This is a genomic window from Janthinobacterium lividum, from assembly GCF_011601275.1.
Taxonomy (GTDB): Bacteria; Pseudomonadota; Gammaproteobacteria; order Burkholderiales; family Burkholderiaceae_D; genus Janthinobacterium; species Janthinobacterium lividum_E.
Genome location: NZ_JAAOLY010000015.1, coordinates 54978 through 162128, shown reverse-complemented (window position 1 = coordinate 162128; position 107151 = coordinate 54978). Strand labels below are relative to the sequence as shown.

Sequence of the window (107151 nt, the reverse complement as noted above, 5' to 3'; positions counted from 1 at the left end):
GCGCGGGCACGGTCGACGTGCGCGTCACTTCAGCGGGTGGCACCAGCAACACCAGTGCAAACGATCAATTTACCTACGTGGCGGCGCCAGCAGTGACGAGCATTTCGCCGACTTCAGGTCCTGCGACCGGCGGCACCACGGTTACCATCACCGGCACGGGTTTTAGCGGCACGACGGCGGTAACCTTCGGCGCCACGGCAGCGACCGGCTTCACAGTCAACAGCGCCACGCAGATCACAGCCACGGCGCCAGCTGGCAGCTCCGGCACGGTCGACGTACGCGTCACCACGCCTGGCGGGACCAGTGCCACCAGCGCGGCGGACCAATTTACTTTTGTGGCGGCGCCGGCGGTGACGAGCATTTCGCCCACGGCCGGCCCGGCCACTGGCGGCAGTACTGTCACCATTACCGGTACGGGTTTTAGCGGCACGACGGCGGTGACCTTCGGCGCCACGGCAGCCACAGGTTTTGCCGTCAACAGCGCCACGCAGATTACTGCCACGGCGCCAGCCGGCACGGGCACGGTCGATGTGCGTGTGACCACGACGGGCGGCACCAGCGCCACCAGCGCCGCCGATCAATTTACCTATGTGGCAAAGCCGGTGGTGAGCAGTATTTCGCCAACCTCCGGCACAACTGCCGGCGGCACCACGGTCATCATTACAGGCACCGGCTTTAGCGGCACGACGGCGGTGACGTTCGGCGCCACGGCAGCGAATGGCTTTACCGTCAACAGCGCCACGCAAATCACGGCCACGGCGCCAGCAGGCAGCGCGGGCACGGTCGACGTGCGCGTCACTTCAGCGGGTGGCACCAGCAACACCAGTGCAAACGATCAATTTACCTACGTGGCGGCGCCAGCAGTGACGAGCATTTCGCCGACTTCAGGTCCTGCGACGGGCGGCACCACGGTCACCATCACCGGCACGGGTTTTAGCGGCACGACGGCGGTAACCTTCGGTGCCACGGCAGCGACCGGGTTCACAGTCAACAGCGCTACACAGATCACGGCTACGGCGCCAGCTGGCAGCTCCGGCACGGTCGACGTACGCGTCACCACGTCTGGCGGGACCAGTGCCACCAGCGCGGCGGACCAATTTACTTTTGTGGCGGCGCCGGCGGTGACGAGCATTTCGCCCACGGCCGGCCCGGCCACTGGCGGCAGCACTGTCACCATTACCGGTACGGGTTTTAGCGGCACGACGGCGGTGACCTTCGGCGCCACGGCAGCGACGGGCTTCACCGTCAACAGCGCCACGCAGATCACGGCGATGGCGCCTGCCGGCACGGGCACGGTCGATGTGCGCATCACTACCGCGGGTGGCACCAGCGCCGCCATACCAGCGGACAGGTTCACCTTTATCGCCGTGCCCGTTGCCGGTGATGTCAGCGCGACGGTGGCGTACGGCAGCGGCGCTACTGCGATCACCCTGAATCTGAGTGGTGGCGCGGCAACCTCGGTGGCCGTGGCGTCTGCTGCTTTGAATGGCACGGCAACGGCCAATGGCACCGGCATCACCTATACGCCGGCGGCAGGCTTTGGCGGCAGCGACAGCTTTACCTACACGGCCAGCAACGGCACTGGTATCTCGAACTCGGCCACCGTGACGATTACGGTCAGCGCGCCGACGGTGACGCTTGCGCCGACCAGCGTGGCTGGCGCAATCGTCGGTACGGCATACAGCCAGACCTTGACGGCTTCGGGCGGCAAGGCGAGCTATACCTACGATATCGTCCCAGGTGGTACCTTGCCGCCCGGTATAAGCTTGTCCAGCGGCGGTGTGCTGTCGGGTACGCCGACGGCGGCCGGCACCTTCAACTTCACCGCGCGTGCGAAGGATAGTTCGACGGGCAGCGGCCCGTATTCCGGTTCGCAGGCCTATACGCTGACGGTGGCGGCGCCGACGCTCGTCATCGCGCCGACAGCCCTGCCGGCGATGATGGTGGGCGTTGCCTTCAGCGACAGTATCACCACTACTGGCGGGACGGCCACGTATGGCTATGACATCACCACCGGCAATGCACCCGCGGGCTTGACGCTGGCGGCGAACGGCACCTTGTCGGGCACGCCTACCACGGCTGGCGCATACAACTTTACCGTCACCGTGACTGACAGCAGCACGGGGACAGGTGCGCCGTTCAAAGCGCAGATCAGCTATTCGGGCACCGTGGCCGTTGCTGTACCTGTTGCCGGTGACGTTAGCGTCAGCGTGGCGTATGGCAGCGGCGCCACGGCGATTGCCTTGAACCTGAGCGGCGGCCCGGTGACCTCGGTGGCAGTGGCATCCGCTGCTGTGCATGGCACGGCGACGGCCAATGGCGCCAGCATCACTTATATGCCGACAGCCGGGTATAGTGGTAGCGACAGCTTCACCTATACGGCCAAGAATGCCAGCGGCACTTCGGCGCCGGCGACCATCACGGTCGCAGTGGGCATCCCCAGTATCAGCCTGACGCCATCGGCCCTGCCCGATGCGACGGCGGAAGCGGCCTACACGGCAACCCTGACGGCGGCGGGCGGCAAGGCGCCATATACCTTCAGCATCAGCAGCGGCGGCCTGCCTTCCGGCTTGACTCTGAATGCATCCACCGGCGTCGTGTCGGGGACGACCAATGTGGCCGGCAGCTTCCCGGTCAGCATCAAGGTCACCGACAGCAGCACGGGGACAGGGGCGCCGTTCAGCACCACCAGCAGCTATACCTTGGCAGTCGCCGCTCCCGTAATTTCGGTGACGCCAGGCTCGCTGGCGGCACCGAAAGCGGGCACGGCATATAGCCAGCAATTGGCGGCCAGCGGCGGCGTCGCTCCGTATGCCTATACGGTATCGAGCGGCAGCCTGCCAGTGGGCCTCACCCTGAGCGGCAGTGGTTTGCTCAGCGGCACCCCGACAGCAGCCGGCAGCTTTACCTTCACGGTGCAAGCGGCCGATGCGCACCAGTTCACCGGCACGCGCAGCTATACCCTGGCTGTGTCGTCGGCCAATATCAGCCTGACGCCAGCCACCTTGCCCAATGCGACAGCGGAAGCGGCATATTCCGCGCCTCTGGCGGTGATGGGCGGCACGGCGCCATATACCTTCAGCATCAGCAGTGGCAACCTGCCGGCCGGCTTGAGCCTGAACGCATCCACGGGCGTGGTGTCGGGGACGACCAATGTGGCCGGCAGCTTCCCCGTCAGCATCCAGGTCAAGGACAGCAGCACGGGTGCGGGGGCGCCATTCAGTGCCACCAACAGCTATACCTTGAGCGTTGCCGCGCCCGCCATCACGGTGGCCCCGGCAACCTTGCCGGCGCCGAAAGTGGCCACGGCATACAGCCAGCAATTGACGGCCAGCGGCGGCGTCGCTCCGTATGCCTATACGGTATCGAGCGGCAGCCTGCCAGCGGGCCTGACACTGAGCGGCGGCGGTTTGCTCAGCGGTACGCCGACGGCGGCCGGCAGTTTTACCTTGACCGTGCAAGCGGAAGATGCGCACCAGTTCACCGGCACGCAAAGCTATACGCTGACGGTCGCTTCGGCCACGGTCAGCCTGACGCCAGCCAGCCTGCCCAATCCAACGGCGGAAGCGGCTTATAGCGCAACCCTGACGGCGGCGGGCGGCACGGCGCCACATACCTTCAGCATCAGCAGCGGCGCCTTGCCTGCCGGCTTGACCTTGAATGCGGCGACCGGCGTGCTGTCCGGCACCACCAATGTGGCCGGCAGCTTCCCGCTCAGCATCCAGGTCACCGACAGCAGCACGGGTGCGGGTGCGCCATTCAGCGCCACCAACAGCTACACCCTGGCCGTCGCTGCGCCCACCTTGAGCCTGACGCCGGCCAGCCTGGCGGCGATCCGCGCCGGCGACGCGTACAGCCAGCCATTCACGGCTGGCGGCGGCGTGGCGCCGTATGCGTATGCGGTGAGCGGCGGCGCCTTGCCGGCGGGCCTGGTGCTCGATGCGGCGAGCGGTGTGTTGAGCGGCACGCCGACGGTGGCGGGCAGCTACAACTTCACCTTGCAAGCGAAGGACGCGCACCAGTTCACGGTGCAGCAAGCCTTGACCCTGCTGGTGAACCAGGCGCCGCCGCCGGTGGCCAATGAAACGGCGACGACCTCGGCCAACCAGGAAGTGAGTTTGACCATCGCTTCCACGGATGGCAGCCCGATCACGGCAGTGACCATCGTCACGCCGCCGCAGCATGGGACCGTCACGGTGGTGTCGAGCGGCGCGGCGGGGGGAGGCAATCGCGCCTTCAAGGTGATGTATGTGCCGAATGCCAACTACTTCGGTCCGGACGCCTTCAGCTACACGGCGACGGGTCCGGGCGGCACCTCCGCCCCCGCCACGGTCAGCGTGACGGTGGCGCCGCGGCCCGTGCCCGTGCCGGTGGCCAAGACAGCCACGGTCCTGGCCGGCACGCCGGTGACCCTGCATGTGGCCGAAGGCGCCACGGGCGGGCCGTTCACGGCCGTGGCCATCACGACGCAACCTGCCAGCGGCACGGCGGTGGTCAACGGCATGGACATCGTCTACACGCCAGGCATCAACACCAGCGGCGAGATCCGCATCGGCTATACCGTGTCGAACGCCTTCGGCACGTCGGCGCCGGTGACCTCGACGATTACCGTCAATCCGATGCCGCAAGTGCTCAGCCAGAGCGTCACGGTGGTGGCCGGCCTGACGGTCAATGTCGACCTGACGGCGGGCGCCACGGGTGGCCCGTTCACGGCGGCCAATGTGCTGAGCGTGGCGCCGGCGGAAGCGGGCAAGGTGGTGGTGCGCGACGTGGGCACGGCCGGCAAGCCGTCGTACCAGCTGAGCTTTGCGGCCTCGGGCAAGTTCGCCGGCGCGGCCGTCGTCAGCTACACCCTGAGCAATGCGTATGCCACCTCGAAACCGGGTGTCGTCAACGTGACCGTGACTGCGCGGCGCGACCCGTCGGTCGATCCGGAAGTGATCGGCCTGCAGGCGGCGCAAGCGGACGCGGCGCGGCGTTTCGCCAGCGCACAGCTGTCGAACTTCACGCAACGCCTGGAAAGCCTGCATGGCGATGGCTGGGGACGTTCCAGCTTCGGCCTGAGCCTGACGCCGCCAAACGACAGCGGCAATCCGACGGCGGCGCTGGCGCGCTGGCAGGCGGACGAAGCGGACCGCGTATTCGGCACGGCCGTGAAACCGTTCATGCGCAAGGCGGCCTTGCGCCAGCCAGGCGCTGGTTTCAGCAGCGATGAACGGCAGCAGGTGGACGTCAGCGGCGCCACCAGCGGCTTGCCGGACATGCCGCAAAAGCCCGATACGCAGAAGCAGGCGCTGGCTCTGTGGCTCGGTGGCGCCGTCGACTTCGGCCAGCACTATGTGAATGGCCGCGACACGGGCTTCCGTTTCCGTACCAACGGCGTGAGCGTGGGGGGCGATTACCGCCTCAGCGACCTGGCGACCCTGGGCGTGGGTGCCGGCTTCAGCCATGACCGCAGCGACGTGGGCCAGAACGGCAGCCGCAGCACGGCCGACAGCGCCGTGGCGGCCGTGTATGGCAGCCTGCGTCCGAGCAAGGGCGTCTTCCTCGACGGCGTGCTCGGCTACGGCACCTTGCAGTACGACGCTTCGCGCTACCTCGCCGATGGCAGCGGTTTCGCCACCGGCGAGCGCGACGGCAAACAAGTGTTCGGCGCGCTGGTGGGCGGCATCGAGATGCGCCATGACACCTGGATGTGGTCGCCGTATGGCCGCGTGGAACTGATGTCGGCCAAGCTCGATCCGTACACGGAGAAGGCGGCCGGCATCAACGCCCTGAGCTACTTCAAGCAGACCGTGCGCTCGCGCATCGGCGCGCTCGGTGTGCGCGCCGAAGGCATCTATGTGGGCGGCCTGGGCACGTGGTTCCCGCGTGCGCGGCTCGAGTACCGGCATCAGTTCCAGGGCGCCGACGATGCGCGCCTGGCGTATGCCGACCTGGTGGCCGACGGCCCCGTGTACGTGATCCGCACGGTGCCGCAACAGACGGGCAACTGGGCGGCGGGCCTGGGCGTGAAACTGCTGCTGTCGAACGGCATGACGATCACCCTGGACTACAACAGCAATCTGAATATCGATAGCGGGCGTACCCAGTCGGTCATGTTCGGCATCGCCATGCCGCTCAGGTAATCACGTAGTCAGGCTAGCCCTGATCGCCGGCCCGGAGTCCATCCGGTCCGGCGATTTTTTTGCCCGTGCGCCGTCACAGCGTCCACGGATGTGCTTCCGCGCCGGCGACGATGCCGCCCAGCACGGCCTGGTCGCGTTCGGCATGGCTCTGGCGCAGGAACACGGGCAGGTCTGCCGCCAGGCGCGCGAAATGGGCGTCGCGGCACAAGGGGCCGGCGCCCAGCGCCCGGGTGGCCAGGTGCAGCACCAGGGTCGCCGCATCCTCCACGGCCAGGCGCAGGCGCAGCGCCAGGGCCATCGCATCGCTTTGCGGGTGTAGGTCGATCTCGGCGGCGCCTTCGCGCAGCAGGGCGCCGGTGGCGCGCAAGGCGCAGTCGATCTGGCCCAGTTGCGCCAGGCGCACGGGATCGGGGGCGGCGTGCTGCGCGCGCGCATGCAGGTGGCTGGCGATGGCGCAGGCCGCGCCATACCAGGCGGCCGCGATGCCGGCGCTGCCATGCCAGTAGCCGGGGCGGGCCAGATAGGCGCCGGGCGCGCCGACGGGAACGGCGCGCGCGGCGGAAAAAGTCACGTCGACGCTGGCGCAGGCGCGCATGCCGACGGCTTGCCAGCCTTCGTCCGTGACGCGCACGCCAGGCTGCGACAGGTCTACGGTGGCCAGGCAAGCCTGGTGAGCGTCGCTCCGGCAGCTGATCAAGGCATGGTCGAGGCCCTGCGCGCCGTAACACCAGGCCTTGCGCCCGTCGAGCACCTGGCGGCCATCGGCCATCTGCCGCAAATGTACGCGCGCGTCGGGCAGGTCCGCGCACCAGACGCCCCAGCTGCTGCCGACCGGCACACAGGGGCCGCCGAGTTCCGCCAGGATGGCGAGCGCATCCGTATGGCCTTCATACAGCTTGAGCAGGGACAGGTCGATGGCGGCGATGGCGGCCAGCATTTGCCAGCGCCGCAGGGTGGCGCCGTGGCCGGGCAGGGGGAGCTGGTCCAATCCCGCGTCGCGCAGGCGCCGCAAGCCTTCGATGGGGGCGAGGGCGCCGTCCTGCGGCTGCAACAGGGCAGTCAGCGCGGCGTCGGACGGCAGGGAGAACGCGTTGGTCGACATGGCAAGCTCCTTTTTTTAACAGGATAGCTTTCTGCTTTTGCAATGTCTGTCCGATTCTACACCTAGCCTTGCCAGCGGTATCGAGGCCTTGACGCTGCAGGGCCATGGACCCCGCAGCAACTCACGCGCTTATTTTTTTACGTACAGCATGTCGGGCACATAACTGCTGCCGTTATGCGAGAAGGTGTAGAGATTGTTGTCGCGCAAGAAGATGCCGCCTTTGATGGTTTGCGCCGGGCGCATGCCTTCGTCGAGCAGGCAGGTGGAACCGCCTTCATAGTCGATGCACCATTGCTGTTTGCCATCTTTCTTCACGTATTGCACGCCAGGTCCCGTGACGTTGAAGGTATAGGCGGGCATGGACAGATTCAGCTTGTCGATGCGCACGTTGGTGGCTGCCCCATTTTCCGTCAGTTTGACGAGGACGTCGGCCACGCCATCCGGTGTCGCGCTCATCTTTGCGGTCATGGTTTCCGTGCCCAGCAAGGTGCCGCTGCAGCCTGTCTTGAGATAGGTTTCGATGGTGGAGGTCAGTTCCATCGCGCCGCTGCCATCGGCCTTGGCTGCGACCACCATGGTCTGGCGTTCATGCTCGTCGCACGGCGCTTGCCAGGTACCGACGTAGGGTGCCAGCGTCGAGCCGGCATTCGAATTGCCTCCATCACTGCCGCCGCCACCGCCGCAGCCAGCCAGCAGTGCGGTGCTTGATGTCAGGAATACTGCCACGATTTTTTTCATGCTCCATCCTTTTATTCCGGCAAGCATGCGTGCCGTAGACGCGGCAACAGTATAAAAGGATGGATCAGGGGCAATTCTCACCGAATGTATTCGCCACTTGATTTACATCAAGGGCAGCTTGCAATTACCAGGCAGGGCGGCTTAAAACTCTTCCCAGTCATCGCCGGCCGGCGCCTTGGCTGGCGCTCTTGCCGCGGGCGCCGGCTTGGCCGGGGCGAGGCGCCTGGCTGGCGGCGGCGCCACTTTTGTCACCGCCGGCATTGCCTGCGGCGTCGTTTGTTGTTGTGCGCCCAGCTTGAATACGCTGACCACCTCGGCCAGGTGGCTGGCCTGGTCTTGCAGGCTTTCGGCGGCGGCCGCCGCTTCCTCGACCAGGGCCGCGTTCTGCTGCGTCACGCCATCCATCTGCGCCAGCGCCTGGTTGACTTGCGCGATGCCGTCGCTTTGCTCGTTGGTGGCGACGCTGATGTCGGCCATGATGGCGGTCACCTTGCGCACGCTGTCGACCACCTGTTCCATGGTGGCGCCCGCTTCGTCGACGAGCTTGCTGCCGGCCGCCACCTTGCCGACGGAGTCGTCGATCAGCAGCTTGATTTCCTTGGCGGCCGCCGCCGAGCGCTGCGCCAGGTTGCGCACTTCCGTGGCGACGACGGCGAAACCGCGCCCCTGTTCACCCGCGCGCGCCGCTTCCACGGCCGCGTTCAGGGCCAGGATATTCGTCTGGAAGGCGATGCCATCGATGACGGAAATGATGTCGACGATCTTGTTCGACGAGTCGTTAATCGACGTCATGGTTGCTATCACCTTGCCGACCACTTCGCCGCTCTTTTGCGCCACGCTGGAGGCGGAGGCGGCCAGTTGATTGGCCTGGCGCGCATGGTCGGCGTTTTCCTTGACGGTGCCCGTCAGCTCTTCCACCGAGGCGGCCGTTTCTTCCAGCGAACTGGCCTGCTGCTCCGTGCGGGCCGACAGGTCGTTATTGCCTTGCGCAATTTCCGCACTGGCGCGGGCCACGTTGTCGGCACTGGCTTGCACTTGCAGCAGCACGGCGTGGATTTTTTCCACGAAGGCGTTGAAGCCCTTGCCGATCACGGCCAGCTCGTCGGTACCCTTGACTTCCAGCTTGACGCGCAGGTCGGCGTCGCCGCTCGACAGGTCCGTCATGGTGCGGCCCAGGGTACGCAGGGGACGCGTCAGCTGGTTGACGACGAGAATCAGAATGCCGGCCGTGGCCGCCGCGCACAGCAGGGCGACGATCAGGGTATAGATCATCAGGTCGCGCGCCGAGGCCGTAGCCACGCTTTTCGGGAAATTCAGTTCCACGCTCCATGGCGCGATATCGGGGTGGATCTGCAGCGGCTGCAGCAAATGGATGTAGCCCTTGTCGTCCTCGTATTCATACGACTGGCCCTGGCGCACCTTTTCCAGGCCGGCCGCCGGCACGTCGTCGGCTTTCTTGCCGAGACGATCAGGCACGGGGTGGCTCGCGTACAGGCCGCCGTTCGAGATCAGGGCCAGCTTGCCGCCCTCGATCACTTTCAGGTCGGCGAGGATTTTCGCCAGGCGCGTGAGCATGAAGTCGGCGCTGGCCACGCCCTTGAAGCTGCCGTCGATCATGATGGGCGCCACCAGCGAGGCCATCAGGACATTCTTGCCATCGACGGGGTAGATGTATGGTTCCGTAAAGTAAGTCTTGCCTGTGCGCTTGGGCACGTCATACCAGTCGTTGGCGCCCGGTTTCTGGTCGAAGACGATGGGTTCGACTTGCAGCTTGCCGCCGGCGCCCCGTGTCCAGTAGGGCATGAAGCGGCCGCTGGCGTCGTAGTACGGTTTCTGGTTGGCGAAATCCGCATCTTTGCCGTCGAGCGCGTTCGGCTCCCACGTCACCGCCGAGCCCAGCAAGTCTTCGGAACTGGTCAATGTTGCCTTGGTCAGTTCATTGATCTGTTCGCGCTGCAGGGGCAGGCTGGCGCTCTTGGTGCCGCGCATGGAGCCGGCCAGGCTGGACACGCTGGACAGATTGCTGGCAATGCGCGCCTGCAGGGCGCCTGCCACTTCGCGCGCCGACGTGCGCGCCAGGTCCAGCGCGGCCGCTTCGGCGCTGGCGCTGCTCTTGTAGCCGATCACCGCCGCCGTGACGCCGAGGCTGAGGACGGCTAGCGCGGTGGCGGCGACGCAGATTTTACTGTTCAGTGAGAGTTGCATGATGCTGTTCCTTGATGGGGAGGGGTATTGGTGTCATGGACGTCGCGGATGGCGCGCCTAGAACGTCTTGCTGATGGCCAGCACGAAGGTGGCCGCGGCGGGATTTGACGTGTCGAACTGGCCGGCCGCATTCGGGATGCCGAGGGTGTAATGGTCGTAGGCATCGGTGGCGCCCCAGGCGCGCGTGAGTGCGGCGCTGGCGCTCCAGCCGCCGTCGAAGGCCCGGGTGACGCCGACCTTGGCGTCGCGCCAGTTCCACATGGCATTGCCCGTGCCCGCCACCCGGCCATTTCCGGCGTGCAGGTTCAAGCTCCAGGCATTGCCCAGGTCGACATTCGCGCCCACGTCCAGGTAGCCCGTGCCGCGCGCATTCGTGATGCCGAAGAAGTCGCGCGTGACTGTGCGGTTGTACTTGGCGTACAGCATCTTGTAACTGAGGCCCAGTGACAGTTCGCCATAGTCGTATTTCACGCCCGTGGCGCGGTAGACGGCGCCCGGATATTTGTAATAGTAGGCCAGCACGCTGTAGCCGAATTCGCCCACTGTGCCGCTGTAGCCGCCGTACAAGTCCCATTCGACGGTCGCATCCTCGATATAGCGGTCGCTGACGGTGGAAGCCCAGGTGCCCAGCGACCAGCCGCTCGGGTGCGCGTAGTCGGCCCCCGCCTGCAGGGCCGGTTTGCCCCAGGTCTGGCGAAAGCCGCGCGAAATGTATTGCGAGGTGAGACTGGCATTGGCGCTGAAGGTGGCGGCAGTGCTGTCCGTGCTCTGCGCCTGCACGGGCACGGCGGCCAGTAAGAAGAGGCAGCCGAGCAAGGATGTGGCAGGAAAATGGTGGTGCGATGGCATGACAGTCAGCTCCGTATTTGCTGGCAGCGGCCGTCCAGGCGCGTTGCCCTGATGGTTGCAATAAAAATGCGGAATGGACTTTTGTGAAGGCAAGGCGGCTTGTCTGCATGCCCGCATGAACAGGCACACATTCTCACCAAACGTAACCGAAAGGATAGGGGCTGGGGCTAGTGGAAGTCAATAAAGTTGCGCTGCGGAAAGCGTAAGTTGTTGTTTCCTGGCACTTTTTCATGCGCCTGTCACATTTGCGGCCTGCCACGGCTGGCCGTCTGTTGCAAGCCTGCCAGCAAGCCGGGCAGCGCCGCATGCAAGGCTTCCAGGTCGCCAGCATCCATATCGGCCTGCATTTCCACCCGGCCCGATGGCTGGCCCCAGACGACCTGGGCGCTGAGCCGGGCTCCCGACTCGAGACCCGTGACGCTGACCAGCAGGGCGACTTCTTCCGGGGCATCGTCGGGAACATCTTCGAGCAGGCAGGAAATGCCGAAGTGATAATCCTGGAAAGCGCTGGCCGTGCCGCTGGAAAAGGCGAAGACGGAGGCGAGCGCCCGTGGCGCGGCGACCGAGAGTGCGGGCAGGGCGGCGCGGAACAGGGGCAGCAAGTCGTTTTCCAGCTGGCGCACCAGCGGATGGGTGTGGGCGAGGACGGTCATGGCAGAGGGATCAGTTGGCGGCGCGCGATGTTAGCAGTTTTTGCGGCCGCTGTGCGCTTGTACTGGTCCTGGGCATTGGTCCTACCAGTGGTGTCAATCGTCATCGCTCGTGACGCGCGTGCGCACGAAATCGATGTGGCTTTGCATGGCCGTGCGTGCCTCTTCCGGCTGGCTGGCGCAGATCGCTACGCACAAGGTGCGGTGCTGCGACAGCAGGTGCAGCGAGGTGGCGTCGTCCTGCTGGCGCAAGCCCGTGCCATTGATGGTGATGTGTTCGCGCAGCATGCCGATGATGCTGGTGTGCAAGTGCAAAAACATGGTGTTGTGCGACGCCTGCGCGATGACTTCATGCAGGCGGGCATCGGCCTGCGCCTCGCCGTGCTTGTCGTCGCTGGCGCGCGCCTGTTCCAGCTCGGCCAGCAACGCCATGATTTGCGCGCGCTCGTCGCCGCTGGCCCGCTGCGCCGCAAAGTAGGCCGTCGCCCCTTCCAGCACGCGGCGAAATTCCAGGATGTCGTCGCGCAGGGCGGGGTGGTCGGCCACCAGCTGGCTCCACGGCGACGCCATGCCGGTGCGCAATTGATCCGTCACGAATACGCCGGCGCCGCGCCGGCTGCGCACCAGGCCCCGCGCCGCCAGCCGCTGTACGGCTTCGCGAACGGTGTTGCGCGAAACCTCATATTGCTGCGCCAGCAGGCGCTCGGCCGGCAGCTGCGCGCCCGCCGGCAAGCTGCCGTCCAGCAGGGCCGTTTCCAGCCGGCGCATCACCATCTCGACCCTGCCCCGCGTCTGCATGCCTGTCGCCATCGCTGTCTTCCGGTGTTGTTTTAAAGTGGTCCGAGCAATTTGAAGTGGCTCGCGGAAGCTGGAATTATGCGTGAACCGGTCATTCTTAACAACACACAGCGGCGCCGTAGCAACACACAGAGCGCCGGGGAGACACACTCATGCAGCCAGACCCGCGCCAGCCGCGCCGCTATCCGTCCGCACCGCTCCAGGTGTACCTGTTCGCCACATGCCTGGTCGACCTGTTCGTGCCGCAGGCGGGACTCGATGCCGTGCGCCTGCTGGAACGGGAAGGCTTGCTGGTGCATTATCCGCGCGGCCAGAGCTGCTGCGGCCAGCCCGCCTACAGCAGCGGCAACCCGGAACAGGCGCGCGCCGTGGCCCGCGCCCAGTTGGATCTGTTTGCGCAGCCGTGGCCCGTGATCGTGCCGTCCGGTTCCTGCGCCGGCATGATGCGCCACCACTGGCCGCAGCTGTTCCAGGACGATCCCGTCGCCGGCCCCAAGGCGGCGGAATTGGCCGAGCGCGTGTATGAACTGAGCGAATTTCTTGTCTGCGTGCTGCAGCTTGACCTGGCCGGCATGGCTGCCGCAGGGCAGGCCGATGAAAACGTGGTGCTGCATACCTCGTGCGGTGCGCGCCGTGAAATGGGCACGCGTCTGCACGGCGTGGCCCTGGTCGACGCCTTGCCCGGCGTGACCCGCATCGAACACCAGCGCGAATCGGAATGCTGCGGCTTCGGCGGCACGTTCTCGCTAAAACACCCCGATATTTCCGGCGCCATGGTCAGTGACAAGATCGCATCGGCCTGCGCCACGGGCTGCGACCGGCTCGTCTCGGCCGACTGCGGCTGCCTCCTCAATATCGGCCACGCCGCCCAGCACCAGGGCGCGCCGCTGCCCGTCGAGCACCTGGCCAGCTTCCTGTGGCGCCGCACGGGAGGCGCGCCATGAGTACGTCATTGACCGCCCGCGAACGCATGCTGGGACGCCTGCGCGCCGCAGCCCCTTCCGCACCCGAAGCGGTGGAGATCATCGATATGGCCATCGACCAGCATTACCTGGCGCGCCGCGCCGCGTCACCGCTGTCGGCACGGGACAGGATCGCCGCCATGCAGGCAGCCTTGCGCGCCTCGCATGCGGAGGTCGATTGCGTCGGCGTGGACACCTGGCCCGCCTTGCTGGCGCGGCGCCTCGGCGAACACGGCGTGCGCCGTTTGCTGCTCGATACCGGCAGCGCCGAAGGGCAGGCCTTGGAGGCCGCCTTGCCGGCTGGCGTGGAAACGCTGTCTTTCGCGCGTCCGCTGGCGCAGTGGAAGGGCGAATTGTTCGACACCGTCGATGCGGGATTTACCGTCGCGCGTTCCGGCATCGCCGCCACGGGCACCCTCGTCATCGCGCCCGATGCGGCCACGCCGCGCACGGTGTCCCTGGCGCCGCCCCTGCATATCTGCCTCGTGCATGCGAGCACCTTGCACGTGGACTTGCACGCGGCGGCGCGCGGCGAGCGCTGGATGGACGGCATGCCGGCCAACCTGGTGCTGGTGTCGGGCCCCTCGAAAACGTCGGATATCCAGCAAACGCTGGCCTATGGCGCGCATGGTCCGCGCTGGTTGTGGGTGCTGATCATCGATGATTTATCTGCCCATGAAGGAGGCCAGCCATGAACGCCAAGCCCCTGCAATTCGTCACACCGGCGAACTTCCATGCGCGCGCCCGCGCCGCGCTGGACGACCCGAAACTGCGCCAGAGCTTTCGCGGCGCCATGGATTTTTTACAGGACAAGCGCACGGCGCAATTCCCCGACGGCGACGAACTGGAACGCCTGCGCGATATCGGCGAAGCCGTGCGCCGGCACGCGCTGGCGCGCCTGCCCGATTTGCTGGTGCAACTGGAAGAGCGGCTGACGGCGGCCGGCGTGCAGGTGCACTGGGCCGAGGATGGCGAGCAGGCCAACGCCATCATCCACGCCATCGCCGAGAGAAATCGGGCGACGCGCTTCATCAAGGGCAAGTCGATGGCCAGCGAGGAAATCGAGCTCAATCACTACCTGGAAGCGCGCGGCATGACGTGCCTGGAATCGGACATGGGCGAGTACATCGTGCAGCTGGCCGGCGAAAAGCCGTCGCACATCGTCATGCCGGCCATTCACAAGACGAAGGCCGACATCGCCGGCCTGTTCGCCGAGCATATCCCCGACGCGCCCTACACGGAAGACGTCGACAGCCTGATCCAGACGGGCCGGCGCGCCCTGCGCCAGGCCTTCGTCGAGGCCGACATCGGCCTGTCGGGCGTGAATTTCGCGGCGGCCGACACGGGCACCCTGTGGCTGGTGGAAAACGAGGGCAATGGCCGGCTGACGACGTCCGTGCCGGACGTGCACATCGCCATCATGGGCATGGAAAAAGTGGTGGCCAAGCTCGAACACATCGTGCCGCTGGCCAGCCTCCTGACGCGTTCGGCCACGGGGCAGGCCATCACCACGTATTTCAACCTGATTTCCGGCCCGCGCCGCGCCGGTGAAAAGGACGGGCCGCGCGAAGTGCACCTGGTCTTGCTCGACAACGGCCGCAGCCAGGCCTACGCCGACGAGCAATTGCGCGCCACGCTGCAATGCATACGCTGCGGCGCCTGCATGAACCACTGCCCCGTCTATACGCGCATCGGCGGCCACGCCTACGGCACCACGTATCCGGGGCCGATCGGCAAGATCATTTCGCCCCACTTGCTGGGGCTCGATGCGACGGCGGACCTGGCCACCGCGTCGAGCCTGTGCGGCGCCTGCGGCGAGGTGTGCCCCGTGCGCATCCCGATTCCCCAGCTGCTGGTGCGCCTGCGCACGGAAGCGAACCGCAATCCGCATGAGGAAGTCAGCCATCCGCTGCGCGGGCAGGGCGCCAAGTTCAGCCGCGGCGAAAGCCTGATCTGGCGCTTCTGGAGCGGCGCCTTCGCACGGCCCGCCAGCTACCGGCTGTTCCGCTGGGCCGCCACGCGGCTGCGCATGCTGACGCCACGCGCGCAGCTGGGCTGGACGCAGCACCGCAAGCCCTTGACGCCGGCGCCGCGCAGCCTGGCCGACATGCTGAACGCGCGGGGCCAGGAAGAGTAGCGCCGGCCCCCACAGAAAAATACGCCGCAAAAAAAATAGAGCAAAGCCGTTTTTCAATCAACCCGCATCCACCGGAGGAGACCCGACATGCAAACCTGGACCCAACTTTATACACCGCTCGGCAGCTTGTGGCTGTCGTCGCTGGCGGCAGCCATTCCCATCATTTTCTTCTTCATCGCCCTGGCGGCGCTGCGCATCAAGGGACATGTGGCGGCCGCAGTCACCCTGGCGCTGGCGCTGGCTGTGGCCATCTTCGCGTACGGCATGCCCGTGCCGCAGGCGCTGGCGGCGGCCGGCTACGGTTTTGCGTACGGCTTGTGGCCCATCGCCTGGATCATCGTCACGGCCGTCTTCCTGTACAAGATCGTTGTGAAAACGGGGCAGATCGACATCATCCGCGCCTCCGTGCTGTCGGTCACGGACGACCAGCGCCTGCAGGTGCTGCTGATCGGCTTTGCCTTCGGCGCCTTCCTGGAAGGGGCGGCCGGTTTCGGCGCGCCCGTGGCGATCACGTCGGCCTTGCTGGTGGGCCTGGGCTTCAACCCGCTGTACGCGGCAGGCCTGTGCCTGATCGCCAACACGGCGCCCGTGGCCTTCGGCGCCATGGGCATCCCCATCATCGTGGCGGGCCAGGTGACGGGCATCGACCCCTTCCTGATCGGCGCCATGGCGGGCCGCCAGTTGCCGCTGCTGTCGCTGCTGGTGCCATTCTGGCTGGTCTTCATGATGGATGGATTCCGCGGCGTGCGCGAAGTGTGGCCGGCCGCGCTGGTGACGGGTTTGAGCTTTGCCGTCACCCAGTACTTCACGTCGAACCATATCGGTCCTGAACTGCCGGACATCACCTCGGCCCTCGTCAGCCTGGTGTCGCTGACCCTGTTCCTGAAAGTGTGGCAGCCGAAGAATGCGAAAGTGGCGCATGCCGTCGGCGGCGGCGTGGCCGCGCTGTCCGGCTTCGGCGGTGCGGGCGGTGCTGCGGCCGTGCGCGGCGCCGGCAACCGCGCCGCCTCGCCCTACACGATGGCGCAGACCATGCGCGCCTGGGCGCCGTTCGGCCTGTTGACGGCCATCGTCACCGTGTGGAGCCTGCCGGGCTTCAAGGCGTTGTTTGCCGCTGGCGGCGCCTTGTCTGGCCTGGTCATCAAGATCCACGTGCCCTACCTCGACAAGCTGGTGATGAAGACCATGCCCATCGTGGTAGAGCCGAAGGCGTATGACGCCGTGTTCAAGCTCGATCTGCTGTCCGCCGTGGGTACGGCGATCTTGCTGACGGCCGTGCTGTCGATGCTGATGCTGCGCATGAAGCCGCGCGAGGGTTGGAAGGCGTTTGTGGAAACGATCATGGAGTTGCGCCGTCCCGTGCTGTCGATCGGCCTGGTGCTGGCGTTTGCCTTTGTCGCCAATTACTCGGGCATGTCGTCCACCCTGGCCCTGCTGCTGGCCGGCAGCGGCGCCGCCTTCCCGTTCTTCTCGCCATTCCTGGGTTGGCTGGGCGTCTTCCTGACGGGTTCCGACACCTCGTCGAATGCCTTGTTCTGCTCCCTGCAAAATACGACGGCGCACCAGATCGGCGTGTCCGACACCCTGATGGTGGCGGCCAATACGACGGGCGGCGTGACGGCGAAGATGATCTCGCCACAGTCGATCGCCGTCGCCTGCGCGGCGACCGGCCTGGTGGGCAAGGAATCGGACCTGTTCCGCTTTACCTTGAAGCACAGTCTGTTGTTTGCCGTCATCATCGGCATCATCACCATGCTGCAGGCCTACGTGTTCACCGGCATGATTCCGCATTGAGCGGTCCGTAGAAGTACGTAGTAAAACTAGATGAATTGATAGTGAAACGTGCAGAAGGTCATGAAAATGACCTGATGCACTGCAACATATCGAAGATGGCCCGGCGCAATGCCGGGTCCGCGGCGATGCCTTCCGCATCGAGACCCGACCCCAGCAGGGGCAGGCTGATGCAGGCCTCGTCGATCAGGCGCGCCGACATGGTGCGCACCGTTTCGCGCAGGGCCGCCTGCGCATGGTTGGCGCGCGGCGAGGCGTTCAGCAGCACCAGCGGCTTGTCGATGAACGATTCATTTCCCACCATCCAGTCCAGCGCGTTTTTCATGGGGCCGCTCACGCCGTGCGCGTATTCGGGGCTGGCCAGCATCAGCACGTCGGCCGCCAGGATGGCGTCGCGCAGGCCAGTCACGGCCGGCAAGCTGTCGGCGTCGAGGTCGGGATTGAACAGCGGTAATTGCCCGAGTCCCTGATAGATGCGGATGTCGAATGGCGATGGCGCAAGCCCGGCGATGGCGCGCAGCAGGGCGGTGTTCAGCGAGGCAGCGCGCAGGCTGCCGGCGATGGCGAGAATGGTGATGGGCGTGTGCATCCCGCCTGTATAGCCCATCCTGTGCTCAAGCGCAAGGCGAGCAGGATGGCGCTATCGATGTTGCAACAGCCGGTGAGCGACTGGGTACTGCGTCACTCTTAACGGCTCAGGCCGCTCATCCAGCTTGGCTGCGGGTTGGCACGGGCCAGTTCGCGCATGCGGTATTCCAGATCGTAGCGGTCCGTCGATTCGGCCAGGTAGGCTTCTTCGTAAGCGCGTTCGCGGCGGTCGCTGCTGTGGTTCAGCCAGGCGCCAACACGTTTGGCGGCGTGGACCAGGGTGGCGACGATATTGCTGTTTTGCGTGGTGTGGTAAGTAAATGCGGTAGACATGGCAGACTCCTTTGAGTGGCGTGCCGCGTTGTGCTGCACTGCAATATAAGTATAGCGATTCCAAGTTATAAGGCTACTTTTGATTTCAAATGTCGGCTATTCATTTTTAGAATAACAGGCGGGAAAGCTGCGCAATACGGGGCTTTAAGGCATAATGCGGGCGCAGTATCGTAGTTTTACTACAAGACTGTTTTGTCCTGAATGTTGTTTTCTGACGCAGCCCGAAGGCGTGCCGCGCCCACAAGACATCATTTTGGCGAGAAACGGTCGGCCGTGCGCCTGCCGCGCGCAAGTAGCGCCATGCCTGCCCCTGTTTTACTGATGGCAGTCATGGCCCACGCTGATATCTGCGTGATGCTTGCGCGTCCTGGTGCTGCCCGGGTGGAAACGCTTCCATGCCTGGCAAGATCAACTTGGAATTGAAAAATGGAGAAGGTATGGAATACGTAAAGCAAGGCCAGGGCGTACCGTCCGCACAGGCCGGCACGCAAAACAATACGGGCGCCCTGATCATTGTCACGGTGCTGTTTTTCATGTGGGGACTGCTGACATCGCTCAATGATGTGCTGATTCCCCATCTGCGCTCGATCTACACCCTGACGTATGTGCAGGCGATGCTGGTGCAGTTCTGCTTCTTTGGCGCTTACGCCATCGTTTCGCTGCCCGCCGGCATGCTGATCAAGAAAATCGGCTACCAGCGCGGCGTCGTCGCCGGCCTGCTGATCGCGGCCGCCGGCTGCGCCATGTTCTACCCGGCGTCGACCGGCAGCTATGCGCTGTTCCTGTTGTCCTTCTTCATCCTGGCGGCCGGCATCACCGTGCTGCAGGTGGCGGCCAACCCGTACGTGACGGAACTGGGCGACCCGCAGACGGCGTCGAGCCGTTTGACCCTGACGCAAGCGTTCAACGCGCTGGGCACCACCGTGGCGCCTGCGCTGGGCGGCATGCTGATCTTGTCGGGCACCGTGCTGACGGTGCAGCAGTTCGACCTGCTGCCGGCGGCCGAGCAGCTGGCTTACCGCGCCAAGGAAGCCGCTTCCGTGCAAGGCCCGTATCTGGTGCTGGCCGCCACCCTGGTGATCCTGGCCGTGCTGTTTGCGCTGGCAAAACTGCCGAAGATTTCGCATGCCGATGATGCGGCCGCCCTGGCGCACGATGGCAACAAGGTATCGATCTGGTCGCACCGCCACCTGGTGCTGGGCGCGCTGGCCATCTTCCTGTACGTGGGCGGTGAAGTCAGCATCGGCAGCTTCCTGATCAACTTCCTGGGCGAGAGCCATATCGCTGGCCTTAGCCACGCCGACGCCGCCTATTTCGTCAGCTATTACTGGGGTGGCGCCATGCTGGGCCGCTTCGTCGGCTTTGCCGTGATGCGCTATGTCAGCCCGGGCAAGACCCTGGCCTTCAACGCCGCCGTCGTCATCGCGCTGATCCTCGTCGCCGTGTTCTCCAGTGGTCACACGGCCATGTGGGCCTTGATCGCCGTCGGCCTGTTCAACTCCATCATGTTCCCGACCATCTTCAGCATGGCCTTGAACAAGCTGGGTGCGCAAACGGGACAAGGTTCGGGCATCCTGTGCATGGCCATCGTCGGCGGCGCCATCGTGCCGTTCATCCAGGGCTTCCTGGCCGACCACATCAACCTGCAGCTGTCCTTCCTCGTGCCGGCCGTGTGCTACACCTTCATTCTGTACTTCGGCTGGAAGTACGCCAGCATGTACAACGACAGCGCCAAGTAAGCAAGGTGGCGTGATCAAGCAAAAGGGTGGCCTCGGCCACCCTTTTTTGCGTCAGTGCGCGAACGGCGTGCCCAGCACGTCCTGGCATACCTCGAGCCAGGCGCGCGCCGCGTGCGACAGATAGCGCCCGCTCCAGATATGCGCCACCTGCCACGCCACCTCCGGCTCGACGATGCGCACAGCCTCCAGCGGTTCGCCGGCCAGGCGGTGGATGAACGGCTCGGGCAGCAGGGCCACGCCCAGGCCCGCCGACGCCATCGCCACCAGCCAGTCCCATTGCCCGCTCTGGGCCGCGATCGTCGGCGCAAAGCCAGCTTGCACGAAATGCTGGCGCAGGCTGCGCGTGAGGGCGAAATCATCCTTCAATAACACCAGCGGCAAGTCGGCCAGCGCCTTGAAGGGCAGGGTTGTGCGGTTTTTCTGGAACGTGCCCGGCTCGGCCAGGGCCCAGATCGGGTAGCTGGCCACTTCCACGGCCACCAGATCGAGTTCCGGGTCGGCCGGCAGCACCGTCATGCCGATTTCCAGCTCGCCGGCCGCCACCTGGCGTTCGATCTGCTGGCCCGTGTCTTCCTGCAGTGTCAGGCTGATGTTCGGATGGCGCGCGCGAAACGCCTTTAATACGGGCGTAAACAGCACATTGATCATGGGCGGGATGCCGACCGTCAGGCTGCCGCGCTGCAAGGCTTGCGTGTCGCGCACTTCCAGCGTCAGCTGGCGCATATTGGCCAGCATTTCCTGGCCGTGCTGGTAGACGATGCGGCCCGTGTCCGTCAGGGTCAGCTTGCGCCCGTCGCGCACCAGCAGCTGCGCGCCCACCTCGTCTTCCAGCTGGCGCACCATCTTGCTGATGGTCGACTGGGTCAGGTGCAGCGATTCGGCCGCCTGCGTAAAGCTCGACAGGCGCACGGTTTCCACGAAATAGCGCAGGGAACGGATATCCAAGAGGGTGCTCGGCGTTGGCAAGGCATGAAAATATCGACTGGATGTGGCGAAATTAATTCATGCCATGCATGTGACCGCGATTTTATACTGATTCCACTTATGGGGCTGGTGTATGACAGCCATCCAGTTTGAGAATATGAAGAAGATCAGGAGCATCAGATGTACGAGGACCGTATCCGCCACCCGGGCTTGCTCGGCAAAATAATGAGCGCCGATGAGGCAGCCAAATTATTCCACAACGGCATGCGTGTCGGCATGAGCGGCTTTACCCGTGCCGGCGACGCCAAGGCCCTGCCGCGCGCGCTGGCCGAGCGCGCCCTGCAAGATCCATTAAGCCTGACCCTGATCACGGGCGCTTCGCTGGGCAATGGCAGCGACGGTTTGATGGCCGAGGCGGGCGTGCTGGCGCGCCGCATGCCGTTCCAGGTCGACCCTGTGCTGCGCGGCAAGATCAACGATGGTGAAGTCATGTTCATCGACCAGCATCTGTCGGAGACGGCCGAGCAGCTGCGTTCGGGCAACCTGGCCGCCGTCGATATCGCCGTCATCGAAGCAACAGCCATCACGGCGGCCGGCGCCATCATCCCGACCATGTCGGTGGGTAACTCCGCCGCCTTTGCCCAGCAGGCCACGCAGGTGATCATCGAGATCAACCTGTCCACGCCGCTGGCGCTGGAAGGCTTGCACGACATTTATATACCGCAAACCTTGCCGGGGCGCGAGCCGATTCCCCTCACGCGCGTCGACCAGCGCCTGGGCAGCACGGCCATCGCCATCGACCCGGCCCGCATCGCCGCCATCGTCATCACGGACAGCCCCGACAGCCCGTCGAACGCCTTGCCGCCCGACGCGGAAACGCAGGCGATCGCCGGCCACGTGATCGCCTTCCTGCAAGGCGAAGTGGCGGCCGGACGCATGGGGCCGGAACTGCTGCCCCTGCAGGCGGGCATCGGCACCATCGCCAACGCCGTGCTGCATGGCCTGATCGGCTCGCCCTTCCAGAACATGACGATGTATTCGGAAGTGCTGCAGGACAGCGCCATCGAGCTGCTCGATTCGGGCCAGCTGGCGTTTGCCTCGGCCTCGTCGATCACCTTGTCTGCCGCCGTGCACCAGAAGCTGATGGACAATATCGACCATTACCGCGCGAAGATCGTGCTGCGTCCGCAAGAGATCAGCAACCATCCCGAGATTGTGCGCCGCCTGGGCATCATCGCGCTGAACACGGCGCTCGAGTTCGATATCTACGGCAACGTCAATTCCACGCACGTGTGCGGCACGCACATGATGAACGGCATCGGCGGCTCGGGCGACTTCGCACGCAATGGGCAAGTGTCGATGTTCGTGTCGAAATCGGCGGCCAAGGGCGGGCGTATTTCCAGCGTCGTGCCGATGGTCTCGCATGTGGACCATACGGAGCATGACGTCGACGTGCTGGTGACGGAATGGGGTTTTGCGGACTTGCGCGGCCTGGCGCCGCGTGAACGGGCGCCGCTGATCATCGAGCGCTGCACGCATCCCGATTACCGCGCGCAGCTGCGTGCCTATTACGATGCGGCATGCCAGCGCGGCGGCCATACGCCGCATATCCTGGAGCAAGCGCTGTCGTGGCATGCGCGCTACCAGGAAACGCAGAGCATGCTGGCAGCGCAGTAAGCTTCGCCAGCATCAAGACAGGGCAGGTCGGTGGACCACCGTTCATGTCGCACTCCTTCGCGCGAACCGCGCCGTATCAGCGCAGGCGGCTTCACCCGACTGTCCGCTTTTTTGACGGGTGCGGTTTGCGCTGGATCAGACGTCAGGAAACGGGCGCAAAGCGCAGGCGGATGCCTGCCGTGACGACGGCGAGCAAGTCGTCGATATGCGCGTTCATTTCCGGGTGCGGCGTCCATGGGTCGCCCGCATCCATGACGATACGCAGCGACACGAGGCCGTGCAGCGACTGCCAGAAGATTTGCGTCATCGTGTGCAGCGCCAGCTCGTCCTGGCGTACCTGGCCCGCGTGCGCCAGTTCGCCGAACAGGTGCAGTGCGTAGGCATACGGGTCTTGCTCGATATTGCCGTGTTCGACGTCGACGGCGTCGACTTCCGCGTGCGGACGCAGTTCCATGAAAATCAGCGAATACTCATCGGGATGCTGGAAGCCGTACTCGATGTAGGCGCGGCCGACGAGGCTGATGCGTTCCCACGGGTCAATGCTGGTGTCGCAGGCGGTGCGCATGGCGCGCACCAGTTCCAGCAAGTCCTTGTCCATGGCCTGGGCGATCAAGGTGGCCTTGTCGCGGAACAGGGCATACACGACGGTGGTGGAAAAGCCGGCCGCCTCGGCCACCTTGCGGATGGAAACGGCGCGCGCGCCGCCTTTCTTGATGAGGTCTTTGACGACGTCGATGATGTGCTCGCGCCGCGCCTGCGCCTCGCGTAATTTTCTTTCCTGAATATTGGTCAGCTTCTTGTCCACGACTCTTTCCTGGCGACTCTATGAAAGCAGGAATTATAGGGGGCCGAGGGGCCGCCAATGTTTCTGGCATTGTTACAATTCAGTTTTTTGTCCGGTAGATGCGACAGTGGACCGATTTTTCGCGCTTTTGCCAGGCACTTTTCCATCGATGCCCCGGAATGGTGCATAAATTACTTGGCCGGCTTTGCGAACGGGGTCAAAGGGCGGAAAATAGCGGGATAGCTTACACTGCGTTTTTTAGCGCAACGGCGCTGGCCCACGAGGCAACGCCGGAACACTTACATTCGGACGGGATCATTACATGACCATTAAAATCAGCCAGAACTTCGACTCGGGCGCCATCGACGTGGTGAGCGCCACCAATGCCGGCGCCATCGACCTGAACTTGCGCAAGGATAGTCACGCCGACATCCACCAGTGGTTCCACTTCCGCCTGCAGGGCGCGCGCGGCCAGGCATGCACGATGCGCTTCCTGAACGCGGGCCAGGCCACCTATCCGGCCGGCTATGAAGACTACCAGGCCGTGGCCAGCTACGACAGCGAAAACTGGTTCCGCGTGCCGACCTCGTTCGACGGCCAGGTCATGACGATTTCGCACACGCCGGAACTCGACAGCGTGTACTACGCCTACTTCGAACCGTATTCGTGGGAGCGCCATCTGCGCCTGCTGGGCGAAGTGGCCGAGCATCCGCTGGCGCGCGTATCCGACCTGGGCAGCACGGTCGACGGCCGCGACATGAACATGGTCACCATCGGCAACCCGCAAGCGGAAAAGAAAATCTGGGTCATCGCGCGCCAGCATCCGGGCGAATCGATGGCTGAATGGTTCGTCGAAGGCCTGATCGACTCGCTGCTCGACGACGCCAACCCGATCGCGCGCAAACTGCTGCAGCGCGCCGTGTTCCACATCGTGCCGAACATGAACCCGGACGGCTCCATCCGCGGCAACCTGCGCACGAATGCGGCAGGCGCCAACCTGAACCGCGAATGGATGACGCCTTCGCTGGAATCGAGCCCGGAAGTGCTGTGCGTGAAAAACAAGATCCACGAAACGGGCGTCGACATGTTCTTCGATATCCACGGTGATGAAGCGCTGCCGTACAACTTTGTGGCCGGCAATGAAATGCTGGAAAACTTCACGCCGGCGCAAGCGGCGCACCAGAAGGCCTTCATCGAGCGCTACAAGCAGGCCAGCCCCGACTTCCAGGACAAGTTCGGCTACGCCGCCAGCAAGTACAAGTCGGACATGCTGACCCTGGCGTCGAAATACATCGGCCACCACTTCGGCTGCCTGGCGCTGACCCTGGAAATGCCGTTCAAGGAAAACGCCGACTTGCCGGATCCGGCCGTGGGCTGGAACGGCGCGCGCAGCGCGGCACTGGGCGCGGCCATGCTGCAGCCTATCCTGCTGTCGCTGGATTGAACGGCGTTGATCATGGGCGTCGAGATCGAGCGTAAATTCCTGCTGGCCGGCGATGCCTGGCGCGGCCTGGGGCAGGCGGTGCTGCTGCGCCAGGGCTATCTGTCGTCCGCGCGCGAACGCGTGGTGCGCGTGCGCATCGAGGGCGAACAGGCGATGCTGACCATCAAGGGCGCCAACGTGGGTGCCACGCGCGGCGAGTGGGAGTATCCGATTCCGCTGGCCGACGCCGCCGAACTGCTCGACGGCCTGTGCGAACAGCCGCTGATCGAAAAGTATCGCCACCGCATCGAACACGCGGGCATGGTGTGGGAAGTCGACGAGTTCCTCGGCGCCAATGCCGGGCTGCTGGTGGCCGAGATCGAGCTGGCTTCGGAAGACCAGCCCTTCGAGACACCTGAGTGGATCGGCGCGGAAGTCTCGGGCGATGCGCGCTATTACAATGCGAATTTGATCCGCCACCCGTTTTCACAGTGGTGATGGTGTTGTAAATGACGTTGCAATGAAAAAGGCGGAACCGAGGTTCCGCCTTTTTTTGTATGCGCTGGTGGTGTTGTCGGATTACGCGCCGCGCGCTAATCCGACCTACAGCCCATACCGGCATCGTAGGTCGGATTAGCCGGTACGGCGTAATCCGACCATGCCTTTACAGCATCAGTGGAAGTGTTCCGTGCCTTGCGGCGTATCTTCCGGCATTTCCGCATGCGCCAGCTCGCCGACAGGATCGGCAAACAGAGGCGCGCCGCAATCGTCGCAGTATTCACCGACAAAACGTTCCGCGTGGCGCTTGATCTGCGTCACGCCGGCGGCGTTCAGGTGCTCGATGATTTCATCGACGGGCGTCTTTTGCTTGTCCAGCGCGGCGATGCCGACCTGGATCAGGCCTTCGATCGGCGTGCCATCCTCGTCTTCCTGGCCGTACAAAGGCCAGACGATGCCGTAGATGACGTCCGGCGCCTGGCGCAGGGTGAAGGCGATGCGGTACTCGTCCACCTGGCCGTCGGCCGCTTCCTCGCCGAAGCCGGCGATGACGGCGCGCAGTTCCGACGGCTCGATGGCCAGGGTATGCGTCAGGTAGTGCACGGCGGCCCGTACGGAGACGGGACGTATCAGCTTGTCCGCTTCGCGGCATGCCACGTAATACGCTTCCGGCAGCAGCAATTCCAGGCCGCAGCCGGGCAGCAGGCGGGCGAACGTCGGCGTGGCCTGCGTGCGCCATTGTTCCAGGGCGGCGCTGCGTTCGGCGATGAAGTCGAGCTGGCTGGCCGGTGTCTGCCAGCGGAACAGCGGGGCGCCGCTTGGCGCCACCACGGCCACCAGCAGGTAACGCGTATCGGCCAGGAAGGGCGCCGTTTCCGCTTCTTTGCCCGAGGGCTTGACGGCCGTGCCTTTCAGGGCGGCCAGGGCCAGCTTTTGCGTCTTGGCATAGGTTTCGACGTGGCTGCGCGGCAGCTGGTCGATCGAATACAGCGTTGGGGCCATGGCCATCTTCGTGCCGTCGGCCAGCAGGTGGGCGGCGAAATGCGCCGACAGCACGCCGTGCGCGTCGCCGGCCATGGGGCCGGAAGCGATGGAAAAGCGCGTCCACGCGAGGATGGGCACGGCGACGAGCAGGGCGTCGTAGCGCACGTCTTCATGCGTGATGACGGTCGATTCGCTGACGGCTTCAACGCAGTCCATCAGCACGTCGTAGGCGTTCAAGTCATCCTTGAACAGGCTGCCCAGGGTGTTGTCGATGGTGTCCTGGTGGCCGGTTTTGAGTAATTTCTGGAGCTGCGTATCCAGGCTGTGTTCCCAGGACCGCTCTTCGAGACGGCTGGCTGCCTGTACGATCGCCTGGGCAAAGGTGACCAGGCGCTGGCTGTCGGCAGTCAGTTTATGGGATGAATCTTTGGAAGGACGACGCATAGCGGGATAAGAGTCTCGGAAAGTGAAAAAAATGGATCAGTCAAACAATGATAAACCCTTATAACCGTATTGTAGAGGATTCAGCCGCACGCAATACGTAAGCTGTCCTTAGATCATGCCAATAGTCGAAATTTCAAGTCGGAACGGGATGCAGGGACGAAAAAAAGCGCCGGTCGGAACCGGCGCTTCGATCTTGCATCACAGCTGGGCTGATTACTCGGCCAGCAGTTGACGCAGCACGAATGGCAGGATACCGCCATGCTTGTAGTAATCGACTTCGATCGGCGTATCAATGCGCAGCAGGACTTTGACTTCCTGGCTGCTGCCGTCGGCGCGGTGGATCACCAGGGTAGCCAGTTGCTGTGGCTTGATTTCGCCTTCGAGGCCTTTCAGGTCGAAGGTTTCCTTGCCCGTGATGCCCAGGGTTTGCACGCTGTCGTCGCCGATGAATTGCAGCGGCAGCACGCCCATGCCCACCAGGTTCGAGCGGTGGATACGCTCGAACGAACGGGTGATCACGGCTTTCACGCCCAGCAGTTGCGTACCTTTTGCCGCCCAGTCGCGCGACGAGCCCGTACCGTACTCTTCGCCGCCGAAGACCATGGTTGGCGTGCCTTCAGCAACATACTTCATCGCTGCGTCGTAGATCGACATTTCTTCACCGGAAGGCTGGTGAATCGTGATGCCGCCTTCGACCGCCGAACCGTCTGCCTTGGCAGGGATCATGCGGTTTTTGATACGCACGTTGGCGAACGTGCCGCGCATCATGATTTCATGGTTGCCGCGACGCGAGCCGTAGGAGTTGAAGTCCGCTTTCAGGACGCCGTTTTCCTTCAGCCATTTGCCTGCAGGACCGTTTTCCTGGATCGAGCCGGCTGGCGAGATGTGGTCGGTGGTGATGGAATCGCCGAACACGCCCAGTGCGCGCGCGCCTTCGATGCCGGTGGCCACTGCCGCTGGCGTCATCGAGAAGTTGTCGAAGAACGGAGGTTCCGCGATGTAGGTCGATTTTGGCCAGTTGTAGACTTGACCGGAGACGGTCGTGACTTTTTCCCACAGCTTGCCTGGTGCGCCCTTGACGTCGGCGTAGTTGTCCTTGAACACCTTGGCGTTCATGGCGAACTTCATCATGGCCGACACTTCAGCCGAGGTCGGCCAGATGTCGCCCAGGTAGACGTCCTTGCCGCCCTTGCCCTTGCCGACCGGTTCCGTCATCAGGTCGCGCGTCATGTTGCCGGCGATGGCGTAAGCGACGACCAGCGGTGGCGAGGCGAGGAAGTTGGAGCGGATGTTCGGGTGAATGCGCGCTTCGAAGTTGCGGTTGCCCGACAGTACGGCCGACGCGACGATGTCGTGCGTGGCAATGGCTGCGTTCAGCTCAGGCGTCAGGTCGCCCGCATTGCCGATACAGGTTGTGCAGCCGTAGGCGGTCACGCCGAAGCCCAGTTTTTCCAGGTAGGGCAGCAGGCCGGCGGCCGTCAGGTACTCGGTCACGACGCGCGAGCCAGGGGCCAGCGAGGTCTTGATGTGCGGCGCGACTTTCAGGCCGGCTTCCACGGCTTTCTTGGCCAGCAGGCCGGCGGCCAGCATCACGCTCGGGTTCGAGGTGTTGGTGCACGAGGTGATCGCGGCGATCAGCACGTCGCCGTTCGACACTTTCACGCCGTTCGTCGTTTCGTACACGGCAGCCAGGTCGGCCGGATTCTTGTTGAAGCCGTTTTCCGTGGTTGGCTTGGCGAACAGCTCGGCGAAGTTCGCCTTGACGTTGCCGATTTCGATACGGTCTTGCGGGCGTTTCGGGCCGGCCAGCGACGGAGCGACCGACGCCAGGTCCAGTTCCACCACGCGGGTGTAGTCGATCTCGCCGGCTTTTGGCACGCCGAACAGGTTTTGCGCCTTGAAGTAGCCTTCGAACGCGGCGATTTCAGCCTTGCTGCGGCCGGTGCCCTTGAAGTAATCGATGGTCGCTTCGTCGACCGGGAAGAAGCCCATGGTCGCGCCGTATTCCGGTGCCATGTTGGCGATCGTCGCGCGGTCCGTCAGGGTCAGCGATTCCGTGCCTTCGCCGAAGAATTCGACGAACTTGCCGACGACTTTTTCTTTGCGCAGCAATTCGGTGATGGTCAGTACCAGGTCGGTGGCGGTGCAGCCTTCGCGCAGCGCGCCCGACAGGTTCACGCCGATGACGTCAGGCGTCAGGAAGTAGACCGGTTGGCCCAGCATGCCGGCTTCCGCCTCGATGCCGCCCACGCCCCAGCCGACCACGCCGATGCCGTTGATCATGGTGGTGTGCGAGTCGGTGCCGACCAGGGTGTCAGGGTAGTACACGTCGCCGGCTTTCTTGCCTGCGTGGTGCACGCCGCGCGCCAGGTATTCCAGGTTGACCTGGTGAACGATGCCGAAGCCTGGTGGCACGACGCCGAAGGTGTCGAATGCCTGCATGCCCCATTTCATGAACTGGTAACGCTCGTTGTTACGCGAGAATTCCAGTTTCATGTTCAGGTCCAGCGCTTTCTTTTCGCGGTAGTGATCGATGGTGACAGAGTGGTCGACCACCAGATCGACCGGTACCAGCGGTTCGATCTTCTTGGCGTTGATGCCCATCTTGGCGGCCACGTTGCGCATCGCCGCCAGGTCGGCCAGCAGAGGAACACCGGTGAAGTCTTGCAGCACGACGCGCGCCACTACGAACGGGATCTCGTCGGTGCGCTCGGCGGTCGGGCCCCAGCTCGCCAATTGCTTGACGTGTTCTTCGGTGACTTTTTTGCCGTCGCAGTTGCGCAATACCGATTCGAGCACGATACGAATCGACACTGGCAGGCGGGAGACATTGATGCCCAGGCTTTTTTCCAGCGCAGGCAGGGAGTACAGCTTGCCCTTCTTGCTATCCGAAATATTAAAGTCCTTGAGCGTGTTCAGAGTGTTGCGGGACATGACCTCTCCTTGTTGGGTATCGTCTATTTATTGATTATTCAAATTACAAAACATGACTGAGCCCCCGAAGAGGCCCTTGCTACGCACATCAGCCGCCGGTCGCCGGCAGCACGCCCAGCGATGGCGCGGCTTCCACCACTGCCGTCGGCTTGGCTTGCTCCGCATCCTTGCATTCATTGGCCAGCTGGCGGCCCTGCTTGGAATCGAGCAGCATGCCTTTGGCCGGGATGCCGATCCACACGAGACCGTACAGACGGTTCTCGAAGCGGTTGGCGCCGGTGGTGGTTCCAACGCGGCTCAGGCGATGCAGGCGCTTCTTCCAGCGCAGGGCGATGTGTTTGTCGTCAGTAGCATTGGTGTAGATGGTAATTTTATTACCAAGTTCGCAATTGAAATCGGTGGAAGCCGAGCCGGCGGTGTCCGGTTCGTCCGATTCTTCCTTGTCGGCGACCGACATGGCCAGCGGATGGGCTTCCTTGGCGGCTGCCTTGGCCTTGCTGGTCTTGGCCTTTGGCTTGGCTTTGACAGCCTTGACGGCCTTGGGATTTGCCTCTGCCGTGGCGGCGAAGCTGGCTGGCGCCAGCGTGAGGGTCATGGCGCCCAGCGCGACGCTGCAGGCAATTGCTAATTTGGAGAGGGACATCGTGTAATTCCTGTCAGTTTTCAGTGGTGCTGGAAGAGGGGGCGTTAAGTAATGCAGCGGCCGCCTCGGGCAGGCCGAGGCCCGCCAGTTTGGCGCGTTGCAAAACGGTCCAATAATATCGGTAGCTGGCGCGGTCGTGCAAGCGGCCATTTTGCGCAATCGGTCCCCAGTTGGCGCGCAGCGCTTCATTGAGGATGTTGCTGGCCTCGTTGACTTCGGACAGGCGCGGAGTGAAGGCCTTGATGATGGGCTTGATCTGGTCCGGGTGGATGCTCCACATGCGCGTGTAGCCGAACTCGGCTGTCGCGCGCTGGGCGTCGTTGGCCACCACGGCCGAATCGCGCACGTCCGTCGTCACGTTATGCGACGGCACCTTGCCGTGCGCGTGGCAGGCGGCCGCCACTTCCAGTTTGGCGCGCACCACCAGCGGGTGCGTGAACTGGCCCGGCGTGCGCATGGCGGCGGCGGGAATGGCGCCGTAGTGGGCCGAAACGAAATCCATGATGCCGAAGGACAGGCATTCGACCTGGGGCAGGGCGGCGATGGCGTAGGCTTCGCGCAGCGCGCCATGCGTCTCGATCAGGATGTGCACGGGCAGGTTGTCGCGGCCGGCGCGGCGCGCGTGCAGGTTGATCAGGTCGATGGCCAGCATGGCGTCCTGCACGCCGGCCACCTTGGGCACGGCGATGTAGGCCAGGCGGGACGCGGCGCTGCAGATGATTTCCACGTCGCGCACGAAAAACGGGCTGTCGACGTCGTGCACGCGCACGCCGATGCGGTTGAACTGGTTCTCGTCGCTGGCCAGCAGGCCGGCGATCATCAGGGCGTGGGCTTCTTCATTGCCGGCGCTGGCGCCGTCTTCGCAGTCGAACGTGATGTCGAACAGGGGGCCAAGCTCTTGTTGCAAAGCAATCGATTTACGCATCAGCTTTTCAGAGCCGGCGTAGTGGTCGCAAGCGGCGAGCAACAGCGGCTGGCGTTTGCCTTGGAATAAAACCTCGGAAGGGTGCATGCTTAAGGCATTTCTGCAGGTAAAAACTACTTGAGAAAACAGCCGCGCCGCGAATCTCGCGGAGCGGCCTTCTTGGCGGGCGGCGCATTGCCGCGCCGCCAACACTGGACTTAGGCCAGCAGGTGTTTCACGCCTTCGCGCTCTTCGGTCAGTTCTTTCAGGGTCAGGTTGATGCGCTCTTGAGAGAATGCATCGATTTCCAGACCTTGAACGATGGTGTACTCACCGTTGTCGGTGGTGACCGGGAAGCCGAACACGGTGCCTTCAGGGATGCCATACGAGCCATCCGAAGGAACGCCCATGGTGGTCCACTTGCCGGCGGTGCCCAGCATCCAGTCATGGATGTGGTCGATGGCGGCGTTCGCTGCCGACGCTGCCGACGACAGGCCGCGCGCTTCGATGATGGCCGCGCCGCGCTTGCCGACGGTAGGCAGGAACACGTTGGCGTTCCATTCCTGGTCGTTGATCAGGTCCTTGACAGCCTTGCCGTTCACGGTGGCGAAGCGGTAGTCCGCGTACATCGTTGGCGAGTGGTTGCCCCACACGGTCAGCTTCTCGATGTCTTTCACGGCGGTGCCGGTCTTGGCAGCGACTTGCGACAGCGCGCGGTTGTGGTCCAGGCGCAGCATGGCGGTGAAGTTTTTCGCTGGCAGCGATGGCGCCGATTTCATGGCGATGTAGGCGTTGGTGTTGGCAGGGTTGCCGACCACCAGCACTTTGACATTGCGCGAAGCGACGGCGTCGAGCGCCTTGCCTTGCACCGTGAAGATCTGGGCGTTCGCTTCCAGCAGGTCCTTGCGTTCCATGCCTGGGCCGCGTGGACGCGCGCCAACCAGTACGGCCACATCGACATCCTTGAATGCGGTCAGCGGATCGGAGTGGGCGGTCATTTCCGTCAGCAGCGGGAAGGCGCAGTCGTCGATTTCCATCATCACGCCCTTGAGCGCCTTCTGGGCTTTTTCGTCCGGGATTTCAAGCAGTTGCAAGATGACAGGCTGGTCTTTGCCGAGCATGTCGCCATTGGCGATGCGGAACAACAGGGCGTAGCCGATCTGGCCGGCGGCGCCGGTCACTGCAACACGCATTGGGGTTTTAGCCATGATGAATCTCCAAAAATGGGAAAGAAAACGGGCTTGAAGCTGGGCTTACGCTTATCCGGAAAAACTATAATGATACCAAAACCGGCCCGCGCCACCGAATTGCTGGTGTACGCTGCCGTCACGCTTGTGCTGCATGAGGCCAGAGTGGCTGGCCGACAACATAAAACGCTGGCTCACAAGTTTTATCGAGGGCAGTTTAGGCCTCTGATCCCTATCTGTCAATCATATCTTATGTCTTATATAAGACAGATAACTGCGTGTGTTTTACTGGACGCGGGCAGTGATTTGTGTTGAAATGTCGGACTATGAATTCCGCCTCGTCCAATCTGACCAACAATGCCACTGCTGCAAGCGGGGCGGTCAGTCCGACCGCGGGCACCCCGGCCACGCCCGTCGCCGCGGCAGCCAGCACCGCCGCCGCCCCTGTCGCCGGCGCGAATGCCACTGCTGCCGTGACCGTGCCTGCCGCGACCGCATCGCCCACCTTCAGTCCCCTGTACCAGCAGATCAAGGCGCTCATCACGCAGAGCCTGCAATCGGGCGAATGGAAGCCGGGCGAACTGATTCCCAGCGAAGTCGAGCTGGCAGGGCGCTTCAAGGTCAGCCAGGGTACGGTGCGCAAGGCCATCGATGAACTGGCCGCCGAGAATCTCGTCATGCGCCGCCAGGGCAAGGGCACCTTCGTTTCCACCCACCATGAGGCGCGCGCGCATTTCCGCTTCCTGCGCCTGGTGCCGGACGAAGGCGTGCCGCATTATCCCGAAAGCAAATTTATCGAAGTCAAGCGCGTGCGCGCGCCGGCCGACGTGGCGCGCCTGATGGATCTGAAGTCCGGCGATGCCGTCATCTTCATCAAGCGCGTGCAGTATTTCGACGGCGTGCCGACCATCGTCGAGGAGCTGTGGCTGCCCGGCCTGATCTTCAAAGGCCTGACGGCCGAGCGCCTGGTGGAGTACAAGGGTCCCATGTACGGCCTGTTCGAAACGGAATTTGGCACGCGCATGATACGCGCGTCCGAGCAGATCCGCGCCGTGTGCGCCGACGCGGGCGCCGCGCAACTGTTGAATATCGATCTCGGCACGCCCTTGCTCAGTTCCGAGCGCGTGTCGTTTACCTACGGCGACAAGCCGGTCGAACTGCGCCGGGGCTTGTACCTGACCAGTCGCCATCATTATCAGAATGAACTCAGCTGAAGCGGCGGGGCGCCTGCGGGCGCCCGAACAAGCAGCAAGGCTGAAGTGCATCGCTTGCAAGATGCCTGCCGCAAGGCGGGCAACGGAGACAACGGAAAGCGCAGCGACAGCATGGCCCGCCCCGGCGGGCCGTGTTTTGCCGGCGATTCTGTAATTAAATTACGTGAACTACGGAAAGTAGCGCGGTATTTTGTAGTAAAAAACCATTTTGGTTATATGTAACAATAGATATTGGTATCGGTTGCGAAAATCGGCGAAAATCGCGGCTTCAATATTTAGTTGAAATTCAAAGGGGAGGTTTTTGTTATGTCTGAAGCCGTAAGAGAAGTACCAAAAAAAGAACGGCCGCAATTCCGTAACATCCATGTTACCGAATTGTCGAACTACCGCATGGCGATCGGCGCCATCGTCTCGATCCTGCATCGCATCAGCGGCATCATCATTTTCGCCCTGCTGCCGGGCATCCTGTACATGCTGGAACTGAGTCTGCGTTCCGAAATGTCCTACGCCTACTTCCAGGGCATCGCCTCGCACTGGTTCGTCAAGCTGATCACCCTGGGTCTGGTCTGGGCCTTCCTGCACCACTTCTGCGCCGGTATTCGCCACCTGTTCATGGACGTGCACGTCGCCGCCGAGAAAGAACCTGCGCGCAATACGGCCAAGTTCGTTCTGGTGATCAGTCTGGTACTGACCGCTCTGGTCGCTTTGAAACTGTTTGGAGTATTTTAATGGCAAACAATAACATCGGACCGAAACGCCTCGTTGTCGGCGCCCATTACGGCCTGCGCGACTGGCTGGCGCAACGCGTCACCGCCCTCGTCATGGTGGCCTACGTCGCCATCCTGCTGATCGCCTTCCTGACCGGCAGCAACTTCAGCTATGAAGGCTGGGCAGGTCTGTTCGCACAGCAATGGTTCAAATTAATCAGCCTGGTGACGTTTGTTGCCTTGTTCTACCACGCATGGGTCGGCGTACGCAATATCTGGATGGACTACGTGAAAAGCGTTGGCCTCCGCCTGACCCTGCAAATTGCCACCATGCTGTGGTTGATCGCTTGTGCCGGCTGGACGGTACAGATACTCTGGAGTGTGTAATCGTGGCAGCATATAAATCTGCAATTCCTACCCGCCGCTTTGATGCGGTCATCGTTGGCGCCGGCGGTTCCGGCATGCGCGCGTCGTTGCAGCTGGCTGAAGCCGGCCTGAACGTCGCAGTGCTCTCGAAAGTTTTTCCGACCCGCTCGCACACCGTGGCGGCGCAGGGTGGTATCGGCGCGTCGCTCGGCAACATGGCCGAAGACAACTGGTTCTGGCACATGTTCGACACCGTCAAGGGTGGCGACTATCTGGGCGACCAGGATGCCATCGAATTCATGTGCCGCGAAGCACCGAAGGTCGTGTACGAACTGGAACACTTCGGCATGCCATTCGACCGCAACCCTGACGGCACCATCTATCAGCGTCCTTTCGGCGGCCACACGGCCCACTTCGGCGAAAAGCCGGTGCAGCGCGCTTGCGCGGCAGCCGACCGTACCGGTCACGCCCTGTTGCATACCCTGTACCAGCGCAACGTGCGCGCCCGTACGCATTTCTTCGTTGAATGGATGGCGCTCGACCTGATCCGTGACGCCGAAGGCGACGTGATCGGTGTCGTCGCACTGGAAATGGAAACCGGCGAATGCATGATCCTGGAAGCAAAAACGACGGTCATGGCAACGGGCGGCGCAGGCCGTATCTTCGCCGCGTCGACGAATGCGTTCATTAACACGGGCGACGGCATGGGCATGGCGGCACGCGCCGGCCTGCCGCTGCAGGACATGGAATTCTGGCAGTTCCACCCGACCGGCGTGGCCGGCGCGGGCGTATTGATCACCGAAGGCGTGCGCGGCGAAGGCGGCATCCTGATCAATAGCGAAGGCGAACGCTTCATGGAGCGCTATGCGCCTACCCTGAAGGATCTGGCGCCGCGCGACTTCGTCTCGCGTTCGATGGACCAGGAAATCAAGGAAGGCCGCGGCTGCGGTCCGAACAAGGACCACGTGATGCTGGACCTGCGCCATATCGGCGCCGACACCATCGCCAAGCGCCTGCCGTCGATCCTGGAAATTGGCCACAAGTTCGCCAACGTCGACGCCACCAAGGAACCGATTCCTGTCGTGCCGACGATTCACTACCAGATGGGCGGCATCCCGACGAACATCCACGGCCAGGTCGTCACCCCGACCGGCCCGGATAATTCGGCCAAGGTTGTCAACGGCCTGTACGCGATCGGCGAATGCGCTTGCGTTTCCGTGCACGGCGCCAACCGCCTGGGCACGAACTCGCTGCTCGACCTGGTGGTCTTCGGCCGCGCGGCCGGTAACCACATCGTCAACAGCGGTCTGAAAGCCAAGGAAAACAAGCCTTTGCCAGCTGACGCAGCCGACTTTGCCATGGGCCGCTTGCAGCGCCTGGAAAACTCGACCGGCACGGAAACCGTGCAGGGCGTGGCGAACGATATCCGCGCCACCATGCAGAAGTACTGTGGCGTGTTCCGTACCGACGAAATGCTGAACAAGGGCGTCGAAGAAATCATGAAGCTCGACGAGCGCCGCAAGCACGTCTCGTTCAAGGATAAATCGATGGTCTTCAATACGGCCCGCGTGGAAGCGCTGGAGCTGGACAACCTGATCGAAACGGCAAAGGCGACCATCGTCTCGGCAGCGGCCCGCAAGGAATCGCGCGGCGCCCACGCCCAGGACGACCACCCGACCCGCGACGACGACAACTGGATGAAGCACACGCTGTGGTATTCGGAAGGCAACCGACTGGAATACAAGCCAGTCGTGACCAAGCCTTTGACGGTTGATACCTTCAAACCGAAACCACGTACTTTCTAAGGCTATACCATGGCACGCACTCTCAAATTCAAAATCTACCGCTACGATCCTGACCAGGATGCCAAGCCTTACATGCAAGACCTGACGGTCGAGCTGAAAGACACCGACAAGATGCTGCTCGACGCACTGCAGCGCATCAAGTCGGACGTCGATGACTCGCTGGCCCTGCGCCGCTCGTGCCGCGAAGGCGTGTGCGGTTCGGACGCGATGAACATCAACGGCAAGAACGGCCTGGCATGCACCACCAACCTGAACGAACTGACCGAGCCTATCGTGCTGCGTCCGTTGCCAGGCTTGCCGGTCATCCGTGACCTGATCGTCGACATGACGCAATTTTTCAAGCAGTACGATTCGATCAAGCCTTTCCTGATCAATGATTCGATCCCGCCTGAAAAAGAACGCCTGCAGTCGCCGGAACAGCGCGAAGAACTCGATGGCCTGTACGAGTGCATCCTGTGCGCATGCTGCTCCACGTCGTGCCCGTCGTTCTGGTGGAATCCGGACAAATTCGTCGGCCCGGCTGGCCTGCTGCAAGCCTACCGCTTCATCGCCGATTCGCGCGACGAAGCCACGGGCGCGCGTCTGGACAACCTGGAAGACCCGTACCGTCTGTTCCGCTGCCATTCGATCATGAACTGCGTCGACGTCTGCCCGAAAGGGTTGAATCCGAACAAGGCGATCGGCAAGATCAAGGAATTGATGGTCCGCCGCGCGATCTGATCCCCCTGATCGCATCCGCCGGGCGCCGTTTGCGGGAAGAGGGTATCCTCTCTTGCCTGCAGGCGGCGCCTGCAAAGCAGCAGCGTGCCGCAAGGCACACGTAAAGTGGTAAACCAAATGACAGAATCAATTTTGTCCTCGCATCAGGCCGACCCGGCCAACCGCGCCCGCCTGCGCTGGCGTTCACGCCGTGGCCTGCTGGAAAACGATATTATCCTGACCCGTTTTCTCGATGCGTATGAAACCGAATTGACCGATGAAGAAGTTGACGCGCTGACGCGTTTGCTGGATTTATCGGACAATGCGTTAATGGATCTGGTACTGGCCCGTAAAGAGCCGGAAGGCGAAGTCGATCTGCCGCATGTGCGCGCACTGCTGCAACGACTGCGCATTGCCTAGACGCCTGGGCGATATATTGCAAACGGTGCGAGTGGCGCGCTGTAGCACTGCCGAGTGCGGTGCGAATTGCAGCCAGAATTTTTGATTTTAATTTCGACTCACTCCCGAGAAGGAAGAGCCCATGAATATCTCTGACACAAAAGCTACCCTGTCGTTCTCCGATGGCAGCCCATCGCTTGAATTTCCAATCTACAAAGGCACGGTTGGCCCGGACGTCATCGACATCCGCAAACTGTACGCCGGTAGCGGCAAGTTCACCTACGACCCAGGCTTTATGTCGACGGCCGCCTGCAACTCGTCGATCACCTATATCGACGGCGACAAGGGCGAGCTGCTGTACCGTGGTTACCCGATCGAACAGTTGGCCGTCAACGCCGACTTCATGGAATCGTGCTACTTGCTGCTGAACGGCGAACTGCCGAACGCGGCGCAAAAAGCCAAGTTCGTCGACACCGTCACCAAGCACACGATGGTGCACGAACAGATGCAATTCTTCTTCCGTGGCTTCCGCCGCGACGCGCATCCGATGTCGGTCCTGGTGGGCACCGTCGGCGCGCTGGCATCGTTCTACCATGACTCGCTGGACATCAACGACCCGCGTCACCGCGAAGTGTCGGCCATCCGCCTGATCGCCAAGATGCCAACCCTGGTCGCCATGACCTACAAGTACTCGGTCGGCCAGCCGTTCGTGTATCCACGCAACGACCTGTCGTACAGCGCCAACTTCATGCACATGATGTTCGCCAACCCGTGCGAAGAGTACAAGGTCAACGACGTGCTGGTGCGCGCCCTGGATCGCATCCTGATCCTGCATGCGGACCACGAGCAAAACGCATCGACATCGACCGTCCGTCTGGCCGGTTCGTCGGGCGCCAACCCGTTCGCCTGTATCGCTGCCGGTATCGCCTGCCTGTGGGGCCCTGCCCACGGCGGCGCCAACGAAGCGGCACTGAACATGCTGAAAGAAATCGGCACCGTCGAGAACATCCCTGCCTTCATCGCGCAAGTCAAGGACAAGAACTCCGGCGTCAAGCTGATGGGCTTTGGCCACCGCGTGTACAAGAACTTCGATCCACGCGCCAAGCTGATGCGTGAAACCTGCTACGAAGTGCTGCAAGAACTGGGTCTGCAGGACGACCCGCTGTTCAAGCTGGCGATGGAACTGGAAAAGATTGCACTGAACGACGAGTACTTCGTGTCGCGCAAACTGTACCCGAACGTCGACTTCTACTCGGGCATCGTGCAATCGGCGCTGGGCATCCCCGTGTCGCTGTTCACCGGTATCTTCGCTATGGCCCGTACGATCGGCTGGATCGCCCAGTGGAACGAAATGATCGCCGACCCAGAGCAAAAAATCGGCCGTCCGCGCCAGCTGTTCGTCGGTTCGACCACGCGTGAAGTACTGCCACTGGACAAGCGTTAATCCAGAGCGGTATCGAGCAAACAAAAAAACGGGCTTCGGCCCGTTTTTTTATGCCGGGCTGTTATGCTCGGACCCTGGATGAACAGGAAGCACAACGCGATGAATGAAGAAACCTGCACCCCCAGCGGCGTGGCCCTGGCCGATACGGCATTTGGCTATACCTTGTCGCTGATCGGCGGCAAATACAAGATGCTGATCCTGTACGCGCTGGCGGAAAACACCGTGCTGCGGCACAACGAACTCAAGCGCCATCTCGGCGGCATCGCCTTCAAGACCCTCAGCGTCGTGCTGAAGGAGCTGGAAGCGGACGCGCTGATCGTCCGCAAGGAATATCCGCAAGTGCCGCCCAAGGTGGAATATTCGCTCTCAAGCAAGGGCGCCTCGCTGATCCCCGTACTGCATACCTTGTGCGAGTGGGGCGAACAGCACCAGCCAGTCTGACCCGGATACGCATGGCAAGGCGCCATTCCACGGCCAAGTAACTTACTTTTTATACTGTATGAGCAGTAAATGTGCGTACTTGTATAAAATACTCAGTATGGCTATGCTGTTTTTGCCTCTGCGGGCGCAACCACGCGCCACGGGGCAGGGTACCGGCTTGCCTGCTTTTCTATGAGCACGGGGCCGGCGCATTGATCTCACTTCAGGAAAGCAGCATGATGAAAACCCTCGTTATCGTCTTCCATCCCTCCATCGACAGGTCGGTGGCCAACAAGCGCTGGCTGCAGGAGCTGGCGCAGTATCCCGACCGCTACACCATCCACAACGTGCACCAGGCTTATCCGGATGGACATATCGACGTGGCGCGCGAGCAGGCGCTGGTGGAGGCGCACGCCAATGTGGTCTTGCAGTTCCCCGTGTACTGGTTCAACTGCCCGCCCTTGCTCAAGCAATGGCTCGATGAGGTGCTGGCGTATGGCTGGGCCTATGGCACGGGCGGCGATGCCTTCAAAGGAAGAAAAGTGGCGCTGGCCGTGACGGCAGGCATCCGCCAGGAAGACTTCACGCCGGAAGGCAAGTGGAACGTCACCCTGGCGCAGCTGCTGGCGCCGTTCGATGTCACCCTGGCGTATATCGGCGCCGACAACCGCCGCTTCTTTGCCTTCTATGGCGCGGAAGACGGGCCGAAGGAAAAGGGCTATGCCGAGCGGCTGGCGCGCAGCGCGCAAGCGTATGAGCGTTTCCTGGCCGCGTTGTAGGGTAGGACGGAACGGCTTCAGTTCAACGCCGCTTCCAGGTGGCGCAGGGCGACATGCCGGCCCTCTAGTGGCAGGCTGTCGCCCTCAAAGGGTTGTGGCAGGACGATGCGGCGCGGCGCATTGTGCTTGAGGATGCCGCCCCAGTGGGCGACCCTGGCGCCGGCCTGGCTGCGGATCGCCTCGACCGTGGCGCCGCTGGCGAGGATGTCGGCGTGCGGAAAGGCTTGCTGCAGCACGCCCAGGCCGAAATAGGCTTGCGGTTCGGCCGCGCTGATATAGATGGTGGTCAGGCGCTTGCCGCTGGCGGCGATGGTATGCGCTAACTGCGCCGCGTCGCCGCGCAGAAACTGGGTGTTGACGAGGATGGCGTCGGCCACGCCGCTCAGCAGCAGTGAAGTGGACGGTGCGCGGCCCAGCACATCTAGGCGGAAGGTTTCCAGGGTGCGGGAGGGGCGGGCGGCGCGTGCAAACATATTATTCTTTCTGCATTGGATGCTCTCCCGCATATTATCCTTTCGACCAGGTGCGACAAATAGGGTAGATTGCAATACTTAGTTGCATGGATCGGATGAATCGAGGGAGTACCGCATGGACCGCATCACCGCAGCACAAGTATTCGTCGCCATCGCCGAGCGGGGCAGCATGGTGGCCGCCAGCGAGGCGCTCGACATGTCGCGCGCCATGGTGACGCGCTATCTGGCCGAGATGGAAGAGTGGGCGGAGGCACGGCTGTTGCATCGCACCACGCGCCGTCTGAGCCTGACGGATGCGGGCGAGACCACCTTGGCGCGCTGTCGCCAGATGCTGGAAGTGGCCGGCGCCATGGCCGTCACCTCGCCCGAGGGCCTCGATACGCCGCACGGTTTGCTGCGCATCACCTGCTCGCAATCGCTGGCGCAGACGGCGCTCGCTGGCGCAGTAACCGCTTACCTGCGGCGCTACCCGCGCGCCGCCGTCGACCTGCAGATGGAGAACCGCGCCGTCAACCTGGTGGAGCAGCGCATCGACCTGGCGATCCGTATCACCAACGCGCTCGAGCCGAACCTGATCGCGCGCCAGCTGGCCAGCTGCGCGTCGGTGGTGTGCGCCGCACCATCGTATCTGGCGGCGCACGGCACGCCGCGCCGGGCGCAAGACCTGGCCCTGCACAACTGCCTGACCTATACGTATTTCGGCAAGAGCCTGTGGCAATTCACGCATGACGGGGAAGCGCTCACTGTCCCCGTCAGCGGCCGCCTGTCGGCGAATGAGTCGCTGGTCCTGCTGGTGGCCACGGTGGCGGGGGCGGGCATCGCCATGCAGCCGCGCTTTTCGGCCGCGCCGCTGATCGCCAGCGGGCAATTGGTGGAGCTGCTGCCCGCGTACCAGCCGCAGGACATGGGCATCTATGGCGTCTACACCTCGCGCCAGCACATGTCGCCCCTGTTGCGCACCATGCTCGACTTCCTGGTGGAGTGGTTTGCCGGCGATCCCGAGTGGCTGGCCGCCATCGCGGCAGGGCCGTTGCCGGGCAGACCAGTTGGGCGCAAGCGGCACGCCGGCAGGGCCGCCGATGTGCCGTAAGCACAACAGTGACAGGCTTGCAAGCCCGGGAAAATCAACAACACAGCTTACATTTGCTTGCCAAATAAAATTCAACTAGCCGTTGTTGCGTTACAATACCGCGTGCTATTCTAAATGACGGTATGCAGAATGCTGGTGCAATAAAAAAGCCCTTCCCCACAACTTGATGTGCAATCCGCTAACCGGTCAGGCCGTGTCGCGGAAGGTTAGATTAACCCGCTAATTCCTCGCGAAGCGCGAAGAAAGGTGAGCAATATATGCAGCAATTAACGACCAACTCCTACCTGTTCGGTGGGAATGCTCCGTACGTGGAAGACCTGTACGAGGCGTATCTGAACAACCCAGGCTCGGTACCCGATAACTGGCGTTCCTACTTCGACGCAATGCAGCACGTGCCTGCCGTCGATGGCACCAACAAGCCTGACGTGGCGCATGCCTCCGTCGTCGCCTCGTTCGCCGAGCGCGCAAAAGCAGGTCCGATCCGCACAGTAACCGCTTCCTTCGATGCCGAAATGGGCCGCAAGCGCGTCGCCGCCACGCAATTGATCGCCGCTTACCGCTACCTCGGTTCGCACTGGGCCAATCTGGATCCGCTGCAACGCCAGGAACGTCCGATGATCCCTGAGCTCGAGCCGAGCTTCTACGGTTTCACCGACGCGGACATGGACACCGTGTTCAACATCAGCAATACCTATTTTGGCCCGGAGACCGCCACCCTGCGCGATCTGCTGAACTATCTGCGCGATACCTACACGCGTTCGATCGGCGCCGAATTCATGTACATCTCCGACCCGGCCGAAAAGCGCTGGCTGCAAGAGAAACTGGAATCGATCCGCTCCACCCCGAATTTCACCCCAGAGAAAAAAATCCACATCCTCGACCGCCTGACCGCGGCTGAAGGCCTGGAACGCTATCTGCACACCCGCTACGTGGGCCAGAAGCGCTTCTCCCTGGAAGGCGGCGAAACCTTCATCGCCTCGATGGATGAAACCATCCAGCGCGCCGGCGAAAAAGGCGTGCAGGAAATCGTCATCGGCATGGCCCACCGCGGCCGCCTGAACGTGCTGGTCAACACCCTGGGCAAGGCGCCACAGGAACTGTTCGAAGAATTCGAAGGCAAGCATGGCGACGACCTGCCTGCCGGCGACGTGAAGTACCATCAAGGCTTCTCGTCGGACATCTCCACCGCAGGCGGCCCGGTCCACCTGTCGCTGGCGTTCAACCCGTCGCACCTGGAAATCGTCAACCCTGTGGTCGAAGGTTCCGTCAAGGCCCGCATGGACCGCCGCGGCGACGCGCAGGGCGCGCAAGTGCTGCCTATCCTGGTGCACGGCGATGCCGCTTTCGCCGGCCAGGGCGTGGTCATGGAAACGCTGAATCTGGCGCAAACCCGTGGCTACCATACCGGCGGCACGGTGCATATCGTGATCAACAACCAGATCGGTTTCACCACCTCGGATCCGCGCGATGCCCGCTCGACCCTGTACTGCTCGGACGTCGTCAAGATGATCGAAGCACCGGTCCTGCACATCAACGCCGATGATCCGGAAGCCGTGGTGCTGGCGACGCAGATCGCGCTCGACTACCGCATGGAATTCAAGAAGGACATCGTCCTCGACATCATCTGCTACCGCAAGCTTGGCCACAACGAGCAAGATACGCCGGCACTGACGCAGCCACTGATGTACAAGAAGATCGGCCAGCATCCAGGCACCCGCAAGCTGTACGCGGACAAGCTGGTAGCGCAAGGCGTGATCCCTGCCGATGGCGGCGACAAGATGGTGGCCGCATTCCGCGACGCCATGGACGCCGGCAAGCACACCGTCGATCCAGTCATCTCGAACTTCAAGAACAAGTACGCCGTCGACTGGCTGCCGTTCCTGAACAAGAAATGGACCGATTCGGCCGACACCGCCGTGCCGATGACGGAACTGAAACGCCTGGCCACCCGCATCACCACCGTGCCGGAAGACTTCAAGGTCCACTCGCTGGTTGAAAAAGTACTGGGCGACCGCGCCACCATGGGCCGTGGCGAAATGAACCTGGACTGGGGCATGGGCGAACACCTGGCCTACGCATCGCTGGTATCGTCCGGCTACGCCATCCGCCTGACGGGCCAGGACGCCGGCCGCGGCACCTTCGTGCACCGCCACGCCGTGCTGCATGACCAGAACCGCGAGCGTTGGGATGCGGGTACCTACATTCCGCTGCAAAACGTGTCGGACAACCAGGCGCCGTTCACCGTCATCGACTCGGTGCTGTCCGAAGAAGCCGTACTGGCCTTCGAATACGGCTACTCGACCGCTGAACCGAACACGCTGACGATCTGGGAAGCCCAGTTCGGCGACTTCGCCAACGGCGCGCAAGTGGTGATCGACCAATTCATCAGCTCCGGCGAAGTGAAATGGGGCCGCGCTTCGGGCCTGGTCATGATGCTGCCGCACGGTTACGAAGGCCAGGGTCCTGAGCACTCGTCGGCCCGTCCGGAGCGTTTCCTGCAGCTGTGCGCGGACAACAACATGCAAGTGGTGCAGCCGACGACGGCTTCGCAGATCTTCCATTTGCTGCGCCGCCAGATGGTGCGCCAGTTCCGCAAGCCGCTGGTCATCCTGACGCCGAAGTCGCTGTTGCGCAACAAGGACGCCGGTTCGCCGCTGACCGACCTGGCCAAGGGCGGTTTCCAGACCGTCATCGGCGAAGTCGACGACAAAATCGACGCCAAGAAAGTCAAGCGCGTGGTCGCCTGCTCGGGCAAGGTCTATTACGACCTGGTCAACGCACGCAAGACCCGCGGCCAGACCGACACGGCCATCGTGCGCCTGGAACAGCTGTATCCGTTCCCGCACAAGTCGTTCGCTGCCGAACTGAAGAAGTTCCCGAACCTGGTCGAAGTGGTCTGGGCGCAGGACGAGCCGCAAAACCAGGGCGCCTGGTTCCAGATCCAGCACAACATCTTCGAAGGCCTGGAATCGGGTCAACGTCTGGCCTACGCCGGCCGTCCTGCTTCGGCGTCGCCTGCTGTCGGTTACTATGACAAGCACTACGCCCAGCAAAAAGATCTGCTGGAAACGGCATTCTCGAAGCTGAAGGGTTTTATCCTGACCAAGTAAGTGGCAGGATAAGGGGCGCCATGCGTTGCCTGGCGCCTGCTTGCATACATCATGACGGAGCGCCGCCCTTGCTACGCAGGGGCGGCGCCGCAATAACAAAATAAACGGAGTTTTACATGGCACAAATCGAAGTCAAAGTTCCCCAGTTGTCGGAATCGGTTGCAGAAGCGACCCTGCTGGCATGGCACAAGAAAGTCGGCGAACCAGTCGCGCGCGACGAAAACATGATCGATATCGAAACCGATAAAGTGGTGCTGGAACTGCCGGCGCCTGCCGCTGGCGTGATCGTGCAGATCATCAAGGCTGACGGCGCTACCGTCGTCGCCGGCGAAGTCATCGCCATCATCGACACCGACGGCTCGGCCAAGGTCAGCCCGATGGAAGTGTCGGCCGTGCCTGCGCCAGCCCTGGCTGCCGCCGCGCAAGATACCGCTAGCGCTTCGGCGCCAGCCGCTGCGACCAAAGGCGATGTCGCCATGCCTGCCGCTGCCAAGATCCTGTCCGAAAAAGGCCTGTCCGCTGGCGACGTCGCCGGTTCGGGCAAAGACGGCCGCGTGACCAAGGGCGACGCCCTGGCCGCTTCCGCCAAGCCAGCTGTCGCGCCGCTGGCGCCAGCCGCTGCCAAGCCAGCGCTGCAGCAAGTTGCCACGCCGTCGGCCGCCAACCTGGGCGACCGCCCTGAAGAGCGCGTGCCGATGAGCCGCCTGCGCGCACGTATCGCCGAGCGCCTGCTGCAATCGCAATCGACGAACGCCATCCTGACCACGTTCAATGAAGTGAACATGCAGCCGGTCATCGACCTGCGCAACAAGTACAAGGACAAGTTCGAGAAAGAGCACGGCGTCAAGCTGGGCTTCATGTCCTTCTTCGTCAAGGCCGCCGTCGCCGCCCTGAAAAAGTACCCGATCATCAATGCTTCCGTTGACGGCAACGACATCGTCTACCACGGCTACTTCGACATCGGCATCGCTGTCGGTTCGCCGCGCGGCCTGGTCGTGCCTATCATCCGCAACGCGGACCAGCTGTCGATCGCCGACATCGAGAAAAAAATCGGTGAATTCGGCGCGAAAGCCAAGGAAGGCAAGCTGACCTTGGACGACCTGACGGGCGGCACGTTCTCGATCTCGAACGGCGGCACCTTCGGCTCCATGCTGTCGACCCCGATCATCAACCCGCCACAATCGGCCATCCTGGGCGTGCATGCGACCAAAGACCGCGCTGTCGTCGAAAACGGCCAGATCGTGGTGCGTCCGATGAACTACCTGGCCATGTCCTACGACCACCGCATCATCGACGGCCGCGAAGCCGTCCTGGGCCTGGTGGCGATGAAAGAAGCGCTGGAAGATCCTGCACGCCTGCTGCTGGACCTGTAAGCACTGTAGTCCCCCGGCGTAGCCGCCGGGGCAATGTAGCTGATACCCCTTGCCAGAAGACGCAGCTGGCTGATCTCAATGAAAGAGGATTCCTATGAACATCTCTGAAGAAATCAAGCGTCTGCACGAGTTGCACCTGGCGGGCGCCCTGAGCGATGCGGAATTTGCGCAAGCGAAAGCCAAGCTCCTGAGCAATATCAACCTGGACAAGCCGGACAGCACGTCCGGCGCCGGCGCCGATGCGGCTGCCGGTCCGGCGAACGACCTGGTGCAGGAATTCAACCGCCTGCGCCGTTCGCGCAACGACCGCTGGATTGGCGGCGTCTGCGGCGGCCTGGGCCGCGCTTCCGGCATGGAAGCGTGGATCTGGCGCCTCGTCTTCGTCCTGTTTACATTGACCTTCGGCTTCGGCGTGGTGATTTACCTTCTATTGTGGATTTTCGTACCAGACGAAGAGATTGGAATAACAAAACATGAGTACTAAACAATTTGACGTAGTTGTCATCGGTGCGGGCCCTGGCGGCTACATCGCCGCCATCCGCGCAGCGCAGCTGGGCTTTTCCGTCGCTTGCGTCGACGAGTGGTCGAACGCCAAGGGCGGCGCCGCTCCTGGCGGTACCTGCACCAACGTCGGCTGCATTCCGTCGAAAGCGCTGCTGCAATCGTCCGAGCACTTCGAACACGCGGGCCACAGCTTCGCCGAGCACGGCATCGACGTCGCCGGCCTGAAGCTGAACCTGGGCCAGATGCTCAAGCGCAAAGACACCGTCGTCAAGCAAAACAACGACGGCATCCTGTACCTGTTCAAGAAGAACAAGATCGCCTTCTTCCACGGCCGCGCCGCTTTCGCTGTCGCCGCCGCTGGCATGTATGACATCAGCGTGACGGGCGAAGCCAACGAAACCCTGACGGCCAAGCACGTGGTCATCGCCACGGGTTCGAACGCGCGCGAATTGCCGGGCGCACCATTCGACGAGAAACTGATCCTGTCAAACACGGGCGCACTGGCCATCGACGCCGTACCAGCCAAGCTGGGCGTCATCGGTGCCGGCGTGATCGGCCTGGAAATGGGCAGCGTATGGCGCCGCCTGGGTTCCGACGTCACCGTGCTGGAAGGCCTGCCGGTCTTCCTGGGCGCCGTCGATGAGCAGATCGCCAAGGAAGCGTCGAAGCTGTTCACCAAGCAAGGCTTGAAGATCAACCTCGGTTGCAAGATCGGTGCGATCACGCCAGGCAAGAAAGATGTCACCGTGGAATTCGTGGACGCCAAGGGCGAAGCGCAAAAAGCCGTGTTCGACAAGCTGATCATCTCGATCGGCCGCACGCCGAACACGAACGGCCTGGGCGCCGATAAAGTCGGCCTGCAGCTGGACGAACGCGGCTTCATCGCCGTCGATGGCGACTGCAAGACCAACCTGCCGAACGTCTGGGCAGTGGGCGACGTCGTGCGCGGCCCGATGCTGGCGCACAAGGCCGAAGAAGAAGGCGTTGCCGTGGCCGAGCGTATCGCCGGCCAGCATGGCCACACCAACTTCAACACGATTCCTTGGGTGATCTACACCTCGCCGGAAATCGCGTGGGTCGGCAAGACCGAGCAAACCCTGAAGGCGGAAGGCATCGCCTACAAGGCCGGCACCTTCCCGTTCATGGCCAACGGCCGTGCGCGCGCGCTGGGCGACACCTCGGGTATGGTGAAATTCCTGGCCGATGCGACGACCGATGAAATCCTCGGCGTGCACATCGTCGGCCCGATGGCGTCCGAACTGATTTCCGAAGCTGTCGTTGCGATGGAATTCAAGGCATCGGCCGAAGACATCGCGCGCATCTGCCACGCCCATCCGTCCCTGTCGGAAGCGACCAAGGAAGCGGCACTGGCGATTGACAAGCGCACGTTGAACTTTTAATTGTAGTTAGTCCTGCAGGGGCGCTCGCGGATTTTTTCCGCCGGCGCCCTTGTGCGTTAAAGCGAATCCCATGAACGTAGAAGAGTTTTACCAGCACGCGCTGCAGAAGCGTGATTTCAAGGCCGATGCCGCCCAACGGCGCGCGGTCGACCGCCTGCAGCTGTGCTATGACGAGTGGGTGGCCTACAAGGGCCAGCGCTCGAGCACCTTCAAGCGCCTGCTGAACCGTCCTGCCGTGCCGAAAGGCGTGTACATGTGGGGTGGGGTGGGGCGCGGCAAATCGTTCCTGATGGACAGTTTTTACTCGGTCGTGCCCCTGGTGCGCAAGACGCGATTGCACTTCCACGAATTCATGCGCGGCGTGCACCAGCAACTCGATGAATTGAAAGGCGTGGCCGACCCGCTCGACGAGGTGGCCAAGCGCATCGCCAAGAAATACCGCCTCATCTGTTTCGATGAATTCCACGTCTCCGACATCGCCGATGCGATGATCCTGTACAACCTGCTGTCGGCCCTGTTCGCCAATGGCGTGTCCTTCATCATGACGTCGAATTACGATCCGGACCTGCTGTATCCGGACGGCCTGCACCGCGACCGCATGCTGCCGACCATTGCCCTGCTCAAGGACAAGCTCGACGTGATGAACGTCGACGCCGGCGTCGATTACCGAGGCCGCGCGCTGGAGCAGGTGGAAAGCTACTACACGCCGCTGGGCGCGGAGACTGACAAGGCCTTGCGCGACGCCTACACGCGCATCGCCGAGACGGCCGACGAAGACGCGCGCATCCGCATCGAGAGCCGCGAAATCCATTGCCTGCGCCGCGCCGGCGGCATCATCTGGTTCGATTTCGCCACCCTGTGCGGCGGCCCCCGCTCGCAAAACGATTACCTGGAAATCGCCAGCCGCTTCCATACGGTGATATTGTCCGGCATACCGGCCATGTCGGCGGCGCAGTCGTCCGAGGCGCGCCGCTTCACGTGGCTGATCGACGTGTTTTACGACCAGAAGGTCAAGCTGATCATGTCGGCCGAAGTGCCGCCTGACGAGCTGTACACGAACGGCATGCTGGCCAACGAGTTTCACCGCACCGTTTCGCGTATCATCGAGATGCAATCGCGCGAATACATGGAAAAAGAACAGCGCGGCGCGGCCGACGCGATCGTTTGAGGCTAGGGATAATGGACATGATGGCAAATACACTATACAAGCTGGGTGCGGCGCTGGGCCTGGTCCTGGCGTTGTCCGCCTGCGCGCACCAGGGTGCGGCGGCATTGGATGAGGTCGGCGCGCCGCAGGTGCCCGCCACCCTGTCCGTGGAAGAAGCGGACGCCAAGCTGAAGCAGTCGGCCAGCGAGCGCGAGGCGGCGGAAAACGAGTTTGCCGCGCGCGAACTCGAGTGCTACGACAAGTTTTTCGTGAATAACTGCCTCGACAAGGCCAAGGAAAAGCGCCGCCTGATCCTCGTGCGCCTGCGCGCCGTCGACGCGGAAGCGAATTACTTCAAGCGGGCCGAGTCCGTGCGCCTGCGTGATATCGACCTGGCCAGGACGCAGGAAAGTGCGCGTCTCGACGCCGAGCAGCGGGCCGCGGCCGTGCCCAAGCCCGTGAAAGTGGTCACGCCCGAGCCGGCGCCGCTCAAGGCGCAAGGCAAGAGCCTTGCCGAGCGCGAGGCCGAGCAAGCGGCGAAGGTGGCGAAACAGGCCGCAGACGATGCCGCCGAAGCGCCGCGCCGCGCGGCCCGCGAAGCGCAATATGCGAAAAAACAGGCTGACGCCGTGGCGCGCCAGAAACGGGTGGCGCAACGCCTGGCCGAGCGCCAGGCCGAAGCGCAGGCCAAGGCTGCCAAGGCGGCGGCCGCCGCTGCCGGCACGCCGGCCGCTGCCGTGCCTGTGCCGCCGGCCAAATAACACTGCCGCGCAGGGGCACGCCGGAAATGGCGTGCCCTAAGACGCGCGGCAGGTTAAACTACGCACCATGGCTGCCTGCGTACGCTGCGCGCGCCGGTTTCCCAACACTGTTACCAACACTGCCTGGAACGCAACACATGAGCGATGTACAGCAAATAGAGCGGCGCCTGATTGAACTCAACGTGGAACACCGCGACCTCGATGCCGTCATCGAGTTGCTGATACTCGATGGCCACCATGACGAGCTGCAGCTGCGCCGCCTGAAAAAGCGCAAATTGCAATTGAAGGATCACATCACCTTGCTGAAAATGCAGTTGGTGCCCGACGTTCCCGCCTGAGGGGCGCCAGTAGCGTCCAGTCCAGCCTTCACCTAAGTATATTTTGACCGATCACAATTCATTGCCAGTAAACCCAGATGGCCAGCCGGCCGATCTGCAAGCCAGTCTGCCAGCCGAACCGCAGGCGGCGCCTGGCAAGCACGATGCCGACATTGAGCGCCTGTTTGGCGCCGGCGGCCCGCTCGGTCCGGCCGTGGGCAGCTACAAGCCGCGCCGTTCGCAAACGGAAATGGCGAAAGCCATCGCCAGCGCCATCGACAGCCAGACGACCCTGATCGCCGAGGCGGGCACGGGCACGGGCAAGACCTTCGCCTACCTGGTGCCGGCCCTGATGTGGGGCGGCAAGACCATTGTTTCCACCGGCACGAAGAACTTGCAGGATCAATTGTTCCTGCGCGATATCCCCACCGTGCGCGCCGCGCTGCAGGCGCCCGTTTCCGTCGCCTTGCTCAAGGGCCGTTCGAACTACGTCTGCCATTACCACTTGGAACGCACCTTGCAGAATGGCCGCATGACCTCGCGCGACGACGTGGGGCATTTGCGGGAAATCTCGCGCTTCATCAAGATGACCAGCTCGGGCGACAAGGCGGAGCTGGCCAAGGTGCCGGAAAACGCCATGATCTGGAATCTGGTGACATCCACACGCGACACCTGCATGGGCGCCGAATGCCAGTATTACCAGGATTGCTTTGTGATGAAGGCCCGCAAGGAAGCCCAGCAGGCCGACGTGGTGGTGGTCAACCATCACTTGTTCTTTGCCGACGTGGCCCTGAAGGACACCGGGGTGGCCGAATTGCTGCCATCGGCCAATACCATCATCTTCGATGAGGCGCACCAGCTTCCCGATACGGCGACCTTGTTCTTCGGTAACACGGTGTCGACCTCGCAAATCCTGGAACTGTGCCGCGACGTGCTGGCCGAGGGCCTCGCGCATGCGCGCGGCATCGACTGGGCCAAGACGGTCACGGTGGTGGAAAAGGCGGCGCGCGACCTGCGTCTGACGTTCCCGCAGGACATCGTGCGCCTGTCCTTGCCGCAGATCGCCCCGTCGAGCGACTTTTTCCCCGCGCTCGACACCCTCAAGGATGAGCTCGACGGCATGGTGGCCGTGCTGGAAACCCAGGCCGAACGGGCGGAAACGCTGGAACAGTGCCGGGTGCGCGGCGTCGAGCTGGCGCAGCAGCTGAGCGGCTGGAAGTTCGATCCGAAGGCGAAAGTGGCGGCCGGCGAAGAGGCCGTGTTCTGGGTGGAAGCGTTTTCCAGCTCCTTGCAGTTGCATAAAACGCCATTGTCAATCGCGCCGATCTTCAATAACCAGCGCGAAGGCACGCCGCGCAGCTGGATTTTCACGTCCGCCACCCTGGCCGTGAAAAATGACTTCAAGCATTTTTCCGAACAGATGGGCTTGACGGGCGAGCCGTCGCATACATGGCCGAGTCCGTTCGACTATGGTCAGCAGGGCTTGCTGTTCGTGCCGCAAAACCTGCCGCAACCGAACTCGCTGGGTTACACGGACGCGGTCATCGACTGCGCCTTGCCCATCATCGAAGCGGCGGGCGGGCGCACCTTCTTCCTGTGCACCACCTTGCGCGCCGTCAAGCGGGCGGCCGAGCGCCTGGCCGACGAATTCAAGCAGCGCGGCCTGAACTTTCCCCTGTTCGTGCAGGGGGAAAAGGGCCGCACGGAATTGCTCGACCAGTTCCGCGCGGCCGGCAATGGCGTGCTGATCGGTAGTCAGAGCTTCTGGGAAGGCGTCGACGTGCGCGGCGATGCCTTGTCCCTCGTCATCATCGACAAGCTGCCGTTCGCGCCGCCAGACGATCCCGTGCTGGCCGCACGCATCGAAGTGATGGAAAAGCAGGGCAAGAACGGTTTCATGCACCATTCGCTGCCGGAAGCCATCATCAACCTGAAGCAGGGCGCGGGCCGCCTGATCCGCGACGAAGGCGACCGGGGCGTACTGATGATCTGCGACCCCCGCCTCATTTCCAAGCCCTACGGCAAGCGCATCTGGCAAAGCCTGCCGCCGTTCAAGCGCACGCGCGATACCGCCGAAGTGGTGGAGTTCTTCCGCAACCTGCCCGCCAAGGGCGCTTAAATCCTGCTAGCCGGCGCCATCCGCGCGCCGGCGTATTTCCCTTTGTTATCAAGCGAGTAGCGGTTTTCCCGCAGCGCCCGCTTGCGCGCCTGGCATGCCATAAATCGGCGTGATCGCGCCATTTTCTGGCATTGTGACGCATGTCCAGGACGCCAGACACATCTTTGCGCCAGCGCAAATAGGGCTGTTGCTGAGCGGTCTACAGTGAGCGCATGCCTTGCAGGATCAAGGCGCGGCGATGGCAGGGCCGCACGGGGAACAGGGGGATGCCATGGAGATCCGCTACGGCTGTTTCTTGAGTTATGCACACGGCCAATATGCGTTCATGAACAAGTTCAAGAATGACCTGATCGAGGCGCTGGCGTGCTATCTGGAGCCGCACCTGGACCGCGAGGAGGTCCTGTTCATCGACAGCGAGCAACTGGGCGGCGGCGACGATATCGACCTGCGCGTGGCGCGCGCCATGTGCCAGAGCGTCTGCATGATCGTGCTGTACACGCCCAAATATGAAGCGCACGGCTATACGCGGCGCGAATTTGCCGCCATGCAGCTGATCGAGCAGGAGCGGCGCGCCTGGTATGAACTGCCCAGCCATTTGATCATCCCCATCATCATGACGCGCCATCCGGACGGCTTGCCGCCGCAAATCACGGAGTCGGGACTGTACGTCGATTTTTCCGGCTACACCCTGGCCAGCGGCGACCTGAAATCGAATCCGCAATACCTGCCCGACATCGAACGCATCGTGCAGCGCATCGCCACGCATTACCACTTGCTCAAGCGGTCAACACCGCCCGGCCACGATTGCAGCCGTTTCGTGTTGCCCGATATTCCACCGGAATGGCGCGCCATTCCGCCTCCACACTTTCCGCGTTAATCACGTAAAAGGTCCTGTCATGGAATGCCAACGCCTCTCCCTGCCGCCTTTGAGCGCCCCTGGTGAAGTCGTCACCTTCTATTCCTACAAGGGCGGTACCGGCCGCACCATGGCCCTGTCGAACATCGCCGTCCTGCTGGCGCGCCGTGAAAACGCCAGCGTGCCCGTGCTGATGCTGGACTGGGACATGGAAGCGCCGGGCCTGCACCATTATTTCGAGCAGCACGAGGAGCGGCCGGGCGTGCTCGAGTTTTTTGAAGCGTGCCGCCAGCAGCTCGAACGCATCAGCCTGGAAACGGCGGGCGGGCGCGCCGGCGGTCAGGGGACTGGGCGCGAGGATGCGGCGCTGGCCCGGCGCGTGCTCGACGCTATCGACTGGCAGCAGTACGTGGTGCGCGTCGACCAGGGCAGTCCGCTGTACCTGATGCGCGCGGGGCGCTTCGACGCCAGCTACAGCGAGCGCCTGGCGCAGATGCGCTGGGATCAGCTGTTCGACACGTGCCCGGCCCTGTTCCGCTGCTTCGCCGATACCCTGGCCCAGCATTTTCGCTACGTGCTCGTCGATTCGCGCACGGGCCGCACGGACAGCGCCGGAATCTGCACCACCTTGCTGCCGAAAAAGCTGGTGGTGGTTTTCACGCCGAACCGTCAAAGCCTGGAAGGTGTCGACGCGCTTGTCACGCGGGCCATCGAATACCGCCGCAGCCATGAAGACGAACAGCGTCCGCTGCTCGTGTATCCCTTGCCTTCGCGCATAGAAATGGGCGATGGCGCGCAGCGCGCCGAGTGGCGCCGAGGCGATGCGCACAAGGGTATCGCCGGCTTCCAGCCCATGTTCGAGCGGCTGCTGCGCACCTCCTATGGATTGCCGCAGGTCGCCCTCGACAGCTATTTCGACGAAGTCCAGCTGCAGCAGACGAAAACCTTTGCCTATGGCGAGCAATTGGCCGTGCGCATCGACCAGGGCGGCGACCGCTTTTCCCTCACGCGCACCTTCGAAGCTTTTTTGCAGTGGCTGACGGGCGGCTACTTCCCATGGCAGTCGAGCCGTGAAATCGCCTTGCTGGGCGCCATCAGCGAAGCGCGCCAGGCCTTGCTGGCCGAACCGGGCCGCGCCGTGGCCCTGCCGCTGGCGCGCGACCTGGCCCGCCTGGGCGAGCTGTACCGCAAGGACGGGCGCAGTGCGCAGGCGCTCGACGCCTTTCGCCAGAGTGTCGAGATCCGCGTGCGCCTGCTGGGCGAGGAGCATCCCGACAGCCTGGCGTGCAAGAGCGGCATGGCGCGTCTGCTGCGCCAGCTAGGCAAGCTCGATGAAGCCCGTTTCCTGGAAGAAGACGTGCTCGACGTACGCGAACGCGTGCTGGGTAGCGAGCATCCCGATACCCTGGCCGCACGGGCCTGCCTGGCGCAAACCCTGTTGCAGCAGGGCGAGCTGGCGGCGGCGCTATTGCTGCAGGATACGGTACTGGCCACCTATGCGCGCCAGGTGGGCGGCGAGCATCCGCTGACCCTCGATGCGATGGATGGCCGCGCCGCGACCTTGCTGCGCATGGGCCGGCTGGCACAGGCGCAGCAAGTGCTGGGCACGGTGGTGGCTGCGCGCGAGCGCCTGTTTGGCGCCGAGCATGGCGATACCTTGCGCAGCAAGCTGGCCCTGGCGCAGGCGCTGGGACGCGAAGGCGACCTGGAGGGCGCGCGGCGCCTGCTTGCCGCCGTGCTGCAGGTGCAGGAAAGGCGTCTGGGCGGCGATCATGCGGTCACCCTCTCCACGCGCGACTTGCTGGCCGACATCGTGGCCGGGCAGGGCGACTGGGCCGGCGCGCGCCAGTTGCATGAAGACCAGGTGGCGGCGCGCGAGCGCACGCGAGGGCTCGACCATCCGGAAACCCTGATGAGCCAGCGCAAGCTGGCCGAGGCGCTGCTGCGGCGCGGTGAACTCGATGCGGCGCGCAGCGTGCAGGAGCAGGTGCTGGAAGTGCATGCGCGCCTGCTGGGCGAAGACCACCTCGATACCTTGCACAGCAAGACGCAATTGGCCGGCACTTTGCAGCAGCAGGGCGACAGCGAGGCGGCGCGCCTGCTGGAAGACGCCGTCCTCAGCGGCAGCGACCGGCTGTTGAACGCGCCCGTCACGGGGCATGCGGACAGCGTGCTCGACGGCGCGCGGCATTTGCAGGAAACCATCCTGGCCGGCCGCGCCAACGGTCATGAAGGGGCCGAGCCGGACACCCTGGCCAGCATGATCTTGATGTTGCAAGGCATGATTGAGCGGGAACAGTATGCGCAGGCGGGCGAACTGGCCGAACATTTGAAGTCTTGCCTGCTGCGCCCTGGCGTGCCGGGCAAGCTGCGCCGGCGCGGCATGGCGCAGCTGAAAAGAATGTACAAGTTGCAAGGCGACCTGAATGCCTTGCTGGCCTTGCAGGAGGATGAAGTACAGGCGCTGGAAGGGGCGTTGTCGGAAGCGCGCATCGAGCAGCGCTGAGACTGCGCGCCATGTGCGCGCGGCAGCACAAAAAATGCTGCCGATCGGCGTGCGGCATGCGCAGTGTGGGCATTGCTTCAGGTAAAATCTCGTTATGAGAATTCTTATCAGTAACGACGACGGTTACCTGGCGCCCGGCCTGGCGGCCCTGGCCGACGCGCTCGCACCCATAGCCGACATCGTCGTGGTGGCGCCCGACAGCAACCGTTCGGGCGCGTCCAATTCGCTGTCCCTGGACCGGCCCTTGTCCGTGCACAAGGCTGCCAACGGCTTTTATTTTGTCAACGGCACGCCCACCGACTGCGTGCACGTGGCGCTGACGGGCATGCTCATCGAGCGTCCCGACCTGGTGGTGTCCGGCATCAACAACGGCCCCAACATGGGCGACGACACCCTGTATTCGGGTACCGTCGCGGCCGCCACGGAAGGCTATCTGTTCGGCATTCCCGCCATCGCCTTTTCCCAGTCGCAGTTCGGCTGGGCCAACCTGGACGCGGCTGCCCGCGTGGCCAGGGAAATCGTCGAGCGCCAGTTTGACGCCCTGCAAAAACCGTATCTGCTGAACGTGAACATCCCGGCCATCCCTTACGAGCAATTGCAAGGCATGGCGGCCACGCGCCTGGGCAAGCGCCACTCGGCCGAGCCCGTGATCCGCGCGCTCGACCCGCGTGGCCGTGAAATTTTCTGGATCGGTCCCGCCGGTGCGGCCAAGGAAGGCGGTCCTGGCACGGACTTCCATGCCGTTGAACATGGAAAAGTATCGATCACGCCGCTGCAGATCGACCTGACCCATACCACCCAACTCGATGCGCTGGCAAAAGGCCTGGCATGACCGCTCAATATGACTGACAAGCCGCGTACCTTCCCCCTTACCCTCGATTCGCTGGCCGGCAAGCCCGCCAGGCAGGGCGGGGGGCAGTCGCTGGCCCAGTCCCGGATCGCCACGCCGCAGACGGCCACGCAGAATGCGGCGCAAAACGCGGCGCGCGGCGTGGCGCAGCCGTATGGCGCGCAAGCGGCCATCGCGCCGTCGCGCGCGCAAGCCATCGCCAATGAGCGGGCGCAACCGGCTGTCGTGTCGCCGCCGCGGCAAAACCCGCTCGTTTCGGAGGCCGTGCGCCGGGCCATGGTGGCCCGCGTGGCGAAGCAGGGCGTCAAGGACCAGGTGGTGCTCGACGCCCTGCAAGCCGTGCCGCGCCACATGTTCATGGACGAGGCGCTGGCCTCGCAGGCGTATATCGACGCCTCGCTCCCCATCGGCCACCACCAGACCATTTCGCAACCGTACATCGTGGCGCGCATGATCGAAGTGATGCGCCAGGGCGGCAAACTGCAGCGCGTGCTGGAAATCGGCACCGGTTGCGGCTACCAGGCGGCGGTGCTGTCGCTGGTGGCGAAAGAGGTGTATTCGATCGAGCGCATCCGGCCTCTGCATGAGCTGGCGAAGGCCAATCTGCGCCCGCTGCGCGTGTCGAATCTGCGCTTGCAGTACGGAGATGGTATGCTTGGCCTGCCGCAGGCGGCCCCCTTCGACGGGATCATCCTTGCCGCAGCCGGCCTGGAAGTCCCGCAAGCCCTGCTGGAACAGCTGGCGCCCGGCGGGCGTTTGGTTGCGCCGGTGGGGGCTAAATTGCAACACTTACAACTCATTACCCGGGTGGGGAAAATGGAATGGACTAGCCAGACCCTGGAAGATTGCCATTTCGTGCCTTTGCGCCCGGGCACCATATGATCCCCGGATCAGCTAGCAAGCAGGACCTAAATATACATGCGAATGATTAAGAAAAACAATGTACTACTCTGCAGCCTTGCGCTGGCCGCCCTGTTGACCGGTTGCGGCACCACTGGCGTCCAGGCGCCAGTCGTCGAGCGCCATCCATCGACCAGCAGCGCCGCCGCCAGCGATCCGCGCGACCGCGACCCGGCCTATTACACGGTCAAGCGTGGCGACACCCTGCTGCGTATCGCCCTCGAGCACGGCCAGAATTACCGCGACCTGGTGACCTGGAACGACTTGAGCAACCCGAACGACATCAAGGTCGACCAAGTGCTGCGCGTGCTGCCGCCGACTGGCGACACGGGCGGCGCGCAAACGTCGGCCATCGTCATGCCGCCGTCGACGGAAATCAAGCCGGCCGCGCCTGTCGTGCCGAAGAAAACGGGGCCGCGCGGCGAGAAGCGCGCGTATTCCGACGCCACCCTGGCCGAATTGCGCGCCGATGGCGGCACCAGCGACGCCAAGCCTGCGCCAGCGCCGGCAGCAGCAGCCGTCGCCGCCGCACCGGCCGCCGCCGCGGCAGCCCCTGCCGCATCGGCGCCTGGCGACGAGAAGATCAGCTGGATGTGGCCTTCCGAAGGCAAGGTCATCGGCACTTTCGACGAAGGCAAGAACAAGGGCGTCGATATCGCCGGCAAGGCGGGCCAGCAAGTGGTGGCTGCCGGCGCGGGAAAAGTCATGTATGCCGGGAGTGGAATCCGTGGTTATGGTAATCTTGTCATCGTGAAGCACAGTAATAGTTTATTGTCGGCGTATGCGCATAACCGCAGCATCCTGGTGAAGGAAGGGCAGAACGTCAACAAAGGCCAGGCCATCGCCGAAATGGGCGATTCCGATGCCGACCGCGTGAAGCTGCACTTTGAAATCCGCCAGCAGGGCAAGCCCGTCGACCCTTCGAAATTCCTGCCTAACCGTTAGGTAAAGCAATGACACACGCGCCGCACGACCAGCTGGACGATGACCCGGAACTGCCGGAAGACGGGGCAGACGAAGTCGTGACGGACGATACCGGCGAACTCGACGGCATTGACGCCGTCGAGGCGGGCGAGGGCGGCGAGGTGGCCAGCGTCAGCGTGCTGGTCGAAAGTGTCGATGAACTGAAAAAAGTGCTGGCGGCCGAGCTGTCGACCGACACCACGCAGCACTATCTGAACCAGATCGGCACGCGGCCCCTGCTGACGGCGCCGCAAGAGGTGCATTACGCCACCCTTGCCAAGCAGGGCAATTTCGAAGCCCGGCAAACCATGATCGAGCACAACCTGCGCCTCGTCGTGTCGATCGCCAAGCATTACATCAACCGCGGCGTGGTCCTGCTCGACATGATCGAGGAGGGCAACATTGGCCTGATGCGGGCCATCGACAAGTTCGAGCCCGAGCGCGGTTTCCGTTTCTCTACTTACGCCACCTGGTGGATACGTCAGAGCATCGAGCGCGCCATCATGAACCAGGCGCGCACGGTGCGCCTGCCCGTACACATGGTGCGCGAACTCAATCAAATCCTGCGCGGCAAATACCACCTGGAAGCCCAGCACCACGACGGCAAGGATGCCACGGCGGAAGACATCGCCCACCTCGTGGGCCGTCCCGTGGAAGAGGTGCAGGATATCCTGGCCCTGTCCGAGCACGCCACCTCGCTTGACGCGCCGCTCGACAACGATCCGCAATCGTCGTTGATGGACATGCTGCCCGGCGCCAGCGAAGACAGTCCCGACGCGCGCGCGGAACACCATGAAATGACGGTGCTGGTGCGCGACTGGCTGACCAAGCTGCCCGACAAGCAGCGCGTCGTCATCATGCGCCGTTTCGGCCTCGACAATGACGATCCGGCCACACTGGAAACCCTGGCCGAGGAAATGGGCGTAACGCGCGAGCGCGTGCGCCAGATCCAGCAGGAAGCCCTGATCAAGCTCAAACGGGCTATGGCCGCGCGCGGCGTCGTGCGCGACTCGTTATTGTAGGACACCCGGTCCCGGTATTACCGGGGCCGCATCTGCTATCATACGCCCCGCTCGCGGCGCCTGACCTTTCCCCATTCTTTCAAGTTCCAGCGCGGCCCTGCGTCCTGGCCCACTCTTACCTATTGATCGCTATGCAAGAAAATATCATCGAAATCAAATCGCTCGACATGGACGCCCGTGGCGTTGGCCATATTGAGAACGAAGACGGCTCGCCGGGCAAGGTCGTGTTTGTCGAAGGCGCATTGCCGGGCGAGCGCGTCAGCTTTGTGACGTTCAAGAAAAAGAAGAACTGGGAAATGGCCCGCATGACGGCGCTGCACCGTGAGTCGGCTATGCGCGTGACGCCCAAGTGCAAGCATTTCGACAATTGCGGCGGCTGCTCGATGCAGCACCTGGAACCGTCGGCGCAGGTGGCGATCAAGCAGCGCGTGCTGGAAGATAACTTGTGGCATATCGGCAAGGTGCGTCCGCAAAGCATCATGCGTCCCATGTATGGCCCGACCTGGGGCTACCGCTACCGCGCGCGCCTGTCCGTGCGCCACGTCAAGAAGAAAGATGCCGTGCTGGTGGGTTTCCATGAAAAGAAATCGGCCTTTGTCGCCGACATGGATAGCTGCGAAATCTTGCCGCCGCACATCTCGGCCATGCTGCTGCCGCTGCGTGGATTGATTGCTTCGCTGTCGATCTTCGACCAGATGCCGCAGATCGAGCTGGCCGTCGGCGAAGACGTGACCGCCATGGTCTTGCGCATCATGGCGCCGTTGACGGCGGACGACGAAACGAAACTGAAAGCCTTCGCCGACGAATACGGCGTCCAATGGTGGCTGCAGGTGAAAGGTCCGGAAACGGCCGTGCCGTTCTACCCGCTCGACAAGCAATTGCATTACCTGCTGCCGGAATTCGGCGTCAAGATGCCGTTCAAACCCGTCGATTTCACGCAAGTGAACCACCACATCAACCGCGTGCTGGTGTCGAAAGCCCTGCGTTTGCTGGAAGTGCAGCCGACGGACCGCGTGGCCGACCTGTTCTGCGGTCTGGGCAATTTCACCTTGCCGCTGGCCACGCAAGGCAGCGAAGTGGTCGGCATCGAAGGCAGCACCACGCTGACGGAGCGGGCGCTGGAAAACGCCTTGGCCAATGGCCTGGCGGAAAAAACCTCGTTCTCGACACGCAATCTGTTCGAAGTGACGACGGACGACCTGATCGCGCTGGGCAAGTTCGACCGCATCCTCGTCGACCCGCCGCGCGATGGCGCCATGGCCCTGTGCCAGGCGCTGGTCGGCCTGTCGCAAGTGCGTCCTGACCTGCTGCCGAAACGCATCGTCTACGTCTCGTGCAGTCCATCGACCCTGGCGCGCGACGCCGGCATCCTGGCGCTGGAAGCAGGCTATGTGCTGAGCAAGGCGGGCGTGGTCAACATGTTCCCGCATACCTCGCATGTCGAATCGATGGCTGTATTTGATTTACCTCAGTAAGTCTGTCTGATACGGCGGGTGGCCAGGCTGGCACCCGCCGCTTCCGCGTTCAGCGGTGCAACAAGCTACCTCAATACCACTTACGCCGTGTTATAAAACTGGTCTGTCTTTTCCCGATCCAGCGTCTTTTTCCATTCTCTCTCTGCCGTTTTTTCATTGTCCAGTAGGACAACACGCCGTTCGCACCTGCCGCTGCGCTTTCTGCTCGAAGTGGTATTGCTCACTTTGATGCCACTTCAAAACCACTTGACCGCCTATTTTTTCAGCAGCATGCTGTTCTTGCAACTGCAAAAAAACAAGATCACAGGGTAGTTATTTACGAAGCAGAGTGGCATTTCTGCAAACCTGAACAGGAGACAACGTGGAAAATTTAATACTCAAAAAAACAATCAGAAACATGATGGTATGTCTGGCCAGCGGTGGCGTGCTGGCGGCATGCGGCGGTGGCGGCGACGCCAGCGCACCCGGCGGCTCGCAATTGCTGGCGGCCAGCACGGTGGTCGCGTGCGTGCCGTGGCAAGAGGGCGGCACGTATAATGCCGGCACGGTGGTCACTTATCTGGGTGCCAACTACACGGCCCTGGTAACGCAGACCGATCACGTGGGCTCCGGTTGGAATCCCGTTTCCACGCCAAGCCTGTGGAGCGCCGGCGGCACCTGCGACGGCGGCACCACGCCGACCCCGACGCCGACGCCCACCCCAACGCCGACACCAACCCCGACACCAACCCCGACGCCGAATCCAACTCCGACCCCAACGCCCACCCCGACACCGACGCCAACCGGCGGCACGTGCGCACTGGCCTGGGTGGCCGGCACGGCCTACAGCGCGGGCGCCACCGTCAGCTATGCGGGCACGAATTACCGCGCCAATTACTGGACGCAGGGCGACAACCCGTCGACCAGCAGCGGCGCCGCCGGCACGGGCAAACCATGGACCAGCCAGGAGATCTGCAGCACCACGCCGACACCTACTCCAACGCCGACACCGACACCAACGCCGACTCCAACTCCAACTCCAACGCCGACACCAACGCCGACACCAACGCCGACACCGACGCCAACGGGCCGCGAAGTCGGTTCCTACTTCGCGCAGTGGGGCGTGTATGGCCGCGACTATGAAGTGGCAAACGTGCACACGAGCGGCGTGGCCGACAAGCTGACCTTCATCAATTACGCTTTCGGCAATATTTATCCGAAAAACGGCGGCTATGAATGCGGCATGATCACCAAGGCCGAGCCGGGCGCGACGAATCCGAACGCGCCGGACGCGGGCACGGGCGGCGATGCGGAGGCCGACTACATCCGCACGCCGAAGCGCACCGTCGATGGCCAGGTCATTCCATGGGACGCTCCCTTGTCGGGCAACTTCCTGCAGCTGAAAAAGCTGAAGGCGGCGCACCCGAACCTGAAGCTGTTCATTTCGCTGGGCGGCTGGAGCTGGTCGAAGAACTTCTCCGTCGGTTCGGCCACCGATGCGCTGCGCAAGCAGATGGTGCGCTCGTGCATCGACATCTACATCAAGGGCAATCTGCCGGTGCAGGGCGGTCGCGGCGGCGTGGGTGCGGCGGCCAATATCTTTGACGGCATCGACATCGACTGGGAATATCCGGTCGGCGGCGGCCAGCCGTACAACACGGTCAGCCCCAACGACAAGCGCAACTTCACCTTGCTGATGGCGGAATTCCGCAGCCAGCTCGATGCGCTCGGTGCCGCCAACGGCAAGCGCTACCTGTTGACGGCGGCGGTCGGCGCCGGCAAGGACAAGATCGACAACACGGAACCGGCCCTGTACTCGCAGTACATGGACTGGATCAACCTGATGACCTACGACTTCCACGGCGGCTGGGAAAACAGCACCAACTTCAACGCCCAGCTGTTTGCCGACCCTGCCGATCCGTCGACGGGCATGGCGCGCGAATACGTGGGCGACAAGGCGGTGCAGTACATGATTGCCGCCGGCGTGCCGCGCGACAAGCTGCTGCTGGGCATACCGTTCTATGGCCGCGGCTGGACGGGCGTGGCGCCGGGGCCGAATGGCGATGGCCTGTACCAGCCGGCCACGGGCATGGCGCCGGGCACGTACGAGTCGGGCATCGAGGACTATAAAATCCTCGTCGCCAAGTCCGGCACGCGCAACTACCATCCCGTGACCAAGCAGTTGTACCTGTACACGGGTGCGGGCGGCCAGTGGTGGAGCTACGATGACCCGACCGTCATCGGCACCAAGGTGAAATACGTGAAGGACCAGGGCTTGCGCGGCGCGTTCTCGTGGGAACTCGATGGCGATGCGAATGGCGTGCTGGCGACCGAGGTGTGGAAAGTGCGGTAATACTGCGCTAGAGTAGGAGGCGGCCGGGCGGCATTGCTGCCCGGCCGCTTGTTCACATGAAAAAACAGGAGACGGGCGATGGCGGCGGTATCGACATTCGGAGTCAAGCAGAAAGAACAGCAGCCGGAACAGGAGCTGAGCCGCGAGTGGCGCAGCTGGATCGCGGAAAACCTCATGCTGGGCAGCGATCCGTCGGCGCTGATGCCGGTGCTGCAAAAGGCGGGCATCGCGGAGCCCCTGGCGCGCCGCGAAATCGAGCTGGCGCTGCAAAGCCCGTATCTTGCCGGTGCCGTGCGCCTGTCGAACCGCTTGGCCAAGCGCGACTGGGTGATCGATATCCAGCGCAAGCTGAACCAGCTGCGCGACCCCGAAATTCCGCGCCGCGACAAGCTCTCTGCGCAGGAATTCCTGGACGAGTATTACTCCACCAACCAGCCCGTCATCATCACGGGCATGATGGACGACTGGCCCGCCATGGCCAAGTGGAGCCCCGCCTATTTCCGCGCGCATTATGCGCAGCGTGAGGTGGAAGTGCAGTTCGGCCGCGAAACGGACGATCAGTACGAGATGAACAGCGTGGCCCACAAGCGCAAGATGGCCTTTGGCGAGTACGCCAGCCTGGTCGAGGGCAGCGGTGCGACCAACGATTTCTACATGACGGCGAATAACAATTCGCAGAACCGGCAAGCCCTGCGCGAGCTGTGGGACGATATCGGCCAGCTGCCCGAATACCTGAAGCAGGATGGCGGCCCCACGGGCTTTCTGTGGTTCGGCCCGGCCGGCACGGTGACGCCATTCCACCACGACTTGACGAACAACTTCATGGCCCAGGTCAAAGGGCGCAAGCGGCTGCGCATCATGGCTGCCTGCGAGGTGGCGCGCGTATACAACCAGCGCCACTGTTTTACGCCCGTCGACGGGCGCGACATCGACCTGCGGCGCTATCCGCTGATGGCCGACGTGCAGGTGCGCGAATGCGTGCTGGCGCCGGGCGAGATCCTGTTCTTGCCCGTCGGCTGCTGGCATTTCGTCGAAGCGCTCGACGTATCGATGACGGTGGCGTTTACCAATTTCAAATGGGATAACGATTTTTACAGCAAGTATCCATCGAATCACGACTTCTGATGGCGGGGCCAAGATGCCGCGAACAGCCGCCTTATGGGCGGCTTTTTTCATGCTGCGGTGCGCTTCTTGTATAAGATATTTCCGTAAAATAATTGATTAAAATCATTTTGAAGCAATTATTTTGATATGAATGGCCACGATGTTTCATTATCCAGATGCTCATGGCGGGCGGATAATTTGATGGCTGGCGCGGCGCCAGCACCGACAACATCTGGAGGCGGCAGGGCATGAACACGCAGCAAATGACACAGTTACAGCAAGCAGCAGGTAGTGCCGAACTTGGGCTCGACACGCGGCTGACCCGCGAAGCGGCCGAATTGCTGGCCAGGGCCGACATCCATCTGAATGGCCGCGCCGCCTGGGACATGCAGCTGCGCAAACCGGGCGTACCGGCGCGCGCCTTCGCCAGCGGCAACCTGGGCCTGGGCGAAGCCTACATGGACGGCGACTGGGATGCTCAGCAGCTCGACGAATTCTTTTGCCATCTGCTGCGCGCCCGGGTGGCCGACGACGTGCGCCCCATGCGCCTGGCGTTCCACGCCCTGACCGCGCGCCTGTTCAACCTGCAGACGGAGCGCCGCGCCTGGATGGTGGGCAAGGAGCACTACGACCTGGGCAACGCCTTCTATGCGGCCATGCTCGATCCGCGCATGACGTATACCTGCGGCTATTGGAAGGATGCCAGCAACCTGGCCGAGGCACAGGAGGCCAAGCTCGACCTGGTCTGTCGCAAGCTGCGCCTGGAGCCGGGCATGCGCGTGCTCGACATCGGCTGCGGCTGGGGTAGTTTCATGCGCTATGCGGCGGAAAAATACCAGGTGCAATGCGTGGGCGTGACGATCTCGCAAGAGCAGGTAGCCTATGCGCGCGCCATGCCGGGCGGCGAACAGCTGGACTTCCGCCTGCAGGATTACCGCGACACCGATGAAAAATTCGACCGCATCGTCAGCATCGGCATGTTCGAGCACGTGGGGCACAAGAACCACCGCACCTTCATGGAAGTGGCGCACCGCTGCCTGGAAGACGACGGCCTGTTCCTGCTGCACACGATAGGCAAAAACAAGCGCCATTCCACGTGCGACCCGTGGATCGACAAATACATTTTCCCGAATGGCGACTTGCCGTCGATCGGCCAGATCGGCGACGCCATGGACGATCTGTTCGTTGCCGAGGACTTGCACAACTTCGGCGCCGACTACGACAAGACCCTGATGGCCTGGCACGCCAAATTTGAGCTGGCCTGGCCGCGCTTTGCCGCCCGGCTGGGCGAGCGCTTCCACCGCATGTGGTCGTATTATTTGCTGTCCTGCGCGGGCGCCTTCCGCGCGCGCGACCTGCAGCTGTGGCAGTGGGTGCTGTCTAAGCAGGGTGTGCTGGGAGGGTATGATCGTGTCAGCTGATATCATGGACTGATGGATATCAATCAAGCGCGGACCTTCCTCGAAGTGGCGTCCTGCGGCAGCTTCATCATGGCGGCCGAACGCATGCACGTGACGCAGACGGCCGTCAGCGCCCGCATCCGCACCCTGGAGCAGCAGCTGGGGCGCCAGCTGTTCGTGCGCAACAAGGCGGGCGCGCGCCTGACGTCGGCTGGCGAGCGCTTCATGCGCCACGCGGCCACCATGGTGCAGGTGTGGGAGCGGGCGCGCCACCAGGTGGCCTTGCCGCCGGGGCGCGACGACGCCGTCAGCATCGGCTGCGAATTGAGCTTGTGGCCGCCGCTGCTGGGTGACTGGCTGATACGCATGAGCCGCGACTGTCCCGAGATCGCCTTGCGTGCCGAGGTCGACAACCCCGCGCGCTTGCTTGACGCCGTGCATGACGGTTCGCTCGACCTTGCCGTACTGTACAACCCGCCCCAGCGTCCGGGCCTGGCCAGCGAACTGCTGGCCGAGGAAAAGCTCGTGATGGTGACCACGCGCGCCGATGGGCAGATGCATGCCGATACGTATGTGTATGTGGACTGGGGGCCCAGCTTCGCCGCCAATCACCAGGCGGCCTACCCGGAGCTGAGCAGCCCGCCCGTGTCGATCTCGCTGGGGCCGCTGGCCCTCGTCTACTTGCTGGAAGTGGGCGGCGCCAGTTATTTCCGCATCGGCAGCGCGCAACCCTATCTTGATGCGGGCTTGCTGCACCGCGTGCGCGACGCGCCCGAATTCTCGCATTCCGCCTACGCCGTCTACGCGGCCCAGCGCGACAATCCGACACTCGACCGGGCCCGCGCCTGCTTGCTCGAGGTGGCGGAGAGAATCAAGTAGGTTCGACAGACGTAAAAAAGCCGACCCGAGGGTCGGCTTTTTTTGTCCTGCTCATGCGCATGAGCGCAGCGTTTAGTCGCGGCTGCCGCCGGCGAAGCCCAGCAAGGACAACAGGCTGGTGAAGATGTTATATACGTCCAGGTAGATGCGCAGGGTGGCCGAGATGTAGTTGGTCTCGCCGCCGTTGATGATTTGCTGCACGTCATACAGGATGTAGGCCGAGAAGATGGCGATGGCAACCATGGAAATCACGATCGACAGTGCCGACAGTCCCAGGAAGATGTTCGCCACCGATGCAAGGATCAGCACGATCACGCCGGCGAACAGCCATTTGCCCATGGCCGAGAAGTCGCGTTTCGAGACCGTGGCGATCGTCGCCATTACGGCCAGGATGGTGGCCGTGCCGCCGAATGCCGTCATGATCAGCATGCCGCCGTTCGAGTAGCCGAGCGTGCGCGTCAGGATAGGCGTGAGCATCAGGCCCATGAAGAAGGTAAAGCCCAGCAGGACGGCGACGCCGAGGCCCGAGTTCTTGGTCTTTTCAATCGCGTACATGAAGCCGAATGCGACGGCCATGAAGATGATGAAGCCCATGCCGCCGGTCAGCATCGGCAAATGCATTTGCACGCCGATGAAGGCGCCCAGCACGGTCGGGATCATGGACAGCGCCAGCAGCCAGTAAGTGTTGCGCAAGACCTGGTGGCGGACTTGCTGCATGCCCCCCGACAGGTCAAAGGTGCGTTGCATGTTCTGATTCATAGTGCCTCCGTGTTGTCAATTCAAATTACTGCTTTACCCAAGGATAGCATGGGGGCCGGAATTTGCCAAAAAAGCAGCTTAAGATTTCATTAAACAGAGGCCGGGCGGCAAGATGCCCCCTGCCTGTCTGGGTGATATGGGGTGGAGTATGGTAAAATCAAAGGTTGATTGAGTTCTCAATTTACCGTTTTAAACCTTACTTTTTATTGGAGTTTTCACACATGGCAATCGAACGCACCCTGTCGATCATCAAACCAGACGCAGTTGCAAAAAACGTAATCGGTCAAATCTACTCGCGTTTTGAAAACGCTGGCCTGAAAATCGTTGCAGCACGCATGACCCAACTGTCGCGCGAACAAGCTGAAGGCTTCTACGCAGCGCACAAAGAACGCGGTTTCTTCAAGGATCTGGTCGACTTCATGGTTTCCGGTCCAGTCATGATCCAGGCTCTGGAAGGCGAAAACGCCGTTCTGGCCCACCGTGACCTGATGGGCGCGACCGATCCGAAGAAAGCAGAAAAAGGCACGATCCGCGCCGATTTCGCCGATTCGATCGACGCTAACGCCGTACACGGTTCCGACGCTGTCGAAGCTGCTAAAGTGGAAATCGCTTACTTTTTCCCAGAACTGAAGGCTTAATTGCCTTAGATAACGTTATTTCCTGGCGTTATCTGTGAAATAACTTATCACCCCCTGTTCCCGCTGCGCTGTGGAGTTTTCGCTCCGGATGCGCGCGGGGACGGATTTTTAGAATAGACAAGATCATGAATACGACGACCCTCACCAACTTGCTGGACCTCGATCCCGCGCAACTCATCGCCTACTGCGCCGAGTTGGGAGAGAAACCGTTTCGTGCGAAACAATTGCAACGTTGGATACATCAGTTCGGCGCTTCCGATTTCGACGCCATGACGGACCTGGCCAAGTCGCTGCGCGACAAGCTGGCCACGCGCGCCGAAGTGCGCGCCCCGGCCATCATCAGCGACCACACGTCGACGGACGGCACGCGCAAGTGGCTGGTTGACGTGGGCAATGGCAATGCCGTGGAAACCGTGTTCATTCCGGAAGAAAACCGCGGCACCCTGTGCATCTCGACCCAGGCCGGCTGCGCCGTGAACTGCCGTTTCTGCTCGACGGGCAAGCAGGGCTTCAACCGCAACCTCAGTGTTGGCGAGATCATCGGCCAGCTGTGGATGGCGGAATTCGAATTGCGCCGCACCAAGGGCATCGAGCCGGGCCCGAAAGGCGAACGCCAGATCACCAACGTGGTCATGATGGGCATGGGCGAGCCCCTGCTGAACTTTGAACCGACCGTCACGGCCCTGAAATTGATGCTCGACGACAACGCCTACGGCCTGTCGCGCCGCCGCGTGACCCTGTCGACGTCGGGCGTCGTGCCGATGATGGACAAGCTGTCGCAGGAAGTGCCGGTGGCTCTGGCCGTCTCGCTGCACGCCTCGAACGACGCCCTGCGCGACGGGCTGATTCCACTGAATAAGAAATACCCGCTGAAGGAATTGATGGCGGCCTGCAAGCGCTACCTGGAATTCGCGCCGCGCGATTTCATTACCTTCGAATACTGCATGCTCGACGGCGTCAATGACAGCGACGAGCACGCGCGTGAACTGCTGGCGCTGGTGCAAGACCGCGAGTTCGGCGTGAACTGCAAGTTCAACCTGATCCCGTTCAACCCGTTCCCCGAGTCGGGCCTGTTCCGCTCGAAAAACCCGCGCATCAAGGCCTTTGCCCAAGTACTCATGGATGGCGGCATCATCACCACCGTGCGCAAGACGCGCGGCGACGATATCGATGCGGCCTGCGGCCAGTTGGCCGGCGAAGTCAAGGACCGCACCCGGGTGCAGGAACGCATGGAAAAGATGACTGAGTATCAACAGAAATTTGGCGCCAATTTCGGCAAGATCGTGGAGATCCGCTCCTGATGCGGGGAGGCATGGCTTATCCTGGCGTACTTGCCGCGGCTGTTGTCAGCCTGGGCGTGCTGCTGGCCGGCTGTGCTTCCACCGCGGACAAGGAGCAAGCCGCATCTGTCGAGCAGCGCGCCGCCTTGCGCTTGCAGCTGGCCAGCGCCTATTATATGCAAGACCAGTTTGTGGTGGCGTTGGCCGAAGCGGAGCAGGCGGTCCAGCTGGTGCCGGGCAACGCGCAGGTGCGCGGCATGCGCGCCCTGATTTTTGCCGCTCTGCGCCAACCTGTCGCTGCTGAAAAAGATTTTCTTTACGCATTGCGCCTTGCGCCCCACAATCCCGAGTTGAGCAATAATTATGGCCTGTTTCTGTGCCAGACCGGGCGCGAGGCGCAGTCGCTGGCGTATTTTGATGCCGCATTGCAAGATGCCGCCTATGGCACGCCCGAACTGGCGCTGCATAATGCGGCCGCGTGCAGCCTGGTCATGAAAGATTACCCGCGCGCCGCCAGCTACTGGCTCAAGGCGGAGCGCATCGCACCTGGCGCGGCAATCACCTATGCCGGCCTGGTGCGCGTGTATTACCAACAGCAAGACTACCGGCAAGCGGCTCATTACCTTGAGCGGCTCGGTAAAGTAGCGACAATGGAGAGCCAGACGGCCGATGTGCTGTGGCTCGGGATCAAGGTGCAGCATAAGCTCGGGGATGCGGGTGCGGAAGCTGGCCTGGGGGCGCATTTGCGCAACCACCATTCCGGCTCCCCCGAATATGCTGCTTATCAAAATGGGGCGTTTGATGAGTGAGACAGGGATACCAATGAATTCAGAGTGGGCAGAAACGCCTCAGCAGCAGCCCCAGGGCAATCTTGCGTTGGCAGGGGCACAGTTGAAGGCGCAGCGCGAAGCGCTGGGCTGGCCTGTAGAGCAGGTGGCCGACCAGCTCAAGCTGGCGCCGCGCCAGGTGATCGCGCTGGAAGAGGGCGACATGGCGGCCTTGCCGAACCTGGCTGTGGTGCGCGGTTTCGTGCGCGCCTACGCCAAGGTGGTGCGCCTCGACGCGGCGCCGCTGGTGGCCATGATCGAAGTCCACCCGGCGCCGGCGCAAGACCCGGCCGCGCCCGTGCGGCGTGAAATTTCCGCCACGTTTTCCGAATCGCGCTTCCCCTCGATGACGCAGCGCTCCTCGAACCAGACTCCCCTGTGGATTGCCGGCGCCGTGGCCGTCGTCGTGGCGGCCGCCTTTGGCGCGTATAAACTCGGCTACGTGCCGGCCAGCCTGCTGTCCTCGCAAGCCGGGAAAGAAACATCGCATGCGGAAGTGGGGCCCGTGGAAACGACCCTGATCAAGCCGGGCCAGGACTTGACGCCCGTGCAGTCGCCGTCCGTGCCCCTGATTTCCGTGCCGCCGCCGCCAGGCAACGATACGCAGACGGGCGCACCGGCCTCCGCCATCGCTCCGGCGCCGGCCGCCGCCGTGCCGCCAGCGGCCGTGCCAGCCCCGGCGACTGCCTCGACGGCTGCCGTCACGCCGCCTGCTGCCGCCCCTGCCGTGGGCGCAAATGCGCTGGTGCTGAAGGTGGAGCAGGATTCCTGGGTGGAAATCCGCCGCCCTGGCAGCGCGCCGCTGATTTCGCGCATGGTCAAGGCGGGCAGCACGGAAACGTTCGATATCACGGGTCCGGCCACTCTGGTGGTGGGCAAGCCCGGTGTGGTGCAGGCAACTCTGCGCGGCGCCAAGCTGGAGCTGCCGACCGTTGCCGGTGGCACGATCTCGCGCGTCAGCATCAAATAATTGCAGTAACCGTTCAAGCAAATTCAGAAGATAATATTATGGCTACCTCGAAAACAGCGATCGGCTCCGGTCCATCCGGCCGCCGCGACAGCCGCAAGGTGCTGATCGCGCACGGCCAGCGCCAGATCTGGGTGGGCGGCGACGCCCCCGTGGTGGTGCAGTCGATGACGAACACGGATACGGCGGACGCCATCGGCACGGCGATCCAGATCAAGGAACTGGCGCGTGCCGGTTCGGAACTGGTGCGCCTGACGGTGGACCGTCCGGAAGCGGCCGCGGCCGTCCCGTACATCCGCGAGCAGCTCGACAAGATGGACATCGACGTGCCGCTGGTGGGCGATTTTCACTACAACGGTCATACCCTGCTCAACGACTACCCCGATTGCGCGCGCGCGCTGTCGAAGTACCGCATCAATCCGGGCAACGTGGGCAAGGGCGCCAAGCGCGACACGCAATTTGCGCAAATGATCGAAGCGGCTTGCCGCTACGACAAGCCGGTGCGCATCGGCGTGAACTGGGGCAGCCTCGATCAAGCCTTGCTGGCGCGCATCATGGATGAAAACGCGGGCCGCGCCGAACCGTGGCCGGCGCAAGCCGTCATGTATGAAGCGCTGGTGACGTCGGCCATTGAAAACGCCGTGCGCGCCGAAGAACTGGGCCTGGGCCGCGACAAGATCATTCTGTCGTGCAAGGTCTCGGGCGTGCAGGACCTGATCGCCGTGTACCGCGAACTGGCGCAGCGCTGCGACTATCCGCTGCACCTGGGCTTGACGGAAGCGGGCATGGGCAGCAAGGGCATCGTCGCCTCGACGGCGGCCCTGGCCGTGCTGCTGCAGGAAGGCATCGGCGACACCATCCGCATTTCGCTCACGCCCGAACCGGGCGGCGACCGTACGCGTGAAGTCATCGTCGGCCAGGAAATCCTGCAAACCATGGGCTTGCGCAAGTTTGCGCCCATGGTCATTGCCTGTCCCGGTTGCGGCCGCACGACGTCGACCACCTTCCAGGAACTGGCCGACAACATCCAGACGTATCTGCGCGAGCAGATGCCGGAGTGGAAAAAATCGTATCCGGGCGTGGAAGCGATGAACGTGGCCGTCATGGGCTGCATCGTCAACGGCCCCGGCGAATCGAAGCATGCGAACATCGGCATCAGCCTGCCCGGCACGGGCGAGTCCCCAGCCGCCCCCGTGTTTGTCGACGGCGAAAAAGTCGTCACCCTGCGCGGCGAACGCATCGTCGAGGAATTCCAGGACATCGTCTTGAAGTATGTACAGAGTCACTATGGAAACACGGTTGCCGTCTGAGCCTGATCCGATAAAAAAGTAAAGAAGAACACTATGTCCGAAAATAAAAAACTCGACAAGATCACTGCCGTCAAAGGCATGAACGATATCCTGCCCGCCGACGCTCCGCTGTGGGAATTGTTTGAAAACACGGCGCAATCCGTGCTGCAAAGCTACGGTTTCCAGCAGATCCGCACGCCGATCGTGGAAGAAACGAAATTGTTTGCGCGCGCCATCGGCGCCGTGACCGATATCGTGGAAAAGGAAATGTATTCGTTCACCGATTCGATGAACGGCGACAATCTGACCCTGCGCCCTGAAGGCACGGCCGGCGTGGTGCGCGCCGTCGTCGAGCACAACCTGGTGTACGAAGGTCCGAAGCGCCTGTGGTACAAGGGCCAGATGTTCCGCCACGAGCGCCCGCAGAAGGGCCGCTACCGCCAGTTCCACCAGTTCGGCGTGGAAGCCATCGGTTTCACGGGCCCGGATATCGACGCCGAGATCATCATGCTGTCGCGCCGCCTGTGGGATGACCTGGGCCTGGAAGGTATCCGTCTGGAACTGAACTCGATCGGCGACGCGCAAGAGCGCCTGCGCCACCGCGCCGACCTGATCGCCTACCTGGAAAGCCACAGCGAGCTGCTCGACGAGGAAGCCAAGCGCCGCCTGCACAGCAATCCGCTGCGCATTTTGGATACCAAGAATCCTGCCATGCAGGATCTGGTCAATGGCGCGCCGAAGCTGCTGGACTACCTGGGCGAGGAATCGCTGGCCCACTTCCACGGCGTGCAGAAGATCTTGAATCACAACAATATCCCGTTCACCATCAACCCACGCCTGGTGCGCGGCCTCGATTACTACAACCGCACGGTGTTCGAGTGGGTCAGCGACAAGCTGGGCGCGCAAGGCACGGTGTGCGCGGGCGGCCGTTATGACGGCATGGTGGAAATGTTCGGCGGCAAATCGACGCCAGCAGTCGGCTTCGGCATGGGCGTCGAACGCCTGGTGCTGCTGATGAAGGACGCGGCCGAGCCGGAACAGCCAGCCCAGTGCGACGTCTACCTGGTGCACCAGGGCGAGCAGGCAGGCTTGCAAGCGTTCGTGCTGGCAGAGCGGATTCGCGATGCGGGCCTGGACGTTGTGCTACATTGCGCAGCGAGCAACGGTGGCGGCAGCTTCAAGACGCAAATGAAAAAGGCCGATGCCAGCGGTGCGGCGTTTGCCGTAATCATGGGCGATGATGAAATCGCCAACAACGTCGCGACGGTGAAAGCCATGCGCGAAGCCGATGCCGGCGCGCAGCAGAACACGGTGCCGTTCGACGATGTCGTCGATTACGTGGTGGACCAGATCATCGGCGACCACGATTGCGGCCATGACCACGGTCCTGGCGGCCACGTGCATCATCACCACTGATTTGCAGCAAGACCGTTCTACCCTCGATCAACTACTCATTAAATCTGACGACCCATGGCATACGATCACGAAGAACAAGAACAACTGGCAACCCTCAAAGCCTGGTGGCAGCGCAATGGCAATCTGACCTCCTGGGTCCTGATCGTGGCGCTGGCAGGCTACAGCGGCTGGGCTGGCTGGCAGTACTACCAGCGCACGCAGGCTGCGCAAGCGGGCCAGTTGTACGACGAATTGCAAAACGCCATCGCCGCCAAGGATACGGCCAAGGTGATGCGCGCGGCCGGCGACATGCAGTCGCGTTTCAGCGGCACGGCGTATGCACAGATGAGCGCCCTGGCCGCGGCCAAGGTGGCGTTCGACGCGAACGACCTGAAAACGGCCAAGACCCAGCTGCAATGGGTGGCCGAGCATGGCACGGAAGAGTACAAGTCCATCGCCAAGCTGCGCCTGGCCGGCGTCCTGCTGGATGAAAAAGCCTACGATGAAGCGCTGAAAGTGCTGGCAACGGCTTCCGTGGCGCAATTTGCCGGCGCCGTGGCCGACCGCAAGGGCGACATCCTGGTGGCGCAAAACAAGCTGGCCGATGCCCGCACGGCCTACCTGGCCGCATTGGCTGCGACGGACAAGAACAATCCAGGCCGTCAACTGATCCAGGTCAAACTGGAAGCGATCGGTGGTACGGTGCCGGAAGACAAAGCCAAGGCTGACAAGGCTGCCGCCTGACAGGAACACTGATGGCGTGGCCGGGCGGCGTTATGCGCCGCCTGCCTTGCCCTTACAAGTACAAGAAAAAGGTTGGATAACACTTATGCGTGTCACTGAAAAGCTGGTAGCTGCAAGTCTGTTGGCCCTGATGGCCGGTTGCTCGTCGTGGAACCCGTTCGCTTCGAAAGATCCGAAAGTCGAACCGGCCAAGCTGGTCGAGTTAAAATCGAGCATCGCCGTGCGCGACGCCTGGAAGTATTCGATTGGCAAGGCCGGCGTGTACGCGTTTACGCCTGCGCTGGCCGGCAACAGCCTGTACGTGGTCAGCGCCGATGGCGCGCTGGCGCGCCTGGATGCGGCCAGCGGCCGTGAAACGTGGCGCGTCAAGGCCGGCAGCGATATCACCGCAAGTGCCGGCAGCGACGGCGCGGTCGTGGCCGTCGGTGCCGCCAAGGGCGCCGTGCTGGCGTTTGACGCCGATGGCAAGCAGCTGTGGAAGGCGCAGGCATCCAGCGAAGTATTGACGGCGCCCGTCGTGGGGCAGGGCGTGGTCGTGGTACGCAGCGTCGACAACCGCATCGTCGGCTTCGACGCCAAGACGGGCGAGCGCAAGTGGACGGTGCAGCGCGCCACGCCGGCATTGACCCTGCGCAATGCGCCGGGCATGGTGCTGGGCGGTGCGAACATCTACGTGGCCCAGCCTGGCGGCAAGCTGCTGGCGCTGACGGCGGCGACCGGTGTGGTACGCTGGGAGATCGTCGTCAGCGAACCGCGCGGCGCTACCGAACTGGAGCGTGTCTCCGACATCGCCGGCACGCCGGTGGTGTACGAAGGCGAAGTGTGCGCCGTCACGTACCAGGGCAAGGCGGGCTGCTTCGACGCCGCCACGGGCGTGCCGCGCTGGACCAAGCCGATCTCGTCCGATGTGGGCGTGGCCGTCGACCAGCGTTTCGTGTTTGTTGCAGATGACCAGGGCGCCGTCGTGGCGTTCAGCCGCGAAGGCGGCCAGAGCGCCTGGAAGAATGAGGCGCTGGCGCGCCGCCGCCTGTCGACGCCGGCCTCCTACGGCCGCAGCGTCGCCGTTGGCGACTATCAAGGTTACATCCACTTCCTGTCACGGGAAGATGGCGCATTAATAGGTCGTGTCAGCACCGACGGTAGCCCGATTGTTTCGGCTCCCGTTGTTGCCGGTTCGAATTTGATTTTTCAAACCCAATCAGGGACAGTGACCGCTCTCGCGGTCGAGTAATACAATGAAGCCGGTAATTGCACTAGTAGGTCGACCCAATGTTGGGAAATCGACTTTATTCAATCGTCTGACCCGCTCGCGCGATGCGCTGGTGGCGGATTTGCCTGGGTTGACGCGCGATCGTCACTATGGCGAAGGCCGTGTCGGCGAACGTCCCTTCCTCGTCATCGATACGGGTGGTTTCGAACCCGTCGCCAAGGAAGGCATCATGCACCAGATGGCACTGCAGACCAAGCAGGCCGTGGCCGAGGCCGACGTGGTGGTGTTCATCGTGGACGGCCGTCAAGGCCTGACCCCGCATGACAAGACCATCGTCGACTTCCTGCGCAAGAGCGGCCGCCCGGTCTTGTTGGTGGTCAACAAAAGCGAAGGCATGCGCTACACGGCCGTCGTGTCCGAATTCTATGAATTGGGCATGGGCGATCCGTATGCGATCTCGTCGGCGCACGGCGACGGCGTCAACGACCTCGTCGAAGTGATGCTGGACCTGGCGTTCGCGCAGCGTCCGGATGAGCCTGAAGAGCTGGAAAAGACCGACCGCGGCATCAAGATCGCCCTCGTCGGCCGTCCGAACGTGGGCAAGTCGACCTTGATCAACACCTTGCTGGGCGAAGAGCGCGTGATCGCCTTCGACATGCCGGGCACGACGCGCGATTCGATCGAAATCCCGTTCGAGCGCGATGGCCAGCAATACACCCTGATCGACACGGCCGGTATCCGCCGCCGCGGCAAGGTGTTTGAAGCGATCGAGAAATTCTCGGTGGTGAAAACGCTGCAGTCGATTTCCGAAGCCAACGTGGTCGTGCTGATGCTCGACGCGCAGCAGGATATCTCGGAGCAGGACGCGCACATCGCCGGCTTTATCCTGGAATCGGGCCGCGCGCTGGTCGTGGCCGTAAATAAATGGGATGGCTTGCAATCGCACGAGCGCGATGAAATCAAGATCGATATCGACCGCAAGCTCGATTTCCTGTCGTTCGCGCAAATGCATTTCATTTCGGCGCTGAAGGGCACCAACATCGGCCCACTGATGAAGTCGCTCAACGCCGCGTATGCGGCCGCCATGTGCGACCTGTCGACGCCGAAGCTGACGCGCGCCCTGATCGAGGCCGTGGAGAAGCAGGAGCCGCGCCGCAAGGGCTCGATCCGTCCGAAGCTGCGTTATGCGCACCAGGGCGGCATGAACCCGCCTGTGATCGTTATTCACGGCAATGCGCTCGACGCCGTTGGCGATCCGTACAAACGCTATCTGGAAAAACATTTCCGCGATACGTTTGCCCTGGTCGGCACGCCGCTGCGCATCGAACTGCGTACGGGTAAAAACCCGTTTGCACGCACGCCTAGCAAGTAAATAGTTAACGGCTGAATTAAGTGCATATTAAGGCGCCGCAGAGATAATGCGGCGCCGACAGCCAATTAATGGCTTTTGCACAGAAATAATAAAGTGTTAATGCGCCATGCGCGACAGCGATCGCGAAAACAGGTTACAGTAGCTATGACGCATCTTTCTTTCTTTGAAAGGTGTGAGAGCACTTGAAATCAAGCGAGTCGCCTCCAATTCTTACACAACAACATAAACAACGGAGCTGTTATGAGCAACAAAGGGCAACTGTTACAAGACCCATTCCTCAATGCATTACGCAAAGAGCATGTTCCTGTCTCGATCTACCTGGTCAATGGCATTAAATTGCAGGGCCATATCGAATCGTTTGATCAATATGTCGTATTGCTGCGCAATACGGTGACACAGATGGTGTACAAGCATGCCATCTCGACAGTGGTGCCGGCCCGTGCCGTCAATCTCAATATTGAATCTGAAGCGGAGTAAAGCGTTGAGCTTGACGGCCCAGCGCCTTTCACCCTCCATCGCCCCCGTCCGCGCCAGCGGCGCTGATGCGTTTGCATCGGCGTCGGCGTCCGCCGCAACTCATCAGATGCCATCATGCGCGCGGCACTAGTCGGAGTTGACTTCGGTCACAGCGACTTCGCCGCCAGCATGGAGGAACTCATGCTGTTGTCGCGTTCGGCTGGCGCAGACCCGATTTCCACCATCACGGCCAAGCGTTCCAGTCCCGATTCCGCGTATTTCGTCGGCAGCGGCAAGGCCGATGAAATTGGCGACGTCGTCGTCAACGATGGCCTGGAAATCGTCATCTTCAACCATGCCCTCTCGCCTGCCCAGCAGCGCAATCTGGAAAAGCGTCTGAATGTGCGCGTGCTCGACCGTACCAGCCTGATTCTCGACATCTTTGCGCAGCGCGCCAAGAGCCACGAGGGCAAGCTGCAAGTCGAGCTGGCGCAGCTGCAGCATCTGGCCACGCGCCTGATCCGCGGCTGGACCCACCTTGAACGGCAAAAGGGCGGTATCGGCTTGCGCGGTCCCGGCGAGACGCAGCTCGAGACCGACCGCCGGCTGATCGGCGACCGCGTCAAGGCCTTGCGCGCCCGTCTGGAAAAGCTGCACAAGCAACGCGAAACGCAGCGCCGCGCGCGCGGCCGCAATCACACATTCTCGGTGTCCCTGGTCGGCTATACCAATGCCGGCAAGTCGACCCTGTTCAATGCCGTGACCAAGGCCGGCGTGTATGTCGCCGACCAGTTGTTCGCCACGCTCGACACCACCTCGCGCCGGGTTTACCTGGGGCAGGAAGTGGGCAACGTGGTGATCTCCGACACGGTCGGCTTCGTGCGCGAATTGCCGCACCAATTGGTGGCCGCCTTCCGCGCCACGCTCGAAGAAACCATTCATGCCGATTTGCTGCTGCACGTCGTCGACGCCGCGTCGCCGGTGCGCATGGAGCAGATCGAGCAGGTCAACCTGGTCTTGAAAGAGATTGGCGCCGATCATATTCCGCAAATCCTCGTGTGGAACAAGATCGATGCGGCCGGGCTGGAGCCTTCGGTGGAGCGCGATGAATATGCTACGATCAGTCGCGTGTTCGTCAGTGCGCAGAAGGGCAGTGGGCTCGACCTGCTGCGCGATGCGATTGTCGAGATGGCCAGGAAGGCGCCTCGTTCGGCCCACCTGTATCAGAACGATGAAGCACCGCAGGAAGATCAGTTTGACGGTCAGTACGACCAGCACGATGGCGCCGCCCCGGACCAGGACAAAGAGCCTGGCGAGGACGATAGGATTTCCACCCACTCCCAAGTCGGAACACGATAGTTATGCTTGTCTCCCTACTCAAAAAAACAGGCTTGAAGTTGTCCCTGAACGATCCCCGCTGGGGCAATCGCAAGGACGACGGCAAGAAAGCCCAAGAAGGCAAAAAGCCCGGCGAAGGTCCGCCGGACCTCGATCAGTTGTGGCGCGATTTCAATCAGCGCCTGAACGCTTTTTTCGGACAGAAGAACCGTCCCGACAACGGCGGCAATAACAACGGCGGCGGTGGTCCGCGTCCCGACATGAAGGGCGCAGGCATCACCGCCGGCGTGGTCGGCGTGATCGCCGTCTTCATCTGGCTCGCCAGCGGCGCCTTCATCGTGCAAGAGGGCCAGAGCGGCGTCGTGCTGACGTTTGGCCAATACACGCGCACGGCGCCGGCCGGTCTCAACTGGCGCTGGCCGTATCCGTTCCAGACCGATGAAACCGTCAACGTGTCGCAGGTGCGCACGGTGGAAGTCGGCTATCGCACGTCGCTGCGCAACAAGCAGGCCAGCGAGTCGCTGATGCTGACGGACGATGAAAACATCATCGACATCCAGTTCGCGGTGCAGTACACCTTGAAAGATCCGGTGGAATGGCTGTTCAGCCTGCGCGACCAGGAAGACACCTTGCGCCAAGTCGCCGAGACGGCGATCCGCGAAGTGGTGGGCCGCAGCAAGATGGACTTCGTGCTGTATGAAGGCCGCGAAAAAGTGGCCTTTGACACGCAAAAATTGATGCAGCAGATTCTTGAAGGTTACAAGGCTGGCGTGTTGATCAATAACGTGACGATGCAGGCCGTGCAGCCGCCGGAGCAGGTGCAAGCCGCCTTCGACGATGCCGTCAAGGCAGGCCAGGACCGTGAGCGCCAGAAGAATGAAGGCCAGGCCTACGCCAATGACGTCATTCCGAAAGCACGCGGCGCAGCATTCCGCCTGGTGCAGGAAGCCGAGGCCTACCGGGCCATGGTGACCGAGAACTCCGAAGGTAATGCGTCGCGCTTCAAGCAGGTGCTGGTCGAGTACCAGAAGGCGCCGGCCGTCACGCGCGACCGCATGTACCTGGAAACGATGCAGCAAGTGTTCAGCAGTGCCAGCAAGGTCATGGTTGACGCGAAGACGGGCAGCAATCTGCTGTATCTGCCGCTCGACAAGTTGATCGCCCAGCAGGCGGCGTCGGACGCCTCGGCCGCGGCAGCGCGCGCCGCAGCGGCCGCACCCGCAGCCAATACCGTAATTCCACAGGAAGCCATGCAGACAGTAGAAGTCAATTCGCGTCGCGACAGCCGCTCTTCGCGTGAACGGGAGAGCCGCTAATGAACCGTATCGTAGCCGCCCTGATCGCGGGCTTTATCGCGATCATGCTCCTTTCCTCGACCGTGTTTGTCGTCGATCAGCGTAAGTATGCGGTCGTCTTCGCCCTTGGCGAAGTCAAGGACGTGATCAGCGAACCTGGCTTGTACTTCAAGCTGCCGCCGCCGTTCCAGAACGTCATCTACCTGGACAAGCGCATCCTGACGCTCGACACGCCGGAACCGGAGCGCTTCATCACGGCCGAGAAGAAGAATATCCTCGTCGACGCCTATGTGAAGTGGCGCATCGTCAATCCGAAGACATATTTCCGCAGCTTTGGCGGTGATGAAAGCCGCGCCCGCAACCGCATGTCGCAAATCGTCAAGGCCGCGCTGAATGATGAAATCACCAAGCGCACGGTGCGCGAAGTGATCTCGGGCGAGCGTGGCAAGGTGATGCAGGCGATCAAGGCCAAGGTGGCGGCCGAGGCCGAGGCCATCGGCGTGGGCATCGTCGATGTGCGCCTGAAGCGCGTCGATTACGTCGAGCAGATCAACAACTCGGTGTATGAGCGCATGAAGTCCGAGCGCGTGCGCGTGGCCAACGAGCTGCGTTCGACCGGTTCGGCCGACTCCGAGAAAATCCGCGCCGACGCCGACAAGCAGCGCACGGTGATCCTGGCCGAAGCGTACCGCGAAGCCGAGAAGATCCGCGGCGAGGGCGACGCCAAGGCGTCGCAGGTCTATGCGGAAGCGTTTGGCCGGAATCCGGAGTTCTACAAGTTTTACCGTAGCCTGGAAGCCTACCGCGCCACCTTCAAGGACAAGGGCGACGTGATGGTGGTCGATCCGAGTTCGGAATTCTTCAAGTACTTCAAGGGTAACGGCACGGCCGCTCCGTCCAAGAAGTAAGACAGCATCGGGACTGCCCCCGGCCGCAAGACCGGGTGCAGCATGAGCGGGGCCGGCGTCATTGCCGGCCCCGTTTTTTTGTGCCCGTCAGGTTGTTGCGGGAAGGCGTAAAATGCGGTGTTTTTAGGGCTGCGCGGCAGCGTTTCGGACAACTTATCCCTAAAGGCCCGTGTTTTCGCGTAAAATATCAGGTTCGGCCTCTTGCCTGGCTCGCCCGCCGCTGCCTCGCATGATGCATTTTTCAACTTTCTTCCGTATCTCGCTCCCTCATGCCGAATTGGCTTTTGCCCGAAAATATTGCCGATGTTCTGCCGTCGGAAGCGCGCAAGATCGAAGAGCTGCGCCGCCTCATGCTGGATAATTTCCGTCTGTACGGATATGAACTGGTGATGCCGCCGCTGCTCGAGTATCTGGAATCGCTGATGACTGGCGCTGGCAAGGATACCGACCTGCGCACGTTCAAACTGGTCGACCAGCTGTCTGGCCGCATGCTCGGCCTGCGCGCCGACATGACGACGCAAGTGGCGCGCATCGACGCCCACCTGCTGAACCGTGCCACCGTGACCCGCCTGTGCTACGCCGGCAGCGTGCTGCATACCCGTCCGTCGGGCTTGCACGCCACCCGCGAACCGCTGCAGATCGGCGCCGAAATCTATGGCCACGCCGGCCTGGAAGCGGATGCCGAGATCCAGGAACTGGCGCTCGCTTCGCTGGCACTGGCCGGTTTCGACAGCGTCCGCCTGGATTTGTCGCACGTCGGCCTGTTGCGCGCTATCATTGCGCAAGACGCCGCCGCCGTGCGCGACGAAGCTGCGCTGTACATCCTGCTGCGCGCGAAAGATGCGCCGGGCCTGCGCGCCCTGACCGCATCCTACGATGCCGTCACGCGCGAGGCGCTCTTGGCCTTGCCGAACCTGTACGGCGACATCGACGTGCTGGCGCGTGCGCGCGAAGTGCTGCCGCCGCTGCCGGGCGTGCTCAAGGCGCTGGCCGAACTGGCCGCGCTGGCAGGATCGGCCCTGGGCCGCGCCGAAGTGGCGATCGACCTGGCCGACCTGCGCGGCTACCAATATGAAAGTGGCGCGATGTTTGCGCTGTATGTACCTGGCTTGCCGAACGCGGTTGCGCGCGGCGGCCGTTATGACCACGTCGGCGAAGCGTTCGGCCGGGCACGTCCCGCGACCGGCTTCTCGCTCGATTTGCGCGAACTGGCGCGCCTGCTGCCAACGGCGGAACGGAAGCATTCGATCCGCGCCCCATGGGGCAGCGCGCCAGAATTGAAGGAAAAAATCGCCGAGTTGCGCAAGGCGGGCGAGGTCGTGATCCAGAATATGCCGGGTCACAGTAATGAACAAGACGAGTTCGAGTGCGATCGCGTGCTGGTACTTGCCGATAATGGTAGTAGCTGGATTCTTAAAAACTTAGGTTAAGTGATGTCAAAGAAAATTATGGCAAAGAACGTCGTTGTCATCGGCACCCAATGGGGCGATGAAGGTAAAGGCAAGATCGTCGACTGGTTGACCGATCACGCCCAAGGTGTGGTGCGCTTCCAGGGCGGCCACAATGCAGGCCACACGCTGGTCATCGGCGGCGTGAAAACCGCGCTGCAGCTGATCCCCTCGGGCATCATGCGTCCAGGCGTCGCCTGCTACATCGGTAACGGCGTGGTCGTTTCCGTGCCTGACGTGCTGCGCGAAATCGACAAGCTCGAAGCTGTCGGCGTCGAAGTCGCCTCGCGCCTGAAAGTGTCGGACGCGGCGCCCGTGATCCTGCCTTACCACACCGCGATCGACCTGGCGCGTGAAGCCAAGCGTGGCGATGCGAAGATCGGCACCACGGGCAAGGGCATTGGCCCGGCCTACGAAGACAAAGTGGCGCGCCGCGCGATCCGTATCGCCGACCTGCTGAACGAGAAGCGCTTTGCCGAAAAGCTGGCCGAAAACCTCGATTACCACAACTTCGTGCTGGAAAACTACCTGAAGGCCCCGAAGGTCGACTATCAGAAGACCCTCGACGACGCGCTGGCCTATGTGCCGCGTCTGCGTCCGATGGTCACCGACGTGTCGAGCGCGCTGTACAAGGCGCACAAGGCCGGCGCCAACCTGCTGTTCGAAGGCGCGCAGGGTTCCCTGCTCGACGTCGACCACGGCACCTACCCGTTCGTCACCTCGTCGAACTGCGTGGCCGGCAATGCCGCCGCCGGTTCGGGCGTGGGTCCTGGCATGCTGCACTACATCATGGGCATCACCAAGGCCTATACGACGCGCGTCGGTTCCGGCCCGTTCCCTTCGGAACTGCCAACGGATGCGGGCGTCGGCCACCACCTGGCGCAAGTCGGCCATGAATTCGGCACCGTGACGGGCCGTGCCCGCCGCTGCGGCTGGTTCGACGCCGCCTTGCTGCGCCGCTCCGTGCAGATCAACGGCGTGACGGGCATGTGCCTGACCAAGCTGGATGTACTGGACGGTATCGAAACGCTGAAACTGTGCACCGGCTACACCATCGACGGCGTGGCCACGGACATCTTCCCATCGGGCGCTGAAGAAGCCGCCCGTTGCGTGCCGGTGTACGAAGAAATGCCAGGCTGGACGGAAAGCACGGTCGGCGCGAAATCGCTGGCGGCCCTGCCGGCAACGGCCCGCGCTTACATCAAGCGCATCGAAGAACTGGTCGGCGTACCGGTGGACATGGTTTCGACCGGTCCGGATCGTGAAGAAACGATCGTGCTGCGTCACCCATTCGAGTAAGCTGCTGGACACAATCCGCCGCAAGGCGGATTTTTTTAATCACGCTAATAATAAGATTCCACTATCATGACTACCCCACAATCGAACGATCAACACCTCTGGGTCAACTGGGAAGAATACCACCGCCTGATCGAGCGCCTGGCGCTCAAGGTCTATGAATCGGGCTGGAAATTCGACCAGGTATTGTGCCTGGCGCGCGGCGGCGTGCGTCCCGGCGACGTGTTCTCGCGCATTTTTGACTTGCCGTTGGCCATCCTCTCGACCAGCTCCTACCGCGAAGACGCGGGCACGGTGCGCGGCGACCTCGATATCGCCAAGTACATGACCATGACCAAGGGCCCGCTGGCCGGCCGTATCCTGCTGGTCGACGACCTGGCCGATTCGGGCGTCACCCTGGACAAGGTCACGCGTCACCTGAAGGAAAACTTCCCTGACGTGACCGAAGTCAAATCGGCCGTGATCTGGCTGAAGGGCTGCTCCGTCGTGCGTCCCGACTACTTCCTCGACGAGCTGCCGCACAATCCGTGGATCCATCAGCCGTTCGAAGACTACGATGGCCTGCGTCCGCACCAGTTGGCGGCGTGGATCAAGAAGGGCGAAGCAGGCAAGTAATTGCGTGCGCGCTTGCAAAAAAAAGACGATCGTGTATCGTCTTTTTTTTCGTCCAAGGAAATGCCATGACCATATTGACGACGGCGCGCCTGCGCCTGGAACCGATCACGGAAAACCATTACGAGCGCATGCGCACGCTCAACAGCGATCCCGAGGTGATGACCTATCTGAACGCGGGCCAGCCCGAAAAGGAAGAAGACACGCGCGCCGCCGTCAAGCGCGTCACGGGCCGCTGGGCCGAATGGGGCTATTCGTGGTGGGCGCTGATACGCCTCGATGATGGCGAGATGGTGGGCATGGCTTGCCTGCAGCATCTCGATGGCGACAAGAGCAAGCCGCATGAAATCGGCTGGCGCCTGGCCCGCACGGGCTGGGGCCAGGGCTATGCCAGCGAAGCGGCGGCCGCCATCGCCGCGCATGCGTTCGACGTCGTCGGCGCGCCCGAAGTGGTGGCCGTGGCCCATCCCGACAACGCGGCCTCGATCAAGGTCATGACGCGCCTGGGCATGCAGTACGTGGGCATGGAGCGCCATTACGATATCGACAGCGTTGTGTACCGCCTGGCGCGCCCATGACGGCAAAGCGCAAGCCTTTGAAGCTGGGCTGCGCCTACGGCGTGCGGTTTTCGCCCGATGGCGCGTACCTGGCCGTGCTGGGACGCGACCTGGTCTTGTGGGACGTGGCGGCATGCCAGAAACTGTGGCGCGGCAAATTCATCGCCCATTGTTCCAGCATGGCGTTCTCGCCCGACGGCAGCCGGCTGGCCATCAAGAGCACGACGGGCCAGATGGCTGTGGTGGATAACGAGGCGGGTCAGCTGCTGCTGAATTTCCAGAACAAAAAGGATGGCGAAGGCTGCGGCCCCGCATGGTCGCCGTGCGGCCGGTATCTGGCCGATGGCGGCTGGGATGGCCGCCTGCGCGTGCGCGACGCGCAGACGGGCGAAGTGCTGTTCACGCAGGAGCACCCGGGCGAGATGCTGCGCGCAATCTACGCCATCGATGGCGGGCGGCGTTTGCTGGTCCTGCATGGCGTCAAATCGGTGGACGAGGGACAGGTGCAGCCGCCCGACTACTGCAGCGTGTGGGACTGGCCCCTGCAGGCGGGAGGCGGCCGCGTGGTGCTGTCGCTGCCCAAGCTGGCGTCGTGCGCTCCATCGCCCGATGGAGAGCGCCTGGCCGTGCTGCATTACGCGGGCGGCGAGGAATTCTTATCCGTGCATGCGATGGGCGATGGCCGCTGTCTGGCCACGGCGCCCGTGGAGGCGGGCGGCGGCACGGGCGACGCCTTGCGCTGGCTTCCCGACGGCAGCGCGCTGGGACGCATCGGCAAGGGCAAGCTGCTGTTTTATGGCTGGCCCGAGTTAAACGTCCTGGCGCAGGAAGATTTTAGCTATCCCTGCGCGCTGGACTTTTTGCCTGGCTCGTCATTGGCCGCCATCGGTTCATGGGAATCTGGCATGCTGATGGATCTGAACGTTCACAAGGAAACCCCATGATCACCTGCTACCTGCGTTACATCATCGACCCATACAAATTGCGGGAATTCGAAGCCTACGGCAAGTTGTGGATACCGCTCGTCGAACGCTTCGGCGGCCAGCACCACGGCTATTTTTTGCCATCCGAAGGCGCCAGCAACGTGGCCCTGGCCATGTTCTCGTTTCCCAGCCTGGCCCTGTACGAGCGGTACCGCAGCGACTCGATGCAGGACGCCGAATGCCAGGCCGCCTTCCGCTATGCCGAAGAGACGCGCTGCATCGTCAGCTACGAGCGCAGTTTCTTCCGCCCCGTGTTTGCCTGAACGGGGTTAATCGCGCTGCAGCCCGCCCGCCGCCTAACTCAGGCTTGCCAGGTAGCGCAATCCCGTGATGCTGGGGAAGAAGCAATACACGCCGCCGCGCGTGATGACGCTGCGCGAGAAATGCTGCAGTTTCTTATTGCCGCTGCCCTTGGCGCCCACGCCGGGCAAGGTGAAGGAACTGACGCTCGGGTCGTTGATGCCCAGGAACACGTCCTGGCCGCTGATGTTGAGCGTGGCATTGCCCGCCTCGGGGCCGGCCGGGCCGACGGCCGATTTGACGAAGGTATCGTCATCGTTCCATTGCTGCATCAGGAATTCGAACTGATTGCGCAGGTTGGCATTGATGAAATAGCCGACCAATCCCCGCTGCTCCGTGATGGGTGTAACCGGATCGTATTCGCTGCCGTAGGGCATGGCGCGCCGCACGATGCGGTGGTGGCGGGCCGAGGTGCCCACGACGCCTTCATCGCGCGGATTGTTGCGCCGGATATGCGCGCCGATCGGGCATTTCAGGCCCAGCGTGTCGTCCAGTTCCGGCTGCGCATCGACATAGTGAAAGCGGTTCAGGCTGGCGTCCGGCAGCACGGGACCCGGCTCGTCCGGCGCGAGCACGAGCGGATTGCCGTTGCGCCAGCGTCCGCACATCTTGGCGGCCACCATTTCGGTGCTGAGTCCGGAGCTGGCCGCGCCCTGGCTCAGAATACTGTCGAACAGGGGCACGTCCTGCTCCAGGATGCGGAAGGCGGCATAGCTGCCATTGGTGGACAGTTGCGGTGGCTGCACCTGGTAGGTGCCGCCGTTTTCATTCGGATAGCCGAGCAGGAATTCCCCCGTCTTGACGCTGTTGAGCGGGTCAGGTTCGTGCTCATGTTCGTGCTTGCGCGGCGGGGCGCCGTCGACGTCCGGCTGGGCGATGTTGTCGCGGTAGCCGAAATGCACGCGGTTGCCTGGCAGGGCCACGCCATCGTGCGCATACAGTTCACGCCAGCCGGCGGCAAAGGCGCCACGCAGCTTGGCCGACGTTGCCTGCAGCACTTCCTCCGATTCGCTGACCCACAGGCTCAGCATCGCATGCACCTGGCCGGCTTTGGTGGCCGGTCCCAGGTTGCCGAGCCAATGTTCGGGGGCGCTGTCGCCCACGTCGCCCACGGCGGCGACGCTGGCCGGATCGGCCGCACCCCGTTGAAATGCCTGGTCGAAGGTGGCCAGGTCGGCCGCGGTCACTCCCAGCGCGGACAGGCCGGGAGCGGTAAAACTGAGATTGACGAAGCAGGGCGGCTTGGGATGGATATGGCGCGCGGTGGTAATGGTCGGCAGCCCGTCGCTGCCGTCGAGCAGGGCCGCGATGGTGCGCCGTGCCTGCGCCGCATCCGTGATGCTGAAGATGAAATGGCGCGCCAGGTTGACGCGGTAGCCGCGCAGGATCGTGCCTTGCACGTCGTCGTAATCGATGGTGGGATCGGCCATGCTGTCTCTCCGGGGGCTGGGGTGGTGGGGCCGCTTGCGCAGCCCCGGCGTGGCGTTGTCTTTAGACGGAAGCGAGGATTTGCTGGACGGTCTGCGGATAGGCGCTATACAGACCCGTGTTGGGCACGTGCTGCGCGGCGTCGTTGGCGGTGATGAAGGCTTCGAATGCGGCCACATGGTTGGCAACGGGCATCAGCGCCTTGCCGCCCACGACAAACTGCAGCAGCGCGTCGAATACTTCGCCCAACTGCGCCACGAAATCCTCGATGTAGCCATTGAAACTGCCGTCATACTCGGTGATCACGCCGATGATCAGGGTGTCGGAAGTGCCCGTCTTGCCGATGTCGGGCAGCAGATTGGCTTGGGAGCGGTCAAACAGTGTGAAGCGGGCAAAGTGCACGGTACCGATATCGGTGAGTGCGGCATTGATCTTCGTCTGGTATTCCTGCAACGCGGCGGCGATGGAGATCGGATTGGTGCCGGGTAGTACCGGCATCAGTAAGCACAGTGGATTTGCCATGGGAGGGCTCCTCATTACGTGGTTGTCGGGACGACCGACACTACGCCGCAGCGCCCACTGCGTCAAAAACTATATTTCTGCATTTGTTGCTAAATGTATACTATTTCAACATGATAGTTGCTATGAAATGCGGTCTCATGTGAAGAGTCGCCGAGGCTGTCCGGCACCGGCGGGCACTCTGCCGCCAGGCTGTTCCAGCCTGTTTCGGGAAGCGCAAGGGGCGCCGTTGGCAGCGCCGGGTTCTGAAGGGTTTATTTGAGGCGCGCTGCATCGCCCGCTGTCAAAACCGGATGGGGCAAGGCGCCGCGGTTCCTTCGCCGAAACCGGCGTAGCCGGACCGCGCGCTGAGGTTCAGCGACATGCTGCCTTTGTCCGGTAAATAGATGCAGTATTCGCCAGTCGCCGTGATGACGCGGTAGATGCGCTTGGGGTCGTTTGGTGCGCTGAACAGCTCGATGCGGGCCGCTTCGAACCACTTTGGCTTGACCGCCGCATGCGCTTCCGCAAACCCCTTTGCCAGACGCGTCCGCGGCGTATCGGGCGGCGCCACGAATTCCTGCGGATGCTCGGCGCGCAGCTGGCGGTCGATGGCGCCGGCTGCCTGCAGCGCCTGTTGAGCGAGCGGGAGGGCGCCGGTCTTGGGTGCGGCAGGCGCAGGTTCTGCCGGCGGGGCGTTGTCTTGCGGCTTGCCCTGCGCCGATGCGGTTGCCTCTTTTGGAGGCGAGGTGCTTGCCGCGCTGGCTGGGCGGGCCGGTGGGCGCGCAGGCGCCGGCGCCGGATCGGGCCTGGCAGGGGGAATGACAGCTTTCATTGGCGGCAGGGGCGGCATCAGCTGCAGCCAGATCCGGTCATCGTGCTCGATTCCTGTGTGTACAGGCCGCGTGGCGGCCCAGAACAGCGCCAGGTGCAGCAGGACAATCGCGGCGATGTAGCGGCCATGGGGACGCTGGCCGAGAGAAAAATCTGCAAGGTCGATGCCCCTATGTTCCCTGCCGGCCCAGGCCGCCACGCCTCAATCCTCGGCCTGGAATTCGCTGGCCGAGACGAACAGATCCCACGAGGCGATGAACAGGGCCGCCACCACGGGCCCGATGACGAAGCCGTTCAGGCCAAACAGAGCCATGCCGCCCACGGTCGACAGCAGCACCACGTAGTCGGGCATCTTGGTATCTTTGCCCACCAGGATGGGGCGCAGCACGTTGTCGACCAGGCCGATGACGAAGACGCCGAAGGCGGCCAGGCCCGCGCCTTGCCAGATGGCGCCCGTGGCCAGGAAGTAGACGGCCACGGGCGCCCAGACGAGGGCGGCGCCGACGGCCGGCAGCAGCGACAGGAAAGCCATCAGCACGGCCCACAGCAGGGGCGCCGGCACGTCGAGGAACCAGAACGCCAGCCCGCCGAGGGCGCCCTGGGCGATCGCCACGAGGATGTTGCCCTTCACGGTGGCACGGATCACCGTGGTGAAATTGGTGAACAGGCGCTGCTTGTACTTGCGGCTCAGCGGCACGGCGCCCTTGATGCGGGCCGACAGGGTCGAACCATCGCGCATGAGGAAAAACAGCAGGTACAGCATGATGCACAGGCTGGTGAGGAATTCGAAGGTATACAGGCCCACGTTGATGGCTTTCACCGCCACCACCTGGCTCACCTGCGTGGCGCCCTCGGCTAGCTTGTCCTGTAGGCTGGCCAGGCTGGTCAGGTTGAAGCGGTCGAGCAAGTTGATCAGCCATTGCGGCAGCACCGCCATGATCTTATTGAAGAACATGGCGACCGTGATTTCGCCCGACCGTACCATTTCCACGACGCTGGCCGCCTGGTTCACGAGCGACACGGAAATGAGCGACAGCGGCAGGATCACGATAACGATGATCAGCAGCAAGGTCAGCAGCGACGCCAGGCCGGCGCGACCCCTGGTTTTCAGCAGCAGCCAGCGGTACACGGGCGCGAACAGGATCGCCAGGATGACGCCCCAGAAGATGGCGCCCGCATACGGCGCCAGTATCCAGCCGAAGCCGATGGTGACGATGCTCAGGAGGAGCAGGAACACTTTCTGGTGCAGCGTGAGGGTAGGCATGGGCGGTAGCGGAATGATAAGGGTTGAGTTGTCCCATCATAAGCGAGGCATGGTGCGGCGCGCCATACAATTGTCGTGATGCGTGCGCGAGCGCGCCTGGCGCCGGGGGCTGGCAACGCGGTGGCGGCAATTCCAGTAAGCTGTCGCTCCAGGCGTTCCATCCCGGGCGCCTTTGACTTCGATTTCAGGAACGCGCGTGGCCGACAATATTCACTTTTATGAACCTGCGCAGGGCCATGGCCTGCCGCATGACCCTTTCAACGCCATCGTGGGGCCGCGGCCCATCGGCTGGATTGCCTCGCGCAGCAGCGAGGGCGTGCTCAATCTGGCGCCGTACAGTTTTTTCAACGCCTTCAATTACCATCCGCCGCTGATCGGTTTTTCCAGCATCGGCCGCAAGGATACCTTGCGCAATATCGAACAGACGGGCGAATTCGTGTGGAACCTGGCGACCCGTCCGCTGGCCGAGGCGATGAATATCAGCTGCGCGCCGGCGCCGCCCGAAGTCGATGAATTCGCGCTGGCCGGCCTGACGCCGGCCGCCTCGCGCATCGTGCATGTGCCGCGCGTGGCCGAAAGCCCCGTGTCCTTCGAATGCCGACGCACGCAGATCATCGAGCTGCAAGGCGTCAATGGCGATGGCGTCGGCAGCTGGCTGGTGCTGGGGGAAGTGGTGGGCGTGCATATCGCGCGCCACCTGTTGACCGACGGCGTGTACGACACGGCCGCCGCCGCGCCGATCTTGCGCGGCGGCGGTCCGGCCGATTATTTCGAGATCGGACCGGACAGCCTGTTCCACATGCGCCGGCCCGCCTGGCCGTAACATCACGCCGGGAGCGGATGGCGCTCCCTGACGATGCCGCGATAGATCAGCCACGTCGCCAGCAGGCTGATGGCGCCGGCGCCTGCCATCCAGTAGCCTGGCGCCGCCTTGTCGCCGGTGCTCTCGATCAGCAGGGTCGACACCAGCGGCGTCATGCCGCCGAACAGCGCCGTGGCCAGGCTGTAGGCGAGCGAAAAACCCGTCGTCCTGACGCTGGCCGGGATGATTTCCGTCAGCGCGACGATGGTGGCCCCGTTGTAGCTGCCGTAGAGGAAGGACAGCCACAGCTCCACCATCAGCATGTGGTCGAAACTGGGATGGGCGACCAGCCAGGACAGGGCCGGATACGCCGTCAGCACCGTCAGCGCCGAGCACACGGCCATGATGGGCCAGCGCCCGATCCGGTCGGATAGCGCACCCATGACGGGCAGCCAGATGAAGTTCGACAGGCCGATGCACAGGGTGACGAGCAGGCTTTCCTCGGTGCTCAGCTTGAGCACGTTCTTGCCGAAGGTCGGCGTGTAGACGGTGATCAGGTAGAACGCAACCGTCGTCAGCACGATCAGCATCGTTCCGGCGACCACCAGCGGCCAGTTGAGGGCGATCGTCTTGAGCATTTGCCGGAACGTCGGATGCGACTTGCGCGTCAGGTAGGCCTCGGTCTCCTGCAGCGAACGGCGGATGTAGAACACCACCGGAATGATGGAGCAACCGATGAAGAACGGGATGCGCCAGCCCCAGTCCGCGATGAATTCCTTGCTCAGGGTTTCATTGAGAAAGTAGCCGAGCGCGGCGGAAAAGATGATGGCGACCTGCTGGCTGGCCGATTGCCAGCTGACGTAATAGCCCTTGTTGCCGGGTGTTGCCATCTCGGACAGGTAGACGGATACGCCGCCCAGCTCCACGCCGGCGGAAAAGCCTTGCAGCAAACGCCCGATCAGCACGAGGAACGGCGCCAGCAATCCGATGGTGGCATAGCCGGGCACGAAGGCGATCAGCGCCGTGCCGGAAGCCATGATGGCCAGGGTGAGCACCAGGCCCTTGCGGCGGCCGATACGGTCGATATAGCTGCCGAGGATGACGGCGCCCAGCGGCCGCATGAAAAACCCCGCGCCGAAGGTGGCGAACGTCATCATCAGGGCCGCGTATTCGCTGGTGGCGGGGAAGAAGGCCTTGGCAATGTACGTGGCGTAAAAGCCGAACAGGAAAAAATCGTACATTTCGATGAAGTTCCCGCTCGTCACCCGGATGACGGTGGCGATGCGGGAGGGCGGACGCACTTGCGCGCGCGGCGTTGCGGCCTTGGCGATGGGTGCGGCGGTGGAGGGAATGGCCATGATTTACCTCGATGAAAGATGAGTGACGTCGCCTAGTGCGCCGCTGTCGCTGGCGCCGCTGCCGGTTCCAGTCCTGTCGCTTCGATCGCGCCCGCGTTGGCGGGGGCGGCGAGGAAGCGCAGCAAGGCGAGGCCGGCTTCCGGTTCCTTGCCGCCCGGGACCAGCGCCGCCGAAAACTGCGTCATCTTCTGCACTTCCGGCGGCAGCAGGCCGACGATGTCGATGCCTTCGACCGGCAGCAGCTCGCTGCGCTGCTGGCAGCCGAAATCGGCCTGGCCATGGGCGATGATTTCGCCGACGGGGGTGGCGGGAATTTTTGCGGCCTTGCCCTGCATCTGCTCCGAAATCTGCAACTTGTTCATCAGCTGTGTCTCGATGTAGACGCCGCTGGCGCTGTCCGAATAGGCGACCTTGTCCGCTTTCAGAAAGGCGCTGCGCAAGCCCTCGGTGGTGCTGATGTCGGGCTTGGCCGCGCCGCGCCGCACGGCGCAGGCAATCGGCGAATTGGCCAGGACCACCTTGCTGCCGGGGACCAGGCGGCCTTCCTGCATCAGCTTGTCGAGCGCGTCGCCCACCATGATGACGACGTCGATCTGCTCGCCGCGCGCCAGGCGCGCCGGGATCGCATTCTTGGTCGTGCCCATCGACGGCCCCCATTCGGAAACCAGATGGTCGCCGCTGGCGCGTTCGTAGGCGGGGGCGAGGTTTTTGTAGGCCTGGGCGAAACCGCCCGAGCTGACCACGCGGATGTCGGCGGCATGGGCCGCGCCGGCGGCGAGCAGCATGAAGCCGGCCAGTATGGGGGCGGAGCGCCGTACGAGGATATGTTGAAGCATGGTTGTTTCTCCTGTCGTTAAAATTTATGCATGAGGCCGAGCGTCAAGCCCATGCCTTTGCGGTCGTTGGCCCGCGTTCCCGTGACGCCGGCCGCATCGCCTTGCCACGTGGTGTAGTCCGATTCGAGGTACAGGGTCGAGCGCGGCGAGAGCGTTTTTTCCAGGTAGGCGAAAGCACGCTGGAAGCCGTCGTCGACGTGGCCCGTGGCGCTGCGCCGCACCTTGTAGTAGGCGGTAGTGAGCAGCACGTCCTGCGCCATTTGCCGGCTTACGCCGGCCGACATCACGCTCTGCCGGACCGACTTGCCGGCGCCCACGTCGGCGCGGTTGACGCCCAGGTTGGCCTTGAACTGCCAGGCGTCCCTCTTGTAGGCGGCGCCCACGGTGGCGGCGTCGAGGCTGCGGTTGTCGCGATTGCGAAAACGCATCACCGCCCCGGACACGGCCAGCCCCGCCTGCTGGTACGTCAGGGCGCCGCCCCAGGTCGACAATGGCGACGTGGCGCCCGCCACCTCGCCAAAGGAATAGGCGGCGCGCGCTACCACCGGCCCGAGGTTGGCGCTGGCTTTCACCATGTTGTCGAGCCGGTAGAAGTTGTCGGCATAGCCGCTGCTGCCGTATTGCTGGCCGAACGAGTGACGGCCAAAAGCCGTATTGCTCAAGCCCGTGATGTTCACGTTCGGATTGAAGGAGGCGTAGCGGATGCCCAGCGGGTCCACCGGTGCGATGGCGTCGGCCAGCAAGGTCGCCTGGCGCCCCAGGGTCACGGACCCGAGCGGTGACTTGAGCCCGACCCAGGCTTGCCGGTCGAACAGCTTGTCGGATTTGGCCGCGCTGCCCGTGTCCAGATTCAGGCCACCCTCGAGGCGGTACAGCGCCTGCCAGCCGCCGCCGAGGTCTTCCTGGCCGCGCAGGCCCCAGCGGCTCGTGTTGTTGATGCCGCTGCTGACGGCGGGCGTGGTGCCGCCGGGCGTGGGCGCATTGGCGGCGTTCAAGCCTTTACCATAGCGGATGCCGGCATCCGCGATGCCATACAAAACCGCGCCGCTCTGGGCCAGGCAGGTGCCGCTGGCCGCGAACAACAGCGCGAACGTGGAACAATGTCGCATGGTGTCTCCATCTTTTTTGGGGTGATGCCTTCTTGGTGAGGCTCAGCATTAAGTCCCCATCATCGTTGAAATGGCATAATTTGATAATTGCAATTTTTCCGGAGATTCATGCATGCAGCGCATCAATTACGAGCTTCACGATTTGCAGGCCTTCGTGGCTGTGGCGGAGCGCAACAGCTTTCGCCAGGCTGCGGCCGACCTGTTCCTGTCGCAGCCGGCGCTCAGTCGCCGCATTGAAAAACTCGAGGATGCGCTGGGGGTCAAGCTGTTCGAACGCACCACCCGGCGCGTGCAGCTGACGAATGTGGGACAGGTGTTTCTGGTGAACGTGCGCGATGCGCTTAATGGCCTCGAGGATGCCGTGCTCGGTGTCGCCGACCTGGCCGCGCACCGCACCGGGACGGTGACGTTCGCCTGTGTGCCGTCAGCCGTGTGGCACTTCCTGCCGGACGTGCTCAAGCGCTTCAGCGCGCAGTTTCCGAAAATCCGCGTGCGCGTGCATGATGAAAGCGCGCAGGATGTGCTCAACCTCGTGCTGACAGGCGAGGCCGATTTCGGCATCAGCTTTACGGGCGCGGAAAATCCGGAGATTCTTTTCCAGCCCATTTATGTCGAGACCTACGTGCTGGCGATGCGGCACGATCACCGGCTGGCCAAGCGCAAAAAGCTGAGCTGGAAGGATACCGTCGATGAACGCTATATCTCGGTGGCCAAGTCGAGCGGCAACCGCAGCGTGCTCGATGCGGCGCTGGCCGGCGTGGAAAAGCACCCGTGGATCTCGTGCGAGATCAACCACGTGTCAGGCATATTGGCGCTGGTGGAGTCGGGCTTGGGCGTGGCGGCGGTGCCGGGGCTGTCGATTTTGCCGGAGCGGCAAGGCACGGTGGTCGGCGTGCCGCTCGTTAATCCCGCCGTGAAACGGACATTGGGCCTGATCAGCCGGCATCAGCATGCGATGCCGCCCGCGTCGCGCACCCTGTTCGACATGATGAGCGCGAGCATAGGCAAGCAGGGGCGGAGGGGATGAGCGGTCCTATTTTTGCATGATGGGATCGCGCCCGAGTGTACGCGCCAGCGCGCCTCCGTCGCCGCGCCAGAATTCGCGGTCGGCCAGGCGCACGCGCTCGGCCGCGTGCTGCATGTGTTCCATGGCCGCCTGGCGCGCCCGCTGCGGGTCGCCGTCGGCGATCGCCTGGACGATCTTTTCATGTTCGCGCCGCACTTCGATGGAAAAGTCCGTGCGCCGCGCTTCATTCGCGCGCGTCACCTTGACGGCCGAGCGGATCGGGTCGGCGAACATGGCAACGAATTTTGGCCAGTAGGGATTGCCCGTCGCTTCGGCGATGGACAGGTGCAGGCGCACGTCTTCTTCCACGCCGTCGACGCCGGCCGCCACGGCTTCCTCGATGCGCCGCAGCGCGTGTTCGATGTCGGCCAGCTGGCCCGGCGTGCGCCGCACGGCCGCCAGCGCGGCGATTTCCGCTTCCAGTCCCTGGCGCACCTCGATCAGGTTCAGCAGCGATTGCACCGACTGTTCCGTCAGCTCGTCGCCCCGTTCGCCCGTCTTCGCGCCATCCTGCGCGCACACGAACGTGCCGCTGCCCTTGCGCGTGGCGACGATGCCGTCCGCCTGCAGCAGGGCGATGGCTTCGCGCAGCACCGTGCGGCTGACGCCGAAGTGGCTGGCCATCGCCTGCTCCGACGGCAAGCGCGTGCCGCCCGCCAGGCCATCGTGGTGGATTTGCTGGCGCAGCCGCGCCGCCACCCGCGCGCCCAGGGTGCCGGTGGTGAAACTGCCTGCGGCGGGCTCCGGCGGGGGAAGGGTAAAGTGAAACGTGCGGTCCATCGGGTACATCCTTGTGCTAGCGGTTCTCATCGGGCTTGCCTGCTTGCCATTATATGGAATATACAGCTTGACACACATAAAACACACACATAATATACATCCATACAAATTTTAGACAAGTTGCCAGCCACCACCGGTGGACCATAAAAACCCGGCACGGTCGATCCCCCAGCGATCAGGAGACAAGCATGGACGTATCACAAGCATTGCCCGGGCAGCCGGCCGGCGCCGCCGCCAGCCAGAAAACCATCGATGACGCCGTCTACCGCAAGGTGACGTGGCGCATCATTCCCTTCCTCATGCTGTGCTACATCGTCGCCTACCTCGACCGTGTGAACGTGGGCTTCGCCAAGCTGCAAATGCTGGCCGACCTGCAGTTTTCCGAAACCGTGTACGGCCTGGGCGCGGGCGTGTTCTTCCTCGGCTACTTCCTGTTCGAAGTGCCCAGCAACGTGATGCTGCACAAGATCGGCGCGCGCGTGTGGATCGCCCGCATCATGATCACCTGGGCCATCATCTCGGGCGCCTTCATGTTCGTCACCACGCCGACCCAGTTCTACGTCATGCGCTTCCTGCTCGGCATCGCCGAAGCGGGCTTCTTCCCCGGCATCATTCTTTATTTGACCTACTGGTATCCGTCCGAGCGCCGCGCGCGCATGGTGTGCACCTTCATGGCCGCCATTCCCGTGGCGGGCCTGATCGGCGGCCCCCTGTCGGGCTGGATCATGGAAACCTTCGCCGGCTGGCACGGTTATGCGGGCTGGCAGTGGATGTTCGTGCTCGAAGCGATTCCCGCCGCGCTGATGGGCGTGGCCGTGCTGCTGTATCTCGACAACAGCATCCGCGCCGCGAAGTGGCTGACGGAAGATGAAAAAGTCATCCTCGAGCAGCGCATCGCCACGGAAGCGCAGGGCAAGGTATCGCACCCGTCGATCCGCGCCATGTTCGCCGACCCGCGCATCTGGGTCATGGCCCTGATTTATTTCTGCTGCGTGATGGGCCAGTATTCGTTGACCTTCTGGCTGCCCAGCCTGATCAAGGCTGCCGGCGTGACGGGCGTGCTCAATATCGGCCTGTTCACGGCGATCCCGTACTCGGTGGCCGTGGCGTCGATGATTTTGCTGGGCCGCAGCTCGGACAAATACCGCGAACGCCGCTGGCACATGGCCATCCCGCTGGTGGTCGGCGCCGCCGCCATCGTCTGCAGCGCGCTGGCCGGCGCCCACAACACGGGCTGGGCCATCTTCTTCCTGACGATCGCCGCCGGCGGCATCCTGGCCGCTTCACCCATGTTCTGGAGCCTGCCGACGGCTTTCCTCGGCGGCGTCTCGGCCGCCGCCGGCATCGCCGCCATCAACTCGGTGGGCAACCTGGCCGGTTTCGCGGCGCCGTACATGATCGGTTCCATCAAGGACCTGACACAGTCGACCGACATCGCCATCTACCTGCTGGCCGGCATCCTGGTGTTCGGCGCCTTCATCATCATGCGGGTGCCGGCCAAACTGGTGAACAAATAAACAAATGGAGCAAATAATGAGCGCAACAATCGAAAAAGTGGGCGTGATCGGCTTGGGCGCCATGGGCATGGGCATCGCGCAATCGTTGCTGCGTGCCGGCTTTGACGTGCATGCCTGCGACGTGCGGCCCGAAACCGTGCAAACGCTGGTCGACCAGGGCGCCCATGCGGCGCAGTCTCCCGCCTCGCTGGCGGCGCAGGTGCAAGCCTTGCTGATCGTCGTCGTCAATGCGCAGCAGACGGAAGCCGTGCTGTTTGGCGAACACGGTGCGGCCAGCACGCTGGCGCCGGGCAGCGTGGTGATCGCCTGCGCCACCGTGGCGCCGGAGTTTGCCGAAACCCTCGGCGCGCGCCTGGCAGACATGGGATTGCGCTTCATCGATGCGCCCATTTCCGGCGGCGCGGCCAAGGCGCAAGCCGGCGAGATGTCGGTCATGGCGGCCGGCGCGCCCGATGCATTCGACGCTTGCGCCGGCATTTTTGACGCCATCTGCGCCAAGCTGTACCGCCTGGGCGAACAGCCGGGCCAGGGTTCGAAAGTCAAGATGATCAACCAGTTGCTCGCCGGCGTGCACATCGCCGCTGCCGCCGAAGCGATGGCGCTGGGCTTGCGCGCGGGCTGCGACCCGGATGCCCTGTACGAAGTCATTTCAAACAGCGCCGGCAGTTCCTGGATGTTCCAGAACCGCGTGCCGCACATTCTGAAAGGCGACTACACGCCGCTGTCGGCCGTGAATATCTTCGTCAAGGATTTGGGTATCGTGCTCGATTACGCGAAGAAAAGCGTGTTTCCATTGCCGCTGTCTGCCACGGCGCACCAGATGTTCATGCAGGCGTCAGCTGCAGGTTTTGGCGGCGAGGACGACGCGGCCGTCATCAAGACTTTCCCGGGAATTACTTTGCCCGAGAAGGCGTCACTGAATCAAGAGGAACCATCATGACCGTACTACTGGGATGTATCGCCGACGATTTCACGGGTGGCACCGACCTGGCCGGCATGCTGGTCAAGGCCGGCATGCGCACGGTGCAGCTGATCGGCGTGCCGCAAGGTCCGCCGCCAGCCGACGTCGACGCCGTCGTCATCGCTCTCAAGTCGCGCACGAATGCGCCCGAGGAAGCCGTGGCCGAATCGCTGGCCGCGCTGGCCTGGCTGCAGCAAGCCGGATGCAAGCAGTTTTACTTCAAATACTGCTCCACGTTCGACTCCACGCCGCGTGGCAATATTGGCCCTGTGGCTGAAGCGCTGATGAGGGCGCTCGACACGGATTTCACGATTGCATGCCCGGCTTTCCCTGCCAACGGCCGCACCATCTACAAGGGCAACCTGTTCGTCGGCGACGTGCCGCTGGCCGAATCGGGCATGCGCGAGCATCCCCTGACGCCGATGACGGATTCGAACCTGGTGCGCGTGCTGCAGCAGCAGGTGCAAGCCAAGGTCGGCCTGGCCGATTTCTCCGTGGTGGAGAAGGGCGCCGCAGCCATCGCCCAGCGCTTCACGGACTTGCGCGGCCAGGGCTGCCATTTCGCCGTCGTCGATGCCGTCTCGAACCGCGACCTGGAAGCCATCGGCGCCGCCTGCGCGGACTTGAAACTGATCACGGGCGGCTCCGGCATCGCCCTGGGACTGCCGCAAAATTTCCGCCAGCGGGGCCAGCTGGCGTCATCGTCCGCGGGTCAGGCGGGACGTTTGCCGCCGCCGACGGGTTTGCGCGCCGTGATCTCGGGCAGCTGCTCGGTGGCCACGCAGCAGCAGGTGGCGCACATGCGTGAACTGGCGCCGGCGTTCCACGTCGATCCTTTGCAACTGGCTGCCGGTGGCGAAGTGGTCGATGCGGTCGTCGCGCAGGCGTTGGCATGGGCGGCAGAGCACCTGGCGCAAGGCCCGGTGTTGATCTATGCCACGGCCACGCCGGACGCCGTGCACGCCGTGCAGGCGCAGCTGGGCGTGGAGCGGGCCGGCGCCCTCGTCGAGGAAACCCTGGCCGCCATCGCGCAAGGCATCGTGCGCCTCGGCGTGGGCCAGCTGATCGTCGCCGGCGGCGAAACCTCGGGCGCAGTGGTGAAAGCGCTGGGTGTGGCGGGCTTGCGCATCGGTCCCGAGATCGACCCTGGCGTGCCGTGGACGCAAGCCTTGCCGGTGCCGGGCGACGATGGCATGGCGCCCTTGGCGCTGGCGCTGAAGTCCGGCAATTTCGGCACAGTGGACTTTTTCAGCAAGGCTTGGCAGGTGCTGGCATGAGCGCCACCGAATCGCGCCAGCGCGAACAGATCGTCGACTTCGGCAAGTCGCTGTTCGAGCGGGGCTTGACGGCCGGCAGCAGCGGCAACCTGAGCGTGCGCCTGGATGACGGCTGGCTGCTGACGCCGACGAACGCCAGCCTGGGGCGGCTCGATCCGGCGCAATTGTCCAAGCTCGATTGGGATGGCAATTTGATCAGCGGCGCGCCGCCGTCAAAAGAGGCGTTCCTGCACCGCGCCATGTACCAAGAGCGCGGCAGCGCCGGCGCCATCGTGCATTTGCACTCGACCCATTCGGCCGCCGTGTCCTGCATGTGCGGCTTGAACCATGACGACTGCATCCCGCCGCTCACGCCATATTTTGTAATGAAGGTGGGGCGCTTGCCGCTGGTGCCATATCACCGGCCGGGCGACCCGGCGCTGGCGGGCGCGATTGGCGCCATGGCGCGCAAGCACTCGGCCGTGCTGCTGGCCAATCACGGTCCCGTCGTGTCGGGCACCAGCCTGGAAGCGGCCGTGTACGCGGCCGAGGAACTGGAAGAGACGGCCAAGCTGTTCCTGCTGCTGCGCGACGTACCCACGCGCCCGCTCGACGCGGCGCAGATCGCGGACCTGAAGCACACGTTCAAACTCGACATATAAGATTCCCAAGGAGATACCGCATGCCCCGTTTTGCCGCCAACCTGACCATGATGTTCAACGAAGTCCCATTCCCGCAGCGCTTTGCCGCCGCGGCGCAGGCGGGTTTTAAAGGCGTCGAATTTCTGTTCCCCTACGATTACGCGCCGCAGGAAGTGGCCGGCTGGCTGCGCGAGCACGGTTTGACAAATGTGCTGTTCAACCTGCCGCCGGGCGACTGGGGTGCCGGTGAGCGGGGCATCGCTTCGCTGCCGGGTCGCGAAGAAGAATTCCGCGCCGGCGTGGCGCGCGCCATCGAGTATGCGCTGGCGCTGGGTACGCCGCGCGTGCACATGATGGCGGGCTTGCTGCCCGTTGGCGCCGACCTCGCCCTGCACCGCGCCACCTACCTGGCCAACCTGCGGTACGCGGCCCGGGCCGTGGGCCAGCACGGCATCGAGCTGTTGATCGAACCGATCAACGGGCGCGACATGCCCGGCTACTTCCTCGTTACGCAGGCGCAGGGCCATGCGCTGCGCCTGGAGTCGGGCGCGCCCAACGTCAAGGTGCAGATGGATTTTTACCACACGCAGATCGTCGAGGGCGATATCGCCATGACATTCAAGAACAACTTCGACGGCATCGGCCACGTGCAGATCGCCAGCGTCCCGGCCCGCAATGAACCGGACGATGGCGAAGTCAATTACCCGTATCTGTTCAGGCTGTTGGACGAGCTGGGCTACGATGGCTGGATCGGCTGCGAGTACCGTCCGCGCGCGCGCACTCAGGATGGCCTGGGCTGGCTGGCCGCTTACAACAAACAAGGAGCATGAAAAATGAAAGTACTGATTACCGGCGGCGCCGGTTTCCTGGGACAGCGCCTGGCGCGCCAGTTGCTGGCGCAAGGCCAGCTGACGGACAGCCACGGCCAGTTGCAAACGATCAGCGAGCTGGTACTGGTCGACGTGGTGGCCGCGCATGATTTCAACGATGCGCGCGTGACAGTCGTCACGGGCGACATCGCCGACGGCGCTCTCATGCGCGCCACCATCGATGCCCAGACAAGCTCGATCTTCCACCTGGCCGCCATCGTCAGCGGCCAGGCGGAAGCCGATTTCGAGCTGGGCATGCGCATCAACCTCGACGCCTCGCGTTTGCTGCTCGATATCTGCCGCGAACTGGGACACAAGCCGAAGGTCGTGTTTACCAGTTCCGTGGCCGTCTATGGCGGCAAGCTGCCGGACGTGGTGCAGGACACGACGGCCTTGAACCCGCAGTCGTCGTACGGCGCGCAAAAAGCCATCGGCGAATTGCTGCTCAACGATTACAGCCGGCGAGGCTTTGTCGATGGCCGCGTGCTGCGCCTGCCCACCATCAGCGTGCGTCCGGGCAAACCGAACAAGGCCGCGTCCTCGTTCGCCAGCGGCATCATCCGCGAACCGTTGAATGGCGAGGCGGCCGTCTGCCCCGTGGCCACAGATCTGCGTCTGTGGCTGCTGTCGCCGCGCGGCGCCATCGCCTCGCTGATCGCCGGCCATGAACTGGCGGGCGAGGCGTTCGGCGCCAGCCGCACGGTCAACCTACCGGGCTTGAGCGTGAGCGTGGGCGAGATGATCGCCGCACTCGAAGAAGTGGCCGGCAGCGAAGTAACAAAGCGCATCAGCTATGCGCCCGATCCGGCCGTCGAGCGCATCGTCAAGAGCTGGCCCGGCGCCTGGGATACGGCACGTGCCGAAGCGCTGGGCTTGACGGCCGACGCGGATTTCGCCGCCATCATCCGCGCGTATATCGACGACATGAAAGCGGCGGGCTAGGCGTTTGTTTTCAGCTGCGAGCGGCGATAGTCTAGCGGCGTACTGCCCACCAGTTCCGCAAAACTGCGGCTGAAATGGGCCTGGTCAAAAAAGCCCAGTTCCTGCGCCAGGCTGGCCAGGTCGGGCGCATCGGGCTGCGCCAGGCGCCAGATCGCTTCCTGCAGGCGGTAGCGCTGGATCACCCACTTCGGCGGCACGCCCACGTAATTGGCGAACAGGCGCTGCAGCCGGCGTTCGCCGATACCCATTTTTTCGCACAGCTGCGCCACGCTCGCCGGGCCATTGTGGGCCGCCGCCGCGGCAGTCAGCCTGGCGGCCAGCAGGGCGGCGTCATCGACCTGCGGCAGCCTGGCCAACAGCAACGCCTGCGCCTGCGCCACCATGGCCGTATCGCCGGCTTGCCGCAGCACCAGCGCCTCGGCTTGCTCTGCCGGCATGTCCAGCAGGGCATCGGCGGCGATGGTCGTATCGGTGAACGATGACAGGGGCTGCGTGATGAACGGGCGCAGGCCGCCCGGCGCAAAACGCATGCCCAGCACCTTGCCCGCTCCGGTCAACGGCCTGTCAAAGGCGCCGCGCACGACGCCATGGATGGCCGTGCGCCCGGCGTCGAATACCAGGTGGGCGTTCGGATAGGGCAGCACGCGCTGCGTCTCCGGCGCGCAACCCCTGCTGTCCCATTCGACCACCCAGAAGTAGTCGACGAACGGCGCCAGCGCGGTGTCCGGTGGATAGGTCGCCAGCCGTATGCGGCGCGCTGCGGCCTGCGGGTCGACGATGCCTTTCGGCGCCTGGCCGCGCGCGGCGAGCACATTGCGCGTGCTGTCGGCTTTATCCAATATTTGTCTCCTGCGCGGCCTTAAGCTGGTTCTCTCGCATCGATTGAAAGGGAATCATGAAATCACACAGTTTGTCCGGCCTGATGCTGGCCGCATGTTGTCTATCGGTGGCGCCAGCCGGCGCCGCTTCGTCTGCAGAGGGAGATCATCGCATGCAAGTGCACGCCACGGGAAGTTTCAGCATTACCATGACGCCATCCGTGGCGCCCCAGCGCGCGGGGCGCACGACCTTGGGCAAGGTACTGCTCGACAAAGTCTATGCCGGCGACCTGGTCGCGACGGCCAGGGGCGAGATGCTCAACGCCGTGACCGACACCAAGGGCGCGCCGGCTATGTCGCCTTGGAAGCCATCACGGGCGTGCTGCAGGGCAGGGAGGGCAGCTTCGTGGCGCAGCATGCGGGCACCATGGCCGATGGCAAGCAGCTGCTGTCCATCGTCATCGTGCCGCATTCCGGCACGGGGCAGCTGACGGGCATCAGCGGGACGCTGGCCATCCGCATTGAAAACGGCCAGCATTTCTACGACATCGACTATTCGCTGCCGGCGCCGTAGGCGGGCCAAGGCACGACCCGGGCCCGGCCAGCCGTTTATTTGCCCAGTATCGACGCCACATTGTCGGTGCCCGGCGCGCCGAACAGCTGCTGCTTGAGTATGTGCAGCTGGTCGCGCACTTGCGCCGCCTTTTCGAACTCGAGGTTCTTGGCGTGGTCGACCATCAGTTTTTCCAGGCGCTTGATTTCCTTGCTGACCTGTTTCTCGCTCATGGACTCGAACTTGGCCGCTTCCTGCGCCACTTGCAGGGTTTCGCGCGCTTCCTGCGGGCTGTAGACGCCATCGATCATTTCGCGGATCGATTTCTTCACGCCGATCGGGATGATGTTGTTGGCCGTATTGAAGGCGATCTGCTTGGCGCGGCGGCGTTCCGTCTCGTCGATGGCGCGGCGCATGGAGTCCGTGATGCGGTCGCCATACAGGATCGCCGTGCCGTTCAGGTTACGCGCGGCGCGGCCGATGGTCTGGATCAGGCTGCGCTCGGAACGCAAAAAGCCTTCCTTGTCCGCGTCGAGGATGGCCACCAGCGACACTTCCGGCAAGTCCAGGCCTTCGCGCAGCAGGTTGATCCCCACCAGCACGTCGAAGGTGCCCAGGCGCAGATCGCGCAGGATTTCCACGCGCTCCACCGTTTCGATATCGCTGTGCAGGTAGCGCACCTTGATGCCATGGTCGCCCAGGTATTCCGTCAATTGCTCGGACATGCGCTTGGTAAGCGTGGTCACCAGCACGCGCTCGTCCTTCTTGATGCGCTCGACGATTTCCGACATCAGGTCGTCCACCTGGCTGCTGGCCGGGCGCACGATGATTTGCGGGTCGACCAGTCCCGTGGGGCGCACGACCTGCTCGACCACCTGATCGGAATGGTTCTTTTCGTATTCGGCCGGCGTGGCCGAGACGAACACGGTCTGGCGCATCTTCTGCTCGAATTCCTCGAATTTCAAGGGGCGGTTGTCGAGCGCCGACGGCAGGCGGAAGCCATAGTCGACCAGATTCGTCTTGCGCGAGCGGTCGCCGTTGTACATGGCGCTCAGCTGGCCCGTCAGCACGTGCGATTCGTCGAGGAACATCAGCGCATCGGGCGGCAGGTAGTCGACCAGGGTCGGCGGCGGCTCGCCCGGCAGCGCGCCGGACAGGTGGCGCGAGTAATTCTCGATGCCCTTGGTGAAACCGATTTCCGCCATCATTTCCAGGTCGAAGCGCGTGCGTTGTTCCAGCCGCTGTTCCTCAATCAGTTTATTTTCCTTGCGGAAGAACTCGAGGCGCTCGCGCAGCTCGTCCTTGATGGTTTCCACGGCGCGCAGCACGGTGGAGCGGGGCGTCACATAGTGCGAGCCCGGGTACACGGTGAAGCGGGGAATTTTTTGGCGCACTCTGCCCGTCAGCGGGTCGAACAGCTGGATCGATTCGATCTCGTCGTCGAACATTTCCAGGCGCACGGCCAGTTCCGCATGCTCGGCGGGGAAGATGTCGATCGTATCGCCGCGCACGCGGAAGGTGCCGCGACCGAAATCGACTTCGTTGCGCGTGTACTGCATCTGGATCAGGCGCGCGATGACGTCGCGCTGGGCGACCTTGTCTTTGACGCGCAACGTCAGGATCATCTGGTGGTATTCGTTCGGATTACCGATACCGTAGATGGCCGAGACGGTGGCGACGATGATGACGTCGCGCCGTTCCATCAGCGACTTGGTGCACGACAGGCGCATCTGTTCGATATGCTCGTTGATCGACGAATCCTTTTCGATGAACAGGTCGCGCTGCGGCACGTAGGCTTCGGGCTGGTAGTAATCGTAGTAGCTGACGAAGTATTCGACCGCGTTTTGCGGGAAAAAGTCGCGGAACTCGCTGTACAGCTGCGCCGCCAGGGTCTTGTTGGGCGCAAAGACGATGGCGGGCCGGCCCATGCGCGCGATGACGTTGGCCATGGTGTAGGTCTTGCCCGAACCGGTCACGCCCAGCAGGGTCTGGAAGGCCAGTCCGTCGGCAATCCCCTCTGATAACTGGTCGATTGCCGTGGGCTGATCGCCGGCCGGAGGGAAGGGCTGGTGCAGCTTGAACGGGGAGTCCGGGAAAGAGATAATTGCGCTTTCCGCCTCGCTGGCGGTAGATAATTCGGGCATGTGAATCAGACCTTTGTTAGAATAGTGCTCTGCTGGCGGCCCTGGCGTTGTATTTTGGGGCGCTGTCTACAACTCCGCTGTGAACCTGCTTCCAATCGAATCCAATCTTATCATGACGAACCCAACTGTTTCTGCCAGTCTGTTTAGCGCCATCGAGATGGCCCCACGCGACCCGATCCTGGGCATCACCGAAGCATTTAACGCGGACCAGAATCCCGCCAAAATCAATCTGGGCGTTGGCGTCTATTATGACGACAACGGCAAAGTGCCTCTGTTAGCTTGCGTACGCAAGGCAGAAGCGATCCTGATCGAACAGGCGGCGCCACGCACCTATCTGCCGATCGAAGGCCTCGCCGCCTACGACAAGGCTGTGCAAGAACTCGTATTTGGCGCCGATAGCGCCGTAATTCAAGAGCGCCGCGCGGTGACCGTGCAAGCCATCGGCGGCACGGGCGCACTGAAGATCGGTGCCGACTTCCTGCAGCGCTTCGCGCCGGGCGCCCAAGTCTACATCAGCGACCCGAGCTGGGAAAACCACCGCGCGCTGTTCGAAAACGCCGGTTTCGTCGTCAATAACTACACCTACTACGATGCCGCCACCCATGGCGTGAACTTCGACGGCATGCTGGCCAGCCTGAACGCCATGCCAGCCGGCTCCATCGTCGTGCTGCACGCGTGCTGCCATAACCCGACCGGCGCCGACCTGAGCGTGGCCCAGTGGGATCAGATCATCAGCGTGGTGACCTCGCGCGGCCTGGTGCCGTTCCTGGACATGGCCTATCAAGGCTTCGCCAACGGCATCGCCGAAGACGGCGCCGTGGTGCGCCGCTTCGCCGACGCGGGCGGCCCGCTGCTGGTGTCGAACTCGTTCTCGAAATCGTTCTCGCTGTATGGCGAGCGCGTGGGCGCCCTGAGCGTCGTCGCATCGAGCGCCGATGAAGCGGCCCGTTTGCTGTCGCAGCTGA

The 107151-nt window shown here is 63.1% G+C and carries 92 protein-coding genes and 2 pseudogenes (1 of these 94 cut by a window edge); 67 read left to right on the top strand and 27 right to left on the bottom strand.

Annotation, left to right across the window (positions count from 1 at the left end; translation table 11 throughout):
* Positions 1-17: 17 nt before the first annotated feature.
* A pseudogene (locus GYK42_RS21905) lies at positions 18-6128 on the top strand (putative Ig domain-containing protein); the annotation flags it as partial.
* 73 nt (positions 6129-6201) lie between these two features.
* On the opposite strand, the gene GYK42_RS21900 reads toward GYK42_RS21905, so the two are convergent.
* From GYK42_RS21900 to GYK42_RS21875, 6 genes are all read right to left on the bottom strand, one after another.
* A complete protein-coding gene (locus GYK42_RS21900) occupies positions 6202-7230 on the bottom strand; it encodes an acyl-CoA dehydrogenase (protein WP_166449185.1) in 1029 nt (342 codons plus the stop codon).
* Positions 7231-7359: 129 nt separating this feature from the next.
* A complete protein-coding gene (locus tag GYK42_RS21895; protein WP_166449184.1) occupies positions 7360-7968 on the bottom strand; it encodes a hypothetical protein in 609 nt (202 codons plus the stop codon).
* A gap of 141 nt (positions 7969-8109) precedes the next feature.
* A complete protein-coding gene (locus GYK42_RS21890; protein WP_166449183.1) occupies positions 8110-10173 on the bottom strand; it encodes a methyl-accepting chemotaxis protein in 2064 nt (687 codons plus the stop codon).
* Positions 10174-10230: 57 nt separating this feature from the next.
* Complete coding sequence (locus tag GYK42_RS21885) at positions 10231-11022, bottom strand: TorF family putative porin (protein WP_240943701.1); 792 nt, start codon at positions 11020-11022, stop codon at positions 10231-10233.
* 239 nt (positions 11023-11261) lie between these two features.
* Positions 11262-11675 (bottom strand): hypothetical protein, encoded by a 414-nt coding sequence (locus tag GYK42_RS21880; protein ID WP_166449182.1) that lies wholly within the window; start codon positions 11673-11675, stop codon positions 11262-11264.
* Positions 11676-11768: 93 nt separating this feature from the next.
* Positions 11769-12482, bottom strand: a complete 714-nt coding sequence (locus tag GYK42_RS21875; RefSeq protein ID WP_240943700.1) for a FadR/GntR family transcriptional regulator — start codon at positions 12480-12482, stop codon at positions 11769-11771.
* 140 nt (positions 12483-12622) lie between these two features.
* On the opposite strand from GYK42_RS21875, the gene GYK42_RS21870 reads away from it, so the two are divergent.
* The 4 genes from GYK42_RS21870 to GYK42_RS21855 all read left to right on the top strand — a co-directional run bounded on the left by GYK42_RS21870 (position 12623) and on the right by GYK42_RS21855 (position 17363).
* Positions 12623-13414, top strand: a complete 792-nt coding sequence (locus GYK42_RS21870) for a (Fe-S)-binding protein (protein ID WP_166449181.1) — start codon at positions 12623-12625, stop codon at positions 13412-13414.
* Positions 13411-14127: a LutC/YkgG family protein gene (locus tag GYK42_RS21865; protein WP_166449180.1), complete on the top strand. Its 717-nt coding sequence runs from the start codon at positions 13411-13413 to the stop codon at positions 14125-14127. The genes GYK42_RS21870 and GYK42_RS21865 overlap by 4 nt, the downstream gene beginning before the upstream one ends.
* Positions 14124-15569: a LutB/LldF family L-lactate oxidation iron-sulfur protein gene (locus GYK42_RS21860; protein ID WP_166449179.1), complete on the top strand. Its 1446-nt coding sequence runs from the start codon at positions 14124-14126 to the stop codon at positions 15567-15569. Before GYK42_RS21865 ends, GYK42_RS21860 begins: the two co-directional genes overlap by 4 nt.
* 87 nt (positions 15570-15656) lie before the next feature.
* On the top strand, positions 15657-17363 hold the full coding sequence (locus GYK42_RS21855) for a lactate permease LctP family transporter (protein ID WP_166449178.1): 1707 nt from the start codon (positions 15657-15659) through the stop codon (positions 17361-17363).
* A 58-nt stretch (positions 17364-17421) separates the two neighbouring features.
* Here GYK42_RS21855 and GYK42_RS21850 read toward each other — a convergent pair whose 3' ends face one another.
* Both GYK42_RS21850 and GYK42_RS29755 read right to left on the bottom strand, forming a co-directional pair.
* Positions 17422-17949: an NADPH-dependent FMN reductase gene (locus GYK42_RS21850; RefSeq protein ID WP_166449177.1), complete on the bottom strand. Its 528-nt coding sequence runs from the start codon at positions 17947-17949 to the stop codon at positions 17422-17424.
* A 98-nt stretch (positions 17950-18047) separates the two neighbouring features.
* Positions 18048-18281: a DUF3563 family protein gene (locus GYK42_RS29755; RefSeq protein WP_131688218.1), complete on the bottom strand. Its 234-nt coding sequence runs from the start codon at positions 18279-18281 to the stop codon at positions 18048-18050.
* A gap of 437 nt (positions 18282-18718) precedes the next feature.
* Between GYK42_RS29755 and fucP the strand changes: the two genes are divergently transcribed.
* A complete protein-coding gene (gene fucP / locus GYK42_RS21840) occupies positions 18719-20020 on the top strand; it encodes an L-fucose:H+ symporter permease (protein ID WP_166449176.1) in 1302 nt (433 codons plus the stop codon).
* Positions 20021-20071: 51 nt separating this feature from the next.
* On the opposite strand, the gene GYK42_RS21835 is transcribed toward fucP, so the two are convergent.
* Positions 20072-20965: a LysR substrate-binding domain-containing protein gene (locus GYK42_RS21835; RefSeq protein WP_138829167.1), complete on the bottom strand. Its 894-nt coding sequence runs from the start codon at positions 20963-20965 to the stop codon at positions 20072-20074.
* A 159-nt stretch (positions 20966-21124) separates the two neighbouring features.
* Here GYK42_RS21835 and GYK42_RS21830 point away from each other — a divergent pair, with 159 nt between their 5' ends.
* Positions 21125-22621: a succinate CoA transferase gene (locus GYK42_RS21830; RefSeq protein WP_166449175.1), complete on the top strand. Its 1497-nt coding sequence runs from the start codon at positions 21125-21127 to the stop codon at positions 22619-22621.
* Positions 22622-22763: 142 nt separating this feature from the next.
* Here the strand turns inward: GYK42_RS21830 and GYK42_RS21825 are convergent, their stop codons facing one another.
* Positions 22764-23426: a WHG domain-containing protein gene (locus GYK42_RS21825; RefSeq protein ID WP_166449174.1), complete on the bottom strand. Its 663-nt coding sequence runs from the start codon at positions 23424-23426 to the stop codon at positions 22764-22766.
* 301 nt (positions 23427-23727) lie between these two features.
* Here GYK42_RS21825 and GYK42_RS21820 point away from each other — a divergent pair, with 301 nt between their 5' ends.
* On the top strand, positions 23728-24849 hold the full coding sequence (locus tag GYK42_RS21820; protein ID WP_166449173.1) for a M14 family metallopeptidase: 1122 nt from the start codon (positions 23728-23730) through the stop codon (positions 24847-24849).
* 12 nt (positions 24850-24861) lie between these two features.
* A complete protein-coding gene (locus tag GYK42_RS21815) occupies positions 24862-25326 on the top strand; it encodes a CYTH domain-containing protein (protein ID WP_166449172.1) in 465 nt (154 codons plus the stop codon).
* Positions 25327-25500: 174 nt separating this feature from the next.
* On the opposite strand, the gene GYK42_RS21810 is transcribed toward GYK42_RS21815, so the two are convergent.
* The 5 genes from GYK42_RS21810 to GYK42_RS21790 form a co-directional block, all read right to left on the bottom strand.
* On the bottom strand, positions 25501-26754 hold the full coding sequence (locus tag GYK42_RS21810; RefSeq protein WP_166449171.1) for a DUF2863 family protein: 1254 nt from the start codon (positions 26752-26754) through the stop codon (positions 25501-25503).
* 213 nt (positions 26755-26967) lie between these two features.
* Positions 26968-29688, bottom strand: a complete 2721-nt coding sequence (gene acnA, locus GYK42_RS21805; RefSeq protein WP_034752089.1) for an aconitate hydratase AcnA — start codon at positions 29686-29688, stop codon at positions 26968-26970.
* 88 nt (positions 29689-29776) lie between these two features.
* Positions 29777-30331, bottom strand: a complete 555-nt coding sequence (locus tag GYK42_RS21800) for a hypothetical protein (protein WP_046685733.1) — start codon at positions 30329-30331, stop codon at positions 29777-29779.
* A 13-nt stretch (positions 30332-30344) separates the two neighbouring features.
* Complete coding sequence (locus GYK42_RS21795) at positions 30345-31343, bottom strand: HpcH/HpaI aldolase/citrate lyase family protein (RefSeq protein ID WP_166449170.1); 999 nt, start codon at positions 31341-31343, stop codon at positions 30345-30347.
* A gap of 110 nt (positions 31344-31453) precedes the next feature.
* Positions 31454-32443, bottom strand: coding sequence for a malate dehydrogenase (locus GYK42_RS21790; RefSeq protein WP_034752084.1), 990 nt, complete (start codon positions 32441-32443; stop codon positions 31454-31456).
* 305 nt (positions 32444-32748) lie between these two features.
* Here GYK42_RS21790 and GYK42_RS21785 point away from each other — a divergent pair, with 305 nt between their 5' ends.
* The 9 genes from GYK42_RS21785 (at position 32749) to GYK42_RS21745 (ending at position 40255) form a co-directional block, all read left to right on the top strand.
* Positions 32749-33636 (top strand): GntR family transcriptional regulator, encoded by an 888-nt coding sequence (locus GYK42_RS21785; RefSeq protein WP_166449169.1) that lies wholly within the window; start codon positions 32749-32751, stop codon positions 33634-33636.
* Positions 33637-33942: 306 nt separating this feature from the next.
* Positions 33943-34365: a succinate dehydrogenase, cytochrome b556 subunit gene (gene sdhC, locus GYK42_RS21780; protein WP_046685732.1), complete on the top strand. Its 423-nt coding sequence runs from the start codon at positions 33943-33945 to the stop codon at positions 34363-34365.
* Positions 34365-34730 (top strand): succinate dehydrogenase, hydrophobic membrane anchor protein, encoded by a 366-nt coding sequence (gene sdhD / locus GYK42_RS21775; protein ID WP_046685731.1) that lies wholly within the window; start codon positions 34365-34367, stop codon positions 34728-34730. The genes sdhC and sdhD overlap by 1 nt, the downstream gene beginning before the upstream one ends.
* A 2-nt stretch (positions 34731-34732) precedes the next feature.
* Positions 34733-36514: a succinate dehydrogenase flavoprotein subunit gene (gene sdhA, locus GYK42_RS21770; RefSeq protein WP_046685730.1), complete on the top strand. Its 1782-nt coding sequence runs from the start codon at positions 34733-34735 to the stop codon at positions 36512-36514.
* Positions 36515-36523: 9 nt separating this feature from the next.
* On the top strand, positions 36524-37234 hold the full coding sequence (locus tag GYK42_RS21765) for a succinate dehydrogenase iron-sulfur subunit (RefSeq protein ID WP_046685729.1): 711 nt from the start codon (positions 36524-36526) through the stop codon (positions 37232-37234).
* A gap of 117 nt (positions 37235-37351) precedes the next feature.
* On the top strand, positions 37352-37633 hold the full coding sequence (locus GYK42_RS21760) for a succinate dehydrogenase assembly factor 2 (protein ID WP_034752073.1): 282 nt from the start codon (positions 37352-37354) through the stop codon (positions 37631-37633).
* Positions 37634-37754: 121 nt separating this feature from the next.
* The gene (gltA, locus tag GYK42_RS21755) at positions 37755-39056 is read left to right on the top strand and encodes a citrate synthase (RefSeq protein ID WP_034752071.1); all 1302 of its coding nucleotides are present in this window, start codon (positions 37755-37757) and stop codon (positions 39054-39056) included.
* A gap of 99 nt (positions 39057-39155) precedes the next feature.
* Positions 39156-39497: a winged helix-turn-helix transcriptional regulator gene (locus tag GYK42_RS21750; RefSeq protein WP_166449168.1), complete on the top strand. Its 342-nt coding sequence runs from the start codon at positions 39156-39158 to the stop codon at positions 39495-39497.
* Between the two features lie 215 nt (positions 39498-39712).
* Positions 39713-40255, top strand: coding sequence for an NAD(P)H-dependent oxidoreductase (locus GYK42_RS21745; protein ID WP_166449167.1), 543 nt, complete (start codon positions 39713-39715; stop codon positions 40253-40255).
* Positions 40256-40272: 17 nt separating this feature from the next.
* Here the strand turns inward: GYK42_RS21745 and GYK42_RS21740 are convergent, their stop codons facing one another.
* Complete coding sequence (locus tag GYK42_RS21740) at positions 40273-40728, bottom strand: hypothetical protein (protein WP_166449166.1); 456 nt, start codon at positions 40726-40728, stop codon at positions 40273-40275.
* 115 nt (positions 40729-40843) lie between these two features.
* On the opposite strand from GYK42_RS21740, the gene GYK42_RS21735 reads away from it, so the two are divergent.
* The 20 genes from GYK42_RS21735 (at position 40844) to GYK42_RS21640 (ending at position 66836) form a co-directional block, all read left to right on the top strand.
* Complete coding sequence (locus GYK42_RS21735; protein WP_166449165.1) at positions 40844-41818, top strand: LysR family transcriptional regulator; 975 nt, start codon at positions 40844-40846, stop codon at positions 41816-41818.
* A gap of 257 nt (positions 41819-42075) precedes the next feature.
* Positions 42076-44928: a 2-oxoglutarate dehydrogenase E1 component gene (locus GYK42_RS21730; protein WP_046685725.1), complete on the top strand. Its 2853-nt coding sequence runs from the start codon at positions 42076-42078 to the stop codon at positions 44926-44928.
* Between the two features lie 116 nt (positions 44929-45044).
* Entirely contained in the window at positions 45045-46301 is a 1257-nt protein-coding gene (odhB, locus tag GYK42_RS21725; RefSeq protein ID WP_046685724.1) for a 2-oxoglutarate dehydrogenase complex dihydrolipoyllysine-residue succinyltransferase, read from the top strand.
* A gap of 94 nt (positions 46302-46395) precedes the next feature.
* Positions 46396-46785, top strand: a complete 390-nt coding sequence (locus GYK42_RS21720; protein WP_166449164.1) for a PspC domain-containing protein — start codon at positions 46396-46398, stop codon at positions 46783-46785.
* Positions 46775-48205, top strand: a complete 1431-nt coding sequence (lpdA, locus tag GYK42_RS21715; protein WP_166449163.1) for a dihydrolipoyl dehydrogenase — start codon at positions 46775-46777, stop codon at positions 48203-48205. The genes GYK42_RS21720 and lpdA overlap by 11 nt, the downstream gene beginning before the upstream one ends.
* 70 nt (positions 48206-48275) lie before the next feature.
* A complete protein-coding gene (zapE, locus tag GYK42_RS21710) occupies positions 48276-49373 on the top strand; it encodes a cell division protein ZapE (protein WP_034752052.1) in 1098 nt (365 codons plus the stop codon).
* Between the two features lie 17 nt (positions 49374-49390).
* Positions 49391-50113 carry a hypothetical protein gene (locus GYK42_RS21705; protein ID WP_166449162.1) on the top strand — a complete coding sequence of 241 codons (723 nt, stop codon included), beginning with the start codon at positions 49391-49393 and terminating at the stop codon, positions 50111-50113.
* 137 nt (positions 50114-50250) lie between these two features.
* Positions 50251-50451 (top strand): YdcH family protein, encoded by a 201-nt coding sequence (locus GYK42_RS21700; protein WP_166449161.1) that lies wholly within the window; start codon positions 50251-50253, stop codon positions 50449-50451.
* Between the two features lie 43 nt (positions 50452-50494).
* A complete protein-coding gene (locus tag GYK42_RS21695) occupies positions 50495-52549 on the top strand; it encodes an ATP-dependent DNA helicase (protein ID WP_431190181.1) in 2055 nt (684 codons plus the stop codon).
* Positions 52550-52820: 271 nt separating this feature from the next.
* Entirely contained in the window at positions 52821-53426 is a 606-nt protein-coding gene (locus GYK42_RS21690; RefSeq protein ID WP_034752049.1) for a toll/interleukin-1 receptor domain-containing protein, read from the top strand.
* A gap of 19 nt (positions 53427-53445) precedes the next feature.
* Entirely contained in the window at positions 53446-55911 is a 2466-nt protein-coding gene (locus GYK42_RS21685) for a tetratricopeptide repeat protein (protein ID WP_166449160.1), read from the top strand.
* A 94-nt stretch (positions 55912-56005) separates the two neighbouring features.
* The gene (surE, locus tag GYK42_RS21680; protein WP_058049368.1) at positions 56006-56743 is read left to right on the top strand and encodes a 5'/3'-nucleotidase SurE; all 738 of its coding nucleotides are present in this window, start codon (positions 56006-56008) and stop codon (positions 56741-56743) included.
* A gap of 9 nt (positions 56744-56752) precedes the next feature.
* Positions 56753-57643, top strand: a complete 891-nt coding sequence (locus GYK42_RS21675; RefSeq protein WP_166449159.1) for a protein-L-isoaspartate(D-aspartate) O-methyltransferase — start codon at positions 56753-56755, stop codon at positions 57641-57643.
* 42 nt (positions 57644-57685) lie between these two features.
* A complete protein-coding gene (locus GYK42_RS21670; protein ID WP_166449196.1) occupies positions 57686-58606 on the top strand; it encodes a peptidoglycan DD-metalloendopeptidase family protein in 921 nt (306 codons plus the stop codon).
* 8 nt (positions 58607-58614) lie between these two features.
* The gene (gene rpoS, locus GYK42_RS21665; RefSeq protein WP_046685717.1) at positions 58615-59646 is read left to right on the top strand and encodes an RNA polymerase sigma factor RpoS; all 1032 of its coding nucleotides are present in this window, start codon (positions 58615-58617) and stop codon (positions 59644-59646) included.
* 131 nt (positions 59647-59777) lie between these two features.
* A complete protein-coding gene (gene rlmD / locus GYK42_RS21660; RefSeq protein WP_166449158.1) occupies positions 59778-61121 on the top strand; it encodes a 23S rRNA (uracil(1939)-C(5))-methyltransferase RlmD in 1344 nt (447 codons plus the stop codon).
* Positions 61122-61518: 397 nt separating this feature from the next.
* A complete protein-coding gene (locus GYK42_RS21655; protein ID WP_277346656.1) occupies positions 61519-63453 on the top strand; it encodes a glycosyl hydrolase family 18 protein in 1935 nt (644 codons plus the stop codon).
* 78 nt (positions 63454-63531) lie between these two features.
* On the top strand, positions 63532-64578 hold the full coding sequence (locus GYK42_RS21650; RefSeq protein WP_166449157.1) for a cupin-like domain-containing protein: 1047 nt from the start codon (positions 63532-63534) through the stop codon (positions 64576-64578).
* 227 nt (positions 64579-64805) lie between these two features.
* Positions 64806-65978, top strand: coding sequence for a cyclopropane fatty acyl phospholipid synthase (gene cfa / locus GYK42_RS21645; RefSeq protein ID WP_240943699.1), 1173 nt, complete (start codon positions 64806-64808; stop codon positions 65976-65978).
* A gap of 12 nt (positions 65979-65990) precedes the next feature.
* Positions 65991-66836: a LysR family transcriptional regulator gene (locus GYK42_RS21640; protein ID WP_166449156.1), complete on the top strand. Its 846-nt coding sequence runs from the start codon at positions 65991-65993 to the stop codon at positions 66834-66836.
* Positions 66837-66908: 72 nt separating this feature from the next.
* On the opposite strand, the gene GYK42_RS21635 is transcribed toward GYK42_RS21640, so the two are convergent.
* Positions 66909-67595: a Bax inhibitor-1/YccA family protein gene (locus GYK42_RS21635; RefSeq protein ID WP_034752039.1), complete on the bottom strand. Its 687-nt coding sequence runs from the start codon at positions 67593-67595 to the stop codon at positions 66909-66911.
* A gap of 221 nt (positions 67596-67816) precedes the next feature.
* On the opposite strand from GYK42_RS21635, the gene ndk reads away from it, so the two are divergent.
* The 19 genes from ndk (at position 67817) to GYK42_RS21540 (ending at position 86473) form a co-directional block, all read left to right on the top strand.
* On the top strand, positions 67817-68233 hold the full coding sequence (gene ndk / locus GYK42_RS21630; RefSeq protein ID WP_034752036.1) for a nucleoside-diphosphate kinase: 417 nt from the start codon (positions 67817-67819) through the stop codon (positions 68231-68233).
* A 125-nt stretch (positions 68234-68358) separates the two neighbouring features.
* Entirely contained in the window at positions 68359-69534 is a 1176-nt protein-coding gene (gene rlmN, locus GYK42_RS21625) for a 23S rRNA (adenine(2503)-C(2))-methyltransferase RlmN (protein ID WP_034752035.1), read from the top strand.
* A 56-nt stretch (positions 69535-69590) separates the two neighbouring features.
* A complete protein-coding gene (gene pilW, locus GYK42_RS21620; protein WP_346768141.1) occupies positions 69591-70322 on the top strand; it encodes a type IV pilus biogenesis/stability protein PilW in 732 nt (243 codons plus the stop codon).
* Positions 70323-70389: 67 nt separating this feature from the next.
* Positions 70390-71310: a helix-turn-helix domain-containing protein gene (locus tag GYK42_RS21615; protein ID WP_346768140.1), complete on the top strand. Its 921-nt coding sequence runs from the start codon at positions 70390-70392 to the stop codon at positions 71308-71310.
* 38 nt (positions 71311-71348) lie between these two features.
* On the top strand, positions 71349-72617 hold the full coding sequence (gene ispG, locus GYK42_RS21610; protein ID WP_166449153.1) for a flavodoxin-dependent (E)-4-hydroxy-3-methylbut-2-enyl-diphosphate synthase: 1269 nt from the start codon (positions 71349-71351) through the stop codon (positions 72615-72617).
* A 33-nt stretch (positions 72618-72650) separates the two neighbouring features.
* Entirely contained in the window at positions 72651-74012 is a 1362-nt protein-coding gene (hisS, locus tag GYK42_RS21605; protein ID WP_166449152.1) for a histidine--tRNA ligase, read from the top strand.
* Between the two features lie 54 nt (positions 74013-74066).
* Positions 74067-74735 (top strand): YfgM family protein, encoded by a 669-nt coding sequence (locus GYK42_RS21600; protein WP_046685710.1) that lies wholly within the window; start codon positions 74067-74069, stop codon positions 74733-74735.
* 85 nt (positions 74736-74820) lie between these two features.
* Positions 74821-75966: an outer membrane protein assembly factor BamB gene (bamB, locus tag GYK42_RS21595; RefSeq protein WP_166449151.1), complete on the top strand. Its 1146-nt coding sequence runs from the start codon at positions 74821-74823 to the stop codon at positions 75964-75966.
* Positions 75967-75970: 4 nt separating this feature from the next.
* Complete coding sequence (gene der, locus GYK42_RS21590) at positions 75971-77317, top strand: ribosome biogenesis GTPase Der (protein WP_034752028.1); 1347 nt, start codon at positions 75971-75973, stop codon at positions 77315-77317.
* 240 nt (positions 77318-77557) lie between these two features.
* Complete coding sequence (gene hfq / locus GYK42_RS21585; RefSeq protein ID WP_008450615.1) at positions 77558-77794, top strand: RNA chaperone Hfq; 237 nt, start codon at positions 77558-77560, stop codon at positions 77792-77794.
* 114 nt (positions 77795-77908) lie between these two features.
* Positions 77909-79132 carry a GTPase HflX gene (gene hflX / locus GYK42_RS21580; RefSeq protein ID WP_166449150.1) on the top strand — a complete coding sequence of 408 codons (1224 nt, stop codon included), beginning with the start codon at positions 77909-77911 and terminating at the stop codon, positions 79130-79132.
* 2 nt (positions 79133-79134) lie between these two features.
* Positions 79135-80427, top strand: coding sequence for an FtsH protease activity modulator HflK (hflK, locus tag GYK42_RS21575; protein WP_166449149.1), 1293 nt, complete (start codon positions 79135-79137; stop codon positions 80425-80427).
* On the top strand, positions 80427-81314 hold the full coding sequence (hflC, locus tag GYK42_RS21570; RefSeq protein ID WP_166449148.1) for a protease modulator HflC: 888 nt from the start codon (positions 80427-80429) through the stop codon (positions 81312-81314). The genes hflK and hflC overlap by 1 nt, the downstream gene beginning before the upstream one ends.
* A 269-nt stretch (positions 81315-81583) precedes the next feature.
* The gene (locus GYK42_RS21565) at positions 81584-82744 is read left to right on the top strand and encodes an ATP phosphoribosyltransferase regulatory subunit (protein WP_166449147.1); all 1161 of its coding nucleotides are present in this window, start codon (positions 81584-81586) and stop codon (positions 82742-82744) included.
* A gap of 3 nt (positions 82745-82747) precedes the next feature.
* Positions 82748-84061, top strand: coding sequence for an adenylosuccinate synthase (locus tag GYK42_RS21560; protein ID WP_034752021.1), 1314 nt, complete (start codon positions 82748-82750; stop codon positions 84059-84061).
* A gap of 66 nt (positions 84062-84127) precedes the next feature.
* The gene (locus GYK42_RS21555) at positions 84128-84673 is read left to right on the top strand and encodes a phosphoribosyltransferase (protein ID WP_034752020.1); all 546 of its coding nucleotides are present in this window, start codon (positions 84128-84130) and stop codon (positions 84671-84673) included.
* A 65-nt stretch (positions 84674-84738) separates the two neighbouring features.
* Complete coding sequence (locus tag GYK42_RS21550; RefSeq protein WP_166449146.1) at positions 84739-85248, top strand: GNAT family N-acetyltransferase; 510 nt, start codon at positions 84739-84741, stop codon at positions 85246-85248.
* Positions 85245-86171 (top strand): WD40 repeat domain-containing protein, encoded by a 927-nt coding sequence (locus tag GYK42_RS21545; protein WP_166449145.1) that lies wholly within the window; start codon positions 85245-85247, stop codon positions 86169-86171. The genes GYK42_RS21550 and GYK42_RS21545 overlap by 4 nt, the downstream gene beginning before the upstream one ends.
* Positions 86168-86473 (top strand): NIPSNAP family protein, encoded by a 306-nt coding sequence (locus GYK42_RS21540; RefSeq protein ID WP_166449144.1) that lies wholly within the window; start codon positions 86168-86170, stop codon positions 86471-86473. The genes GYK42_RS21545 and GYK42_RS21540 overlap by 4 nt, the downstream gene beginning before the upstream one ends.
* A gap of 33 nt (positions 86474-86506) precedes the next feature.
* Here the strand turns inward: GYK42_RS21540 and GYK42_RS21535 are convergent, their stop codons facing one another.
* The 4 genes from GYK42_RS21535 to GYK42_RS21520 all read right to left on the bottom strand — a co-directional run bounded on the left by GYK42_RS21535 (position 86507) and on the right by GYK42_RS21520 (position 90534).
* Positions 86507-87940, bottom strand: a complete 1434-nt coding sequence (locus GYK42_RS21535) for a Dyp-type peroxidase (RefSeq protein WP_166449143.1) — start codon at positions 87938-87940, stop codon at positions 86507-86509.
* A gap of 61 nt (positions 87941-88001) precedes the next feature.
* Positions 88002-88460: a hypothetical protein gene (locus GYK42_RS21530; protein WP_166449142.1), complete on the bottom strand. Its 459-nt coding sequence runs from the start codon at positions 88458-88460 to the stop codon at positions 88002-88004.
* 280 nt (positions 88461-88740) lie between these two features.
* Positions 88741-89469: a hypothetical protein gene (locus GYK42_RS21525; protein WP_166449141.1), complete on the bottom strand. Its 729-nt coding sequence runs from the start codon at positions 89467-89469 to the stop codon at positions 88741-88743.
* Positions 89470-89472: 3 nt separating this feature from the next.
* Positions 89473-90534: an AI-2E family transporter gene (locus tag GYK42_RS21520; RefSeq protein ID WP_166449140.1), complete on the bottom strand. Its 1062-nt coding sequence runs from the start codon at positions 90532-90534 to the stop codon at positions 89473-89475.
* Between the two features lie 196 nt (positions 90535-90730).
* Here GYK42_RS21520 and GYK42_RS21515 point away from each other — a divergent pair, with 196 nt between their 5' ends.
* Entirely contained in the window at positions 90731-91357 is a 627-nt protein-coding gene (locus tag GYK42_RS21515; protein WP_166449139.1) for a flavin reductase, read from the top strand.
* Positions 91358-91359: 2 nt separating this feature from the next.
* Here the strand turns inward: GYK42_RS21515 and GYK42_RS21510 are convergent, their stop codons facing one another.
* The 3 genes from GYK42_RS21510 to GYK42_RS21500 are packed head-to-tail and all read right to left on the bottom strand — an operon-like array spanning position 91360 to position 94639.
* A complete protein-coding gene (locus GYK42_RS21510) occupies positions 91360-92694 on the bottom strand; it encodes an MFS transporter (RefSeq protein ID WP_166449138.1) in 1335 nt (444 codons plus the stop codon).
* Positions 92695-92726: 32 nt separating this feature from the next.
* Complete coding sequence (locus GYK42_RS21505) at positions 92727-93530, bottom strand: substrate-binding domain-containing protein (RefSeq protein WP_166449137.1); 804 nt, start codon at positions 93528-93530, stop codon at positions 92727-92729.
* Positions 93531-93547: 17 nt separating this feature from the next.
* Positions 93548-94639 carry a porin gene (locus tag GYK42_RS21500; protein WP_166449136.1) on the bottom strand — a complete coding sequence of 364 codons (1092 nt, stop codon included), beginning with the start codon at positions 94637-94639 and terminating at the stop codon, positions 93548-93550.
* A gap of 112 nt (positions 94640-94751) precedes the next feature.
* Between GYK42_RS21500 and GYK42_RS21495 the strand changes: the two genes are divergently transcribed.
* The gene (locus GYK42_RS21495) at positions 94752-95666 is read left to right on the top strand and encodes a LysR family transcriptional regulator (RefSeq protein ID WP_166449135.1); all 915 of its coding nucleotides are present in this window, start codon (positions 94752-94754) and stop codon (positions 95664-95666) included.
* Between the two features lie 6 nt (positions 95667-95672).
* Here the strand turns inward: GYK42_RS21495 and GYK42_RS21490 are convergent, their stop codons facing one another.
* Complete coding sequence (locus tag GYK42_RS21490; RefSeq protein ID WP_166449134.1) at positions 95673-96485, bottom strand: FadR/GntR family transcriptional regulator; 813 nt, start codon at positions 96483-96485, stop codon at positions 95673-95675.
* A 188-nt stretch (positions 96486-96673) separates the two neighbouring features.
* On the opposite strand from GYK42_RS21490, the gene GYK42_RS21485 reads away from it, so the two are divergent.
* The 6 genes from GYK42_RS21485 to denD are packed head-to-tail and all read left to right on the top strand — an operon-like array spanning position 96674 to position 102671.
* Positions 96674-98002, top strand: coding sequence for an MFS transporter (locus tag GYK42_RS21485; RefSeq protein ID WP_166449133.1), 1329 nt, complete (start codon positions 96674-96676; stop codon positions 98000-98002).
* 16 nt (positions 98003-98018) lie between these two features.
* Positions 98019-98942 carry an L-threonate dehydrogenase gene (gene ltnD, locus GYK42_RS21480; RefSeq protein WP_166449132.1) on the top strand — a complete coding sequence of 308 codons (924 nt, stop codon included), beginning with the start codon at positions 98019-98021 and terminating at the stop codon, positions 98940-98942.
* Positions 98939-100240, top strand: coding sequence for a 3-oxo-tetronate kinase (gene otnK, locus GYK42_RS21475; RefSeq protein WP_166449131.1), 1302 nt, complete (start codon positions 98939-98941; stop codon positions 100238-100240). Before ltnD ends, otnK begins: the two co-directional genes overlap by 4 nt.
* Entirely contained in the window at positions 100237-100881 is a 645-nt protein-coding gene (otnC, locus tag GYK42_RS21470; RefSeq protein ID WP_166449130.1) for a 3-oxo-tetronate 4-phosphate decarboxylase, read from the top strand. The genes otnK and otnC overlap by 4 nt, the downstream gene beginning before the upstream one ends.
* Positions 100882-100901: 20 nt before the next feature.
* Positions 100902-101690: a 2-oxo-tetronate isomerase gene (otnI, locus tag GYK42_RS21465; RefSeq protein WP_166449129.1), complete on the top strand. Its 789-nt coding sequence runs from the start codon at positions 100902-100904 to the stop codon at positions 101688-101690.
* 3 nt (positions 101691-101693) lie between these two features.
* Entirely contained in the window at positions 101694-102671 is a 978-nt protein-coding gene (denD, locus tag GYK42_RS21460; protein WP_166449128.1) for a D-erythronate dehydrogenase, read from the top strand.
* On the opposite strand, the gene GYK42_RS21455 is transcribed toward denD, so the two are convergent.
* Positions 102668-103510, bottom strand: a complete 843-nt coding sequence (locus GYK42_RS21455) for a helix-turn-helix domain-containing protein (protein ID WP_205711501.1) — start codon at positions 103508-103510, stop codon at positions 102668-102670. The genes denD and GYK42_RS21455 overlap by 4 nt on opposite strands.
* Before the next feature lie 56 nt (positions 103511-103566).
* On the opposite strand from GYK42_RS21455, the pseudogene GYK42_RS29750 reads away from it, so the two are divergent.
* Positions 103567-104063, top strand: a pseudogene (locus tag GYK42_RS29750) (DUF3224 domain-containing protein).
* A 35-nt stretch (positions 104064-104098) separates the two neighbouring features.
* Here GYK42_RS29750 and uvrB read toward each other — a convergent pair.
* The gene (uvrB, locus tag GYK42_RS21445) at positions 104099-106186 is read right to left on the bottom strand and encodes an excinuclease ABC subunit UvrB (protein ID WP_128142427.1); all 2088 of its coding nucleotides are present in this window, start codon (positions 106184-106186) and stop codon (positions 104099-104101) included.
* Positions 106187-106298: 112 nt separating this feature from the next.
* On the opposite strand from uvrB, the gene GYK42_RS21440 reads away from it, so the two are divergent.
* Positions 106299-107151 carry the 5' portion of an aromatic amino acid transaminase gene (locus GYK42_RS21440; protein WP_205711499.1) on the top strand. Its footprint extends 362 nt past the window's final position, so 853 of the gene's 1215 nt are visible here — the first part of the coding sequence; the start codon lies at positions 106299-106301; the stop codon falls past the right edge of the window.

What these genes read in the sequence shown, in the direction of transcription:
- GYK42_RS21485 (WP_166449133.1), top strand. Translation starts at nt 96,674, where the DNA reads ATGGACGTATCACAAGCATTGCCCGGGCAGCCGGCCGGCGCCGCCGCC.
- GYK42_RS21495 (WP_166449135.1), top strand. Translation starts at nt 94,752, where the DNA reads ATGCAGCGCATCAATTACGAGCTTCACGATTTGCAGGCCTTCGTGGCT.
- zapE (WP_034752052.1), top strand. Translation starts at nt 48,276, where the DNA reads ATGAACGTAGAAGAGTTTTACCAGCACGCGCTGCAGAAGCGTGATTTC.
- hflK (WP_166449149.1), top strand. Translation starts at nt 79,135, where the DNA reads ATGCTTGTCTCCCTACTCAAAAAAACAGGCTTGAAGTTGTCCCTGAAC.
- GYK42_RS21700 (WP_166449161.1), top strand. Translation starts at nt 50,251, where the DNA reads ATGAGCGATGTACAGCAAATAGAGCGGCGCCTGATTGAACTCAACGTG.
- ispG (WP_166449153.1), top strand. Translation starts at nt 71,349, where the DNA reads ATGGCTACCTCGAAAACAGCGATCGGCTCCGGTCCATCCGGCCGCCGC.
- GYK42_RS21790 (WP_034752084.1), bottom strand. Translation starts at nt 32,443, where the DNA reads ATGGCTAAAACCCCAATGCGTGTTGCAGTGACCGGCGCCGCCGGCCAG.
- hflC (WP_166449148.1), top strand. Translation starts at nt 80,427, where the DNA reads ATGAACCGTATCGTAGCCGCCCTGATCGCGGGCTTTATCGCGATCATG.
- cfa (WP_240943699.1), top strand. Translation starts at nt 64,806, where the DNA reads ATGAACACGCAGCAAATGACACAGTTACAGCAAGCAGCAGGTAGTGCC.
- GYK42_RS21745 (WP_166449167.1), top strand. Translation starts at nt 39,713, where the DNA reads ATGATGAAAACCCTCGTTATCGTCTTCCATCCCTCCATCGACAGGTCG.
- GYK42_RS21850 (WP_166449177.1), bottom strand. Translation starts at nt 17,949, where the DNA reads ATGCACACGCCCATCACCATTCTCGCCATCGCCGGCAGCCTGCGCGCT.
- GYK42_RS21890 (WP_166449183.1), bottom strand. Translation starts at nt 10,173, where the DNA reads ATGCAACTCTCACTGAACAGTAAAATCTGCGTCGCCGCCACCGCGCTA.
- otnI (WP_166449129.1), top strand. Translation starts at nt 100,902, where the DNA reads ATGCCCCGTTTTGCCGCCAACCTGACCATGATGTTCAACGAAGTCCCA.
- GYK42_RS21560 (WP_034752021.1), top strand. Translation starts at nt 82,748, where the DNA reads ATGTCAAAGAAAATTATGGCAAAGAACGTCGTTGTCATCGGCACCCAA.
- GYK42_RS21540 (WP_166449144.1), top strand. Translation starts at nt 86,168, where the DNA reads ATGATCACCTGCTACCTGCGTTACATCATCGACCCATACAAATTGCGG.
- GYK42_RS21860 (WP_166449179.1), top strand. Translation starts at nt 14,124, where the DNA reads ATGAACGCCAAGCCCCTGCAATTCGTCACACCGGCGAACTTCCATGCG.
- GYK42_RS21670 (WP_166449196.1), top strand. Translation starts at nt 57,686, where the DNA reads ATGATTAAGAAAAACAATGTACTACTCTGCAGCCTTGCGCTGGCCGCC.
- GYK42_RS21530 (WP_166449142.1), bottom strand. Translation starts at nt 88,460, where the DNA reads ATGGCAAATCCACTGTGCTTACTGATGCCGGTACTACCCGGCACCAAT.
- ltnD (WP_166449132.1), top strand. Translation starts at nt 98,019, where the DNA reads ATGAGCGCAACAATCGAAAAAGTGGGCGTGATCGGCTTGGGCGCCATG.
- rlmN (WP_034752035.1), top strand. Translation starts at nt 68,359, where the DNA reads ATGAATACGACGACCCTCACCAACTTGCTGGACCTCGATCCCGCGCAA.
- rlmD (WP_166449158.1), top strand. Translation starts at nt 59,778, where the DNA reads ATGCAAGAAAATATCATCGAAATCAAATCGCTCGACATGGACGCCCGT.
- fucP (WP_166449176.1), top strand. Translation starts at nt 18,719, where the DNA reads ATGGAATACGTAAAGCAAGGCCAGGGCGTACCGTCCGCACAGGCCGGC.
- GYK42_RS21550 (WP_166449146.1), top strand. Translation starts at nt 84,739, where the DNA reads ATGACCATATTGACGACGGCGCGCCTGCGCCTGGAACCGATCACGGAA.
- GYK42_RS21730 (WP_046685725.1), top strand. Translation starts at nt 42,076, where the DNA reads ATGCAGCAATTAACGACCAACTCCTACCTGTTCGGTGGGAATGCTCCG.
- ndk (WP_034752036.1), top strand. Translation starts at nt 67,817, where the DNA reads ATGGCAATCGAACGCACCCTGTCGATCATCAAACCAGACGCAGTTGCA.
- GYK42_RS21885 (WP_240943701.1), bottom strand. Translation starts at nt 11,022, where the DNA reads ATGCCATCGCACCACCATTTTCCTGCCACATCCTTGCTCGGCTGCCTC.
- der (WP_034752028.1), top strand. Translation starts at nt 75,971, where the DNA reads ATGAAGCCGGTAATTGCACTAGTAGGTCGACCCAATGTTGGGAAATCG.
- hflX (WP_166449150.1), top strand. Translation starts at nt 77,909, where the DNA reads ATGCGCGCGGCACTAGTCGGAGTTGACTTCGGTCACAGCGACTTCGCC.
- hisS (WP_166449152.1), top strand. Translation starts at nt 72,651, where the DNA reads ATGTCCGAAAATAAAAAACTCGACAAGATCACTGCCGTCAAAGGCATG.
- GYK42_RS21760 (WP_034752073.1), top strand. Translation starts at nt 37,352, where the DNA reads ATGACAGAATCAATTTTGTCCTCGCATCAGGCCGACCCGGCCAACCGC.
- GYK42_RS21500 (WP_166449136.1), bottom strand. Translation starts at nt 94,639, where the DNA reads ATGCGACATTGTTCCACGTTCGCGCTGTTGTTCGCGGCCAGCGGCACC.
- GYK42_RS21865 (WP_166449180.1), top strand. Translation starts at nt 13,411, where the DNA reads ATGAGTACGTCATTGACCGCCCGCGAACGCATGCTGGGACGCCTGCGC.
- GYK42_RS21555 (WP_034752020.1), top strand. Translation starts at nt 84,128, where the DNA reads ATGACTACCCCACAATCGAACGATCAACACCTCTGGGTCAACTGGGAA.
- GYK42_RS21765 (WP_046685729.1), top strand. Translation starts at nt 36,524, where the DNA reads ATGGCACGCACTCTCAAATTCAAAATCTACCGCTACGATCCTGACCAG.
- GYK42_RS21795 (WP_166449170.1), bottom strand. Translation starts at nt 31,343, where the DNA reads ATGCACCCTTCCGAGGTTTTATTCCAAGGCAAACGCCAGCCGCTGTTG.
- GYK42_RS21545 (WP_166449145.1), top strand. Translation starts at nt 85,245, where the DNA reads ATGACGGCAAAGCGCAAGCCTTTGAAGCTGGGCTGCGCCTACGGCGTG.
- sdhD (WP_046685731.1), top strand. Translation starts at nt 34,365, where the DNA reads ATGGCAAACAATAACATCGGACCGAAACGCCTCGTTGTCGGCGCCCAT.
- GYK42_RS21750 (WP_166449168.1), top strand. Translation starts at nt 39,156, where the DNA reads ATGAATGAAGAAACCTGCACCCCCAGCGGCGTGGCCCTGGCCGATACG.
- GYK42_RS21810 (WP_166449171.1), bottom strand. Translation starts at nt 26,754, where the DNA reads ATGCGTCGTCCTTCCAAAGATTCATCCCATAAACTGACTGCCGACAGC.
- odhB (WP_046685724.1), top strand. Translation starts at nt 45,045, where the DNA reads ATGGCACAAATCGAAGTCAAAGTTCCCCAGTTGTCGGAATCGGTTGCA.
- GYK42_RS21690 (WP_034752049.1), top strand. Translation starts at nt 52,821, where the DNA reads ATGGAGATCCGCTACGGCTGTTTCTTGAGTTATGCACACGGCCAATAT.
- GYK42_RS21720 (WP_166449164.1), top strand. Translation starts at nt 46,396, where the DNA reads ATGAACATCTCTGAAGAAATCAAGCGTCTGCACGAGTTGCACCTGGCG.
- surE (WP_058049368.1), top strand. Translation starts at nt 56,006, where the DNA reads ATGAGAATTCTTATCAGTAACGACGACGGTTACCTGGCGCCCGGCCTG.
- GYK42_RS21650 (WP_166449157.1), top strand. Translation starts at nt 63,532, where the DNA reads ATGGCGGCGGTATCGACATTCGGAGTCAAGCAGAAAGAACAGCAGCCG.
- GYK42_RS21565 (WP_166449147.1), top strand. Translation starts at nt 81,584, where the DNA reads ATGCCGAATTGGCTTTTGCCCGAAAATATTGCCGATGTTCTGCCGTCG.
- denD (WP_166449128.1), top strand. Translation starts at nt 101,694, where the DNA reads ATGAAAGTACTGATTACCGGCGGCGCCGGTTTCCTGGGACAGCGCCTG.
- GYK42_RS21520 (WP_166449140.1), bottom strand. Translation starts at nt 90,534, where the DNA reads ATGCCTACCCTCACGCTGCACCAGAAAGTGTTCCTGCTCCTCCTGAGC.
- GYK42_RS29755 (WP_131688218.1), bottom strand. Translation starts at nt 18,281, where the DNA reads ATGTCTACCGCATTTACTTACCACACCACGCAAAACAGCAATATCGTC.
- GYK42_RS21820 (WP_166449173.1), top strand. Translation starts at nt 23,728, where the DNA reads ATGACCATTAAAATCAGCCAGAACTTCGACTCGGGCGCCATCGACGTG.
- uvrB (WP_128142427.1), bottom strand. Translation starts at nt 106,186, where the DNA reads ATGCCCGAATTATCTACCGCCAGCGAGGCGGAAAGCGCAATTATCTCT.
- rpoS (WP_046685717.1), top strand. Translation starts at nt 58,615, where the DNA reads ATGACACACGCGCCGCACGACCAGCTGGACGATGACCCGGAACTGCCG.
- GYK42_RS21785 (WP_166449169.1), top strand. Translation starts at nt 32,749, where the DNA reads ATGAATTCCGCCTCGTCCAATCTGACCAACAATGCCACTGCTGCAAGC.
- otnK (WP_166449131.1), top strand. Translation starts at nt 98,939, where the DNA reads ATGACCGTACTACTGGGATGTATCGCCGACGATTTCACGGGTGGCACC.
- GYK42_RS21815 (WP_166449172.1), top strand. Translation starts at nt 24,862, where the DNA reads ATGGGCGTCGAGATCGAGCGTAAATTCCTGCTGGCCGGCGATGCCTGG.
- GYK42_RS21900 (WP_166449185.1), bottom strand. Translation starts at nt 7,230, where the DNA reads ATGTCGACCAACGCGTTCTCCCTGCCGTCCGACGCCGCGCTGACTGCC.
- GYK42_RS21505 (WP_166449137.1), bottom strand. Translation starts at nt 93,530, where the DNA reads ATGCTTCAACATATCCTCGTACGGCGCTCCGCCCCCATACTGGCCGGC.
- GYK42_RS21855 (WP_166449178.1), top strand. Translation starts at nt 15,657, where the DNA reads ATGCAAACCTGGACCCAACTTTATACACCGCTCGGCAGCTTGTGGCTG.
- GYK42_RS21535 (WP_166449143.1), bottom strand. Translation starts at nt 87,940, where the DNA reads ATGGCCGATCCCACCATCGATTACGACGACGTGCAAGGCACGATCCTG.
- GYK42_RS21880 (WP_166449182.1), bottom strand. Translation starts at nt 11,675, where the DNA reads ATGACCGTCCTCGCCCACACCCATCCGCTGGTGCGCCAGCTGGAAAAC.
- bamB (WP_166449151.1), top strand. Translation starts at nt 74,821, where the DNA reads ATGCGTGTCACTGAAAAGCTGGTAGCTGCAAGTCTGTTGGCCCTGATG.
- lpdA (WP_166449163.1), top strand. Translation starts at nt 46,775, where the DNA reads ATGAGTACTAAACAATTTGACGTAGTTGTCATCGGTGCGGGCCCTGGC.
- GYK42_RS21830 (WP_166449175.1), top strand. Translation starts at nt 21,125, where the DNA reads ATGTACGAGGACCGTATCCGCCACCCGGGCTTGCTCGGCAAAATAATG.
- GYK42_RS21490 (WP_166449134.1), bottom strand. Translation starts at nt 96,485, where the DNA reads ATGGACCGCACGTTTCACTTTACCCTTCCCCCGCCGGAGCCCGCCGCA.
- gltA (WP_034752071.1), top strand. Translation starts at nt 37,755, where the DNA reads ATGAATATCTCTGACACAAAAGCTACCCTGTCGTTCTCCGATGGCAGC.
- otnC (WP_166449130.1), top strand. Translation starts at nt 100,237, where the DNA reads ATGAGCGCCACCGAATCGCGCCAGCGCGAACAGATCGTCGACTTCGGC.
- sdhC (WP_046685732.1), top strand. Translation starts at nt 33,943, where the DNA reads ATGTCTGAAGCCGTAAGAGAAGTACCAAAAAAAGAACGGCCGCAATTC.
- GYK42_RS21875 (WP_240943700.1), bottom strand. Translation starts at nt 12,482, where the DNA reads ATGGCGACAGGCATGCAGACGCGGGGCAGGGTCGAGATGGTGATGCGC.
- hfq (WP_008450615.1), top strand. Translation starts at nt 77,558, where the DNA reads ATGAGCAACAAAGGGCAACTGTTACAAGACCCATTCCTCAATGCATTA.
- acnA (WP_034752089.1), bottom strand. Translation starts at nt 29,688, where the DNA reads ATGTCCCGCAACACTCTGAACACGCTCAAGGACTTTAATATTTCGGAT.
- GYK42_RS21510 (WP_166449138.1), bottom strand. Translation starts at nt 92,694, where the DNA reads ATGGCCATTCCCTCCACCGCCGCACCCATCGCCAAGGCCGCAACGCCG.
- GYK42_RS21675 (WP_166449159.1), top strand. Translation starts at nt 56,753, where the DNA reads ATGACTGACAAGCCGCGTACCTTCCCCCTTACCCTCGATTCGCTGGCC.
- GYK42_RS21740 (WP_166449166.1), bottom strand. Translation starts at nt 40,728, where the DNA reads ATGTTTGCACGCGCCGCCCGCCCCTCCCGCACCCTGGAAACCTTCCGC.
- GYK42_RS21600 (WP_046685710.1), top strand. Translation starts at nt 74,067, where the DNA reads ATGGCATACGATCACGAAGAACAAGAACAACTGGCAACCCTCAAAGCC.
- GYK42_RS21685 (WP_166449160.1), top strand. Translation starts at nt 53,446, where the DNA reads ATGGAATGCCAACGCCTCTCCCTGCCGCCTTTGAGCGCCCCTGGTGAA.
- GYK42_RS21735 (WP_166449165.1), top strand. Translation starts at nt 40,844, where the DNA reads ATGGACCGCATCACCGCAGCACAAGTATTCGTCGCCATCGCCGAGCGG.
- GYK42_RS21870 (WP_166449181.1), top strand. Translation starts at nt 12,623, where the DNA reads ATGCAGCCAGACCCGCGCCAGCCGCGCCGCTATCCGTCCGCACCGCTC.
- GYK42_RS21800 (WP_046685733.1), bottom strand. Translation starts at nt 30,331, where the DNA reads ATGTCCCTCTCCAAATTAGCAATTGCCTGCAGCGTCGCGCTGGGCGCC.
- GYK42_RS21705 (WP_166449162.1), top strand. Translation starts at nt 49,391, where the DNA reads ATGATGGCAAATACACTATACAAGCTGGGTGCGGCGCTGGGCCTGGTC.
- GYK42_RS21635 (WP_034752039.1), bottom strand. Translation starts at nt 67,595, where the DNA reads ATGAATCAGAACATGCAACGCACCTTTGACCTGTCGGGGGGCATGCAG.
- GYK42_RS21895 (WP_166449184.1), bottom strand. Translation starts at nt 7,968, where the DNA reads ATGAAAAAAATCGTGGCAGTATTCCTGACATCAAGCACCGCACTGCTG.
- GYK42_RS21640 (WP_166449156.1), top strand. Translation starts at nt 65,991, where the DNA reads ATGGATATCAATCAAGCGCGGACCTTCCTCGAAGTGGCGTCCTGCGGC.
- GYK42_RS21655 (WP_277346656.1), top strand. Translation starts at nt 61,519, where the DNA reads ATGATGGTATGTCTGGCCAGCGGTGGCGTGCTGGCGGCATGCGGCGGT.